We start from the raw sequence: 115343 nt of genomic DNA, 5'->3' as shown, positions 1-115343 counted from the left end.
CGAGTACGTCTAGTTGCCGCGCCCGCCACCCCACCCCTTACCCAATGTCCCGGCAGTCATGACAATTTGGGCGGCATTCGCACAATCGCCGCATTGGTAGTTGCCTTCCTGCCCGCGTCCAGCCACAATCCGCGCTTTTCCGAACGCCCCGCCAGCCGCCAGCGCAACCGGCCACTCATATTCAATTCCCAATGTCAGCCATGTTCCGGCCGTTATGAACGAATGCTGCCCCTCCCTTAGTCTTGCGCCATGTCGGACCGGCAGCGCCAGCACGGAGTGGCGAGCAAGCGGCCGACAGCGGCGTACCGGGCTGCATGCAGTGCCGAATGCGACACAGACCTTGTGCGCAGCGGCCCGCATGACGGCCTCGGCAACGACAACGAAAAAGCGAGACAGCCTGGGTATGAGCGACGTAGCCGCCGCCCCAGCGCACCACAAAGGAGACACTCCGCCATGCTTGAACAGCCGTTCCCCGGCCGTGCCACCGCCCCCGGCACCGACGCGATCGAGGCCAAGGCCATCGACGCCATCGCATCCATGGAAGCCAAGGGCTTCCTCGACCGCTACTTCCAGATCAGCGAGCGCGGCAGCACCGGGCGCCGCGAGGCATTGGCCGGCGCCACCACCTTCATGGCCATGGTCTACTCCGTGTTCGTCGTGCCGGGCATGCTCGGCAAGGCCGGCTTCGATGGCAGCGCCGTGTTCGTCGCAACCTGCCTGACCGCGGCGTTCGGCTCCTTGTTGATGGGCGTGTGGGCCAAGCTGCCCATCGCCATCGGCTGCGCGATCTCGCTGACCGCCTTCACCGCCTTCGGGCTGGTGCTTGGGCAGGGGCTCTCCCCAGCCGTTGCGCTTGGCGCGATCTTCCTGATGGGCGTGGTCTTCACCGCCATTTCCGTGACCGGCGTGCGCTCCTGGATCCTGCGCAACCTGCCGGCCGGCGTGGCGCACGGCACGGGCATCGGCATTGGCTTGTTCCTGCTGCTGATTGCATCCAACGACGTGGGGCTGGTAATCAAGAACCCCGGCGCCGGCCTGCCGGTCACACTGGGCAAGATCACCGCCTTCCCGGTCGTCATGTCGATCCTCGGCCTGGCCGCCATCTTCGGGCTGGAACGGCGCCGCGTGCCGGGCGGCATCTTGCTGGTGATCGTCGCCATCTCCGCGCTGGGCCTGGCCTTTGATCCCGCCGTCAAGTTCACTGGCGTGTTCGCGCTACCCGCGCTGAGCGCGCCGGGCCATGCCTCCTTGATCGGTGCGATGGACATCAAGGGCGCGCTGTCGCTGACGGTGCTGCCTAGCGTGCTGGCACTGGTGATGACGGCCGTGTTCGACGCCACCGGCACCATCCGCGCCGTCGCGGGCCAGGCCGGCCAGCTCGATGCGAAGGGCCAGATCCCCAACGGCGGCCGTGCCCTGACCACGGACTCGCTCAGCTCGATCTTCTCGGCCTTCTTCGGTGGCGCGCCCGCTGCGGCCTACATCGAATCGAGCGTTGGCGTGGCCGCCGGCGCAAAGACCGGCCTGGCCGCGGTGGTAGTCGGCCTGCTCTTCCTGGCAGTGATCTTCTTCTCGCCGCTGGCCGGGCTGGTGCCTTCGTACGCGACGGCACCTGCCCTGATGTATGTGGGCCTGCTGATGCTCAGCAGCGTCAGCAAGCTGCATATGGACGATATGGTCGACGCCATGGCCGGCCTGGTCTGCGCGGTCTTTATCGTGCTGACCTGCAATATCGTCACGGGCATCATGCTGGGCTTCTGCACCCTGGTGATCGGCCGCATCGTGGCCGGTGAATACCGCAAGCTGAATGTGGGCACCGTGGGCATCGCGCTGGCGCTGGCCGTTTTCTACGGCGGCGGCTGGGCAATCTGAGCCTTGACGGCCGTGGCACTACCAGCGGCCGGTATCGAGAGGCGACACCGCGCGGTCCGACGGGCCATGCGGTGTCGCCACGCAAGCGGGTACTGAAAGCCAGCGCAACGATGACACTGGCTTTTTTGCGAAGCGGGCGAATTCCCGTCCCGCTTCTTTTTTTAGCGGCCTCGCCCTCTCGCGAATGGCCGCAAATCGCGCAGACTCAGGCCGCCGCGCGCCGTTGCGGCACGGATGCCTGCACCGTCGCTGCCAGTCCCTGCGCCAGGTCGGCGATCAGATCCTCCGGTGCTTCCAGGCCGATATGCAGGCGGATCACCGGCTCGGCGCCACGCCAGTATGAATGTTCCGCCAGGCGCTCCGGCGCTGCCACCTGCACCAGGCTTTCATAGCCGCCCCACGAAGCCCCCAGCCCGAACAGGCTCAGCGAATCCACCAGCTTGCGCGCCGCCGCCACATCGGCGGTGGGCAGCGCGAACGAGACCAGCCCGTTGGCGCCCGAGAAATCCCGCAGCCACAGCGCGTGTCCGGGGTCCGAGGGCAAGGCCGGATAGAACACCCGCCCTACCGCCTCATGCGCTTGCAGGAACTGTGCCACCGCCAAGGCATTGCGCTGGTGCTGGGCCAGCCGCACGGCCAGCGTGCGGATGCCGCGCAGCGCCAGGTAGGCATCGTCCGCGCTGATGGCCAGGCCGAAGCCATCGTAGGCATCGGCAATGCGGCGCGCCAGCCCCTCGTCCTTGACCACCACCGCGCCCTGCATCAGGTCGGAATGGCCGCTGATGTACTTGGTCGATGCCAGGATCGATACATCCACGCCGAGCGCGAGCGGCTGCAGCACATGGCCGGAAGCCCACGTATTGTCGGTGGCCACCACCACGCCATGGCGGTGCGCGATCTGCGCAAGGCGCGGCAGGTCCAGCACCTCGTAGAGCAGAGAGCTGGGCGACTCCAGGTAGAGCAGCCGCGTGTTGGGGCGGATCAGCGCGTCCAGATCGTCCTGGCTGGGAGAGAAGTAGCTGACCTCGATGCCCAGGCGGCGCAGCAGCGTTTGCTCCAGCCTGCGTACCGGCGCGTAGACGCTGTCCACCACCAGCGCATGGTCACCCGGCGACAGCAGCGCGAGGAACGTCAGCGAGATCGCAGCCAGCCCCGAGGGCGCCAGGAAGGTGCGGTTGCCGCCTTCGAGCGCGGCAATCGCGTCTTCCAGCGCGCGGTGCGTATCCATGCCCTGCCGGCCATAGGAGCTGACACGCTCGCCGCGCGCATGGCGGGCCCGGATATCGTCATAGGCGTCCGAGTTCTCGAAGCGCACGGTGCTGGTGCGCACCACCGGCACATTGACCGGGCCGTGGCCCTGGACAAAGGGCGGCGTGCCGGCGTGGATCAGTTGGGTATCGCGATGATGGCTCATGGTTCCTGGATTGGGATGGTGGCTTGCGCCGCGCTCAGACAGCGAAGCGCAGCTTGTCGAAGGAGAAGACGAAGGGATCGGCCTGCGCACGCGGGGCCGCGCCGAGCGAGCGGTTGAGAAAGGCGCGCGTGCGCTCGCTGCGCGGCGCGCTGAAAATGCGGCTGGCCGGGCCATGCTCGACAATGCGCCCGCCTTCGGTGAAGTAGACCTCGTCGCTGATTTCTTCGGCAAAGCGCATCTCATGTGTCACCAGCAGGCAGGTCAGCCCCTCCTCGACCAGGTCGCCGATCACGGTCAGCACCTCGCCCACCGTCTCCGGGTCCAGCGCGGAGGTCACCTCGTCGAACAGGATCAGCTCGGGCTCCATGGCCAGCGCGCGGGCAATCGCGACGCGCTGCTGCTGGCCGCCGGAGAGTTCGCCCGGATACGCGCCGGCCTTGTCGGCCAGGCGCACCTTGCGCAGCAACGCGATGGCCGTGGCCTCCGCCTGGGCGCGGCCGCGCCCCAGCACGCGCAACGGCGCGATGGTGAGGTTCTGCAGCACGGTCAGGTGCGGAAACAGGTTGTACTGCTGGAAGACAAAGCCCACACGCTTGCGCAGCGCAATGCGCTCGGCCTCGCTGCGCAGCTCGCGCACTGCAACGCCGCCGACCGTCACCGTGCCCTGCTGCGGCTCCAGCAGGCCGGTAAGGCAACGCAGGATGGTGGACTTGCCCGAGCCGGACGGGCCGATGATGGACACCGCCTGCCCGCGCCGCACTTCCAGGTCGATGCCCTTGAGCACCGGGTTGCCGCCAAAGGCAAGGTGCACGTCCTTGAGCGCAACCAGCGGCGCGGCAGCCTCGGGGACCACGGACAACACGGGTCCGCCGTTATGTTCAGGCAACAGCATATTTTTGTTCCAGGAAACGGGTGAAGCGCGAAATCGGGTAGCACCAGGCAAAGAACATCGCCAGCACGGTGAAATAGATCAGCACGGTAAAGGCGGTCTGGTTGACGGTATTGCTGGCGATCTGCGCGGTATCGAGCAGATCGTGCACGCCCACCAGCGAGGCCAGCGCGGTGCCCATGGTGAGCGTGGCGTACAGGTTCATCCACGGCGGCAGCATGCGGCGCACGCATTGCGCAACGATGATCAGCCGCAGGATCTGCCAGCGCGAGAACGCCATTGAGCTGGCCGCCTCCCACTGCGTGAGCGGGATCGACTGCACCGCGCCGCGCAGCACCTCGGCCACATTGGCGCTGGCCGGCAGCGCCAGCCCCACCACCACCTTGAACCAGTCGGGGAACGGCACGATATGGCTGCCGATATTCACCTCGAACGGGAAGACGTAGGTGGAGAAGTAGATCAGCACCAGCCAGGGCGCATTGCGGAACACCTGCACGTATAGATGCGCCGGGCGCAACAGCAGCGCCACCGGCGACAAGCGCAAGGCGCCGACCAGCAGCCCGCCGGCTGTGCCCAGCAGGATCGCCAGCAGGCTCACGCCGATATTGACCAGGAAGCCGCGCACCAGCGCCGGCGACCATTGCCAGGCGCTGGCCAGCGCGCGGGCCAGGTCCGGATGGCGGGTCGCCGCGAGCGCCACCGCCACCAGCGGCAGGAGCCACAGCAGCCCCGCATAACGACCGGCGCGCGACGTTGCGGGCGCGGAGAGAAAAGTGGAATCAGCGCTCGCCATAGCCGGGCATCCTTAGTCGAAGTTCCAGCCAGTTGCCCGCCTGGCTGACCACCCAGGTCAGCAGGCCGAAGAACAACAGCAACAGCACCATCAGTTCCAGCACGTTGTCGCGCTGGGTCCAGATCATGATGGAGGCGTAGGTGATATCGCCCACCGCAATCGCGGACGCCACCGCCGTGGCCTTGACCAGCTCCACGGAATTGTTGACCAGGGCAGGCAGGGCAAAGCGCACCGCCAGCGGCAACTGCACGCGCCAGAGCAAAGTACGGCGATCAAAGCCGAGCGACGCCGCCGCCTCCAGCGTGACCTTGGGCACCGCCTCGATGCCAGCGCGCAAGGCTTCGGCATGAAACACGCCCTTGTGCAGCGACAGCACCACCACCACCCACAGGAACGGCGTAAGCGGATTGGTCCGCTGCGCGTCCTGCAAGGCATGGGTGATCAGCATGTTGAGAACCAGGAAGGCGCAGTAGAGCTGTACCAGGGTTGGCGTGTTGCGGGTGATTTCCACAAACGCGCGCGTGGCACCGGCCAGCAGCGCGTTGCGCGAGGTCAGCGCCGCCGCCATTCCCACTCCGGCGACCAGGCTGCCGGCAAGGGTGCAAAGTACCAGCTGGATGGTTACCCAGGCGCCATGCACGAAGGAGGCGCGGTCATAGGCATCGGCGAGGAACGCGTAGTTCAGGCCGATGCGGTGTGCCGCATCGATCCACCAGGCAATCGCTGCTTCCATCAGGAACGGCCGCCCTTGAACTTGTCATGCAGCTCGGTCAGCGCCGGCGACGGCGGCAGAATGCCGGCCTTCTTTTCGGTGGCAACCAGCCAGCCGCTGCGATGCCAGTTCTGCACGATGCGGTCCACCGCAGAAATGGTGTCCTGCTCGCCCTTGCGGGTCCAGATCACGGTCGGCGCGGGATTAAGTTCAGGCAGCACGATGCGGTAGTTCTGCCATTCCGGGTTGCCCCGCACCAGAGGCTGCAGCAGCGTGTTGTCGTGCACGGCGCCGGCGCAGTTGTCACCGCGCAGCGCCAGCAGCGATTCCGCCGAGCCCTTGAAGCCCTTCGGGATGGCGCCGTATTCCACCTGCACCGGGCGCGTATAGCTGCTGCCCTGCGAGATGCACACCGTCTTGCCCTTCAAGTCTTCCCAGCGGCGGATATCGCTTTGCTTGGGCACGATCACCGCACCGCCCACACGGTAGTAAGGCGTAGGCACGTGGCCCAGCTGCTCACCGCGCTCGGCGTTGTATTCCATCGCCGCGATCAGCACGTCGACTTTGCCCTGCTGCAGGAACTGCACGCGATTGGACGGCTGCACCTGCACCGTTTCCAGCTCCACATTGAGCTGCCTGGCCAGGTCCTGCGCGAGGTCCGCATTGAAGCCGACGGGCTTTTGCGTGGCGGGATCGATCGAGCCGAAAGCGCTGCCGGACAGCATGATGCCGACCACGATCTTGCCGCGCTGGCGGATCTTGTCGAGCGTGGCGTCGGCCTGCGCGGCGCCGGCAAAGAAAGTGCCGGCCAGCAAGGCGGCAGCGAAGGCGAGAGGACGCGGGGAGCGCAGCGAAAGAGTGCGGGTCATGGTGTGTTCGAGTTCTTGTTGGCTAAGTCGTGGTTAGTGCAATGCAGCCGACAAACTGTACGCAAGCGCCGCCGGGCACGGAACGAATAAAAGAGCCAATCGTTATGCGCATTCCGTTTCCCGTGGCAGCACAGCGCGGCCGCATATCCATGCGCGGAAAGATTCGTTGGCCGCAGGGGCCACGCTTTCTAAGCTTTGCGCTCGATTCGCCTCAGGCATTACCGTCATGCAACGTCGCACCCTGTTCCGCTCCCTTCTCTGCCTGCCCGTCGCCGCTGCGGCGGCGGCCATCGCTGGCGTACCCTTTCACAGCTATGCCACGCAGGCCCCGCAGGCCTTCCCCGCGCGTCCCGTGCGCATCGTGGTGCCGGTGGCGCCCGGCGGCAGCGCCGACAAGCTCGCGCGTACGCTGGCGCTCAAGCTCAGCGAGAAATGGGGCCAGCCCGTGGTGGTGGAAAACGTGGTGGGCGCCAGCGGCACCCTGGGTGCCGCGCAGGTGGCGCGGGCCAAGCCAGACGGCTACACCTTGCTGCTGGGTGGCGAAGGCGTGACGCTGAACGCCTCGCTGTTCAAGACGCTGCCGTACGATGCGAGCCGCGCGTTTCGCGGTGTCAGCAAGGCGGTGGTGAATCCGCAGATCCTGGTCGCCAGGCCGGATCTTGGCGTGCGCAACCTGCAGGACTACATCGCGCTGGCACGCAAGAAGCCCGGCGAGGTCACGCTTGGCCTGCCGGGCAATGGCGGCATTGCCCACGTGGCCCATGAAATGCTATCGCGCCAGACCGGCATCAAGGTCAACTACATTCCCTACGCCGGGGGCGCGCCCGCCACGGTGGACCTGCTTGGCGGGCATATCGACGCAACACTGATCACGCTCGCGGCGGTGACCGATTACGTGCGCTCCGGCCGGCTGACTGCGCTGGCGGTGACCACGCCCTATCGCTCGAAGGCGCTGCCACAGGTGCCGACCATGGCGGAGGCAGGTGCTGCGGGTTTCGCGGTGGAAAGCTGGCAGGGGCTGCTTGCGCCTGCGGCTACGCCTGCTGATGTGGTGGATCGCATTAGCCGGGATGTTGCGGCTGTGCTTGATGTGCCGGCTACGCGGGGACAGCTGGAGGATGCGGGGTATGTTGTGGTGGGGTCTTCGGCGCAGGAGCTGGATGCTACGTTGGCTCGGGATTTGCCTAGGTATGCTTCGGTGATTTTGGCTTCGGGGATGTCGTTGCGGTAAGTGTCGTTGTGTCGTTGTGTCGTTGAGGTAAGTCAACGGCAAAGGCAACTGCAGTTTCACCACCCCTGCGGGGCGGCAGACCTACTTTCTTGTCTTGCCAAGAAAGTAGGCAAAGAAGGCGCGCCGGATGGGGCGACTACCTCCTCGGGCTTCGACGAAAAGAGCGGCCGGGACCCAAACTCGCATCGCCTTAAGGCGATACTCAGACATGGGTCCCTCTTTTCCGCTCTTTTCGCCGAATCCCGAGGCGCCCCATACGGCCTTGGCACACCTTGACGGCTCGCTTCGCATCGCGCTGGGGTGTTTCCCGCCCCTTCGGGCGGGAAACACGGCTACACCGAATCGGTGCGCTGACGATGTCGTTTCTGTTGCCGTTGGTTGGCTCCCCTCTCCCACTTGTGGGAGAGGGGCCGGGGGAGAGGGCGGGCGCTGGCCGAAGCGATGCCTTTCGCGCCTACTGCTGGCTGTAATCCACCAGCCGCACCGGCAAATCACCGTCGCGTTCGAGTTGATCGACCAGGCCGATTTCCCAGTTCAGGTAGGCGTGCATCTCGGACTTCCGGCGGCTTTCATCCTCGTAGGCGTAGGCGCTGTACCACGCGTCTTCGTCGCCGGTCAGGATTCGCGCTGCGGCGGCCGTGCCGGCCTCGCCGGATTCCGTTGGCAGGCCAAGCGCTTGCCAGCGTGCGTTGCCGCCGAGCAGTGCGCGTACGTCGCGCTGGCTGGTGCGGCGCAACTCGGCCGCTACCGCTTGCGCCAGCACGCCGTCGGAGGAGGTCACCACGATGATGTGGTCGGCTCTGGCATGCTCCAGCGCCAGCGCGACCTTCTCCGGCGTGGCGAACCATGCGCCGGGCAGGTGGCCGCGTCGGAATGCCAGGCTGCTATCCACGTCCACCACCGTTGCCCCGCCCTGCGCTTGCAGCGTGGACAGCGATGCGGCTTCGATCCACGGCGCTTCGGCCTCGGAGGCGCGCAGCACGCGCACGGGCTCGGGACCGGATTCGCGCGGTGCCAGCGGTGCCGGGCGGAACAGGTAGACCTCGTGGCCGCTGAACTGGGCCAGCCAGGCTGCCGTGATCTGTGCGCGCACGCCATCCCAGTCGGCCAGCACGATGCGGGCGCGGCGGGTGCCGGCGTAGGCGTCGGTGGCCTGCACCAGCTGGCCGCCGGGGGCGCTGCGCCAGCCCGGCAGGTGGCCTGCGGTGTATTCCTCGGGCGAGCGGACGTCGAAGCGGTACAGCGTGCGGTCATCCGCCTGCTGCGCAAAAGCGGCTAGCTGCGCCGCATCGATATGTTGCACGCCAGCGCGCTGCGCCACGCGGGCGGCCCGTTCACGCGCCGCGGCCTGGGCGGCTTCGCCGGGCTGTGGCGCGAAACGGGTCTGGCCGTGGTCGAGCTGGTAGCCGGTCAGCAGCCATGCCATGGTGCCGTCCTTGAGCGACACCACGCGATTGGGAATGCCGGCGTTGATCAACGTCTGCGCGCCCACGATGCTGCGCGTGCGGCCGGCGCAATTGACCACCACCAGCGTCTCGGGATCGGGTGCGATCTCGCCGATGCGGTAGACCAGCTCAGCCCCCGGGCAGTCCACCGCGCCGGGGATGCTCATGTTCTGGAATTCCGTGAAGGGGCGGCTGTCCACCACCACCACGTTGTCGCCACGCGTCTGGTGCAGCTTGAGCGCCTCGGCGGTGATCCACGGCGTGTGCAGCTCGTGCTCGATCACTTCGCCGAAGGCTTTGCTGGGCACGTTGGTGCCGCTGAAGATTTCATAGCCAGCGGCCTGCCAGGCACGCGTGCCGCCCTCCAGCACGGATACGTTGGTATAGCCAAAGCGCAGCAGCTTGGCCGCGGCCGCGTGGGCGATATCCTCGACCAGATCCGTCACCACGATGCGCGTGGTGCGGCGCGGCACCAGCCGGTCGATCGTGGTCTCGAGCCGGCCCAGCGGCGCGGGCACGGCGAACAACAGGTGCTCACGCGAGAAAGCACCCTCTTCCCGCGCGTCCAGCACGGCGAGTTCCTCCCCCTGGGCGATGGCGCGCTTGAGCGCGGCCGGGCTCACCAGCGGATGGCGGATCAGCGCAGGCGCGGCAAAGGTGCGGTAGCTGTATTGCGTGCCCCCCTCGGGCGCGGGGTCGAACTTCACGCGCTCGCTCAGGCGGGGCAGCGTGAGGCCGTAGAAGTGCAGGTGCAGGCCAGGCGTGTCGCCGATCAGTTCGATGGTATGCACATCGGTGGGCGATAGCGTGATGGCATTGCCTGCCTGTACATCGAGCTGGCGCAGCGGTTCCAGCGTGTCGAGCCCGGGCTTGCTGCCCTGGCTGCGATGAAAGATCACGTTGCGCTCCACGCCGCGCACACCGGCAATCACCGCCCAGGTGGTGTGGTCGTGCGGCGGCTGTGCCTTGCCCGGCAGGCCAGCCGAGGCGAACAAGGCGAAGCGACCGTCCGGGTCTTCCGCCAGCCGGTAGATCGCGGCGGGCCTGGCCGCATCCACGGGGAAATGCGCCGGCGGGAACAGATGCGCCTGGCCAGCCAGCGCCACCAGTTCGTCGGCGATCGCGGCCAGCGGCGTCTTGTCGGCGGCGTGGCCGCCGACGATCTCTCGGGCACGGGCGATGAAGGCGGCGACCGCCGCGGCGCGAGCGCCGCTTACGTGGTCGGCAACGGCCGTGGCGTCGGCGTTTGCGTCAGTATCGGCCAAGGTCTGGGACAAGTCGGTAATGGTCATGGCGAGAAGCTCTTGAAAATGCTGGGCAGGTTGAAGCCTAAAAGAAGTTGCACCGGGCGCTAACGAATCAGATCGCAGATCGTTATGCCGTGCCTGGCGCGGACATCATGCCGCCGCGGGTTGCCGCGCGCGGGCAAAGGCCACCAGCCGCTCCACGCCCTGCGCGCATTCCTCGGCGGCGGCCACCAGGGCGATGCGGACATGGCCCGCGCCTGGGTTGCGGCCATTCACCGTGCGTGCCAGGAAGGTCCCCGGGACCACGGCAAGGTTCTGCTCGGCCAGCAGTTCGCGCGTGAAGGCCACATCGTCGAGCCCGCTGGCGCGGATGTCGAGCCAGGCGAAGAAACCCGCCTGCGGCTGCACCAGGCGGGCCACCTGCTGCAGCCGCGGAATGGCGAAGGCGAATTTCTCGCGGTATAGACGGCGGTTTTCCACCACGTGCGCCTCGTCCTGCCAGGCTGCGATGCTGGCACCTTGCACCGCCGGGCTCAGCACGCCGCCGCAATAGCTGCGGTACAAGCGCAGGCGCTCCAGCACATCGGCGTCGCCTGCCACAAAGCCGGAGCGCAGGCCGGGCGCGTTGGAGCGCTTGGACAAGCTGGCCACGGCCAGGATGCGCTGGCGGTCCCGGCCGAGCGCCTGGGCCGCGGCCAGCACCCCCAGCGGCGGCGCGCCCTCGTCGAAGTACAGCTCGGAGTAGCACTCGTCCGACACGATATGAAAGCCGTGCCGCTCGGCCAGCGCCAGCACGTGCTCCCAGTCGGGCAGCGCGTAGACGCGGCCAGAAGGGTTGTCCGGCGAGCAAAGGTAGGCCAGCCGCACGCGCGGCCAGATGTGCGCGGGCACCGCGTCGAACGCGGCGGCCAGCCCTTGCGCGGGGTCGATGTCGAGGTAATACGGCTCGGCGCCGGCCAGCAGCGCCGCGCCTTCGTAGACCTGGTAGCCCGGATTGCTGACCAGCACCACCGGCGCGCCATGCTGCGGCCGGTTGGCGCGCAGCACCACTTGCGCCAGGCTGAACAAACCATCCTTGGCGCCGTTGACGGGCGCGATCTCGCGCGCCGGGTCGAGGCCGGCCACGCCGTGGCGGCGCGCGACCCAGGCGGCGATGGCCTCACGCAGCGCGTCGCTGCCAGCCACCTTGGGATAGCGGCCGATGCTGCCGGCGTGTTCCGCCAGCGCCTGCACAACCAGGTGCGGCGTGGCATGTTGCGGCTCGCCCCAGCTGAAGCTGATCGGCGGCAGGCTGGTGCGCAGGGGCGTTTGCGCCGCCAGCGCCTGCAGCTTTTCCGTGGGATAGGGTTGCAGGCGTTCGTGCAGTGGTTGGCTCATGCTAGTTCTCTCATTGGAGGGCGGCGGCTTGGTGGTTGCCCGGCTTGGCCGTGAACACCCTCACCTCTAGCGGCCTACTCTAGGACCCGGCCCCGCGCCGCGGCAACGAATCTTTCCGCCGTTGGTCATGCAATGCGTGATGCGATAGTCGATGCAATGCGCAATGCGACGCCGCAGGCCTCATGTCGCCTTGCACCAGATCAAAACCGAATATGCATCGGCGATATTGTTAGTTCTTCCCGGGTCCCGCACTCCGTAGAGTGGAGCACGGCCGCCACCTGCCACTGCATCGTATTCATAACAGGATCTCCCCCCATGACGACCCAGACCAACCAGACCAATCAGACCAACCAGACCGATCAGCAAAACCAGCGCAATGCGGCCATTGCCGCCACCCTCGCCGAAGTCAGCGCACTGACGGCACAGCGCGAGGTGGATCGCGCCACGCTCGGGCAGGTCACCGCCGCCCTGCAGAAGCTGGCCGACCAGAAGGACCTGTTCGGCTTTGCCGATTTCCCGCCGCCCAGCGACGGCACCACCACCTCTACCCGCTATCGGCTGAGCGGAGAAGGCCAGTTGCCAGCGCTCTACCTCAATTCGATCGTGCCGGGCAAGAAGACCATTCCGCACAACCATGACACGTGGGCCGTCATCGTGGCCGTGCAAGGCGATGAGCTCAACCGCGTCTACCGCCGCACCGACGACGGCAGCAACCCCGAGCGGGCCAGCATCGAACTGGAGCGCGAGCTGGTGGTGCGCCCGGGCACGCCGATCAGCTTCCTGCCGCAGGACATCCATAGCATCCACGTGGTGGGCGAGGCCCCCACGCTGCACTTCCACCTCTACGGCCGTCCACTCGAAACGCTGACGGGGCGCATCGGCGTGGAGCTGGAGACCGGGCGCATCGTCAACTACAACGCCACCCAGATGAACCGCAGCGAGAAAGCAGCGGCCTGACATTGCGGCCAAGACAACAGCCCCATCCCTTGTTCACGCGGAGCACGCCATGACCCAATCCATCGACGCCGTCACCTTGCGCGGCTGGCTTAACGACGGCCAGCCCCTGGCGCTGTTCGACGTGCGCGAGCACGGCCAATATGGCGAGGGCCATCCCTTCTTCGCCGTGCCCCTGCCCTACAGCCGGCTGGAGCTGGATGTTGCCCGCCTGGCGCCGCGCCTGGCCGAGCGCATCGTGCTGTTCGACGACGGCGACGGCGTGGCCGAGCTGGCGGCACAGCGCCTGGCTGGCCTGGGCTACAGCAATCTCACGCTGCTGGCGGGGGGCGCAGCGGCGTGGGCCGCAGCCGGCTACACCTTGTTCAAGGGCGTCAACGTGCCATCGAAGACGTTTGGCGAACTGGTCGAGCACCAGCAGCACACGCCGCGCCTGAGCGCTGCTGAACTGGTGGCGCGCCGCGACAGCGGCGAGCCGCTGGTGCTGGTGGATGGCCGCACCTTTGCCGAGCACCAGAAGATGACCATCCCCGGCGCGCACAGCCTGCCCAACGGCGAGCTGGCCCTGCGCCTGGCGACACTGCTGCCGGATGCACAGACCACCGTGGTGGTGCACTGCGCCGGGCGCACGCGCAGCATCATCGGCGCGCAGACGCTGCGCAACCTTGGCCTGCCCAATCCCGTGCTGGCGCTGGAGAACGGCACGCAGGGATGGTACCTGGCCGACCACGCGCTCGAGCACGGCAGCCAGCGCCGCTACCCGGCGGCCCCGCCGGCCAGCGAGCTGGCCGAGGCGCGCGCTCGCTCGGCCCGGCTGCTGCAGCGCGCTGGCTTGCCCGCGCTGTCGGCCACGCAGGCGCAGCAGTGGCTGGACGACGACAGCCGCACCACCTACCTGCTGGATATCCGCACTGCCGAGGAATTCGCGCAAGGCTCGATCGACGGCGCGCGGCACGCGCCCGGCGGCCAGCTGGTGCAGGCCACCGACCAGTACATCGGCGTGCGCGGCAGCCGCGTGATCGTGTTCGACGACGATGGCGTGCGCGCACCGGTGGTGGCCAGCTGGCTTTACCAGCTGGGCTATGAGAGCGCCGTGCTCGCGCACGGCGTCAACGCCGCCATCAAGGCGAGCGCGCCGCCGCGCACCCTGCCCACCCACGCCCTGCCGGTGCTCGACGCCAACCTGCTGCGCGCGCTGCACGCGCAGGCGCCTGACGCGCTGCGCATCGACCTGCGCGAAAGCGCCGAGTACGCCCGCGGCCATGCCGAAGGCGCCACCTGGTCGATCCGCCCGCGCCTGCCCGCCACGCTCGAGCGCCTTGGCGCCACCCACGACCAGCCGGTCATCCTGATCGCGAGCGAGCCGCACATCGCCAACCTAGCCGGGCAGGATCTGCTGGCCGCCGGCTATCGCCACGTGTACCGGCTGGCCGAGGGCTACCGCACCTGGCAGGCCGCGGGGCTGCCCGAGGCGGCCGAGCCGGTGGGGCTGCCGCCGGAAGCGCGTATCGACTACCTGTTTTTCGTGCACGACCGGCACGAGGGCAACAAGGACGCCGCGCGTGCCTACCTGGCCTGGGAAACCGGGTTGATTGCACAGTGCGCGCCGGATGAACTGGGCCGCTTCCGCATTCTGGCGTCCGCAGGGCAAGCGGCAGACCAGAGCAAGGCGGCCTGATCGCGCAGACTCATGCTATGACATATCAATTTGACATAAATTATGCGATAACATAAGAAATGCCGTCGTGTGCTATGCTATTTCATATCCTTCGATGTGAAAACATGTCATGGCATCATTCTTTGATCAGCTCCAGGCACGCCGAGCCACGCGCAAATCCACGCTGGGGGAAGTGGCCCGGCTGATCGGCATGGCGCCGTCCAACCTGACCACGGCGTTGAGCGGCCGCAGCGATGTGCGCGCCTCCACACTCGAAGCCGTGGGTGCCGCGCTCGATGCGGAATGGGTCCTGGTGCCACGCGAGCACCTGCTCGCCGTGAAGCGCCTGGTCGAGGGCAAGGACAGCGGGCCGGACCGCGAGGCCAAGACCTCGGTGGAAATGTTCCTGGAGCAGGAATCATGAGCCCCGGGCTGCGCCCCCGCTATCTGGAAGTGCACCTGCACGGCGTGCTGTGCGGCCATCTGTGCGAGGTCGGGCGCACCTGCCGCTTCGTGCCGGCGGAAGCCTTCCGCGGCGACCCGCTGCGGCCCACGCTCAGCCTTTCGCTGACCTTCCCCGGCAACGACACGCTGACCGCCTCGGTGCTGTCCAACCCCTTCCATCCCGCGCTGTACAACACCAACGCGGCGCTGCCGCCCTACTTCGCCGGGCTGTTGCCCGAGAGCGAGCTGCGCAAGCGCCTGGAGGCCACGCGCCACCATCCCGAAGACCGCGACGATTTCGGCATCCTGGCCGCCGCCGGCGACGACCTGCCGGGCGCGGTGGTGGTGCGCCCCGCGCCCATCGACGCCCTGCCCGAGCACGTGCGCACCGTCGGCGTGACGGGCGGAGCGGACAACCTGGAAATTGCCGTGATCGAAGGCGCCACCGAAGGCGCGGCCTCGGTCTCGGGCGTGCAGAACAAGCTGGCGCTGTCCACCGCGCATGCCGGCAAGCGCTACACCATGCCCACCCACGGGCATCTCTCCGACCTGATCGCCAAGCTGCCCGCGCGCAATGACGATAGCCAGGTCTTCAACGAATACGTGTCGATGCAGCTGGCGCAGGCCGCTGGCGTGGCGGTGGCGCCGTGCCGGCCCGTGCCGCTTGCCGCCATCGAGGTCGAGGGGCTGGCCGAGGCCCTTGGCACCGGCCTGCACTTCCTCGCCGTGGACCGCTTCGACCGCGAGCCCGGCGGGCGCGTGCATGCCGAAGACGGCTGCCAGTTGCTGACCCGCATGCCCAACCGCAAGTATGGCGGCCATGACGCCTACGCCGCCCTGGTGCAACTGCTGGAGCGCCTGAGCGTGCGCGGCATCGAAGACGTGCGGCAGTTCTTTATCCGCCAAGCCATCAATACCCTGCTGGGCAACAGCGATGCCCACCTGAAGAACTTCTCCTTCCTGTACCGCAACGGCGTCGCGCCCGAGCTCTCGCCCGCTTACGACATCGTCAGCGTGGCCGCCCTGCCGGGCTTTGCCGGCTTCGGCCAGAATGTGGCCATCGACCGCCAGCAGCGCGAGCAAACCCTGCAGACCTACCGCGAGTTCGCGCGCAAGGCACGGATCGCCGAGCGCATCGCCACCGCCGCCGTGAAAGACGCTGTGGCGATGGCGCACGAGCGCTGGCCGGCATTGCTGGAGCAGTTGCCGGCGCCGGCGGGCATGCGTGCCATCGTGCTGGAGCGGCTGGCGACATTGCCGCTGGCACAGCGCAAGGCTTAGAGGCCGTTTCCAAAAGATGCTGGCGTCGTTGCGCCGCTCAGCTCAGCCCATCCAGCACCACATGCTGCCCATGGATCGCCTGCGCCGCGTCCGAGGCCAGGAAGGCAATGGCGCGCGCCGCCGACGCGGTCGAGACCCAGTCGGTGGGATCGGCGGCGGGCATGGCCTGGCGGTTGGCATGGGTGTCGAGCGTGCCCGGCGCGACACTGTTGACGTTAATGCCAGCCCGGCGCACCTCATGCGACAAGCTCTCCACCAGACGCTGCAACGCGCTCTTTGACGCGCAGTAGGCGCCCATCGCGGCGGCCCCGTTGGCGGCGCCGCGCGCGGTCACCGCCACGACCTTGCCGGCGCCCTGCGCAAGCATGGCGGGCAGCAGATGCTGCGTCACGGCCACCAGCGACCAGGCGTTCAGATCCATCATCCGCATCCAGGATTCGCGGCTGAGCGCATGCACGGGCTCGCCCATCTCGAAGCCGCCGGCCACGTGCACCAGCACATCCACGCCACCGAACGCGTCGAGGATGCTGCGCGCCGCCACGGCCATGCTGTCCGTCGAGGTCACGTCCGCCGCCAGCAACAGGTGCCAGTCCGCGGCCTCGGGCACCGGCGCGTGCGCGCGCAGCACTGCCGCGTCGCGGTCGATCAGGGCCAGCCGCGCCCCCTCGTCCGCGAACGCCTGGGTAACGGCGCGGCCAAGCGCGCCACCGGCGCCGGTAATCACGATGCGGCGGGGGGATGCTGACGATGCCATGGTGTTCTCCTGTTCGGGCTCTTGCCTCCTAGTCACCATAGTCTGCCGCGCTTGAGGTGGAAAGCGCGTTGGAAGGCGAGGCGCAAAACCGGCGCATGCGTTCGGCACCGCCGTCCCCGGCTAAGCACGGCCCGATTTCATTGCAAAACCCAACAAACGATAATCATTATCATTTACAATCCGGCGCTTTCCGCACTCTCGCAGCACCATGCTCACTCGCCAACTGATTGCCCCGGCCGCCCTGGGCTGCCTGTTCTCCCCTGCCATGGCCCAGGCCGCCCCGGACGCCGAGACCACCTTGCCGTCCGTCACGGTCAGCGCCGCCGAAGACCCCCGTGCCGACACCGGCTTTGCCACGCGCCGGGCGGCGGGCGTGACCAAGTCCGGCACGTCCGCGGCGGACAGCGCGCAGTCCATCACCGTGATCACGCGCGACCTGATGGACAGCCAGCAAGCGCAAACCCTGGGTGACGCACTGGCCAATTCCGCGGGCGTGGTCACCAATGTCTACGGCCGGCGCGGCTGGGACGACTTCATCATCCGCGGCCAGCGCGCATCGGAATCCGTCTTTGTCGATGGCCTGCTGGTCGAGTCCAACAACCGCGTGGCGCAGGAGCTGTTCGGCGCGCAGGGCGTGGAAGTGCTCAAAGGCCCGGCCTCGGTGTTGTTCGGCAAGGTGCAGCCGGGCGGCATGGTCAATATCGTCAGCAAGCGCCCCAGGCCCGAACTGTTTGGCGAACTGGGGCTGACGGTAGGCAACTACGGCTTGCGGCAGGCCACGGCGGATGTGGGCACGCCGTTGTCGGAAAACGGCAAGGCCGCGCTGCGCGTGAACGCCCTGGCGATGAACAGCGACGACGCGACCGACTACGTCTATTACCGCAACCGCTATATCGCGCCGTCGCTGTCGCTGGACCTGGGCGCGCGCACCGACCTGACCCTGCTGGCGAGCCACAACGAGCGGCAATATGTGCGCCAGCAAGGCCTGCCCGTGAATGGCACGATCACTGCCAACCGCAACGGCACCCTGCCCAACAGCCGCTTTACCGGCGAGCCGGGCCTGGCGCCATACGACGGCGAGCAGAACCGGCTGGGCTATGCGCTGACCCACCGCTTCGATTCCGGCTGGACGCTGAACCAGAATTTCCGCTGGCAAACGCTGTCGCTGGCCGGCACGCTGATCGCGGGCGGCACCATGGCAGTCAACAGCCAGTTGCTCAACCGCAGCGGCACGCAGCAGGACTTCTCCGGCACCACCATCGGCGTGGACACCAACCTGCAGCGGCGCTTCGAGCTTGCCGGGCAGCAGCATGAGATCACGCTCGGCGTGGACTACAACCGCAGCAACGAGAGCCGCCTGCAGCGCACCTGCCGCGTCGCGGCGCTGAACGTCTACAACCCGGTCTATGGCGCGGCCGTGAACTGCCCCAGCGCCTACAGCCTGAACCAGGAAGACAACGTCAGCACGCTCGGCTTCTACGCGCGCGACCAGGTGCGGTTTGCCCAGCGCTGGCTGCTCACCGCCGGCCTGCGCCACGACACCGCCCGCACCAGCACCACGGACCGCCTGGCCGCCACGCGCCTGGACGACACCGCGCGGGCCATCACCGGCAGCGCCGGGCTGATGTTCGACCTGACCAGCTGGGCACGTCCCTATGTCAGCTACGCGACCTCGTTCCTGCCCAATAGCGGCACTGACGTCAAAGGCGGCACCTTCAAGCCCGAGACGGGGCGCCAGGCCGAGGTGGGCATCAAGTTCGATTTGCCCAACAAGAGCGGCCTGCTGACCCTGTCTGCCTTCGACCTGACCCGGCGCAACGTGCTGAGCTCGGACCCGGTCAATACCGGCTTCAGCATTGCCACGGGCGAGCAGCGCACGCGCGGGCTGGAGGCAGAGCTGACGGCGGATCTTGGCGGCGGCTGGAGCCTGGCGGGCGCCTATGCCTACATCGCCAGCGAGGTCACGCAAGACACGGTTGCCGCCAATGTGGGCAAGCCGCTCAACAACGTGCCCCGGCACAGCGTCTCGCTTTGGGGCACCAAGCATTTCCGCGGGCCGCTGGCAGGCTGGTACGCCGGCGCCGGCATGCGCGCGGAGAGCGCCAAGCGCGGCTACACCTTCAACTACACCGTGCCCGGCTACGCGGTGGCGGACCTTGGCGTGGGCTATGTGGCATCGCACTGGAAGGCCGCGCTCAACGTCAAGAACGTGTTCGACAAGGCGTACTACGCCGGCGGCCTGAGCAACAACATCGTGCCGGTGGGCAATCCCCGTACGGTCATGCTCAACGTGGCGCTCAACTACTAAGCTACGCCGCCAGCAGGCCTTCGATCAGGCCCGCCACATGCCGCACGGCCACGTCATCGTCGCGGCGCGCATGCCAGGCCAGGTGGAGGGAAAAACCCTCCACCGCCACCGGCGGCGCGAACGTCGCCAGGGCCTGTGCCGGGTCCTCGGGCAGGCAGCGGCTGGGCAGCATGGCGATCAGGTCGGAATCGGCCAGCAGCGGCGGCACCATCATGAAGCTCGGCACCACCATGCCGACGCGCCGCGCCAGGCCCAGCCCGGCCAGTGCATCGTCCAGCGGCCCGTGGATATCGCCACGGCCGGATACCAACACATGCGGGTACTCCAGCCAGCGCTCCAGGCCAAAGCCGGTGGCCGCGGGATGGCCCCGCCGCATGGCAACCACGTAGTGCTCGCGCAATAACGGCCGGCGGCGAAAATCCGCGCCCACGGCGGGAAACACGGATACAGCGAGATCGCTGTCCCCTCGCGCCAGGGACCCGAGCGCAGCATCGGCACCCTGCCACGGCTGCAGCACGAGATTGACGCCCGGCGCGCTGCGCGCCAGTTGCCGATGCAGTTGCCGCGCCACCAGCACGGCGGGATGGTCCGCCATCCGCACGCGCACCGTTTGCGACAAGCTCGCCAGATCCACCTCAGGCTCACCAATCACCGTCGCCACCGAGGCCAGCGCCTGCTTCAGCGGCGCGCGCAGAGCCTGCGCCCTCGGCGTGAGCTGCATGCCGCCAGGCGCACGCTCCAGCAGGCGATCCTTGAACAGATGGCGGCAGCGCTCCAGCGCGCTGGAGGCGGCTGGCTGGGACAGCCCGACACGCTGCGCGGCACGCGACACATGGGCTTCGTCGAGCAAGGCGTCCAGCACGGTCAGCAGATTGAGGTCGATCGCACGTAAATTCATGAAACGGATAATAGAGCATACAAACTATCCATTGGAATGATTTGGTGTGAAGCGGCATCCTTGAGACATCACCACGGCACGCACCACGGCACTACCAACCGGAGCCCCCCATGTCCAAGACCCTGATCCTGCTGTTCCATCCCCAGTTCGGCCAATCCAAGGCCAATCGCGCCCTGTGCAATGCGGCCAGCACACTGCCCGGCGTAGAAATCGCCGACCTCTACGCCCTCTACCCGGACGGCGCCATTGATGTGGACGCCGAAGTCCGCCGGCTGCTTGGCGCGGACCGCATCGTGTTTCAGTTCCCGCTCCAGTGGTATGCCACGCCCGCGCTGCTCAAAACCTGGCAGGACGCCGTGCTGACCCGCATGTTCTACATCGCCTATGAGACCGAGGGCCGCGCGCTGGAAGGCAAGCCCATGCTGGTAGCCGCCACCGCTGGCAACGTGCCGCAAGCCTACGGGCCAGGCGGCGTCAATCTGTTTGCGCTTGCCGAGTTGCTGCGCCCCTTGCAGGCCACCGCCAACCGCTGCGGCCTGCCGTGGTCCGAGCCCTTCCTGCTCTATGAGGCGGGCAAGCTGGATGACCAAGCGCTGGCTGCCGCGGGCGAGCGTTACGCGGTGCGCTTGCAGCACATCGCAGCCTAGCCAGCCGGGCCAGGATCGTTCAAGATTCGGGCTCGCAGAATCGCCTGAGAGTCGCAATTGCCGCTGAATCGCCTGAAACAAAGTGCCACCCTGATCGCCGTGCTGGCATTGATCGGATCGATGGCTTCGCTCTGCGTCGGTACGTCGTTTGCCAAGAGCCTGTTTGCCGAGGTTGGCGCCCAGGGCACCACGGCGCTGCGGGTGAGCTTTTCGGCGTTGATCCTGCTATGCGTGTGGCGGCCCTGGCGGATGCCGCTAAGCTTGGCCAACGCCCGTGTGATCGCGCTATACGGCGCGGCGCTGGGCGCCACCAACCTGCTGTTCTATATGTCGCTGCGCACCGTCCCGCTCGGGCTGGCGATTGCCATCGAGTTCACCGGGCCACTGGCGGTCGCCGTGTCGTCGTCACGGCGGGCCATCGACTTTCTCTGGATTGCCTTTGCGGTGGCAGGCTTGCTGTTGCTGTTGCCGCTTGGGGAGAACGTTGCCACGCTCGATCCCGTGGGCATCGGCTACGCGCTGACGGCCGGCGTGGGCTGGGCGCTATACATCATCTTCGGGCAGATGGCAGGCAACGCGCACGGCGGGCAAGCCACCTCGCTCGGGCTGACCATGGCATCGCTGGTCGTGCTGCCCTTCGGGCTGGCGCATGCCGGCGCGGCCATGTTCAGCCCGTCGCTGCTGGCAGCAGGGCTGGCGGTTGGCCTGCTCTCCAGCGCCATTCCCTATTCGCTGGAAATGGTGGCGCTCAAGCGGCTGCCGCGCCGCACCTTCGGCATCCTGCTCAGCATGGAACCCGCCATGGGCGCGCTGGCAGGCCTCGCGTTTTTGCACGAAACGCTGAACACACAGCAATGGCTGGCGATTGGCAGCATCATCACGGCGTCGGTGGGGTGCACGATGACAGCCGGATCGCGCAAGCGCGCAAGCGCCGAGGCCTAGGCCGCCGATAGCCGCGCCACGGCTTGCTGCGCGCCGTAGCCGGCCAGCTCGCCCAGCACCAGGCTGACCTCATACAGCAGGCTGTCTTCCGGGTTGCGCCGGGTGGAGAAGCCGAACTCCCGCATCAATGCCAGCATGCGGCGGTTCTCGCTCAGCACATCCCCGCGCAGCAGGTGCAGGCCGGCGCCCAGCGCCGCGTCGCGCAGGCGCCGGATCAGCCGGCGGCCGATACCCTTGCCTTGCCAGTCGTCGGCCACCGCCACGGCGAACTCGCCAACGTCGCCATCCTCGCCACGCGTCACCACGTAGTTGCCGTTGGCGACGATCATCGGCAGCCCCTCCACTTCCGCCGTGACCACCAGCGCCAGGCCGGCGTTGCTCTCGATGAACAGGTCGATTACCTCGTCGGACACGCGTCCGCCGGTCAGGAAGCGGTAATAACGGCTCTCGCGCGACAGGGCCTGGACGAAGGCCCGCTCTCTCTCGGCATCAGCGGCACGAACAGCGCGCACGACCACGCGCTCGCCACCGCTCAACTTCCAGGTCTCGGCGCATTCCGGGCAGCCAGCATGCCGGCCGCCGCCGGTCAGGCGGGATTGGCCGGCAAGGCTGGGAGGATTCGAAGGCTGCATGTCCGGCTCCTGACTTCATATTTCATAGTCAGGAGTATAGGCAATACCCTGACTTTTGCAAATGAAGTTAGCCTGCTATGCTCAACGGATGGATCTCACCGCCCAAGAACTCCGCAACTGCTCGATTGCCGCGACCCTCTCGCTGATTGGAGAGAAGTGGACAATTCTTATCTTGCGCGACGTTTTCCACGGCATCAGGCGCTTCGACGATTTCCTGGAGCGCCTGCAGTGCTCCCCCGCCGTGCTGTCGGCCAGGCTCAAAACGCTGACCGAGGCAGGCATCCTGCGCAAGGTGAGCTATCGGGAGCCGGGCGAGCGGGAACGGTTCGAGTACCGGCCGACGCGCGCCGCGGTGGAGTTGCTGCCGGTGATCATCGGGCTGATGCAATGGGGGGATCGCCACCTGGCCGCCAGCGGCCAAGGGCCGGTGACGTTGCTTACCGCACCGGAGGGGCGCCGCGTGCGCGCGGCGCTGGTGGATGATGCGGATCAGTTGGTGCGGCCCAACGATATCGAGATTTACCACGCCAGCCGGCGGCCAGCGCCGGCGACTGAAGGCGAATCCCCGCAAGCGCCTGCCACGCAAGCGTGAGCCTGCGCGCGATCGGCCGTCAATCCTTCAGCCACCAGTCCAGCAGTGTTTCATCATCGGGATCGTCCAGATTCCGGTAGATGTTCGCGTAGTACCACTGAATCCCGGTCTGGTCGCGAAACCTGTCAAAGACGTCGCGGATTCGGTCCATCCCGTTTTTGGATGGGATGGTCAATGACAGATTCCCGCCGTTGATCCCATCCAGCGTTCCGCCCAGCTCAGCTGCCACCTCCTTCTCCAGGCGTGACAGGATTGCCTGCGGGATATCTTCATCCTCATAAATTTGAACGCAGAAATTCCCGCCCCTCGACAGGACCTCGGCATGCGCGTTTCTATTCTTGATGGAGACGATGTCGCCTCTTGCCAGATTCAAGGCGAGACCGGGCGAGGCGAGAAGCTCGTAGATGTCTTCATCGATTTGGCGGGCGGGCAGTTCTTCGAACATTGGCTCCGCGTCATCTTCTCCGGCGTAGACGTGGATCAGGACGCTTGGGGGGATGTTTTCCATGTGGTGGTTCGTCGCTCTTGCGTTTGATGCGTTTGATGCGGGACCGCCTAGTTTTACACAGCAACCGTGTGTAAGACATGAAGCCCCGAATTGAGAAGCCAGTTTGCCTTTGGCGCTCCTGGCACATTCTCCGCTATCCAGGCATCCGTTCGAGTGCGGGGCCACGTGCGGCTTCCCGGTCCCCCTCCCCGCATCCTGCCAAGAATCCCGGACGGAAGATCCCACCTGGCCGCTACCTCACGCAGAACGTCGATTATCACTGCCCAAAGCTCAGTGAACGGGCTGAACACGGATTCCCAGGCAGGTTGTAAAGTGGGAGCCCATTCTTCGACGTTCGACGCTTCAGCCCATGCCCCGGCGGCGCCGGGAAATGTCCCTCAGGCTCTCGCAAGGCAGATTTGCCGGCGACGATCCCTATGCCCCGCGCAAGAACAACAGCCCAGGAACCAGCCAGAGCCAAACCCAATGCAACTTCTCGATCATGTTTCAATCGGCGTGCCCAACCTCGACGCAGCGCGCCCCTTCTATGACGCGATCATGCAGACGTTGGGCGCAACGAAGGTCTATGACCGCCCCGATGCGCTTGGCTATGGCGAGCGCTGCACGTCCAGCGATGCGGCGTCGACGTGCCTGGCGGTCTATCTCGACCCGAGCAGGATCGAAGCAAACAAGCGGCATTGGTGCTTCAAGGCGTCGTCCCGCAAACAGGTCGACGCGTTCTTTGCCGCGGGCCTCGCCGCCGGGGGATCGTCGGATGGGGATCCGGGCCTGCGGCCTGGCTACCATGCCGGATACTACGCAGCGTTTCTCGTCGATCCGGCGGGCAATCGCGTGGAGGCGGTGTGTCATTCGGCCTCGATCTGACTCGAACATGCTCGAATTGACGATGGCGCCTGGGCACGGTGGCGTCCAGTGCGGGTTCTGGTGGCTCGGAGCCAAGGGCTTGGCATCGCAGGCGGAAGTGGCATAACTATCACCACGCGGCATCCACGGCCTGAGCCGGGACAGCCAAAATACCAGCTACTACCTGCACCACCGCGCGCACCGCCCCGGTCCATTGCACTGCACCATGACCGTGCCGCCCCGCCCCACCTCGGCGCATCGCCTCCCGGCCTGATGCTCCCGCGCAGCGCAAAAACCCCTTCATCCATCACAAACCGCCCTGGCACACCGCTTGCGTAACAAGACGCGAGCGGACCAACGGCGGCCCGCTCACCCCACACAGGGTGGCAGCGGTCTTCACCGCTGCCACCAGGACAACGGCGTCCCCTGATCTGGTCTTCACGACCGGATTGCGGGACGCCATTTGTTTTTATGGAGCCATGATGACCGGCAAAGCCACCCGCATCGAACTGCTAAGCCTGCGCACCCCGCAGATGCGCGCCTTCCACCTGACGTGGATGGCCTTCTTCGTGTGCTTCTTCGCGTGGTTCGCCTGCGCGCCGCTGATGCCGGTGCTCAAGGGCGAATTCGGCCTGACTCCCGACCAGATCGCCAATATCAATATCGCGGCCGTGGCCGTGACCATTCTCGTGCGGCTGGCCATTGGCCCGCTGTGCGACCGTTTTGGTCCCCGCCGCGCCTACACCGGCCTGCTCGCTCTCGGTGCGATCCCCGTGCTGGGCGTGGCGATGGCGCAGAGCTATGAAGCCTTCCTGTTCTTCCGCCTGCTGATTGGCGCGGTTGGCGCGAGCTTCGTGATCACGCAGTACCACACCTCGGTGATGTTCGCGCCCAACGTGGTGGGCACCGCCAACGCGGCAGCCGCCGGCTGGGGCAATGCCGGCGGTGGCGCGGCGCAAGCGCTGATGCCGCTGCTGCTGGGTGGCGTGCTGATGCTGGGCGTGAGCCACACCATGGGCTGGCGCCTGGCGCTGCTGGTGCCGGGCGTGCTGATGCTGATCATGGCGGTGCTGTACTGGCGCTATACGCAGGACTGCCCGCAAGGCGACTTCAAGGATCTGCGCGCGCGCGGCATCGCCATCGACAGCGGCAAGAAAGGCGGCTGGGCCAGCTTTGTCGCCGCTGCTGGCAACTACCGCGTGTGGATGCTGTTCATCACCTACGGCGCCTGCTTCGGCGTGGAGATCTTCATCCACAACGTGGCCGCTACCTATTACGTGGATCACTTCGGCCTGTCGCTCGGCAGCGCCGGCCTGGCCGCCGCCAGCTTTGGCCTGCTCGCCCTGTTCGCCCGTGCCCTGGGCGGCTGGCTGTCGGACAAGGCTGCGCTGCGCCGTGGCCTGGATGCGCGATCCATGCTGCTGTTCGTGCTGATCCTGGGTGAAGGCCTGGGCCTGCTGTGGTTTGCCCAGGCGCATCACGTCGTGGCTGCCGTGGCCGCCATGCTGGGCTTCGGCCTGTTCACCCATATGGCCTGCGGCGCCACCTATGCGCTAGTGCCCTTTATCGACCGCAAGGCGCTGGGCGGCGTGGCCGGGATCATTGGTGCCGGCGGCAATGTGGGCGCCGTGGCGGCGGGCTTCCTGATGAAGGGCCTGGGCGGCAACCTGCAGCAAACGCTGACCGTGCTGGGCGCGGCGGCCATCGTCTCCGCCCTGTGCGCCATCGCCGTGCGCTTTTCGGCGGAGCACAAGGCCAGCGAGCAGGCGCTGTTCGACAACGCGCTGGCCGGCTCCTGAGCCCGCCCGACGCAAAAACGCCACGCAAGCACACGCACCAGCGGCCCCACAGAACAAGGAAACCATCATGAAACTGATCATCATCGGCCACGGCATGGTCGGCCACAAATTCCTGGAATGCCTGGCCGAGGCAGGCTCGCAAGATATCGAAGTCACCGTGCTGTGCGAGGAAGCGCGTCCCGCCTACGACCGCGTGCACCTGTCCGAGTTCTTCGCGGGCAAGTCCGCCGAGGATCTCTCGCTGGTGGAAGCTGGCTTCTTCGAGCGCAACAACATGCTGCTGCGCCTGAACGCGCGCGCCACCGGCATCGACCGCGCGGCCAGGACGGTGACGGTTTCCACCGGCGAGACGCTGTCCTACGACAAGCTGATCATGGCCACCGGCTCCTACCCCTTCGTGCCGCCGCTGCCCGGCAAGGACCGCAAGGATTGCTTTGTCTACCGCACCATCGAAGACCTGGAAGCCATGCAGGAATGTGGCACCCGCTCCAAGACCGGCGTGGTGATCGGCGGCGGCCTGCTGGGCCTGGAATGCGCCAAGGCGCTGCGCGACATGGGCCTGCAAACCCATGTGGTGGAATTCGCCCCGCGCCTGATGGCGGTACAAGTGGACGACGGCGGCGGCGCCATGCTGCGCCGGAAGATCGAAGAACTCGGCGTCACCGCACACACCCGCAAGAACACCGTGGAGATCGTCGACGGCGAAGACGGCACCCATCGCATGAACTTTGCCGATGGCAGCCATCTGGACACCGACATGATCGTGTTCTCCGCCGGCATCCGCCCGCGCGACGAGCTGGCCCGCGCCAGCGGCCTGGCCATTGGCGAGCGTGGCGGCATCACGGTGGACAACCAGTGCCTGACCTCCGACCCCGACGTGTACGCCATCGGCGAATGCGCGCTGTGGGACGGCAAGATTTACGGCCTGGTCGCGCCCGGCTATGAAATGGCCCGCGTGGCCGCCAGGCATCTGCTCGGCCACCAGGCCGAGTTCGCCGGCGCCGACATGAGCACCAAGCTCAAGCTGATGGGCGTGGACGTGGCCAGCCTGGGCGACCCGCACGGCAACGCACCCGGCAGCCGTTCCTACCAGTTCACCGACGAGCGCAAGCAGGTCTACAAGAAGCTGGTGGTATCCGAATGCGGCAAGTACCTGCTGGGCGGCGTGCTGGTAGGCGATGCCGAGGAATACGGCACCCTGCTGCAGATGATGCTCAACAAGATCGAGCTGCCCGAGTCGCCGGAATTCCTGATCCTGCCGTCCTCCGACGGCCAGGCCAAGCCGGGATTGGGCGCCGATGCCTTGCCGGATTCCGCGCAGATCTGCTCCTGCAACAACGTGACCAAGGGCGATATCTGCGCCGCCGTCTGCAGCGGCACCACCACCATCGGTGAGATGAAGCGCTGCACCAAGGCTGGCAGCACCTGCGGCGGCTGCGTACCGCTGGTCACGCAGGTGATGAAGGCCGAGATGAAGAAGCAAGGCCTGGCGGTGAACAACCACCTGTGCGAGCACTTTGCTTACTCCCGCCAGGAGCTTTACCACCTGGTGCGCGTGGGCGGCTTCAAGACCTTCGACGCACTGCTGGCGGCACACGGCAAGGGCCTGGGCTGCGACGTCTGCAAGCCGACCGTGGCGAGCATCCTGGCCTCGTGCTGGAACGAATTCGTGCTCAAGCAAGAGCACGCCGGCCTGCAGGACTCGAATGACTACTTCCTGGGCAACATCCAGAAGGACGGCACCTACTCGGTCGTGCCCCGCATGCCGGGCGGCGAAGTCACCCCCGACGGCCTGATCGCGGTCGGCCAGGTGGCCAAGAAGTATGGCCTGTACACCAAGATCACCGGCGGGGCGCGGGTCGACATGTTCGGCGCGCGCGTGGAAGAGCTGCCGATGATCTGGGAAGAACTGATCGCCGCCGGCTTCGAATCCGGCCATGCCTATGGCAAGTCCCTGCGCACCGTGAAGTCCTGCGTGGGTTCCACGTGGTGCCGCTACGGCGTGGACGACTCGGTCGGCCTGGCCATCGAGATCGAAAACCGCTACAAGGGCCTGCGCGCGCCGCACAAGATCAAGTTTGGTGTTTCCGGCTGCACCCGCGAATGCGCCGAAGCCCAGGGCAAGGACGTGGGCATCATCGCCACCGAACGCGGCTGGAACCTGTACGTGTGCGGCAACGGCGGCATGAAGCCCCGCCACGCCGAACTGCTGGCAAGCGACCTGGACCGCGAAACGCTGCTGCGCTACGTGGATCGCTTCCTGATGTTCTACGTGCGTACCGCCGACCGCCTGCAACGCACCAGCGTGTGGCGCGACAACATGGAAGGCGGGCTGGACTACCTCAAGGCCGTGGTGCTGGAAGACAGCCTGGGCATTGGCGCCGAACTGGAGGCGCAGATGCAGCACGTGGTGGACACTTACGAAGACGAATGGAAGGCCGCCGTGACCAACCCGGAAACCCGCAAGCGCTTTCGCCACTTCGTCAACAGCGACCTGCGCGACGACAACCTGGTCTTCATGGAGGAGCGCGGCCAGATCCGCCCGGCCACGCCGGAGGAACGGAACTTGCGTAAATCCCGGCTTGAGCAGATCCCCGTGATCGTCAAGGCAGCCTGAACCGTCCCGCCCCATCATCTCGCGCCAACGCCCAAGGAGAACATCATGAGCCCCACCCACCATACCGAAGCCTGGACCGCCGTTTGCAGCCTGCGCGACATCGTGCCCAATACCGGTGTGTGCGCACTGGTGGACAAGGCACAGATCGCCGTGTTCCGGGTCGGCGCCGGCTACAGTGACGATCAGGGCGGCAATGGCGACCAGGTGTTCGCCATCTCCAACTACGATCCCAACTCCAACGCCGCCGTGCTGTCGCGCGGCCTGGTGGGGAGCCTGGGCGAACGCATCGTGGTGGCGTCGCCGATCTACAAGCATCATTTCGACCTGCAGACCGGCGAATGCCTGGAAGCGCCCGAGCACTCCATCGCGGCATATCCGGCCCGCGTCTATGACGGCAAAGTCTGGGTGGCCGCATGACCACGCCCCCCAAACCCCGCCTGGTGGTGGTCGGCAACGGCATGGCCGGCATGCGCACGGTCGAGGAACTGCTGAAGCTCGCGCCCGACCTCTATGACATCACCGTGTTCGGCGCCGAGCCGCACGGCAACTACAACCGCATCCTGCTCTCGCCCGTGCTGGCGGGCGAGAAAACGGTCGCGGACATCATGCTCAACACCCGCGACTGGTACGCGCAGAACGGCATCGAACTGCTGGCGGGCGATCCGGTGGTGGCAATCGACCGCCACCGCCGGCTGGTGCGCTCGCAATCCGGGCGCGAAGTAGGCTATGACCGCCTGCTGCTGGCGACCGGCTCCAAGCCGTTCATCATCCCCGTGCCGGGCCACCAGCTCGACGGGGTCATCGCCTTTCGCGACATCCAGGACGTGGAAACCATGCTGGCGGCGGCCCGCAACCATCGCCACGCCGTGGTGATCGGCGGCGGCCTGCTCGGCCTGGAGGCCGCCAACGGCCTGATGCGCCAGGGCATGGAGGTGAGCGTAGTGCACGTGGCCGACAGCCTGATGGAGCGCCAGCTCGACAAGCCCGCCGCCGCGCTGCTCAAGCAGGCGCTGGAGCGCAAGGGCCTGCGCTTCCTGCTCAATGCCCATACCAGCGGCATCCTTGGGGAAGACCGCGTGACCGGCGTATGCTTTAAAGACGGTACCCAGATCCCCGCCGACCTGGTGGTAATGACCGCCGGCGTGCGCCCCAATATCGAACTGGCCCAGCAGGCCGGGCTGCGCTGCGAGCGCGCCATCGTGGTGGACGACACCTTGCAGAGCTACGATCCGCGCGTGTATGCCGTGGGCGAATGCGTGCAGCACCGGCAGGCCACCTTCGGGCTGGTCGCGCCGATCTGGGAACAGGCGCGCGTGGCCGCCGCGCACCTGGCCGGCGCCGGGCATCGCCGCTATGTGCAGCAGGCCACGGCCACCAAGCTCAAGGTGACTGGCGTGGATCTTTACTCCGCCGGCGACTTCATCGGCGGCGAAGGCAGCGAGGATCTCGTCATGCGCGATCCGCGCCGCGGCATGTACAAGCGGCTGGTGCTGCAAGGCGGGCGGCTGGTCGGGGCGGTGCTGTACGGCGACGTGCAGGACGGCCCCTGGTACTTCGACCTGATCCAGAGCGGCGCCCCGGTAGGCGCCATGCGCCAGAGATTGCTGTTCGGCAAGGCACAGTGCGAGGCCATGGCAGCCTGACCACCCGATCGCCTGAACGCTTGAACGCTTGAACGACCTAGTCCCCGATTGACCGCCAGCAGCGAGCGCTAACGTGAACCTGTCCGATATCCCCGTCATCCTCTCCACCGGTTCGCCCACCCTGCTGTCCGCCGACGCCGCAGTCACCGTCACCGATACCACCTGCCCGTATTGCGGCGTGGGCTGCGGCGTGCGCGCCACCCGCCATGCCGACGGCAGCGTCGAGGTGGCCGGCGACGCCAGCCACGGCTCCAACCAGGGCCGCCTGTGCGTGAAGGGCTCGGCGCTGGCGGAAACCGTCGGCCTGGAAGACCGCCTGCTGCACCCGCAAGTACGCGGTGCCGACGGCGCCTTGCAGCCAGTGTCCTGGGATCACGCACTGGACAAGGTCGCCCAGGGCTTCAAGGACATCATCGCCGAGCACGGCCCCGATGCCGTGGCGCTCTACGTCTCCGGCCAGTTGCTGACCGAGGATTACTACGTTGCCAACAAGCTGATGAAGGGCTTTATCGGCAGCGCCAATATCGACACCAACTCGCGGCTGTGCATGTCGTCGGCGGTGGCCGGGCACAAGCGCGCCTTTGGCGAGGACCTGGTGCCGGGCAACTACGAAGACCTGGAACTGGCCGACCTGGTGGTGCTGGTCGGCTCCAACACCGCGTGGTGCCACCCGATCCTGTTCCAGCGGCTGTTGAAAGCCAAGGAAGCCCGGCCGGAAATGAAGCTGGTGGTGATCGACCCGCGCCGCACCGCCACCTGCGAGCTGGCCGACCTGCACCTGCCTGTCAAGCCCGGCACCGACGTCTGGCTGTTCAACGGCCTGCTGCACTACCTGGCGCAGCACGGCGCGGTGGACCAGTCATTCGTCGACGCCCACACCAGCGGCCTGGACGCCGCGCTGGCGGCTGCCGGCCCGGACTGCGCCGACATCGCCAAGGTAGCCAAGGCCTGCAAGCTGGACCCTGAAGCCCTGCGCGGCTTCTACGCATTGTTCGCCGCCACGCCCAAGGTGGTGACCGGCTTCTCGCAAGGCGTGAACCAGTCGTCGGCAGGCACCGACAAGGTCAACAGCATCATCAACTGCCACCTGGCCACCGGCCGCGTGGGCCAGCCCGGCATGGGCCCCTTCTCGCTGACCGGCCAGCCCAATGCCATGGGCGGGCGCGAGGTCGGCGGCCTGGCCAATATGCTGGCGGCCCATATGGAGCTGGCCGATCCGCTGCACCGGGAAATCGTGCAATCGTTCTGGGGCTCGCCCGCCATCGCGGACAAGCCAGGCCTGAAGGCGGTGGAGCTGTTCGAGGCCATCGAGCAAGGCCGGGTCAAGGCCGTGTGGGTGATCGCCACCAACCCGGTGGTCAGCCTGCCGGATGCCGACCAGGCCCGCCGCGCGCTGGCCAAGTGCCAACTGGTGGTCAGCTCCGACATCATGCTGCGCACCGACACCAACGACGCCGCGCACGTCCTGCTGCCGGCGCTGGGCTGGGGCGAGAAGGACGGCACCGTCACCAGTTCCGAGCGCCGCATCTCGCGCCAGCGCGCCTTCCTGCCCGCGCCCGGCGAGGCCCGCGCTGACTGGCGGATCCTGTGCGACGTGGCCACGCGCATGGGCTTTGATGGATTCCGCTTTGCCGGACCGCACGAGATCTTCGACGAGCACGCGCGGCTGAGCACGTACCGGAACGCGGGCAGCAGCGATCGGGCCCACGCGCCGCGCATGTTCGACCTCGCCGGGCTGGCTGGCATGAGCCAGAAGCAATTCGACGCGCTCTCACCGGTGCAATGGCCGGTGATGGCCACGCCCCCGGGGCGCCTCACCAACGCGTCCGGCGGCACTGCCCGGCTGTTCGCCGATGGCCGTTTCGCCCACCCCGATGGCCGCGCCCGCTTTATCGCCACCGCGCCGCGCGCGCCGTTCCACGCCACCGACGACGAATTCCCTCTTGTGCTCAACACCGGCCGCGTGCGCGACCAATGGCACACCATGACCCGCACCGGCAAATCGCCCAAGCTGGCCGACCACATCGCCGAGCCCTTCGTCGACATGCATCCGCAGGACGCCCTGCTATCCGGCGTCAGCGAAGGCAAGCTGGCCCGCGTGACCACGCGCTGGGGCGCCATGGTGGCGCGGGTGCAGCACAGCGGCGGCATCCCGCGCGGCAGCGTATTCGTGCCGATCCACTGGAACAGCCAGTTCAGCTCCGACGCGCGCGTGGGCGCGCTGGTCAACCCGGTGGTGGACCCGGTCTCCGGCGAGCCCGAGTTCAAGCACACGCCGGTGCGCGTGGAAGAGTTCCGCGTGTCGTGGCATGGCTTCGTGTTGAGCCGCGAGGACCTCAAGGCGGACGAGCTGACCTACTGGACGCGCGTCCAGGGCCGCCAGTTCCAGCGCTACGAGTTCGCCGGCCGCGAGAATATCGCTGACCGCGCCGCTTGGGCCCGCCAGTTGCTCGGCATCGATGACCCCAATGCGGACTGGATCGAGTATGAAGACCGCACCGCCGGCATCTACCACGCCGGCCACGTGGTCGACGACCGCCTGCAGGCCTGCATCTACGTGTGCACGCGCCCCGAGCTACCCTCGCGCGCGTGGCTGTCCACGCTGTTCGCCAAGGACCGCCTGGAAGACGCCGATCGCATCGGCCTGCTGCTGGGCCAGCCGATGGAAAAGGGAGCGGACGCCGGCCCCACCGTGTGCTCCTGCTTTGGCGTGGGGCGCAACACCATCTGCGATGCGGTTCGCAAGCATGATCTGAAGACACCGGCCGAAGTCACCGCCTGCGTGAAGGCGGGCGGCAACTGCGGGTCCTGCGTGCCGGAGTTGAAGAAGCTGCTGGCGGAGATACGGGTGGCGGAAGTGGCTTGATCCCTGGCAGGACCGGGTGGCTACTGCGGTGGGCGATTACTCAGCAGCATCACGGCCTCGGCGCCCCGGCGCTGCCAGCAGGCATCATCGCAGTCAGTCGGCGCGGCATCCACCGCTACCCGGATATCCGTCGTGGCGGCCGATGCGCGTTCGTTCGCGCTGTCCTCCCAGGCTGGTGGCGACGCCGTGATCAGGCCAGCGGCGAAACCTACCGCCAGCACTGCGCCGGCGCCCAACAAACATGCGATGCGATTTCCAGATTTCACGACGGTCTCCTCCCGGCTTGTATTTTTTCCCACTGCCATGCTCTTGCATCGCTGCGTCGGCACGGTCTCATGCTTCAAAGGTAGGCAATGGAGCGAAAAACGTCCTCGTCCAAGCAGACTAGGGGCGATCCCGTATGCCCGTGCACGCGCCGGCAAGCCGGCAAAGCGCCAAGGCAGGCGCCAGCTAGTCCCCATAGAGTCGCAGCAGCGGCCCAACGCACCCCGCCAGATCTACCGGCGCCAGTCGCAGCGAACGGGCGCAAAGCAGGCCCCAGAGATGCGCCGCCAGCAGCACGGCCTTGTCTTGCTCGCCCAGCAACCTGCCAAGCTCGTCGCACAGCACCTTGGCACGAGCACGGATGCGGACGCTCAGGTGGCATAGCTCGCACGCAGGCGTGCAAGCGTGGTGCAGCAAGCCGAGGACGATGCCTGCATAGCGCGGCACCGCCTCGTCCTGCAGCATCGTCGCAAGCACGCGCTCCAGATCCGGGCGGGCCAGCCCCCCGCCGTTGCCGGCGAAGGCGGCAAGCCATGCGGCCAGATGCGCCTCCGCCCTCGCCATGACGGCGGCCAGCAGCTCGGCGCGGCTACGGAAGTGTCCGTAGACCGCGCCGCGTGTCATGGCGATGGCACCGGCTACCTGCTCCAGCGTGACGCATTGCACGCCCTGGCGCTCGAACAGCAACTCAGCGCTGGCCAGGATGCGCTCTCGCGTGACCGCCGCATCACACGCGCGACGTCTCACCATGGCCGCGTGGCACGTGCCTTACTGCGGATGCACGTCATCCGGCCCCCAGAAGGCGCGCATGCCGGTAATGCGCCCGTCGGCACCGAAGGTCATCACATCGGTCACGTCGATGCGAACCGGCTGCCCCTGCATCCGCACATACACGGCGAAACACAAGGCTGCGGCATTGCCGTGCGAACCCCGGGGCGCCGCCACCACTTCCAGGCGCGCGCCGAGCGACGTCGCGTGACGATAGAAGGCGAGGATGCTCTCCCGCCCGGTTATCACCGGGCCGCCAACGGGGTCCTCGATGGTCGCGTCGTCGGCAAACAGCGCCGCCACGCGCTCGGCGTCCGCGGCATTGAAAGCGGCCACGTAATCGAGCAAAGTGGCCTTCATGTCGGCGCTCTTGTTCGCGGCCATGGTCATGTCGATGGTCATTCCATTCCTCGCTGGAACAGGCTGAACAGGTTGAACGGATCTTCCATGTTGTCTCCTGCGTCTTTTACATTGCGCTGCCGCTACGCCGGCCGGACAGCCAGGCTAAACGGCGGCCTCGGCCGTATCCGCGAGGAAGGCCAGGCATTCGCGGTTGAAGTAGTCGCTGTGCTCGACCATCACCCAGTGGCCACAGCGATTGATCAGCACGAAGCGTGCATCGCGGCAACCCTGCAGGAACTTGAGGGCACCGCCGGCCGGGTTGAAGCGGTCTTCCGTGCCCCAGAAACCGAGCACCGGGCACGCGATCTGGCCCAGGCGTTCGGTCAGGTTGGGCACCTTCATGGTGGCCAGCACCTCGCGCGGCTGCTCCTTGCACACGGCCATGCGCTCGTCCACCAGCGCATCGGTAACCAGCGTGGCGTCATGCACCAGCAACTTCAGCAGCTCGCGCATGGTGTCATGGTTCATTTGCCCGCCGGTAAACAGCGACACCATCTTTTCGATGCCTTCCATGCGGAAATAGGTCTCGCGGTCCTCGACGCCGCCGGGCGCCATCATCACCAGGCGGCTGACATGCTCCGGGTAGTCCAGCGCGTATTTCAGCGCAATGGCGCCGCCCAGCGAGTTGCCCACCAGCACGCAGCGCGGCAGCTCCAGTGCCAGCAACTGCGCGCGCAGCGCGGCGACGAAGAAGTCCAGCGTGTACTCCACATCCGCCGGCTTCGATGACTGGCCGTATCCCGGCAGGTCGACCACCACGGTACGAAAACCCGCCGCGGCAAAAGCCGGTGCGTTGTGCTTGAAGTTGCTGTGACCGCTGGCGCCTGGGCCACTGCCGTGGATGAACACCACGGGCTCGCCGGCGCCGGCATCGAGGTAGTGCAGGCGCAGGCCGTCTGGCGTAGTGATGGTTTGGCCGGCTGGAATTGCGGCAGGCGACGTACTGGACATATCGGTGTCTCCCCTGTTGTCATGACGAACCCGGCCCATCATGCGCATGCGCAACGGGGCAGGCATCGTCCTTTCAGACTACGAAGCGGACCGTGGATTTCCCTAAGATCGCACTGACCAGCAAGGCAACGAGATCAAGGGAAAACAGAGATGACGGGAATCGACTTCAGCGGGAAGACGGTGTTGGTGACAGGTGGCGCGCGCGGCATTGGCCGTGGCATCGCCGAGGGTTTCCTGGCAGCAGGTGCCCGCGTGTTCATCTGCGGGCGCACTCCACCCGAGACTGCCGAGGGGCAGTCCCGTCAGGCGGAGTTCATCACAGCCGACATCCGCGACGCCGAGCAGGTGGAGGCCCTGCTGAGCCGGATCGTGGACAGCACCGGCTCGCTCGATATCGTGATCCACAATGCCGGCGGCGCGCCCTTCGCGCTCGCTGCCGACGCCTCTGTGCGCCTGCTGGAATCGATCATCCGCCTGAACCTGGTGGCGCCGCTGCAGCTGGCGCAGCGCGCCAACGCACGCATGCAAACCCAGGCCAGTGGTGGCACGCAGATCTTCATCAGCAGCGTCAGCGCGCTGCGGCCCTCCCCCGGCACCGCCGCCTACGGCGCGGCCAAGGCGGGCATCCTGAGCGCGGTCCGCTCGTTAGCGGTGGAATGGGCCCCGCGCGTGCGGGTCACGGCCGTCAGTCCAGGCCTGGTGCTGACCGAAACCGCGCAGCAGCAACACTACGGCGATGCGGCCGCGCTCCAGCGGGTGGCCGATACCGTGCCGCTCGGCCGCCTTGCCGCCCCGCGCGACATCGCCGACGCCTGCCTGTTCCTGGCCTCGCCGCATGCCGCATACGTCTCGGGCGCCAACCTGGTCATCGACGGCGGCGGCGAGCGTCCGGCCTTCCTCGAGGCGGCAATCCATCAAGGCGGCTGACTCGCCCCGCGCGCACCTACTCGACCTTGGCCGGATGCGCCTGCACCGGCCCGCCCAGCACCGAGCGGTAGGAAACGGGCGCTTTGCCGTCGATATCGCGTATGCCGTACTCCTGCGCGACCTCGGCGCTGATCAGCACCTGGCCGGATTTCTCCATGACGGCGGCATCACCATGCAAGGCGAGTATGACCTTGCCGGTGAACTCGGGGCTCTCCGCGCTCGGCGCAAAGGCAGCGTATTTGCCGGGCTCGCGCTCCCAGACCCGCATGGTGCGCTCGGTGCGCAGCGGGCCCATCCAGACCGATACCGCAGCCACGCCGTACGGGCGCAGGTCGACCGCCATGTCCTTGGCGAACTTGTCCACGCCGGCCTTCTGCGCGCCGTAGGCCGGGCCGTGCATATAGCAGTTCGCGCCGAAGGACGACGTGAACGCCATCAATCCGCGCCCGCCAGCGACCATCAAGGGCGCTGCATGCCAGCTCGCCACATAGGCCGAGCGCAGGCCCACGTCGAGGATGTCCACCAGGGCCAGCGGCTTTTCCCAGAAGCCGCCCGGCTCGATCAGTTCGTCGTGCAGGAAGGTAGCGTTGTTCACCAGGATGTCCAGCCGCCCTGATTCGTCGCCCACCTGCTCGAACAGCCTGCGCACCTGCGCATCGTCGCGATGGTCACAGGCCACCGCGATGCCCTTGCCGCCGCGCGCATCGATCTCGCGCGCGGTCTCATGGATGGTGCCAGGCAACGGCGCTTCACCGTTGCGCTCGGTGCGCCCGGTGACGTACACCGTCGCGCCGGCTTGCGCCAGTGCCAGCGCGATGCCCTTGCCCGCGCCACGCGAGCCGCCCGTGACCACCGCAACGATGGATCCCTTTTCACTGTGCATCGCATTCCTCCTCCGTGATTCCCGCGCCGCGATCTCACCGCGCGGGGCGATGCCCGACGCTATCGCGCATGCCGCCGCGCCTCATCCTCCGTTCGGACTAGCCGCTCGTGCACGCGCAGGAACGCGCGGTCCTAGGGGAAACCGTCTAGTCCGTTCTGACGATTCCGCGCCCTCCCTCGCTCATTACGCTTCCCATCAAAGAAGAAGCCACGGGACATGCCAGTCAATGCATCACCGCGCATCACCAAAACCATAGGAGGAGACAAGTGCAGACTTCAAGAACCAGTTCACCGCATCGCACACGCAGGCTACGGCCAGCCGCCATCGTTTCGGCCATCGCCGCGGCGATCACGCCGTCGGCCTGGGCCGGCAACACCATCGATCTCGGCAACGATACGTCGCTGAATTACTCTTTTACCGCCACCTACGGCGCAGCGGTCCGCACTGGCGGGCAGAGCGGCGCGCTGCTGTCGCCGTCCAACATCAACGGCGACGATGGCGACCGCAACTTCAAGCGCGGCGACATGATCGCTAACCGCGCCACCGTGCTTGGCGAGGCCAATCTCCAGCGCGGCGATTTTGGTGCGTTCTTTCGCGGCAGTGTGTTCTACGACCAGGCATATCGCACCTCCAATTCCAACAATGCACCCGCCACCGTCAACCACTCCGGCCCTTTCAACGAGTTTACGGATTCCGCGCGCTACTACAACGGCCAGCGGGCTCAGTTGCTGGATGCCTACGCCTATGGCGCCTTCAACATCGACACCACTCGTTTGAACGTCAAGCTGGGCAACCAAGTCGTGGCATGGGGCGAGAGCCTGTTCTTCCCCAACATCGCTGGCGCGCAGGGGCCAGCAGACGCCACCAAGTCGTTTGTACCGGGGGCAGAGGTCAAGGATATCCTGCTGCCGGTGCCGCAAGCTTCATTACAGTGGGAGGTGAATCCGAACTTCAGCCTGCTTGGTTATTACCAGTTCACCTACAAGTCCAACCAACTCAACCCCGCTGGCGCGTACTTCAGCACCACTGACGTGGTTGGACCGGGTGCCCAATTCATCATCGGCCCGGGTGGCAGACAGATCCCGCGCGGTTCGGATATCAACCCTCCAGACTCCGGCCAATGGGGCATAGGTACTCGCTTTCGCGCGTTCGACGCCGAGTTTGGTTTGTACCAATTGCGCTACCACGACAAGAATCCGAATGTCGTGACAACCCTGTTCCCGACGCTGCAGTATCAGCAGAAGTTTTTCAGCGGCATCAATCTGACTGGCGCAAGCTTCTCGACGCAATTTCTCGGCGCCAACGTGGCGGGTGAAGTCAGCTACAAAGACGGCGTGCCAATCCTGGTGAATGTCAACGGCGCTGCCACCGCAACGCGCGGCCAGGCAGTCCAGGGCCAGATGTCGGCCATTTACTCCATCGGACCGACATTCCTCGCCAGCTCCCAGAGCCTGGTGGGCGAAATCGCCTACCTGCATGTGCTTAGCGTCACGCCGGTCAATGGCTTCAGCACGCTCACCAACACCAGGAACTCGGCGGCCCTGCAGCTTGGCTGGTCGCTCGCCTATCTCAATATCTTTAACGGCTGGGACATGACGGTGCCGCTTACGTATGCGCATGAATTCAGCGGAAAGGCGGCCGTGGCCGGCGCCTTCGGTTCGCTGACCGGGTATGGTGACCGCCGCGCGAGCGTCGGCGTGACCTTCAAGTATTTGAACAACCTCGAACTGAATCTGACATACGCGATGTTCCTGGGCACGGCGAACATTGTTAATCGACCGTTGGCCGACCGCAGCTATGCGGCATTCAATGCGAAATATTCGTTTTGACCTGGCAGCGATACCACGCGCAAGCGCCAGATTTCTCTAAAGGAGTGAGACCGTGATGCGACAGCATAGAAATCTTTTGATCCGTAGCACGCTGCTGGCCAGCAGCGTGCTGCTGGCGGCAGCCTCGTACGCCGCGGTAACGCCGGACGAACTCAAGCAACTCGATGGAAACCTGACCCCGATGGGCGCCGAGCGCGCCGCCAGCAAGGACGGGCAGATCCCCGCCTGGGGCGGGAAATGGCTGGGCGCACCGCCCGGAGTGCAGTGGAAGCGGGGAGAGCGCTACCCTGATCCTTACGCCAGCGAAAAGCCGGTCGTGGTGATCACCGCGCAGAACATGGCAAAGTACGCCGATCACTTGAGCGACGGCGAAAAGGCTCTGTTCAAGAAGTATCCGGATACCTTCAGGATGCCGGTATATCCGACCCATCGCGACTTCCGCTACGACGATACGATCTACAAGAACATCCGCACCTACGCGCCCGGCACCCGCATGACGGCCGACGGTAACGGACTGAAGGATGCACCCCCTATCGTCCCCTTCCCGATCCCGAAGAGCGGCCTCGAACTGATGTGGAACCTGCGCTACTCCCCGTCGATGAATACCGAATCCGCCACCTACGACCAGGCAGCCGTATACGGCGACGGCAACATCGCCTGGGGCCGTGTCCGTTATTCGATCCTTTCGCCGCGAAATGGCGCCAACTTCGACCTCAAGAGCGACACCAGGGGCTTTTTCCGTACGGCGACCGACCTGCCCCTGCGCGACCGAGGCATGCTGTCTGTCGGACACGAATTCTATGACAAGGAAGGCTCCGATACCCGCCGCGCGTGGCAATACAACCCCGGTACGCGGCGCGTACGGCAGGCCCCGGAATTTGGCTTCGATCAGCCCTCCGGCGCAGGCGGAATCCGCACGCTCGACGACGACCGCCTGTTTAACGGCTCGGGTGAACGCTACAACTGGAAGATTGTCGGCAAGAAGGAAATCTACGTGCCGTACAACAACTACAAGCTGATGAGCCCGGCCAAGTACCAGGACATCTTAGGCAAAGGCCACCTCAACCCGGACTATATGCGCTATGAAATGCATCGCGTATGGGTCCTGGAAGCCACCCTCAAGGAGGGCTTCCGGCATCAGTACGCCAAGCGGGTGCTTTACCTGGACGAGGACAGCTGGACCGCCCTCGCTGCAGACAATTATGATGCGCGCGGCCAGTTGTGGCGAACCAACCTGGCGGCAACCGTCTATGCCTATGACGCACGAAACCTCTACCCGACCACAACCACATATCATGACTTGATCTCGGGTGCGTATCTCGCCGACCGCCTGACCAACGAGGGGCCTATGCCGGTGCTCAACAACAGCCCCGAGTTCAACGAGACCTACTTTTCGCCCGACGCGGCGCGAGGTGCTGGACACTGACCGCACGCCTTCATTCGCCCCCTTCCCGCCATGGCCAGGGGGCGAATTTCATCGCATTGCCCCCTTAACATCGAGCCTGACCATGGATCCCGAACTGATCGCCGAATTCGGCGATGAACTTCATCGAGCCCTGACAGCCCGCGTGCCAGTCGTCCCCTTGAGCGGACGTGGCCACCCGCTCACGGTGCGCGATGCCTATCACATCCAGCAGCATTTCGTTGCGCAGCGGCTGGCACAAGGCGACCGCGTCAGCGGCAAGAAAATCGGCGTTACCAGTTTGCCCGTGCAGCAGATGCTGGACGTGCACCAGCCCGACTTCGGCATGCTGCTGGCCAGCATGGAATATCCAGACGGCAAGGCCATTCCCGCAAGCACGCTGATCCAGCCACGCGCCGAAGGCGAGATTGCCTTCTTCCTCAAACGAGACCTGCGCGGCCCCGGTGTGACCCGCGCAGATGTGCTGGCCGCCACCGAGGCGGTCTCAGCCTGCTTCGAGATCGTAGATTCACGCATCACCGACTGGCGCATCCGTATTCAGGACACCGTGGCGGACAACGCCTCTTGTGGCGTCTACGTGCTTGGCGAGGAGCGCGTGAGCCCGGCCGGCCTCGACCTTGCCGCCTGCACCATGGCGCTTGAAAAGAACGGCGTTGTTGTCGCTACAGGCCAGGGCAGCGCCGCCCTCGGCCATCCCGCCGAAGCGGTGGCCTGGCTGGCCAACACGCTCGGCGAACTCGGCATTCCACTGCTTGCCGGCGAGACCATTCTTTCCGGCTCCCTTGCGGCGCTGATTCCGGTCGCTGCCGGCGACCGTCTGCGACTGCGCATCGACGGGATCGGCACGTGCAGCACCGAATTCGCCTGAACTCCCTCACACCCTCAAACCAAGCAAAGAGCCCCATGGCAAAAATCAAGTGCGCCCTGATCGGCCCCGGCAATATTGGCACTGATCTGCTTTACAAGCTGCGCCGCAGCACCATCCTGGAACCCGTCTGGATGGTTGGCGTCGACCCGAATTCGGATGGCCTCGCCCGGGCCCGCGAACTGGGCCTGAAGACGACCGACCAGGGCCTCGATGGCCTGCTGCCGCACCTGGCCGCCGACGACATCCGCATCGCTTTCGATGCGACCTCGGCCTACGTGCACCGCGAGCACTCTGACCAGCTCACCGCGCGCGGCGTGCGCGTGATCGACCTGACCCCGGCGGCCATCGGCCCATTCTGCGTGCCGCCGGTCAACCTCGACGAACATCTTGGCAGCAATGCGATGAACGTCAATATGGTCACCTGCGGCGGCCAGGCGACCATTCCCATGGTGTATGCGGTGTCGCGCGTGCAGGCGGTGGCCTATGGCGAGATCGTCGCCACCGTTTCCTCGCGCTCGGTCGGGCCCGGCACGCGCCGGAACATCGACGAGTTCACCCGCACCACCGCCGGCGCCATCGAGCAGGTGGGCGGCGCGCGGCAGGGCAAGGCCATCATCGTCATCAACCCGGCCGAGCCTCCGCTCATCATGCGCGACACCATCCACTGCCTGACCGAGGACGAGCCGGACGTGGAGGCCATCACGGCGTCGGTCCACGACATGATTGCCGAGGTGCGGCAATACGTGCCCGGCTACACGCTCAAGAACGGCCCTGTCTTCGACGGCAAGCGCGTCTCCATCTTCATGGAAGTCGAGGGCCTGGGCGACTACCTGCCCAAGTACGCCGGCAATCTCGACATCATGACCGCCGCCGCCGCGCGCACCGCCGAGCGCATCGGCGCCGCCATGCTGCGCGGCGCGTTGCCCGCCATGGCCACTACCGCATAAGGAGCCCGATATGAACCAACGCATTACCGTGCATGACATGACCCTGCGCGACGGCATGCACCCGAAGCGCCACCAGATCTCGCTCGATCAGATGAAAACGATCGCCCGCGGGCTGGACGACGCGGGCGTGCCGCTGATCGAGGTGACCCATGGCGACGGCCTGGGCGGTGCCTCGGTCAACTACGGCTTTCCCGCGCATAGCGACGAGGAATACCTGCAAGCCGTGCTGGGCGAACTGAAGCAAGCCAAGGTCTCCGCCCTGCTGCTGCCCGGCATCGGCACCATCGACCACCTGCGCATGGCGCATGAACTGGGCGTGCACACCATCCGCGTAGCCACCCACTGCACCGAGGCCGATGTCTCCGAGCAGCATATCGGCATGGCGCGCAAGCTTGGCATGGACACCGTGGGCTTCCTGATGATGGCGCACATGGCGCCGGCAGCGACGCTGGTGGAACAGGCGCTGCTGATGGAGTCCTATGGCGCGAACTGCCTCTACATCACCGATTCGGCGGGGCATATGCTGCCGCACGACGTCACCGCCAAGCTGACTGCCGTGCGCCAGGCGCTCAAGCCGGAAACCGAGCTGGGCTTCCACGGCCACCACAACCTGGCCATGGGAATTGCCAACTCGCTGGCAGCCGTGGCCTGTGGCGCCACCCGCATCGACGCGGCAGCCGCCGGGCTGGGCGCGGGCGCCGGCAATACGCCGATGGAAGTCTTCGTGGCGGTCTGCGAGCGCATGGGCATCGAGACCGGCGTGGACGTGTTCCGCATCGCCGACGTGGCCGAAGACCTGGTGGTGCCCATCATGGACCAGCCGATCCGCATCGACCGCGATGCGCTCACGCTGGGCTACGCCGGCGTGTACTCGTCCTTCCTGCTGTTCGCCAAGCGCGCCCAGGCCAAGTACGGCATTCCCGCGCGCGAAATCCTGGTCGAACTGGGGCGCCAGCGCCTGGTGGGCGGGCAGGAAGACATGATCGAGGACACCGCCATGACGCTGGCGCGGGAGCGTGGGTTGCTGGCTTGACGGGACGCGGCGGCACCCGCACTTGCCCTCGCCACCTACCGTGGCCAGGGCAGATGCCTGTTTCATCACCCGCCGTCAAAAGAAGGCTCAAGTCTGCCGGTCATCTTGGCTTAGAATATATGACTATAGACATATGACCAGGAGCAGAGATGGAGAAGCAAGTCTCGAAATCGGACTTCAAGGCACATGCGCTGGAGTACTTCCGCCAGGTTGAGGACTCGGGCGAACCGCTGGTGGTGACCAATCACGGCAAGCCGGTTCTCGAGGTCCGGCCATATCGGAGTACTTCGCGTAGCCCGTTGGCAATCCTGCGCGATTCCGTGGTGCGCTACAACGCACCGACCGAGCCGGTGGACGCCGATGATTGGGAAGCGGCGCAGTGATCGTCCTGGACACGCACACGCTAGTCTGGTGGGTGAGTCGCGATCCGCTGCTGAGCAGGAAGGCGAAGGCGAGCATCGAGAAGGAACTGGACGGCGGCCAGATACTCGTCTCATCGATTTCCGCATGGGAAATCGCAGCACTGGTGGCACGCGAGCGCCTTGTTCTATCAATGGATGCGGCCAGCTGGTTCGCCACCGTGGGGCAAATTGAAGCCGTACGCGTAGTGCCTGTGGATACCGAGATCGCCATCAAATCGGTAGAACTTCCGGGCGTATTCCACAAGGATCCCGCCGACCGCATGATCGTGGCCACCGCGCGCAAGTTCTCCGTGCCGCTGGTGACGAAGGACGAGAAGATCCGCGCCTACCCGCACGTCAAGACAATCTGGTAACGGCTCCCGTAACCGGCCGGACGCTGTGCCGTAGAACAGCGCCGGCCAAATGCAGCAGGCTGCGACTGGCCAGCCCGCCGCAGCCGTCAATCCTGGCCCTCAAACACGCGGCCTGCGATTAGGCTGACTAGCCTGAAGCGCTCACCCCTGGTGGCGGCACACGCGCGTACGGTACTACCGTATTCGATCGCCGCCACCGTTGCCTGCCATGTCGGACAAAACCCGATGTGCCGCCTTAACTGTGCAAGCTGGTTGGCGCCGCAAGCCCGCCACAAAGAAACTCGATCAGAATCTCCACGTGGTTCCACAGAAGCTGATCCCGCGGCGGCTTGCCTGGAGATATCAGCGCTTGGGGACGAGCGGATATTTCGGCGAGACTATGGAGCATCGCATGGGAACAGACAATCAGGCGCGACCTGAGCACTTCCATAGGGATTTCGGGCAGGATGCGCTGGAGCATTGCAACCAAGGCGGCGGCGTTGCCCCCAAACGACTGCTCGAATATCTCGGCGATCTTCGGGTTGCGGTCCGTATGGAGGCGCGCCAAAAACTGAACATAGCGTGCACCCGCACTGCCCTCTTCAATGATTTTCCTGGCAAGCGGGATAACAAGTATTTCCACAACGCCGCGCAGCGTGACCTGCGGCTGCGCCTGAAGTGAAGCGTACATTTCACGGCGTTGTGCCATCAACGGCATCATATGGCGTTCCAGCAGCGCGTCCACCACCTTATCCAGTCCGCCGAAGTGATAGTGGAGAATACCGGCGCTAACGCCAGCCGCTGCGTTGATGCTGCGGGCCGACACGCCGTCCACGCCATACCTGGCCATCAGCTCTTCGGCCGCCAGCAGAATGCGTTCCCGGGCCTCGCCTTTTACAGTAGGAGATGTCATCGATTACAAGTAGTACGGGATGCCGCCTGCCCCGCTGGGGGCGATTGGCCAATGACGCCAATACCCCCAGCGAAACAGCGCGGCAGGGCACGACTCAATGAATGTGGCGCCCGATTATACGTTCAGCACTACTGCCGACTCACATACGCTGCGATGAGATGTTGCCGCCATCCACCACGATCTCCGCCGCAGTGATGTAGCTCGCCTCGTCCGACAATAGGAAGCGCGCAACGCGGCCGATCTCCTCCGGCTGTCCCAGTCGGCTGAGGAGAATGCGGCGCTCGAAGGTTCCTGCCGGCAAACTGTCCACGGCGGGTTGGAGCATTGGCGTCAAGATCTGGCCCGGGGAAATCGCGTTGATGCGGATGTTATCGCGCCCAAGGCCGTCCGCCAGCGACCGGATCAGTGACAACATGCCGCCTTTCGCCGCGCTGTAGATGGGGTTGATGTGATTGCCCAAGGTGGCGTTGATTGACGCGATGCCGACCACCGCAGACCCCGGATTGGCGCGCAGATCCGGCAACAACGCCTGCACCAGCAGTGCAAATGCGCGGAGGTGAACATGGATGCCAGCATCCCATTTTTCCGGAGTGATGCCTTCGAGCGACCCGGTATCGACCGTGCCCGCCGCGTGGAGCAAGCCACCGATCCGGGGCAATACCGCGCGGGTTGCGTTCAGCGCAACCCGCAGCGCGCCGGGATCGCACAGGTCGACGCCAACACCAACCGCCGCAACGCCAAATTCCTTGGCAATCTCCGATGCTCGGTTTTGTGCCTTTTCTGCCTGAATGTCCCACAGCGCGACGTCGCGGCCTACGGCGGCCAATGCTCGGGCCGAGGCAAGCCCAAGCCCAGACGCTCCACCGGTGACGATCACGGCTGTATTGGGTGACGCGAGTAACGATTCCATTGGGGGTCTCCTGTCAAGATGGTTTGAGTGATCGAATGAGTCTGGCAACAGAGACTTTTGAGTCAAAGGCGCCGAGCAGCGTGCAATCGGCGACCGTAGCCGGCGAAATTTTGTCTTGACGACGGTCCACGGCGCTTGCTAAATTCCATTCGAACATTTGATTCAATCGAATGCTCAGAAATTTTGGCACACGCCCACGCGAAAGCGCAATAGGCATCGACGAGAACGAAAAAAACAGGAGACGCGGGAAATCATCATGAACAGACTACGCAAGCGTTTGGCCACGGCGTTGTGCCTGGCCCTAAGTTGTGCCGCGACCGGTTTTGGCTGGGCTGCCAGCAACGAGGTGCAGCCTGGCGATACCCCGCCAGTCGTGCCGTTGCTGCACGCGCCGGCCGGTGCGCCAAATGTGGTAGTGGTCTTGCTTGACGACGTAGGCTTCGGTGCGGCCTCCACCTTTGGCGGACCGGCCAAGACGCCGGCGATGGATGGCCTGGCCCGTGAGGGCTTGAGCTATAACCGATTTCATACCACTGCGGTGTGCTCGCCGACACGCGCCTCGCTACTCACAGGCCGCAATCCCCACGCAGCCGGTGTCGGCGCAGTGCTGAACTCGCCAAGCAGTTATCCGGGTTATCGTGGGGTTCTGCAAAAGGACTCCGCAACCATCGCCGAACTGTTGCGTCAACAGGGCTACAGCACTGCGGCCTTTGGCAAATGGCATTTGACACCCGATTGGGAAGCATCACAGGTCGGTCCCTTTGACCGTTGGCCGACCGGCCAGGGATTCGAAAAATTCTATGGATTTATCGGCGCCGAAACCGATCAGTTCAATCCTTCGCTATACGATGGCACCACGCCAGTCCTAAGGACAGCCTCGAAGGACTACACCCTGAACGAAGACCTGTCGACACGCGCCATCAACTGGATGCATGCGCAACACTCGATCGCACCCGACAAGCCGTTCTTCGTCTACTTCGCCCCAGGTGGCACCCATGCTCCGCTCCAGGCACCCAGGGCATGGATCGAGAAATACCGTGGCAAGTTTGACAAGGGCTGGGACGATATGCGGCTGGAGATTCTGGCCCGGCAAAAGTCCCTTGGCGTCGTACCGCAGGATACAAAGCTGACTCCGCGGCCGGATGAACTCCCCGCCTGGGAAAGCCTCAGCACAGACCAGAAGCGGGTCGCCGCACGGTTAATGGAAGTCTACGCAGGGTACCTCGCACATACCGATGCACAGATTGGCCGCCTGGTGCAATCATTGAAGGAGAGCGGCCAGTTTGACAACACGCTGTTTATCTACGTGATGGGGGACAACGGGGGAAGCCTTGAAGGCGGCATCCACGGCGGGGATAGCTACATGGGTAGATTGCAAGGCATGCCTGAGACACCGGCTGCCGATCTGGTGAAGCGCCTCGACAGCCTGGGCGGCCCGGACAGCTATGTGCAGTATCCAGCCGGTTGGGCTTGGGCCATGAGTTCTCCCCTGCCATGGGCCAAGACGGTTGCTTCGCACCTGGGCGGAATTCGTAACGGTATGGTGGTTTCCTGGCCTGCACGAATCCGGGATCACGGTGGTCTGCGCAGCCAGTTCTCTCATGTGAACGATCTGGCGCCAACCATTCTTGAGGCGGCGGGACTGAAGGCCCCGGCAGATGTCAATGGCGTCAAGCAACGTCCAATGGACGGCACGAGCCTGCTCTATAGCTTCGCCGATAAAAATGCGCCGGAGAAGCACACTACGCAGTACTTCGAAGTATTCGGCAACCGCTCGATCTATCACGATGGCTGGTTGGCTTCGGCCCGGCACAAGGACCGAGACCCGTGGGCGAGCACATGCCAGGGCAAACGGCTCGCCGACGACACCTGGAGTCTCTTCAACCTGAACGAGGACTTCAGCCAGTCCACCGATCTGGCGGCCAGATTGCCGGAGAAACTCAAGGAGATGCAGGCGTTGTTTCTGGCAGAGGCAGCAAAGAATCAAGTACTACCGTTGCAGGATACGGCCTGCTCCCGCACGCCTCTGCCCAACTTGACTGGTAAGCGCACGGAGTTCAGCTACTTCGCGGGAGCGGTGGGCATCCCTGAAGCTGAAGCGCCAGCGATCAAGAACCGCTCGTACAGCATCGTGGCCACGGTGGATGTTCCCAAGGGCGGCGCCCATGGTGTCATTGCCACCATGGGTGGCACTACCGCGGGCTGGTCCCTTTACCTTAACGATGAGGGCAAGCCCGTCTACGTGCAGAAAGTGTTCGATGTGGCGCGCATGGAGATTACGGGTAGCAAGCCGCTGCAACCGGGGAGGAACGTTGTGCAGTTCGACTTCGCTTACGAGGGAACAGGTTATGCCAAGGGCGGCACCGGCACGCTTCTGGTGAACGGAACGGCGGTAGGCAGTGGCCATCTGCCGGTCACCACGCCAGGCTTCTTCTCTCCTGACGAGACCTTTGACGTTGGCATGGATACCGGCTCGCCAGCCGGACGTTACACCGTCGGTTATCCGTTTAACGGCGCCATCGAACGAGTGGATATCCGCCTGCGCTGAGCCCCCTCCACCCGGGTCTCGCCGACCCCGTCATGGGTAAGGCGAGGCCCGCCAGCAATAGATGGCAGACCTCTATGCCTTGACCTTCGACGATATCGTGGGCTTCCTGGCACTATTGGGAAAGTAATTGATCCTTTCGGAAAAACCTCACCTACAGGCCGATTATCATTTCTCCTGCCAAACATCGGGGATTTCCGAATCCATTCTGCGGTATTTCCGTGAGGCAATACCGCAGATGTTCTCACCCGGTCGAGCAGCCCTCGCTCGGCGCTGCGGCACTCTTCGAGGATACGGCAATGCCACAGGACGGCATCGAGCCGGTACGTCGGATGTGTAAGTGGATTGTGGCTGGCGGACGAGCAAGGCATAGAGAAGATCGAACGGTTGAATGATGTGGTACACCTGCTCTTTCCCCACACAACCTATTGGTACATCAACCTGTAATGGTGGTGCGGTAAAAAACTAGTCTCCCGCTCCCCAATTAGAGGTTCTCTTGTCTACACGCCGCAAATTTCTTCTTTCCACTTCGACCGCAGTAACGCTCCCGCTGCTGACAACAGCTCTGAGTGCTTGTGGTGGCAGTGACGCCGCTGTCACAGATGTTCCGACAATGTCCGACACTGAACTCAAGAGGCAGATGATTGGAAAGCTGACGACGGAACTGACCGATGCGTCGATCGCCAATGTCATTCAGCCTTACCTGATGGACATCGGCTTCACCTGGGATCTACCAACAATTCCGGCGGCACAGGTCGATCGAATTGTTGCCTACAGCTTTGGAAACAGGCCCAACGCTGCCAGTGGAAACACCTCCAGTAATGGCGCCAACCAAGCCGCACTGCCTGATCCTGGCCCTATCAATGAGTCACTCGCAGATGCGGTGTACAAGATCTACCAGATGAAGCCGGTTAAGGTATACGCGCAATGGGAAATTGCACGGTTTCTGACATCAAAATACCAACTGCCTGACCTCCATTCGGTCGAGCCCGTTATCGCGGCGGATGGCTCTATTACCTACCTGAGTACCGATGGCGTGGCAGCCGCGATTGTCGCGCTTGAGGGTACAGCGACAGCAATGGGTAAAGTGGCCGTCGTTGGTCACCGGGATCATGCGAAGCGATGCATACAGACGTCCAAAGCGCGCGGCATGGACGCTTACGCGGCGCAGGAAGTTGCCCTGCCGTTGAATTATGACCCACAGTCAGGGCAGGCCTGGACTCGGCGCCGCGATCTCTACCTGGTGCACGACATGTATGCGCAATTTACGATTCTTCGCACGAGTCTGATTGCCGCGAACTATCCCAACGGATAGTGTTCGTAGGCAGATTGGCATCGCCATAGTGACCAGGCGTTCGTCGCGTCGCGGACCTGAACGACGAGGCACGGCTAATGCTGTCGATGTGATCACGGACGGAGGCCGGTTTGCCTAAATACGCCCGGCACCAAAGGAAGGCGCTCCGCTTTTTGTCGAGATGGAGCGCTAGAGATAGCCACATTGATCTGTCGCCGGATTCTTACTGGGGTGACTTGATCACCGGCGACGAAGTTACCTTGAGCGGCTGGGATGCCCCTTGCGAATGCGGGCGCAGCGGGCCCTACTTGCACGCTACCATCCAGCGCTACAGCGAAAAGCAAGGCGGGGATAAGCTGTGCCACCCGCTAACTCGACCTCGACTGACTTTTCCGACAACCGGCCGGGCCGCCCCCCCCCAATTTGGATGCCGGCCCGGCGACCGTGCGGATCAGAACTCCAGCGGCCTTTGCACAGCGTCGACGCCACCGTCGATGAACACGACATTGCCGTGTAGATATGCCGCCTCGGGTCGGCACAGGAACGCGATCAGCGCGGCCACCTCATCGGGCTGCGCGCGCCGCCCAAGGGGAGGCAGAAAGTCGCGGATGGCATCGCCATAGCGCGGATCCCGCAGGCCAGCCTGCAGCATAGGTGTTTCCACCGCGCCAGGCGCAATCACATTCAGGCGCACCCCGGCCCGCCCCCAGCTGGCGGCGCGTTGCCGTGCCGCTGCCGCGACGGCGTTCTTCGCGCTCGCATACGCCAGATAGCCCGCCTGGGCGGCCTGCTCACCACCCGCCTCCTGCGCCGCGCGCACCAGGGCGTGCACGCCGTCCTCATCGCCCGCCAGGTAGGCGTCGCGCAGCGGGCTGCCTGCCCAGGACTGCAGCGTGGCCGAATTGGACGACACCACCACGGCGCACGGCGCCTTGCCCTGCCGCAATGCCGCGAACAAGCCGTCCAGCATGGCTACCACGCCGAAGTAGTTGACCGAGGCGACCAGCGTCGCAGGATCGACATGCGGGCCCAGACCAGCGCAACAGATCAGCCTGTCGATCCTGCCGCCGGACTGCGACAGCGCGCCATCGATAGCGGCCTCGCGTCCGTGCCGGGTGGAGAGGTCGGCTTGGATCTCGGCATCGCGCAGGTCGATGCCGATGACCCTGTCTCCGTCCGCCAGCAGGCGCCGGCGTACGGCCGCGCCCATGCCGGAGGCCGAGCCAGTGATGATGGTAGTTGTCATGGTGTTCGGTTTCGTGAGTGAAAAAGAGGAAAAAAGAAAAAGGCGAAATCAACGCTGTCTCCCGAGCGCTTTTTGGCCTCTTGCTTGATACTAGTCACCGGCCCGGCGAGCCGCTTCGTCTGGGCAGACTAAGGGGAATCCCGCAACACCCAGCCGGGGCACCGCTCTAAAGCCGGGAGTCATATTTGCGAGATTTCCTTTGCCGCTCTCGCCGCACCGCGCATAGCACCTTCGATATAGCCGATGCCGGTGCAATCGCCGACTTCATGGACCTTGAAGCCTTCGCTCTCCAACTGCCTGGCAAGCGTCAAGTCACCTGCCGCACCTTTAGCCACGATGACAGTATTCGCATCGACCGCCTGCGCATTGCCTGCCTGATCGGTGAAGCAAACCCTGTCAGGTTCGATCCGGATGTCCGAGGCACCCGGAAAGAGACCAAGGCCGTGCTCCTTAAGCTCCGCAAGCAGCCGCATCCGGCGGACTATCGTCAGTCCCGCGCCGAACCGCGGCGCCTCATCGACGACTGTCACCAATCGTCCGCGCTCGGACAGGAACTCGGCCAGTTCGAGACCGACCAGTTCGCCACCGATGATCACGACGTGCTTGCCCAACGGCATCCATTGCCGGGTCGCCTGGCGAACGAAATCGAGATTCGAGGTCAGGCCGCTCGCCGCACCGATCCTTGATGCCATGCGTGTCGCCCACCCGACCTTGCGCGCCAGTTCCTGTGAGCCTTCACCAAGCATCAGGCGGCGCATGTCGTCCCCGCTCATGACGTGCGGCAGGTCGTTTCCTGGTATCGGCGGCAATCCGCGCACCGCACCGGTTGCAACGACAACGACGTCCGGGGATAGCGTGCGCAGCAGCTCAGGCGTCGCTTGTGTGCGCAGGCGCACGTCGATTCGTGACGATTCAACCTGGTGCCGGAGCCAGTCGAGCAGTGGCTCGTTGGCCTCATAGGCGAGCGCGGCAATGCGCAACGTGCCGCCCAGCTGGTTGGCCTGCTCCAGCAGCGTCACTTGATGCCCGTCCAACCGTAGCCGCCGCGCCGATTCCATGCCACCAGGGCCTGCGCCGATAACCACGACCCGCTTGCCACCCTTCGGCGATTGACGATGCAAATACTCGAAACCGATTTCGGGGTTGACCGCGCAGCGCAGCGGCTTGCCAACGTAGATCGCGCTAATGCACGTGTAGCAGTAAATGCAGGGGAGTACGTCATCGGGCCGCCCTTCGGCAAGCTTTTGCGGCAGATGCGGGTCTGCTAGCAACTTTCTCCCCATGGAGACGAAATCGATCGAGCCATCGGCAATCCTTTCGTCGCCCAGCGCGGGCTCGATCCGGCCCGATGCGATGACCGGAATGCTGACCGCGGCCTTGATCCGCGCCGCAAACGGAAGATTGAGCCCGGGCTCATGCGGGGTATGCGATGCCGAATGCAACTTCGGCTTGCCCGCGTCGTGATAGGCGCTCACGGTGATCGCGTTGGCCCCCTCCTCCTCGACGATCCGCGCGGTGCGCACCGCCTCGTCAATCGTGATGCCGCCTGGAATGCCTTCCTCGCGCGAGTCGAGTTTGCACCACACAGGAAAATCGGGACCAACCGCCGTACGCACGGCCCGAATCACCTCGACCAGGAGACGGACGCGATTTTCCAGCGGGCCTCCATATTCATCGGTACGCCGGTTCGTCGTGGGCGAGATGAACGACGACAGGAGATAGCCATGCCCGCCATGGATCTCGACGCCGTCAAAGCCGGCCCGCCGCGCCCGGATCGCGGCCGCGGCAAATTGCGCGATCAGCGTGTCGATGTCGGCCTTCGTCATGACCTGAATCGTCACACTGGTGATGCGGCCGAACGGCGCCTCGGCCAACTCTTCGAGCAAGAACGCCTCGGTGAAATCGCCAGTGGGAGGTTCAGGCAGGGAGGGCGCCCACACCGGCCGCCCCGCAAGCATATCCTCCACGCCGATCAACCCGCCATGGTGCAACTGCGCGGCGATCTTTGCGCCGTGCGCGTGGACGGCTTCGGTCAGAGCGGTCAGGCCGGGAAGAAAGCGATCGTCCGAAATGGCGATCTGGTTCACCTGATTGGCACCGGTCGGCCAAGCCACGCCGGCGACGCCGGTGATGATCAGCCCCGCCCCCCCTTTGGCCTGCGATTCGTGATAGCGCACGATGCGCTCACCGCATTGGCCATCTGGCTCCGCAAGGCTCGCACCCATCGCGGTGACGACGATGCGGTTGCGTAGTGTCATCGTGCCGATTCGGCCAGGCGCCAACAGGTGGCGATACGATGTGCGACTCATTGACTGGCTCCTGTAATTGCGTCTTGATAGACATACCAGCACCAGCGCCACGGGAGCGCAAGGCGTGCCGTTTATCGCTCCGCATCGGTCATCCGATCGGCGCCAGTTGCGCACCGACAAGCGGGCAGAGGGGGGAAGCGTCTTTCGTTCACATGTGAATCTGTCATGCGGGCGGAATGCCGCACAAAGTCACGCAGTCCTACCAGGCCGGACGCCGCGGAGAATCCGCATCTGCCGGCGAATCGCACCCTCGTCCGCAGGAACCAGGCTATAGGCAAGCCCGATGCGGCTAGCCAGCGCAATGATGTCGTCCAGCGAGGCTGGCGTCGCGCCTGACTTCTCTACGTAATCGCGGTAGCGGTCAGCCAGCACCTTGTGCCACATGGGCTTGATGTTCTCGAGGATGTAGGGAAACACCTCCGCCGTAACGCTTCTGGCCAGGTAGTCCTGACGAAGCCCGGCGAGGCGTTGCCGGTACTTCACGGCAAAACACACGCACTCTTCGAGATACCCCTCGAAATCCCCCTCGTAGCCCGACAAGCTACGCTGCATCTCCTCGAAAAAGACGCCGTTTTCCGCGTCAATCGCGGCTTGGATCAGATCATTCCGGGTGCTGTAGTAGCGGTAAAGGGTTCTGCGTGAAATGTTGGCGCGCTTGGCCACATCATCCACGGTGAAACCCTCGATACCCATCTCGGCCATGCAGTCGAGCGTGGACCTCAGAATCAGGACGCGCCCTTGCTCGGGACTGTCTATTCGGCTGGCGTCTCCCCAGCGAAGTTGTCTATTCATTCGGAACCTTGCCTCTTGCGGAGTGATGCGCTCTTGATCGCAGTGTGATCCCGGCATTGCCGTAGCGCCTTCACCCAGTATTGCACAAAGAATATTTTTTGTGCCATTGTTTTGACTCATTTCTGTATTTATGTGCCATAGTGGCCGCACCCGATGCGCTTTGCCGCGCTCGGAAACGGGCAACTTGTTGACCTCTGAACCGGCGTACTTCGGCCCGCCTAACCACTGACTGGTACAGGTCACCTGGAAAACACTTAACGTTGAAGGCAAGCCAATGAACAACAGCAATCCGGCCGTGAATTGGGATACAACGTACGACGTGGTGGTCGCCGGTTCCGGGGCAGGCGCGATGACGGCCGCGCTGCGCGCACACGATCTCGGTCTGACCGTGCTCCTCATCGAGAAAAGCCCGCACTATGGGGGCACGACGGCTATTTCCGGCGGCGGAATCTGGATCCCTTGCAATGATCAGATCCAATCTCTCGGCGGCAACGACTCCTATGAGGAAGCGGTGGCGTATCTCCGGGATGTCATAGGGGAAGATTTCGATCTGAGCAGAATCAATGCCTATCTCAAAAACGGGCCGGAGATGGTCCACTATCTCGCCACGCAGGCGCAGACGCATTTCCACGCGGTGCCCCGTTATCCCGACTACTATCCGGACCGCACGGGAGGAAAGCCGGGCTACCGCACCATGGAGCCAGCGGCATTCGACGCGCGCCGGCTCGGCGATGCATTTGACGAACTCCGCGCCCCATCGCCCGCCACCCTGGTCGGCGGGCGCATAGCGCTGACGCAGATCGAAGCCCACACCATCGTAGCGAAGGAGTCCGGCTGGCTCGGCCTGTTGGCACGCCTCGCGTTCCGGTACGCAACGGATTTGCGCTGGCGCTGCCGAACGCCCAGGGACCGCCGGCTGACGCTTGGCAACGCCTTGGTCGCAAGCCTGCGTGCGGCACTCGCACATCGGTCCATACCACTGTGGCTCAACACCCCGATGCGCACGCTCCACGCGCACGATGCCCGCGTGATCGGCGTGGCGGTGGAGCGGCAGGGACGCGAGTACAACGTACGCGCGCGATGCGCGGTGGTGCTCGCCTGTGGAGGTTTCGAATCCAGCCAGGAAATGCGCGACCAATACCTGCCGAAGCCCACGCAAGCCGAATGGACAGCCGCCCCGCCCATCAATACCGGAGATGGAATTCGGGCCGGTCTCAAGCTCGGCGCGAACGTTTCGCTGATGGGATACACATGGGGTGTGCCGACGGTACGGGTTCCCGGGGAGGAAAAACAACGCGGGCTTTTCGTGGAGCGCTCATTGCCGCGATGCGTGCTGGTCAATCGGCTCGGTCGACGCTTCGTCAACGAAGCAGCGCCGTACCCGGACATCATCCACGCCATGTATGCCGACCATGCGCAAACAAATGCGAATGTGCCGGCATGGCTCGTGTTCGACGCGGAGTATAGAAAACGCTATCCCTGCGGCGTGCTGCTTCCCGGCAGCATACAGCCTGACTCCCGGATTCCGCATGGCTGGCTGGACCATGTCATCTATCGCGCCGGAACGCTGGCCGAACTGGCCACAAAAATCGGCGTCGATCCACGCGGCCTTGCCACGACTGTCGCGCAAATGAACGCCTATGCGTCGGATGGTACCGACCTCGAATTCGGCAAGGGAAGCAATATCTTCGACCGCTACTATGGCGACATCTCCTCCAAGCCGAACCCGTGCCTGGGCCCGATCGACCGCGCCCCTTTCTACGCGCTGCGGATCGATCCCGGCGAGATCGGCACCAAGGGCGGATTGAGCACAGACGCCTGCGCCCGCGTCCTCCGTCCCGATGGCAGCGTCATCGAGGGATGCTATGCGATCGGCAATACCTCGGCCGCGGTCATGGGAAAAACCTATCCCGGACCAGGTTCGACTATCGGGCCGGCGATGACCTTTGGCTACATCGCCGCGAATCAGATCGCGGCAGAGAAAATCGGCGGAGGCAATCGCCGCCCATACGCAGATTGAGACGGGCTGGAAACCGTGAAGTCCGACGTTGCCCAGAGCTTAACGACCAGAGGGAAGCTGGAACGTTTACCCCCGCGGGATCTATACGCAATCCGGGCTAACCCTCCTCTTGCTGCCACAAAAACACTTCCGAGCCGCGGTTGGCTGAACGGCTTTGCAGAGCCCCCCTTAAAGCTACCCATGACGCACATATGTGCATAGTCCGATTGGACGATGTTGACTCCAGATCCCGCAAATATGCTTCGATCAAGAGACCGGCCCTAACGGTACAACAGGAGTCGGCACCTGCCCATGGTGGGCGGTAGCAAGAGGAGACAGCGATGAGAGCATGGTTGCGGGCGGGTAGTCTGTTTGGGGCCGGTGCGGCCGTGGCCCTGGGTCTTGCGTTTGCTGAGGGCCTGCCGTCTGCCCGGTTCGGTTTTGATCCGGAGAGCGCGATCAGACGCGACGCACACCTGGCCGGCGAAGAAACCAATGGCGCGGCTATCATGCAGGCGTCTTGCGACGACACCTGCCGGCAGAGCATTGGGGTTGCCGCGGTTGCCCTCCTGAATCACCGCAGCGTCCCATAGTGTACGTTCCATGCCGACGGGCCTGGTCAGATCCGTGCCGCAATGCCGGCAAGATGCTGCGCCCAGATGTCCCCGCCACCTTCACATTGGCGTTGTTGGCCACAGCAAGCCGCCGGGCGGCACGCCCGCGTGAGCGCATCGTGCATTCCGCCGATTGAATGGCTCCGCCGAACAACCTCAATTCGTCAGCCTCACCTCACAATCACAGCCATACTTATCCACGGAGTTACCCAATGAGAGCATTGCTCTTCGCGTCGACCGCGGTTGCGCTTGCCACAGCAAGCCTGACGTGCGCGCAAGCCGCCCAGCAAGAGAACGCCACCTTCCCGGGCCGCAACCCGTGGCTGACCGACAGCGTCTATCCCATTTCGCACGACAATCCGGCCGCGACCGATTCCGTCCCGCATGCCGGCCCAACCAAGGGCCGCAGGCTGTCGACAGACGATGTGAAGTCCGTTCCAACCGTCTTTACCTCGAATCCCACAGTGAAGAAGATCGGCGACAAGACGATCATCTTCGCTGCCGGCGTCGAGGGCATCAGCAAGATCGACGCGACTGGTGAGGCCTATGACCTGATCTCACTCCTGCCCTACCCTGGAATGGAGAAACTGGCCACGAATGCCAATCGCGAGAAGATCCGGGCGGCACTGGAGGAAGTCGATGCCGCTCGGCGCGCGAATGATGACGCCAAGCTGCTGGCACTGTCGGGGAAGATGGAGGAACTGGGCTTCAAGCGCCAGTCGCTGGCCAACGGCGCCTACAACATGATTGACAAGGATGGCGTTCACTATGCGGCCTTTGGTGGCCTGAAGATCCTCAAGTCCACCGACGACAATGATCCGAAGAAGCCACTGCGCGTCGTCAAATTCCGGGACTTCTCGGAGGCATTGCCTGAGGACATGCGCAAATCTGCCATCATCGGCATGGGCATGACCTACGCCGGCGATGTCGTTGCCGCGGCGCATGGCGCAGTGCTCCTGCTGGACCGCGACCTCAATCTCAAGAGCACGCTGCTGCTGCCGGGCGAGGCGATCGAAAACAGCATCTGCATTGACGAGAATAGCGGCATCTATGTGGTCACCTCCAAGCGCATGCTCAAGATCGTCTGGACCGGCAACAAGTTGTCCTATGATGAAGCCGATGGTGGCTGGCAGTCCGACTACAACACCATGAGCAGGGCGCAGGCCATCGCTGCCGGCGCTCTGACGACTTCTGGCGGATCCGGCACCACGCCGACGCTGATGGGCTTCGGCAACGACCCAGACAAGCTGGTTGTGATTGCCGACGGTGATGAAAAGGGAGCCAACCTCGTGGCCTTCTGGCGCGACCGGATTCCGCCCGGATTCAAGCAGAAGCCGGGCACCAAGTCCGCACGCATCGCTGATCAGATTCCGCTGGAGATATCCAAGGCCACGGTCGAGCCGTCACCGGAGGTGCTGGGCTATGGCGTCGCCCTGCTGAATAACTCCTACCCGAAGCCCGCGCCCGATATATGGGGCAACGCGATAACGCCCGGCCTGACCCGGCCCGCCCCGCGTGGGGTGGTCAAGTTCAACTGGAACACTCGGACGAAGTCATTCGAGAAGGCCTGGGTGAACAAGGAGATCGACAACACGGATGTGATGGTCCCTGTCATTTCCGCCAAGAGCAACATGATCTACCTCGCCAACAAGGAAAACGGCAACTACGAGTACGTAGGCCTTGACTGGGATACCGGCGCCATCAAGGCCCGCTGGCCGTTCCCGGACGACAGCCGCAAATGGAACGCCTGGGGCGGCATTACCGCATTGCTCGAGGATGGGGATCTGCTGATCGGCGGCATCTTCTCCACGAAGCGGGTGAACGTTGGCGACGGGAAGTAGCGGCGCACGCCTGATGGCACGCAGGGCGCAGACATTGCGGGAGCGTCGCCTGGCGACACCTTCGGCCGGGAAAGGGCTATTATTCCAACGGCAATGCACGCACTGTTTTTGCCGAGGCAAGTACTGTAGAGAGGTTCCCCGATAAGCTGACAAGGAGAGCGGCGACATGGAAATGAGACACTTTGCAGCCACCGTCGCCGTCCTGGCCGCGGGTAGTGCCTATGCCCAGTCAAGCGTCACACTGTATGGCCTGATTGACGTGGGCATCGAATACCAAAACCACCAGCCCGGCGGCAACCATGACGTGACGCGCCTGACCTCCGGCAACCTGGCCGGCAGCCGTTGGGGCCTGCGCGGCGTGGAAGACCTGGGAGGTGGCCTGAAGGGAGTCTTCGTGCTGGAAAACGGCTTCACGGTGGACGACGGCAAGTCATCCTTCTCAGGCCGTCTGTTTGGTCGCCAGGCCTATGTCGGCCTGCAGAACAAATGGAACGCCCTGACCCTGGGCCGGCATCAGACCCCGTTCCATGATTTCAACGTTGACTTCGACCCGATGGCCGTCAGCACCAACTACTCGATCCTGGGGCAGGACGCCGCTTTCGGCAGCCGTGCCGATAACTCGGTCAAGTACGTCGGCACCTTCAGTGGCCTGTCCGCCAGGGCCCTGTACAGCTTTGGCGCGAACACCGGCGCCGGCGCCTCTGGTGAGGTCCCTGGCAGCCCGAAGATCGGGCGCGAGTACAGTGCCAGCCTGACCTACGCTGCGGGTCCGTTCGCTGTCGGCGCCATCTACGACTCGACCAATCCCGGCGCGGCTGCGACCGGTGCCCTGACGGATGCCGAAATCCGCCGCGCCGGCCTGGCCGGTTCGTACGCCATCGGCCCCGTCAAGGCCTACGCTGGCTATCGTTGGGCCAAGGCGCTCGGTGGCGCCACGCTGCCGGGCAACCTCGGCCCTAACAACGTCTCGAATTTGTACTGGCTGGGTCTGCGCTATCTGCTGACCCCGGCATTGTCCCTGACAGGCGTTGCCTACTTCCAGGACTTCCGGGGCACCAATGCGGATCCGTGGAGCTTCGTGGCATCGGCTGACTACGCTCTGTCCAAGCGTACAGATGCTTACTTGAACCTCGGTTACACCAAGAACAAGGATGGTTCGAATCTGGGTCTGACCGCAGGTGGCACCGGCTCCGTCCAGGGCAGCGGCTTCGGCACAGTTGCCGGCTCGGAAAACCAGTTCGGTGCGGTGCTTGGCATCCGTCACAAGTTCTAGCAGGCTGTCCCCTAGAAATCCGCTGCCACCTCCGGATCGGAGACGGCAGCGCCCTCTTCCTCCTACGCTTCAAATACATGATGCAGTTTTGGCGCATCAATTCCCGCTATATTCATCTCGATCACCTTGCGCCCGACACTGGCTGGCCGTACCTCCTCGGCGTCTATATAGAACTGGCTATACCAGTCCCGCATCTGGTAGATGGGCCCATCTCCCTCGCACAAAAGCGGATTGTCGGTGCGGATCTTGGAATCCCAGATGGCCACATCCTCGTAGAAGGCATTGCGCGCCTGTTCCACGTAGGCTTGCGCAATCGCCTCATTCTGCTCGTCGGAAAGGCCGGGGACCTTCTTTACCAGGACACCATAGCGCAGCTCGAAGCTGTTCATGTCGATGGGCACATGGCAGTTGAGCAGAATCGAATGGATCGGCTGACCGTCCATCTGGCCACGCATTTCCGTAATGTGGTACGCCGGGCCGAAATAGGTGGATAACGCGGTCAGGCAATCTCCGGCGGAGAGTCGGGCGCTGCGGCCGACCAGCACTTGCGTGGCCTTGTGGCCCTCGAACAGATTGGCGAAGTAGTCGATCGGCGCACCGTGCACGGTGTCGAAGTGAGCCATATCGGAGATATTGTCGACCAATTCCCGGCAGTTCGTTTGAATCACCATCTTGTCGATTGCCCACGCGGACCATTGCTCCGAGTAGCATGCCTCGATGCGCGGGATCGCCACCTCGGGTGGAGGTGCGTTGCCCTGGGGATCGTGCCAGATGAAGAGCAGATTGTTCTGCTCGCATGTATCCCAGCTGCCGATGCGCGCCTTCGGCGGCACTCGCTTGCAGTAAGGGATCGACTTGCAAGCGCCATCGCCGCCCCACTGCCAACCATGGAAGGGGCACACCAGCTGGTCACCTTGCACGGTACCGGTACTAAGGTCCGCGCCCATATGCGGGCAATAGCTATCAATGATGCGAATGGTGCCGGCGGAATCGGCAAAGGCGGCAAGGCGGCGGCCGAAGATGTTCAGTGTGTGCGGCTTCCCGTCGCGGTAATCCGCGACCGGCCCAAGGCAATGCCAGCCGCGCGCATACCGCGATTCCAGCGGCCGGGATTCAATTTTGTAGCCAGGTGCAGGCATGTCTCCTCCTTTTGATTTAGCACGTTCCACAGTACATAGCCCAGGGCCATGCCTCATCGTCTCTTCAGACTAGACAGCGAAAGATGCACGCGGTGGGCGTAGCCGATCAAAGCGAGCCCGGAGATGGCACACATAAATGCTTCGGTAGTCCGGGAAGACGATGCCAGGCAGTTGTATCATCGCGATCATCGGATAGTCGGCGGCTCCTCCTCTATCGCCCAACGTGGACGACATCGATGAGCCAGGCCAGGAATCAACCCACTAAATTCATCGCACGCCCAGACAGACCGCGGGACGCTGCGACAAAAAAGGATTAGGAAATACCATGAAACGCCGAGCGCTTATCTCGGGATTACTGGCAACCGGAGTTGCCGGCGCGGCTGGACTGCTGAGCGCGAAATACTTCAGGGGTTCTTCCAAGACAGGCCAGTTCAAGGGGCCCGTGATCGGCGATGGGGTGACAGGCCCCAAAGGCATGGTCTGGGTCCCTGGGGGGACATTCTTGATGGGCAGTTCATCCAAGCGGGCCCTTCCCAGCGAAGGACCGGCCCACCGCGTGCAAGTCAGCGGGTTCTGGATGGACAGTTTCGATGTGACAAACGCCGATTTCAGACGCTTCACCGAAGCCACTCGGTACGTCACGACAGCTGAGCAGAAACCAAAGTGGGAAGACATACGCCCGCAACTGCCGCCCGGCACGCCAGAGCCCGATCCCGGGACGCTTGTCCCCGGCAGCATGGTATTTGTCGGCACGAGCGAACCCGTCGACCTGGGCGATTGGTCGCGCTGGTGGAGGTATGTGCCTGGGGCAAATTGGCAGCATCCGCTCGGCCCCCATAGCAATCTGGCCGATAGGGAGAATCATCCTGTGGTGCAGGTGTCGTACGTTGACGCGCTGAACTACGCCCGTTGGGCTGGAAGGCGCCTGCCGACCGAAGTGCAGTGGGAATTCGCCGCGCGTGGCGGCCTCGAACAAGCGGACTACGCCTGGGGAGACGAGCTCACTCCCGATGGCAAGAAGATGGCCAATACGTGGGACGACCGGGGGCGTCAGTTTCCGGTTGTCAGCCGCAATGAAAAGGTCCAGGTCGGCACATTGCCCGTTGGCAATTTCGCGCCGAACGGCTATGGCATCTACGATATGGCCGGCAATGTCTGGCAATGGACGGCTGACTGGTATCGCTCCGACGCGTTCGCCATCGCGGCCCGCAAAGGACAAGCCTTGGACCCCCAAGGCCCCGTCGACTCCTATGACCCCGACGATGCAGGGGTACCCGTCGACGCCCCCAAGCGAGTCATACGGGGTGGCTCTTTTTTGTGCAGCGAGACTTATTGCACCAGCTACCGGGTCAGCGCAAGGAGAGGGTCGGACCCGTTCAGCGCCATGTCACACCTGGGCTTTCGCACGATCATGACGCAACAGGACTGGCTTGCCAGGAAATCAAGTACCGGCTGACAGCGCGTCGGTCCGGGCGTGGCGTCGGGAAGCCGGGCGAAATCGGCCCGGCATCGGTGGTCGGAAGTCACGCATCAATCAGCCTGCGCGGCAGCCAGTATCGTGGTCAGCCTGGGATCCGCCGGTGGCCCGTAAATGCAGGAAACGCCGGCGGGATCATAGATTTTTGCCACGCAAGCATTACAGCTGTCGCATGCCGAACGTGTCACCGCGCCGGTTCGCCAGTGATCGGCCAGGGCGGGATCATGGATCAGCGCCCGCGCCAGGGCAACGCAGTCGAAGCCCTCGCCCAACAGCTGCCGCACATTGTCCAGCGACTTCACGCCGCCAATATAGGCCAGCGGCATCCGCACCGCCTGGCGGATCACCCGGGAAGCCTCAAGGAAATACAGTTCACGGAACTTCAGCTCGCGCGGGGTACGCTTCTCCAGAATCGAGATGCCGAGCCTGGCCAGCGCGTGCGGCGCCGTGGCTTTCATCTGGGCCGTCGGCATCGCACTGCCAAACAACACCCACGGGCTTTCGACATTACGTCCGCCACTCAGCGTCAGCAGGTCAGCCCCCTCCCTTTCCAGGATGCGCGCCGTGATGGCGGAATCCGCTGCCTCGTTGCCGCCGGGCACACCGTCAACCACACTCAGTTTGCAGCACACCGCCTGTTCTGCCCCGACGGCGTCCTTGACGTGGCGCAGCACCATCGCCGGGAAGCGCGTGCGGTTTTCCACTTCACCGCCAAAACGGTCGCGCCGCCGGTTGCTGAGCGGAGACAGGAACTGATTGAGCAGGTAGCCGTGCCCCATATGGATCTCGACCGCGTCAAAGCCCGCCTCCCGCGCGAGGCGCGCAGCATCGGCGAACTGCATGGCGACCCGGGACATATCGCTCTCGCCCATGGCGCGCTGGAAATACACGCCATACATCATGCCGAAGGCATTCAAGCCAGCCGATGCGGTCAGCGGGGCACGGCTCCCGCCGTGCCGCATCATCGTAAACGAGCCGGCATGCGTAATCTGCAGGCAAGCCGCAGCGCCCTCTCGATGCACGGCATCGGTCAGCACCCGCAGATGCGGTACGGCCTCGCGGGTCAGGACGAGCTGATGCGAGAAGGTCAGCCCCTCCTGCGCGACGGCAGCATACGCGACTACCGTCATGCCGATGCCGCCGGCAGCGATATCCCGGTGATGCTTGACCAGCGCCCGTGTCGGCAATCCTTGCGGTGTCATGCCCTCATTCGCACCTGCCTTGATCAGGCGGTTGCGCAACGCAAGGGGGCCGATCCGGATCGTTGAGAACGGCGATCCATCAGTGGGGGCCTGCTGCGACATCCTATTCTCCTTCCTGCGCGATGCTATGTCGCGCCTGGCACGCCACGCCCTGCCTCATGCAGCAGGGCCGCCGGCTACTATCGTTTGATGACTGCCCCACGGCCCGGCCCGGCCATCCGCGGGACGCTATGTCGAATCGCGAGGAGTGCACTCGCGATGTCCAGATCGAGATGTGAATTGTAAGCGTCCGCCCCCGCCGAATTGCAGCAGATTCTTCAAATGATGACGGGCCGGCCGCGCGAAGGCCCGGCGGTTCAGGCCGCGTCGGACTTGAACGGGCGCCCTTCGCTACCGGCCATCTTGCCCACGCGTGCCTGCGCGCCGCGGGCTTTGTTGCCGGCCGGCCGGCGTTCCTCCTCTTCCACGCCCAGCCAGCTCGCCAGCGCCGGCAACAGGAAGACGGCGCCGAACAGGTTGACCATGAACATGAAGGCCAGCAGGATGCCCATGTCTGCCTGGAACTTGAGCGCCGCGAAGGCCCACGTACCCACCCCGATGCACATTGTCATGGCGGTGAACAAGGCGGCATTGCCACGCTGGCGCATGGCCTCGGCAAACGCCTGCGGCAGGCTCTGCCCTTCATGGCGCAACTGGTGCTGCATGCGCTCATAAAGATAGATGCCATAGTCCACGCCAACCCCTACGCCCAGCGTGATCACCGGCAGCGTCGAGACCTTCAGGCCGATCCCCAGCCACGCCATCAGCGCACTGCAAAGGACGGACACCAGCGTCAGCGGCACGATGATGCACAGCACGGCCCGCCAGGAACGGAAGGTCAGCAGGCACAGCAGCGTGATGGCGCCGAAGATCGCCAGCAGCATGGTTACCTCGGCTTCGTCCACCGCTTCGTTGGTGGCTGCCATCACGCCGATATTGCCGCCGGCGAGGCGGAACGCCACGTTCGGCGTCTTGTCCGCGGCAATCAGGTGCTGGATCTCCTTGACGATATGGGCAATGGTGGCGCCTTCGTGATTGGCTGTGTAGATCAACACCTGGATGGCCTGGCAGTTCGCGGTGTTCATGCCGTTCTCCGGATCGAAGGCCTTGGCGCCCTGGGTCAGGCCATCGCTATTGCGCGGCAGCGCCTCCCAGCGTGGATTGCCTTCGTTGAAGGCGCCGATCATCACCTTGGCGAGCGACGGCACGCTCACCACCGATTGCACACCCGCCACACCGCGCAGATTCATCTCGAAGCGCTCCACCGCGCTCATCACCGGATAGTGCAGGCAGGCGTCGTCAAAGCCTTTGGGTTCCACCACCACCGTGAGTACGTCCACGCCGATGTTGTACTGGCCGACGATCTGCACGTTATCGCGGTTATAGCGCGAATCGGCGCGCAGTTCCGGGGCACCGTTGCCGATATCGCCGACCCTTAGTCCCCGTGACTGCACCGCACCGAACGCCAACAGCGCCAGCGACACGCCGAACACCACCAGTGCCGGCCCCGGGCGGGCAAAGTGGCCGAACCGGTTCCAGAAGGTGCCATGCCGCCCGGCACGCGCCCTGGCGGCCGCCACCACGCGGGGCTCCAGTCGCGTGTACGACAGCAGCAGCGGCAGGAACACCTTGTTGGTGACAATCATCAGCAATACGCCGAGGCATGCGGTAATGCCCAGCTCACGCACGATCTCGATCTCGATACGCATGATGACCATGAAACCCAGTGCGTTGGTCAGCAAGGCCACCGTGCCGGGGAGAAACAGCTTGCAGAAGGCCGCGCGCGCGCTCTCGACCGGGTCATTGCCCTGCACCACTTCCTGTTTCCAGGCATTGGTCATCTGCACCGCGTGCGAGACGCCGATGGAAAAGATCAGGAACGGCACCAGGATGGACATTGGGTCGATGCCGTAGCCCAGCAGCGGCAGCAAGCCTAGCAGCCACCCCACCGGCAGCAGCGCCACCACCAGCGCCAGCAGGGTAATGCGCAGCGAACGCGTGTAGAAGAACAGCATCAGCGCCGTCACCGCAAAGGCCAGCGCGAAGAACACCATCACCCCGGCAATGCCGTCTTCCACATCGCCGACAAGCTTGGCAAAGCCGATAATGCTCACCTCCACATCCGTGCCGCCCAGGCCGGTGCGGATTTGCTCCAACTGGCGTGCCACCTTGCCGTAGTCGAGCGCCTTGCCCGTAGCGGGATCCACATCGCTCAGATCGGCGCGGATCAGCGCGGACTTCAGGTCATTGCTTACCAGCCGGCCGATCTGGCCTGAGCGCGCCGCGTTGCGGCGTACCTGGTCGAGCTGCTCCGGGGTACCCGAGTATCGGCCCGGTACCACCACATCCCCCCGGAATCCCACCTCGGTCACCTCGGTGTAGCGCACATTCGGCGTAAATAGCGAGAACACATGTGAGCGGCGCACGCCTGGAATAAAGAACACATCGTCGGTAGCACGACGCAGCTTGTCCATGAAGGCCGGGTTGTAGATATCGCCTTCGCCCTTCCAGCGCAGGCTGATCAGCACGGTATTGGCCCCGGAGAACGTGCCGGCGTACTTGGTGAACACCTGCATATAGGGATGCTGCAGCGGGATCATCTTGTTGAAGCCCGGATCGAGCCGCAGGCGCGTGGCGGACAAGCCCATCGCCATGGTCATCGCCAGGCACAGCACCAGCAACAGGCGGCGGCGCCGGATCAACAGGTCCGCGCAATGCGCGACGAAGCGGCTCAGGCGGGTGGTGGGGGCCCGGGGGCCGGGGATTTCGGGGCGGGTCATGGCGTTCTCGCTTCTATGCAATGCGGTGAGGTGCTAAGCGCTGCTGCTGTGGCGGGGAGAGGATCAGGGCGCGGCATCCGGGGCCAGGGTGAAGCGGGCAATCCCCGCGTTGCCGGCCAGCGTCAGGGCATTCCCCCTTGCGGCCGGAATGAGCGCAGCCAGCGTCTGCGCGCTGCCGCCCGCCACCGGCTTGAAATGGCGCCCGCCGTCCGCCGAGACGGCCAGCATGCCGCCCTGGCCGGCCACCGCGATGCGGCCGTCGGCCAGTTGCACGCCACCGAAGAACGAGGTCTTGAGCCCCACCTCGGCGGCCTCCCAGCTCGCGCCGAAGTCGGCGCTGCGCAGCACGTTGCCGCGCATGCCATAGACCAGCCAGGCGCCGTCGCGCAGCGGCAGCACGCCGTAGAGCGAGCCCGCGTAGGGCATCTTGACCGCTTCCCAGGTGCCGCCGCCATCGGCGGAGCGCAGCACCAGGCCGCTCTCGCCTACCAGCATCAGGCGGCCCTGATGATCCCCGGCAATGCCGTTCAGGTGCTTGTCCTGCATCAGCGGCGTGGCTGCGGACTGCCAGTGCCCGCCCTGGTCGTGCGACACCAGGAAGCGCCCGAAGCTGCCGATGGCGAACCACGGGCTAGTCGCCTGGCCCCAGACCCCCAACAGGGGGTCCGACTGTGCCGCATCGAAGGCCACCTGCTGCCAATGCTCGCCGCCGTCGGTGGTGCGCAGGATCCAGCCGCTGTGGCCGACCGCCACACCGACCTTATCGTCCTTGCCGCCGGCAAAGACAAGCTGCGTGAGCGCGGCGCCGTGCTCCGGCGTCACGCTGGCGAGCCGCCAGTGCGCGCCTTCGTCATCGCTGAGCAAGATCGTGCCGCGCTCGCCGACCGCCACCAGGCGGTCGCCGGACCGGCCGATGCCATTGAGCTGCAGCCGATCCGCCCGCAGCGCGGTGGCGGCGAAGGCAGGCAGGGGCCGCGGCGAGAAGGACCATGCCGCGGCAGCCAATACCGTCAGCGACATGGCGATGCCAATCACTTGTTTCATTGTCGTCTCCTCCGTGCCGGGGGCATGGCCGGCCTTGTGCTGGCCGCTCGCACTGCCACCGGCAATGGCCGCTACAGCACGTCGAACAGCGCGGCAGCGCCCATGCCGCCGCCGACGCACATTGTCACCACCGCGTGCGCAGCCCCGCGCCGGCGCGCTTCGAGCAAGGCGTGCGCGGTCATGCGCGCGCCCGACATGCCGAAGGGATGGCCGATCGCGATGGCGCCGCCATTGACGTTCAGCCGCGCGTCGGGAATGCCGAGCGTGTCCCGGCAGTACAGCACCTGGCACGCAAAGGCTTCATTCAGCTCCCAAAGCCCAACATCCTTGACCGTCAGGCCGTGGCGCGCCAGCAGCCTGGGCACGGCGAACACCGGGCCGATGCCCATCTCGTCCGCCGCGCAACCGGCCACGGCCATGCCGCGATAGCGGCCCAGCGGGCGCAAGCCGCGGCGCTCGGCCTGCTCGCGGCTCATCAGCAGCACAGCGGCGGCACCGTCCGACAGTTGCGAGGCATTGCCCGCGGTGATGTGGAGCCCTTGCGGCACCGCGCGCCCGCCACTCCATACCGGCTTGAGCGCGGCCAGGCTGTCGGCGCTGGTATCGGGCCGGTTGCATTCGTCCTGCGCGAGGCGCACGGTCTCATGTCCGGTAAGTGCGCCCGCCTTGTCGAACAGCGCGCGGCGCGTCTCCAGCGGCACGATCTCGTCGTCGAACAGGCCCTGGCGCTGCGCCTCGGCGGTGCGCTGCTGGCTGCGCAGCGCGTACTCGTCCTGCGCCTCCCGGGCTATGCCATAGCGTTGCGCCACCACTTCGGCGGTCTCGATCATTGCCATATAGGCGTCCGGTTGCCGGGCCAGCACCGCCTCGGATTGCGCGCGGTAGGCGTTCTTGTGCTTGTTCTGCGTCAGCGAGATCGACTCGGCGCCGCCGGCCACCACGATGTCGGCCTCGCCGCAGATGATGCTTTTCGCGGCCGTGGCGATGGTCATCAGCCCCGACGAACACATCCGGTCCATGGTCATGCCCGGCACGCTATCGGGCAGGCCCGCCGCCACCGCGCACAACCGGCCCAGGTTGTAGCCCTGCGTGCCCTGCTGCGCGGCGGCGCCGATCAGTACATCGTCGACCTCGGCCGGGTCGATCCCCGCCCGCTCGACCACGGCGCGCACCACGTGCCCGCCCAGCGCCGGCGCCTCGGTATCGTTGAAGGCGCCGCGGAATGCCTTGCCGATGGGCGTACGCGCCACGGCGACAATGACTGCTTCTCTCATGCTGCTTTCCTTGGAAGGATCAAAAGTAATAGCGGCTAATGGTGTCGGCCACGCAGGCCGGCTTATCCTCGCCCTCGATTTCCACGCTGACGCGCACCACCGACTGCACGCCGCCGGGCAGCGCCTCGGCGCGCACCAGTTCGCCCACGCCACGCAGGCGCTTCCCGACCCGCACCGGCGCCGGGAAGCGCACCTTGTCGCAGCCGTAGTTGACGCCCCAGCGCAGGTTTTCGACCGTCAGGATCTCCGGCAGGAACTGGTTGACCAGCGACAGGGTGAGATAGCCGTGCGCAATGCAGGCGCCAAAGGGGCCTTGCGCCGCGCGCTCGGGATCCACGTGCAGCCATTGGTGGTCGCCCGTGGCCTCGGCAAAGCCGTCGATACGCGCCTGCGTGATGACGGTCCAGGCGCTGTGGCCCAGTGGCTCGCCCACGGCGCTCATCAGCGCCTCGGCGGAATTGAATACTCGTGTCATGGCTCTCCTTCCTTCGCTTCTTGCCCTACAACCGCTAAGCCCGCTGACTGCTGACTGGCAACACTTCGCCCGTCATATACGACGCATAATCGCTAGCCAGAAACACCATCACATTCGCCACCTCCCACACCTCGGCCGCCCGCCCAAACGCCTCGCGCGAGGCCAGTTCCCGCAGCAGTTCCGCTGGCGCCGACTTCCGCAGGAAATCGTGCAAGGCGATACTCGGCGCCACCGCATTGATGCGCACGCCGAACTCCGCAGCCTCCACCGCGCTGCAGCGTGTCAGCGCCATCACGCCGGCCTTGGCGGCGGCGTAGTGGGCCTGCTCCTTCTGCGCCCGCCAGCCCAGCACCGAGGCGTTGTTGACGATGGCCCCGCGGCGGCGCGCCTGCATATGCGGCAGCATGGCCCGCGTCATCCGGAAGGTGCCGGTAAGCGTAATGTCGAGCACCCGCGACCATTCGGCATCGTCCATCTCGACTATGCGGCGCGAGCCGCCCAGCCCGGCGTTGTTGATCAGCACATCGGTGCCGCCCAGGGCCTCCTCGGCTGCCGCCACCAGGGACCGCACCTGGGCCTGGTCGGAGACGTCACAAAGCTGGCCATGGATCGCCTGCAGGCCGGTCTCGGCGCGCAGGGTCGCCACAGCCTCGTCGAGCCGCCTTTCGTGGATATCGGAGATCATCAGCGCGCGGCAGCCCTCCTCCGCGCAGCGGCGGGCGGCGGCAAAACCGATGCCCGCGCCGGCGGCGGCGGTGATCAGCACGCTCTTGCCGGCCAGCAACTGGTGGCCGGCCACATAGGCCGGCGGAGGGATCGGGGTGCCGGCCATGGCCGGTTGCTTGTCTGCCATTTCAGTCATGACTGTCCTCTGGCCTCGCGGGGCATGCCCAGCCCGCGCTCGGCGATGATGTTGAGCTGGATTTCGTTGGTACCGGCGTAAATGGTGTCGGCGCGCGAGAACAGCGCCATCTGCTGCAGGCGCGTGCGGCGCACGTCCGCTTCGTCGATCCGGTTGGCGTTGGGGCCAAGCACGTCGAGCGCGAGCTGGCCCAGGTCGCGGTGCCAGTTCGACCAGTAGTACTTGTAGATCAGGGTTTCGCGCTGCAGCGCCGCGCTGGCATCGCCGGCACTGCCCTCGGCGCCTTCCAGCATGCGCAGCGCGTTGTAGCGCATCACCCGCAAGCCGGCCCAGGCGCGCGCCATGCGCTGGCGCAGCGCAGCGTCCTGCCAGGCGCCGTTGGCGCGCGCGGCCTCGGCGATCCAGCCAAGCTCGTGGGTGAACTGCATCTGCTGGCCCAGGGTGGAGATGCCGCGCTCGAAGCCCAGCAGCGCCATGGCGATGCGCCAGCCGTCGCCCGGCGCGCCCAGCACATCGCCGGCGGCGGCGCGCGCGCCATCGAAGAACACCTCGTTGAACTCCACGCCGCCACCCATCTGGCGGATCGGGCGGATCTCCACGCCCGGCTGCGCCAGCGGCATCAGCAGGAAAACCAGGCCCTTGTTGCCGCGCGACGCCGCATCGCAGCGCGCCAGCACGAAGATCCAGTCCGACTCGTGGGCCAGCGAGGTCCACACCTTCTGCCCGCTCACGTGCCAGTCCCCGGTGACGGGATCGCGCTCGGCGCGGGTGCGCACATTGGCGAGATCCGAGCCGGCGCCCGGCTCCGAGTAGCCCTGGCACCAGAACTCCGTGCCGTTGCGGATGCCCGGCAGGAAGCGGGCCTGCTGCGCCTCGCTGCCAAAGGCGATCAGGGTCGGGCCGATCAGCCCTTCGCCGATATGGCCCATGCGGCCGGGGCCGCCGGCACGCGCGTACTCCTCCTGGAAGATCACCTGCGACATCACCGGCAGGCCGCGCCCGCCGTGCGCCTGCGGCCAGCCCACGCAGGTCCAGCCACCTTCGGCCAGGCGGCGCTCCCAGGCCTTGCGCAGCCCCGGATGCGCCTCTTCGTCGCCGGGGCCGCCGCGATGCTTCAGGCAGTCGAATTCGCCGCTCAGGTTGGCGGACATCCAGTCCGCCACCTCCGCGCGCAGTTGCGCTTGGCCAGCGGAGGCATTTTGGTTTTCCATCGAATCCATGCTTGTCCTTGCGCTGCTGATATGGCTCATGCGGCCAACAGGCCGTCGGCGATCCGGGCGAGCGCGGCGGCGGCACCTCCCAGCCAGCCGCCGGCGGCCTGCGCGCGCTTGAAATAGAGCTGCGGGTCGTACTCCCAGGTAAAGCCCACGCCGCCGTGCAACTGGATGGCTTCCTGGGCGCAGAAGCCGAAGGCGTCGCCGGCGGCAAGGCGCGCGGCGGCAACATCGAGCCTGGCTGCGTCGATCCTGTCACTTGCCGCGCCGCCTGCCGCGCCCGCCTGCCAGGCCCGCGCGGCGCCGTGCACCGCGGAGCGCGCGGCTTCCACCGCCACCATCATCTGCGCGCAGCGGTGCTTGACCGCCTGGAAGGCGGCGATCGGCCGGCCAAACTGGATGCGCTCGGCGGCATAAGCCACGGTGAGATCGAGGCATTGCTGGGCGCCGCCAAGCTGCTCGGCGGCGAGCATCAGGCTGCCGTGCCACACGGCGGCGCCTACGCCCGCCGCCACTCCGGCGCCTTGCGCCAGGCAAGCGTTAGCCTCCACGCGCAGCCCGTCGAAGACGAGGTCCGCCAGCGCTCGGGTACGGTCCAGCACCGCCAGCCGGCGCAGCCCGAAGCCTGGCTGGCCTGCCAGCGCCGCCGCTTGCAACAGGAACAGCGCCGGCTGCCCTGCCGCGTCGCCGGACAGGCGCGCGGGCACCAGCAGCCAGTCCGCGCCGGCGGCGTCGAACACCTGCGCCACCTGCCCGTCCAGCACGAAGCCATGCCCGGCCGCGGCGGCAGTGACGGTCAGCGCATCGGCATCGAGCGAGCCATCCGCGCCGGGCGCCATCCAGCCGGGCAAGACCAGCGCGGCACGCGCCTCGCCCTGCGCCAGCCGCGCCAGCCACGGCGCGGCGGCCTCGGGCGCGAGGCTGCCCGCCAGCGCCGGCGCCGCCAGGCAGATGGCCGACCAGTACGGCACGCAGGCCAGCCGCTGGCCCATCTGCTCCATTAGCAGCGCCAGCTCGACGGCGCCCAGCCCGGCGCCGCCGGCCGCCTCCGGCAAGGCAATGCCGCACCAGCCCAGCTCGCCGGCCATTTCCCGCCACAGGGCGGTGTCATGGCCGTCCTGCGCCGTGCCCGCAACCGCATCCACCACCCGCCGGACCGCCGCCGAATCGCTGCGCACGGCCAGGAAATCGCGCGCGGTGTCGCGGATCATTTGTTGTTCCAGGGAGAGCGTGAAGCGCATCGTCCGTCCCCGCCTCAGGTGCCGTAGACGCGTTGCGCCGGCTCGGCGCGGGCGAGCAGCGCGTCGATCGCGCCGCCCAGCTCGGCCGCTTGCCAGCGCGTGCCCTTGTCGGTGCTCGCGCCGGTGCGCCAGCCGTGCGCCACCGCCACCATGCCGCCCGCCGCCTCGAACACGCGGCCGGTGACATGGCGCGAAGCCGCGCTGCCAAGCCAGACCACCAGCGGCGCGATATTGGCCGGGTCGTAGTAGTCGAAGCCTTCGGCCGGCGCCTTCATCATCTCCGCAAACACGCCTTCGGTCATGCCGGTGCGGGCCGCCGGCGCGAGCGCATTGGCGGTGATGCCGTAGCGCGCCAGTTCCGCCGCCTGCACGAGCGTCAGCGCGGCAATACCGGCCTTGGCGGCGGCATAGTTGGACTGGCCCACCGAGCCTTGCAGCCCCGCGCCGGAGCTGGTGTTGACGATGCGCGCATCGACCGGCCGCCCGGCCTTGGCTGCGTCGCGCCAGCGCCGGGCCAGCAGGTTGGCCAGGCAGAAGTGGCCGCGCAGGTGCACGCGCATCACATCGTCCCAGTCGGCTTCGCTCAGGCTGACGAACATGCGGTCGCGGCAGATGCCGGCGTTGTTGACCAGCACGTGCACCTCGCCGAACGCCGCCAGCGCGGCATCGACGATGCGCTGGGCCGTGGCCAGTTGCGTGATGTCGTCATCGCTGGCGAGCGCCCGCCCGCCTTGCGCGCGGATCTGCGCGCATACCGCCTCGGCCGCCTCGCGGCGAATATCGTTGACCACCACGCTGGCGCCTTCCGCTGCGAAGGCCAGCGCATAGGCGCGCCCCAGGCCGCCGCCGGCGCCGGTGATGATGACGGTCCGTCCGTCGCAGATTCCCATGTCGCTACTCCCCTTGTCCGTTGCTTGCGCCAGTGCCCCGGGAACCCGGCTCACAGGCGCTCGATGATGGTGACGTTGGCCAGGCCGCCGCCCTCGCACATGGTCTGCAGGCCGTAGCGGCCGCCCGTGCGCTCCAGCTCGTGCAACAGCGTGGTCATCAGCCGCGCGCCGGTGGCGCCGAGCGGATGCCCCAGCGCGATGGCGCCGCCGTTCGGGTTGGTGCGCTCGGCCGGGTAGCCGGTCTCGGCCAGCCAGGCCATCGCCACCGAAGCGAACGCCTCGTTGATCTCCACCACGTCGATGTCCTCCCAGCGCAGGCCGCTGCGCACCAGCGCGCGTTTCGTGGCGGGAATGGGCGCGGTCAGCATCCACAGCGGGTCGTCACCCATCACGCTCATATGGGCGATACGCGCGCGCGGCGTCAGCCCGTAGCGCTTGAGCGCGTCTTCGGAGACCACCAGCAATGCCGCCGCCGCGTCCGCGGTCTGGCTGGAAACGGCGGCGGTCAGTGCACTGCCGGGCATCAGTGGTTCGAGCGATGCCATCTTGGCGAGCGTGGTATCGGGCCGCGGCGTTTCGTCATGGACTACGCCTGCGCAAGGCACGATCTCGCGCTGGAAGCGGCCGCCCTCGATGGCCATGGCCGCGCGCTGGTGGCTTTGCAGCGCGTAGGCTTCCATTGCCCCGCGCGACAGATTCCAGTGCCCGGCGATGCGCTGCGCGGCGTCGAACTGCGACACCGGCTGGTCACCGAAGCGCGCCTGCCAGCCCTTGCTGCCGGAGAACGGATCGGAGAAGCCAAGCGCCTGCCCGGCCAGCATGGCCGACGAGATCGGGATCTGCGTCATGGTCTGCACGCCGCCGGCGACGACCACGTCCTGGTTGCCGCTCATCACCGCCTGCGCGGCGAAGTGCACAGCCTGCTGCGACGAACCGCACTGGCGGTCCACTGTCACGCCGGGCACGGCAAGCGGCAGCCCGGCAGCCAGCCAGGCGCTGCGGGCGATATTGCCGGCCAGCGGCCCGATGGTGTCGACGCAGCCGAACACCACGTCGTCGTACTCCGCGGCCGGGATGGCGTTGCGGCCCACCAGCTCGGCCAGCACGAAGCCGCCCAGGTCGGCCCCGTGCATGTGTGCCAGGCCGCCCTTGCGGCGTCCGGTCGGGGTGCGCAGCGCGTCGACGATATATGCATCTCTCATGGTCATTCCGCCTGTCAAAGTGTTGATGCCGAGTTGGCTGTGGTGGCAAAGGTGGCGCCGGCGCCGATCGGCACGGCCGCCCCGAGGATGTGCGCGTCCACGCGCGCCTTGTGCAAGGCCCGGTCGCCCCAGCTGTCGGCCAGGGCCCACGCGCGCTTCATGAAGATCTGCAAGTCCAGCTCCCACGTGTAGCCCATGGCGCCGTGCACCTGCATGGTGTTGCGTGCCGCGAGCAGCGCGGCGCGCGTGGCGGCCAGCAGCGCGTGCGACACATGCAGCCCGGCGGTGCCATGGCCTTGCGCCAGCGTGCAGGCCGCGCGGTACACCACCGGCTTGGCGAATTCGTGCTGGATGGCGACATCCGCCAGCAGGTGCTTGAGCGCCTGGTTGGCGCCGATGGCCTTGCCGAACTGCTTGCGCTGGATGCTGTAGTCGATGGCGATATCCAGCATGCGTTGCGTCAGGCCGAGCATCTGCGCGGCGACGCCGAGCGCCCCGCGGTTGAGCGCGGCTTCCCACATGGGCTTCGCGGCCGTCGCGGGCAGCAGCAGGCTGCCGTCGTCCGGCGCCCAGCTAAGCGCGAAGAGCCGGCGTGATGGATCAAGGCTCGCGTGCGCGGCAAGCGTGGCCTGCGCCGACAGCACCAGGTGCAGCGCGCCGCCGTGCTCGCAGAGGATGGCGTCGGCGACATGGGCGTCGGCCACCATGGCTTGCCCCGGATGCGCCACCGCCAGGCGCGCGCTGCCGTCCGCGATGCGGCGCAGCCAGCTTTCGCAGCGTTCGCGGATGCCTGTGTCCCGCGTGGCGGCGTGGCAGTCCGACAGCATGCCGGCCGCCACCAGCGCGGTGTCCAACAGCGGCTCGGCCAGGGCGAAGTAGCCGCACTCCTGCGCCAGCGGCGCCCATTCTATTTCCGACAGGCCCAGGCCGCCGCAAGCCTCCGGCACCAGCACGGCCGTCAGGCCCTGCCCGGCCAGCCGCTGCCAAAGCGCGTCGGAGCGGCCGCTTGCGCTGCTCCATTGTTCCCGCGCCAGTTCCGGCGTCATTTCGATCATCAGGAAGCGCCTGATCGAATCGACGAACTGTTGCTGCTCTTCGTTAAATGCGAATTCCATGGTGGTTCACGGTTGAGTCGAGGACGAAGCCGGACTGTCTGCCGCCGCGCGCTCAGGCGCGCGGCATCCCCAGCATGCGTTCGGCGACGATGTTGCGCTGGATCTCATTGGTGCCTGCGTAGATCGGCCCGGCCTGCGCGAACAGGAAGCCGTCGAGCCAGGCACCGAGCGTGCCTTGCGTCGCGTCTTGCGCGGGCACCAGCTCGCCCCGCTGGCCAAGGATCGCCAGCGCGGTTTCGTGCATGCGGATATCCAGCTCGGACCAGAACACCTTGTTGGTGCTGGACTCCGCGCCGATCTGTCCGCCCTTGACCAGCCTGCTGGCGGTGGCGTAGGTGGACAGCGCATAGGCCTCGGCATCCATCCAGGCGCGCGTGACCGCTTCACGCAGCGAGGGATCGCGGTCGGCCTGCTCCCGATGCTCGAGATAGAGTTGCACCAGCGCCCGCGCGGTCTCCTGGAAGCGCGCCGGCGAGCGCAGCATCAGCCCGCGCTCGAAACCGGCGGTGGCCATCGCCACGTGCCAGCCCGCGCCCTCCGCCGCCAGGCGGTTCTCCGCCGGCACCCGCACATCGTCGAAAAAAATCTCGGCAAAGCCGGTCAGGCCGTTGAGCTGGCGGATGGGCCGCACCGTGATGCCCGGCGTATCCAGCGGCATCAGCAGGAAGGTCAGGCCGTGGTGGCGCGACGAGCCGGGATCGGTGCGGAACAGGCCGAACAGCCAGTCGGCCCAGACCGCGCGGGTCGACCAGATCTTCTGCCCGTTGAGCACGTACTCGTCGCCCTGCCGGATGGCGGTGCAGCGGATCGCGGCCATGTCGGAGCCCGCGTTCGGCTCCGACCAGCCCTGCGCCCATACGTGCTCGCCGGCGGCCATGCGCGGCAGGAAACGCGCCTTCTGCTCCGGCGTGCCGAACTCCATCAAGGTCGGCCCGAGCAGGAAGATGCCGTTCTGGTTGACGCGCATCGGCGCGCCGGCCCGCCAGTACTCTTCCTCGAAAATCAGCCATTCGATCAGGTCGCAGCCGCGTCCGCCCAGCTCTTTGGGCCAGGTGACCATGCTCCAGCGTCCCTCGTACAGGGTGCGCTCCCAGGCGCGATGCTGCGTGAAGCCTTCGGCGGTGTCGAAGCTGGCCAGCGGCGCGCGCGGCACGCGTTCGGCCAGCCAGGCGCGGATCTCGGCCCGGAAGGCCTGCTGGCGTTCGGTGTATTCAAGATGCATCTGGCCGCCTCACGCGTTGACGGTGGGAGCCTGCGCCGCGAAGCGCGCCTCGCGCCCTTCCACGAAGGCGGCGCGCGCCTCGTCGGAATCCGCGCTCATATAGGCTTGCAGCGTGAAGCCCTGCTCCCAGCGGTACTTGTCCTCGAGATTGCCGTCCTCCACGCCGTTGAGCGCCTCCTTGGCCAGGCGCACCATGGCCGGGCTCTTCCGCGCGATCCGCCGCGCCATCTCCAGCGCGGTATCGCGTAGTGCCGTGCGCGGCACCACCCGTTCCACCGCCCCCAGGCGGTAGGCCTCGGCGGCGTCGATCATGTCGCCGGTGAAATACATCGCCCGCACCTTCTGCACGCCAAACATGCGCTGCAGGTGGGCACCGCCGCCCATGGCGCCACGGTCGATCTCCGGCACGCCGAAGCGCGCGCACTCGGCGGCGATCAGGATGTCAGCCGCGCCGCAGATGCCGATCCCGCCGCCGAGCACGAAGCCGTGCACCGCCGCGATAACAGGCTTTGGATTGCGGTGGACCGCGCGGAAAGTGGCGTAGTTGCCGGCGTTGACCGCCACGATGCGCTGCGGGTGCGCCGCCAGCTCCTTGATGTCGACCCCGGCGCAGAAGCCGCGCCCCTCGCCGCGCAGCACGATCACGCGCACGGCGTCATCCCCGCCGAGCCGCTCGATGGCCGCCGCCAGCGCATGCCAGCCCGCGCTGTCCAGCGCGTTGACCGGGGGATGGGCGATCGCCAGTTCCGCCACGCCGTCCCGCACCTCGATGTGGAAGGGCTGGGTACCGTCCTGTGCTACAGGCTCGCTTGATCTCGTCGTCGTCATGAACGTCTGCCTTCAATATTCAATAGATGGCTTGGATGGGGTTGCTGCGTTCCGGCCTGGCGCTGGCTGGTCCCGCCAGGGCAGCCAGGCGTGCCTGGGCCTGCGCAGCGATGCGGGCAACGATCTGCTCGCAGGATTCAATGGCGCCGATGACCGCCGCGGCCTGTCCGCTTGGCAGCACGCCTTCGTCGGGATGGCCTTCGACCATGGCGCGCTGGATCAGCACAGGCGCGTTAGCCGCCATCAGCGTTTGCGCCGCGGTGTAGTCGTGCTGGCGCAGCGCGCGCCAGCCAACCGCCAGCATCTGCACAAGCCCCATGCCGCTGTGCCGGCGCCACTGGCGGGCGGTGGCCAGCGCCATCAGCGTGCGGCGCAGCGGTCCGGCCTGCTCCAGCGCCAGCAGCAGGCGGTTGTCGATCATCCGCTGCGGCAAGCCGTCGATGGCAAGCGAGACGCGGATCTGCGCCGCGTCCCGGACCGCCACGTAGCGCGCCAGGGTTTGCGCCGGCACCGGCGACTCACTCGACATCAGGAAGCGCGTGCCCATGGCGATCCCCGCCGCGCCGTAGGCCAGCGCCGCCGCCAGCCCGCGGCCGTCGAAGAAGCCGCCCGCGGCCACCACCGGCACCGCCACCTTGTCCAGCACTTGCGGCAGCAGCAGCGTGGTGGGCGTGCCACCCGTATGCCCGCCGCCCTCGCCGCCCTGCACGGTCACCACGTCAGCGCCCAGTTCCACGGCCTTGGCGGCGTGCTTGGCTGCGCCCACGGTGGGCATGCACACCACGCCCGCGGCCTTGAGCCGGCCGATCATGGCGGCGTCCGGCCCGCGCCCGTAGCTGACCGCGCGCAGCCGGTGGCGGATGGCCATCTCGACTACCTCATCCGCGTTGGGCTGGAACATATGGAAGTTGATGCCGAAGGGCTGGCCCGTGAGCGCCTTCACCCGCAGGATCTCTTGCTCGACTTCGCCCGGCTCGATGGTGGCGCCGGCCAGGAAGCCGAAGGCCCCGGCATTGCTGGTGGCGGCCACCAGGCGGGCATCGGCCACCCAGCCCATCGCGGTCTGCACGATCGGGTAGCGGCAACCCAGCAAGTCGCACAGCACGGTATGCAGGGGCGCGCCGCTCATGCCGCCTTCTCCTCGCCGGTGCGTTGCGATGCCGCCATGGCGCGTGCATCAAAGCCGCCCAGCTTGTCGCCGCTGACCAGCTCGTTGTGGGCGTGGGCGAAGTGGTGCCAGGCAAAGGCGGCATCCATGGCGGCGCGCTTGCCCTGCAGTTCTTCCACGTGATTGATGGCCTGCTTGGTGAGGCTCAAGCCCAGCCGTGGCATCTGCGCGATCTTGGCCGCCATGCCCTGCGCAGCGGCATCCAGCGCCTCGCGCGGCACCACGCGGTTGACCATGCCCATCTGGTAGGCGCGCTGGGCATCCATGCGCTCGCCCATGAAGAGGAATTCCTTGGCGATGCGCGGGTTGAGCTCGTAGGCGTGCGCGAAATACTCGACGCCCGGAATGCCCATGCGCACCACCGGATCGGCGAAGAAGGCATCGTCCGACGCGACGATCAGGTCGCACACCCAGGCCAGCATCAGGCCCCCGGCAATGCAGGCACCGTGCACCATCGCGATGGTCGGCTTGGGCAGGTCGCGCCAGCGCCGGCACATGCCGAGGTAGACCTCCTGCTCGCGGGTGTAAAGCGTCTCGCCGCCGGGCTTGCCAACATGGTCGGGCCAGAGCGAGACGCGCTCGAACGACTCGCCAATGTCGCGCCCCGGCGTGCCGATATCGTGACCGGCCGAGAAGTGCTTGCCGGCGCCGCGCAGGATCACGACCTTGACCGCGTCGTCCGCAGCCGCGCGCCGGAAGGCCTCGTCCAGCGCGTAGGTCATCTTGGAGTTCTGCGCGTTGTGGTACTGCGGCCGGTTCATGGTGACGGTGGCCACGCCGTCGGCCGCTGCATAGAGCACCTCGGCGTTGAGGCCCAGCCCGAGGGATTCGGTGGCTTGCGATGACATGGTGTTCCTCACGCGCCGCGAACGGCCGGGTTGTCGCGCACGATGGTGGCACGCAGGTTGTGCGGATCGAGCCGGACGATGACGGCCAGCTCCTCCGCAGTGGGCGCGGCCGTTTCCGGCAGTATTTCTCCGGATGCGTTGACCAGTGCGAAGCCTGTGGCTGCCCGCACCTGCTCCAGGCTGACGCCGGGATGCAGCGAACACACGCGGATGGCGTGATCGGGACCGGTGAAATCCATCACGCACAGGTCGGTCACGATGACCCGCAGGTCGACAAAGCTGCGCATGCCTTCGATCCGGCGCGCCGGGTTATAGCCCACGCTGCACACCATATCGACCTCGCCGGCGACAAAGGCGCGCGGGCTATGCGCCGGCACAAAGAAGGAGTTGGCGTGGTGGATGCTGTTGCCGGGAAAGCCGCGTGCGCCGAGCAGCTGCTTCTTTGGCCGCGCATGCGTGCCGCCGAGCATGGAGATATTGGCCTGGCCGAAGCGGTCGATCTGGGTGGGCATCACCAGCGCATGCCGGCGCCCGCCCCACAGGCAGTCGAACACGCGCGCATAGCCCATCCAGCCGCTGGCGCGCACCTTGAAGCCCGCCTCGCGGCGCCCCAGCGGCACCGGCTCTTCCACCAGGTAGGCTTCGCCGTCGGTCAGCATCAGGCCGGGGTTGTGCAGCCACCGCGCCAGCCCGGCCGCGATGCGCGGGCCGGTGCCGATGCCGGTGGCCATGACCTCGCCGTCGTCGCGCCAGGCGCGGGCCGCGGCGGCGATCATCAGTTCGGCGAGAGTGAATTGTTGAGTGGCGCTCACGATGGCTCCTTCTCCTTGTGACGGGTTCAAAGGACCGGCAACGGCAGGTCCAGCACGTGGCCCATGCCACCGATCTTGTCCAGGTAGCCGGCTTCGGTGTCGCCGATCACGTCCTTGCGGTAGGTGGCGAAGCCCGCCGCTTGCTCGGCGCTGGCGCAGTAAGCCTTCAACTGCGGCAGGTCAAAACCATAGGCAGGCCCGCAGGAAGTGGGATGCGCACCGCCCGGTGCGTGCACCACGCCGCTGACGAGCGCGCGCTCGAACGGGTTGTTGCGCGCCCGCGCCAGGTCTTCGTCCTCCAGGCGGCCGTGCAGGACCTCGCAGCTCACATAGCACTGGCCGGCCGCCCGCGCGAACCATTCGTCGAAGAAGGGATCCGGGCCGTCGATGCGGGTATTGCCCAGCACATCGCTTTCGTTGACGTGCAGCAGCGCGGCGTCCAGCGCGATGGCCGGCATCGCCAGCAGGACTTCGTCATCGGTGTAGGGCGAGCGGACGGTCTTGAGCTGGGGGTTGTGGGCCAGCACGTCGGTCCCGAGCCCGGCGCGCGTCGGCAGGAACGGCAGGCGCGCGGCGGCGGCGCGCAGGCCGAGCTGCAACATGCCCTCGTCGAGTTCCCAGACGTCGATTTCCCCCCGCTCGCGCGCCCCGCGAAAATGCGGCTCCAGCGGGATCACGTCAAGCGAGACGAAGCCGAACACCACCTTGCGCACCTTGCCCGCTGCGCACAGCATGCCGACTTCCGGGCCGCCGTAGGCCACCACGGTGAGATCCTTCAGCGGCGAGCGCAGGATTTCCCGCACCAGCGCCATCGGCTTGCGGCGGGGCCCCCATCCACCGATGCCGATGGTCATGCCATCGGCGAGGCGGGCGGCCACTTCGGCCGCGGTCATGGTCTTGTCCAGTGTCTTGAGCATAGTTCTAGCGATATCCGATGCTGAAATCGTGGCCCCACAGGCTGACCCGGGTGGCCTCGTAGGCGGCGTGCTGGCTCCAGTCGACCACCAGCCCGCCGTAGCCGTACTCGAGGTCGAAGCCGCCGGGCGTCTTCATGTAGAAGGAAACAACGCGATCGTTGCAGTGCTGGCCCAGCGTGGCCGAGAGCGCCACGCCATGCTGCTGCGCGCGGTCGAGCGCGCGGCCCACCTCCGTCATGTCCTGCACCTCGGCCATCACATGGATGCAGCCGCTGGGCGCGCTCGCCTCGAAGATGGCCAGGCTGTGGTGCCGCCCGTTGCCGCAATGCAGGAAGTGGATGCGCTTCTCCGGCTCGGCCGGATCCGTGGTGAAGCGCGCGCGGAAGATATCCGACAGGCCGAAACCCATCACATCGCGCAGGAAGGCATAGGTTTCGTCGAAGGCCGGAGCCGGCAGCACGGAGTGCCCCGCGCCCAGCGGATCGGTGACGAAGCACGACACGCCGATGGGCGAGACAAAGCGCAGGAAGTCCGAACGCATGCCCCAGAAAATCTCGTGCCGGTTGCCGGAAGGATCGGTGAACCACGCCATGGCCTGGGTGCGCCGCTGGATGCGCTCGGTCTCGCTGGCATGGGTGACTTCCACGTTGGCCGCGCGCAACGTTGCGAGCGCGTGGTCGAAAGCCGCCTCGCCGGCCAGCTCCCAGCCCGATGCCAGGTAGCGGTCCTGCTTGCCGGGTACGATCAGGTAGCGGTAGTCGCGCTCGTCCATCTTGAGGTAGAGCGCGCCGTGGGGGGCGTTGGTGCACGCCATGCCGAGCACTTGCTCGCCGTAGTGGCGCCAGCGTTCGGTGTCGGTGGACTCGACGACGATATAGCCGAGTGCTCGGATGTCCATCATGCTGCCTCCTCGCTGTTCTTGGAATTCATTTGCTGCCGGGTTGGGTGCGGCAGGTTGGTGAAGCCATTGTTCAGCGGAAGTGGGATGTGTACATCGTCTGTTGGGACTAGCCTTGTGGGATTGGTTTGCTGTTTCTAGCTCCACTGGCGCGGGTTTTGGCGTTTTTGGGGTGGGGTTTTCCTGCTTCTAGCTGCTGATGCAGATTAGCGTGAGTGGGCGGTGTTTTGGGGCTTCTAGCTGCTGTCGCGGCTGTACGGGGTTGACCGTTTTAGAACGTGTGAGATGTCACTTTTCTTTACTCGTAAAGAAAAGTAACCAAAAGAAAGCGATCCTTGCAGGAGGCTGGCTTATTGGGGTTACGTAGCCCGGTGGTTTCGTCGTCAGGCCCTGGGTTCTAATGAACTCGTGTCGTTACCGGTTTAGAGCACCACGCTCCAGCAAATGACGCTGGTTTCGTGGTGAGGCTGCTCGGTAGCGGCATCTCTGCTCATTCATGCATCTGCCGATACCGGCGCAACGCCCCACGATATATCATGCCATGATGGTTTCGTGGTGAGGTGGGCGCGGTGGTGAATCCCTCAGAACTGTTCCGGCGGTGCCACCGCGCCCACGACGGAAATGGAACGCTTGCAACTTCGTGGCCCGTCACCCCGCGAGCGACAGACGGCTTGAAATTCGTAGTGGCCGCTACCGGGGGGACCACCACGAAACCCTGGGCATTGGCTGGGTCGTGGTGCTCTAAAGCGGTAACGACACGAGTTCATTAGAACCCAGGGCCTGACGACGAAACCATTGGGCTGCGCAACCCCAATAAGCCAGCCTCCTGCAAGGATCGCTTTCTCTTGGTTACTTCTCTTTACGAGTAAAGAGAAGTGACATCTCACACGTTCTAAAACAGCCAACCCCGTACAGCCGCGACAGCAGCTAGAAGCAATAAAACCCCGCCCACCCACGCTCGTCTGCGCCAGCAGCTAGAAGCCTCAACCCAGCCCCATGTCCCATCACCCCTCCCGCAACCTGTACTTGAGAATCTTGCCCGCCGCGCTAGTCGGCAACGTCTGCACAAACACCACCTCCCGCGGCACCTTGTAATTAGCCATATGCCGCCGTGCCCAGTCAATCAGCTCATCGGCACCAACCTTGCTGCCATGCCGCAGCACCACAAAAGCCTTGCCTGCCTCGCCGAGGCGCTCGTGCGCAACGCCCACCACCGCCACCTGCGCGATCGCCGGATGCGACACCAGCAGCTTCTCGATCTCAGCCGGATAGCAATTGAAGCCCCCGACGATAAACATGTCCTTGATACGGTCGGTGATCCGCAGGTTGCCACGCACGTCCAGCGTACCGACATCGCCCGTGCGCAGCCAGCCACCCGCATCGATCGCTTCCCCAGTGGCTTCCGGCAGCTGGAAGTAGCCCCGCATCACGTTGTAGCCGCGCACCGCCACCTCCCCGGGCTCGCCTGCCGGCACCGGCAGGCCCTCGCTATCCAGGCAGCGCAGCTCGATACCGGGCATGGCGCGGCCCGAGGTCAGCGCCACGAGATCGGCATCGTCTCCGGCGCGGGTCAGCGTGGCGAACCCACACGATTCCGTCAGGCCATAGCCGGTGAAGATTTCGCGAAAGCCCAGTTCGCGCTGCATGCGCTGGATCAGCACGGGCGGGATCGCCGACGCGCCAGTCACCGCGACGCGCAGCGAGGACAGGTCGAATTCCCGCAAGCGCGGATTGTTCAGCAGAGTCTGGTAGAGCGTCGGCGGGCCGGGCAGCACCGTGATGCGCTCGTTCTCGACGCGGGTCATCACCGCCTCGGCATCGAACACCAGGTGCGGCAGGATGGTGGCGCCGCTGACCAGCGCCGCCAGCCACCCGGCCTTGTAGCCAAAGGTGTGGAAAAAGGGATTGACGATCAGGTAGCGGTCGCCAGCCTCCACGCCGGTGATCGAGGCCCAGCCGTGGATGGCCTGCAGGTTCTGCGCATGCGCGGTCATCACGCCTTTCGGGCGGCCGGTGGTGCCCGAGGTGAACATGATGTCCATCAGGGTGTCGCCGGTTACGGCACGCTCGCGCGCACGGAACTCCGCCTCGCTGGTCCGCGGTGCCAGGGCCAGGAAATCTGCCCATGCAAGCTCATCCGGCGCCATCTGCCGCCCCGCGCGCGCGCGCAGCACCACCACGCGCTCCAGTGTGGTGGGCCGGTGCGGCGCCAGCATTTCCGGATAGCTCTCGCCGAGGAAGTCGTCGATGCAGAACAGCACCCGCGCGCCGCTATCGGCCAGGATCGCGCCGGCCTCCATGCCCTTCATGCGGGTATTGATGGGCACCAGCGCCGCCCCGACGCTGTGCGTGGCCAGGGCGGCGACGATCCATTCCGACAGGTTGGGCGCCCACACGGCGACCCGGTCGCCAGGCACCACGCCGAGCGCGAGCAGGGCACGCCCCGCCTGCGCGCGCAGCGCGTCCAGCGCCGTGAAGCTGAGCCGCAGCCCGTCCTCCTGGATGGCGATGCGCGCGCCGTGGCGCGCGGCAGCTGTGCGTACCAGCTGCGGGATGGTGGCGGGAACGGTCTGCCCCGCGCTGGCGGCGTCGGCCATCCCCTGGGCGGTTTCGATGGTGTCGGTTGTCATCATGTCAGTCGGGAAATTTCAGGTGCAGTTCGCTGCCGGCCGCGCGGGCCTGGCAGGCCAGGGTCCAGCCGGCCTCGCGGTCGGCGGTGTCGAGCACATGGTTTTCGCCCAGCGTCGCCTCGCCGTGCGTCACCTGGCACATGCAGGCGCCGCACAAGCCGGAGCGGCAGGAGTTCGGGGCCGCAATGCCAGCGCGCAGCATGGCGTCGAGCACGGTCTCGCCCGCCTGCGCGTCGAGCCGGTGGCGCAGTCCATCCAGCTCCACCTCCAGCGCAGCCGGTGCGGAAGCCGGCGGGGCCGCTTCTTCGGCCTGCCCTGCGGCGGGCGGCGGCGCGCCGAAGCGCTCCACGTGAATCCGCTCGCGTGCCACGCCAAGGGCCTGCAAGGCGGCCTGGGCACCGTCCATGAACGGCCCCGGCCCGCAGATAAAGCAGTCGGCATGGCCCCACGGCGAGGCCAGCGCTTCGAGCTGGGCCTGCGAGGGCGGCCCTTGCACGCTGTCCAGCCAGTGGATCACGCGCAGCCTGTGCGCGTGGCGCGCGGCCAGGTCGCGCAGCGCGTCGCGGAAGATCACGCTGCGTTCATCGCGGTTGGCGTAGATCAGCGTGACGTTGCCGCCGCCATGGCGCAGCGCAGCCTTGGCGATCGACAGCACCGGCGTGATGCCGCTGCCACCGGCGAACAGCAGCAGGTCGCCATCCAGGCTGCGTGGCGTGAAGACGCCCGCGGGCGGCATCACGTCAACCGTGTCGCCGGCGCCGAGCTGGTCGCAGATCCAGTTGGATACGCGCCCGCCGCGCACGCGCTTGATGGTCACCCGCAGCGCGTTGTCGACCTGGGGGCTGCTGGACAGCGAGTAGCAGCGCTGCTGCGCGGCGCCCTCCAGCGGCACCTTGAGCGTCAGGAACTGGCCTGGCCGATAGGCGAAGGTATCGCGCAGTCCTTCGGGCAGTTCGAACACCAGCGAGCTTGCCTCGTCGGTCTCGGCCACCACCTGGGCGATGCGCAGCGGATGGAATTGCGCTTGCACCATGATGTCCGCGATCAGGCGATGCCCATGATGGTCTGCGCATTGTCGATGCGCAGCTCGGCGCCGTTGACGTAGCGCGACTCATCGGAGGCCAGGAACAGCACCAGGTTTGCCACGTCGCCGGGCAGGCACATGCGTTGCATCGGATCGCCGCCCGCTTGCTCATGGGTGGCCGGGCCGTCGGCCGCGCCCTGCATCAGGGCAGCCGTCATCGGCGTCAGGATGCCGTCCGGATGCACGGAGTTGCAGCGGATCTTGTAGCCGCGCTGCTTGCAGTAAGCCGCCACGCTGCGGGTGAGCGCGGTGACCGCACCCTTGCTGGCGCTGTAGGCGCAGAACATGCTCATGCCGCCCAGCGCCGCCACCGAAGACATGTTCACGATGACCCCGCCGTTTTGCTTCATCGCGCCCACGCCATACTTGCAGCCCAGGAAATAGCCGTCGGCATTGATGCGCATGATGCCCTGCCATTGCGCCAGCGTGGTGTCCTCCACCGAGCCCAGCGCCAGCACCGCGGCGTTATTGATCAGCACGTCCGGCGTGCCGAAACGCTCCTGGGTGCGCTGCATGACCTGCTGCCAGCCGGCTTCGCTGGCGATATCGTGGGGCACGAAGATGGCGGCGTCGCCGATTTCGCGCGCCACGGCGTGGCCGGCCGCCTCGTTCAGGTCGGTCAGCACCACGCGCGCGCCCTCCCGCGCCAGCAGCAAGGCGTCTTCCTTGCCGACGCCGCTGGCGGCGCCGGTGACGATGGCGATCTTTCCTTCAACTCGGTTGCTCATGGCTTGTCTCCTTGGTGTGTTCGTCGATGTGTTCATTGCGGCCCGGCTGGTCCGCCAGGGCTGCCAGGGCAACGAGATGGCGCCCGGCATTGCGCCCCGACCAGATACAGTCGGCGAGCGAAAGGCCGCTCACGTAGTGATTCGAAGCGATGCCGACCGCGGTGCGGCCGACCGCGTACAGGCCCGGGATCGGTGCCGCCCGGCCGCCGGCGCCTTGCGCCAGCACCTGGCCGCACGCCTCGTCCACGCGCAGGCCGCCAAGGGTGATGGCGGGACAGGGAAAAGCGCGGCTATGCGCGGAGATATCGATGGCCAGGTAGGGCCCGCGTTCCAGCGATGCGCACATCGCCGCGGATTTCCCAGTGGGGTCGGGCTGCTCGCCGCGCGCCGCCGCGTTATACGCAGCCAGCGTCGCCAGCAATGCCGCGCGCGGCATGCCCAGCTTGTCGGCCAGCAACGCGATACCCGGCGCACGCGTGGCGCCGAACAGCATCAGCATGATGGCGGGCACGCGCTGGAAGGCCCAAAGGCGTCCGGTGACGCAATCGCGCAGGGCCGCGCGCGCCAGCCCGGCGTTCAGGATCAGCCATGCGCGGCCGCCGTGCTCCTCGCAGATGGCGTGGCCCAGCCGCGCGCCGTAGACTTCCTCGTTGCCGATGCGCGCGCCTTGCGCGTCGACCACGCAGCCGCGCGCCCAGTCGAACGGCGGATTGATGAAGCGCCACGCGGAAACACGCTCCAGGTGGCGCGCCGCCGCCCCGACCGACAGGCCGAGGCGGATCCCGCTGCCATCGCAGCCGGTCGTGCCCAGGCGCCAGTTGCGGCGGTACTTGGGCGCATGCGCGGCCACCATGGCCGGGTTGAAGATGAAGCCGCCGGTGGCCAGCACCACGGCGCCGGCACGCACTGCACAGGGCAGCGCGAAATCGTCCTCCAGCTGCGTCACGCGCCGGCGCAAGGCATCGGCCAGCGCCGGGGAAAGGTTGTGCAGGCGCTCGGCCGAGCGCGCCAGGCGGGCATGCCGGCGTTGCAGGCGGCCCGGCGGCAAGCGCCGGAGTTCCACGCCAATGACGATGCCCCGTCCATCGACAATCAGGCGGCGCGCCGCCGCGTGGCGCATCACGTCCACCCCGGCCTGCGCCTGCACCGCGCGCCGCAGCACGCCGTACAGCACGTGACCGGACATGCCGCTGCCCTGGCAGCGATGGCCGCGCGGCGCAGGCTCCGCGTGGCGCGCGTACTCCGCCACGGCCTCGTTGCCCGAGTAGTAGAGGTAGTAGTCCTGCGCGGGATACGAGGTCTTGCGTGGCGGCACGGTGGCGGCAAAGCGCGCACCCAGCTGCTCCAGCCAGCCGATCATGCCCGCGCTGTGCGCGCAGAAAGCCTGCAGCGTGGCATTGCCCACGGCATCGCCAACCTCCTGGCGCAGGTAAGCCGCCATGGCCTCGGGCGTGTCACGGTAGCCGGCGGCGTGCTGGTAAGGCGTGCCACCGCCGGCATACACGACGCCGCCGCTCCTGGCGCTGGCGCCGCCGCCTTCAAAGCGCTCGGCCACGATCACGCCGAGCCCGCCCCGAGCAGCTTCCAGCGCCGCGCAGGCGCCGGCGGCGCCGAAGCCGATCACGGCCACGTCGCAGCGCGCATCCCAACGGTAGGCGTCCGGGTCGGCGACGACCAGCGGCGGCAATACCGCGTTGACGCCGCCGCAGGCGGGATCAGATGCGAGATCAGAAGCGGGATCGGGAACGAAGGCGTTGGCGGTCATCGCGCAGGCTCCGGCACTGGGTTCACCTTACGCCGCCCGCAGGCTGGCCAGCGGCGCCGAGGTGGAGTAGGCGCCATCCACATAGACCAGCGGCGCCACCTCCCCGGCCAGCCGGACTTCGCGCAGGCGGCCGATAAAGACGGCGTGGGTGCCATAGTCGAAACGGCCGTCCTGCTCGCAGATCAGGTTTGCCTGAGCATCCCGCAGGAAAGGCACGCCCAGCGGGTCGGCCTCCCACTGGCCCGTGGTAAAGCGGTCCTCGCCCTTGAGCCGGCCACTGCAATCGACAGCAATGTCGCGATGATCGGCCGCCAGCAGGTTGACGCAGAAATCCACCCCGGCATTGAGGGCCGGGTAGATCGAGGCATTGCGATGGATGCAGATCAGCAGCGAAGGCGGGTCCGCGGACAGCGAATCGACCGCGGTGACCGACATCGAATAGCGGCGCTCGCCCTCGCGGCAACTGACCACCGCAACCGAGCGCGCCATGCGGCGCATTGCCATCAGCATATCGTCGCGCAGCGACGGGGAAATAGTCTGGTTCATCATGCCTCCTGCCTGTGTGATGGTATTAGTCCGCTTGGCCCTGCCCGGCCGCCCCGCCCGCCAGCACATCGGCGGCGATCAGGCCGAAGGTCATGGCCGGCCCGATGGTGGAGCCCGCGCCCGGATAGCTGGCGCCCATCATCGAGGCGCTGGTATTGCCGATGGCGAACAGCCCGTCGATGGGCGAGCCGTCCTCGCGCAGCACGCGGGCGCTGGCGTCGGTCGCCAGCCCGCCCTTGGTGCCGATATCGCCAGCGTCGATGCGCACCGCGTAGAACGGCGCGCGGCCGATCGGCGCCAGGCACGGGTTGGGACGGACCTGGGTGTCGCCGTAATAGGTATCGAAGACGTTGTCGCCCTTGCCGAAATCCTCATCCACGCCTCTCGCCGCAAAGCCGTTCATGCGCTCGACGGTGTGCGCCAGGCCGCCCGGGTCGATGCCGGCGAGCCGCGCCAGCGCGTCGAGCGAATCGGCGCGCAGCAGGACGTCCGCGAAGGGGGCCGGGATGCGGCGGTCCGGCATGACCGAGCCGGGCAGGATCGGCCCGCAGGGATACTTGCGGCGGAAGGTGGCATCGAACACCAGCCACGCCGGCACGCTGCAGCCCGTCCGCTCGTGGTCGCGGTACATCGCGGGCACGAACTCGGAGTACGGCGCGGCCTCGTTGACGAAGCGCCTGCCCTGCCCGTTGACCACGATGCAGCCGGGCAAGGCGCGCTCGACAAAGATCGCGCGCTGCTTTTCCTCGCCGCCGACCTTCACCGTTGGCGCGCCCCATACATGCGACATCAGCTCCAGCGCCGCGCCCGCGCGCTGCGCGGCCTGGATGCCGTCGCCGGTGTTGTGCGGCGGCGTGGCGCTCCACTCGGCCCGGCTGGGATGCGGCAGGTATTGCTCGCGCATGGCCTGGTTCCGCTCGAAGCCGCCCGCGGCCAGGATCACGCCGCGCCGGGCTTCGATGCGTACCTGCGCGCCATTGCGCCGCGCCAGCACGCCGGTGACGCGCGCCGCGCCGCCGTGCTCCTCCACCAGCAGGTCTTCCAGCGCGGTATCGAGCCACAGCGGGATGCCGCGCTTCATCATGGCGTGGCGCAAGCCGCCCACCAGGCTGTTGCCGAGCGTGAGCCGGCGGTCGCGCGCGGTGCGGCGGCGCCAGCCGAGATCCAGCCAATAGCGCCCGAACTGCCGGGCCGCCACGCCCAGCCAGCCCCGGCTCTTGCTCAGCATGGCGTGGGCCTCGGCGGAGGTCACCGCCACCCGGCCCGCCACCAGCGTCCCCGGCGAAGGCGGCCGCAGCCGCGCGAACTCCTCGCCCAGCTGCGCGCCGTCGAACGGCATCGGATCCAGCGCGCGATATCCGGGCAGCGCGCCCGGCAAGCGCTGGAAGTAGTCGGCGTAGCGCGGCAACGAGTAGTAACGCACCGCGGTGCGCTGCTCCAGGTAGCTAAGCATGCGTGGACCGTGCTCGAGGTAAGCACGCAGCTTGGCGGGCGTGGAGCGGCCTTCGGTGCACGCTTCGAGATAGGTGAGCGCGGCGTCGTAGCTGTCGCTGCCGCCAGCTTCTTCAATATGGTGGTTGAGCGGGATCCAGATTCCGCCGCCGGACACCGCCGAGGTACCGCCATACAGGCCGCTCTTCTCCAGCACTACCACGGACAGACCGCGATCCGCCGCGCGGCAGGCGGCCAGCATGCCGCCCGCTCCTGAGCCGACCACCACTACATCAAACACCGCGGTGCCGCCTGCCTGCCCTGTGCCCTGGTTCATGTTCCGCTCCACGCCGGCCTCAGATAAAGAAATCGGTGTTGGCGCGGCCCATCATCACGCCGCCCAGGTTCTGGCCGAAGCGATCCAGGTTGTTGGCGTAGTGGGCACGCGCCGCATGCAGGTCAAGGAAGCGGCGTACCAGCGGATTGGTGACGTAGATACCGTTGCCGCCGGCGTAGCGCAACAGGCTGTCGGCGAGTTGCGCGCACCGCTGGGCCACCTGTGACGACTGGTAGCGGAAATGCAAGCGGCGCGCGGTATCGAGCTGCTCGCCCCGCTGCGCCGTTGCCATCAGTTCGTCGAAATTGCGGTGCAGGATGGTGCGCATCTCATCGATGCCGGCCGCCGCGTTGGCGCAGGCGAGTTGCGCGCCGCCGTCCTCGGCCGTCCTGCCGCCGCTGTTGGCGCTGACCCGGCCATCGGCATAGGCGATGAAATCGTCGAGCCCGCCTTCCAGCGCGCCGATGCAGGCCGTGCAGACGGCACGCACGAAGATCTGGGCGAACGGCAGCTGGTACAGCGGTGCCTGGTTGAGGGACAAGCCCGGGCTGGTGCCCTTGGCGCCGTCGATGGCGCTATGGGTGCGGTAGGCCGGCACGAACACGTCGTCCACCACGATATCGTGGCTGCCGGTGGCGCGCAGGCCCAGCACATCCCAGTTGCGCACGATGGTGTAGTCGCTGCGCGGCAGCAGGAAGGTGCGGTACTCGGGCGCGGCGCCGGCCTGCTGCGGCGGCACCAGGCCGCCGAGGAAGATCCAGTCGCACAGTTCGCTGCCGCTGGAGAACTTCCAGTGCCCGGAGAAGCGGAAGCCGCCGTCCACCGGCACCACCTTGCCCACCGGCATATAGGTCGAGGCGATCAGGGTGGCGTTGTCCGCGCCCCAGACGTCCTGCTGGGCCTTGCCGTCGAACAAGGCGAGCTGCCAGTTGTGCACGCCCACCACGCCATAGACCCAGGCGGTGGACATGCAGCCCTTGGCCAGGGCCATCTGGATGTCGAAGAAGGTCTGCGGGTCCAGTTCATAGCCGCCGTAGCGGCGCGGCTGCAAGACCTTGAAGAAGCCCGCGGCCTGCATGTCGGCCACGGTTTCGGCCGGGATGCGCGATTGCGCCTCGGCCTGGCCAGCGCGCTGCGCCAGCACCGGGATCATTTCGTGCGCGCGGCCGATCAGTTCGGCCGCCAGTCCTTCGGGGTAGTTGTCTCGATGCACCGCCATCTCCTCTTGCCGGCCACCGGGCCGGTCTTGTCGTGCCTTCATGCTGGCATCGCCGCTGCCCCGCGCCATCGTCCGGGGAGACTAGTCGCGCAGCAGCGATGGTCCGATGGCTCGCTCAGGCGAGCGCGCGCAGCTTGCGGCCCTGGGCGCGGAAGTGCGGGATCACGTGCTCGCCGATATTGCGGATGGTTTCGAGCTGGGCCCATTGCGGCACCGTGCCCATCTGGCAGATGAACAGGATCTCGTCGGCCCCGGCGTCGATCAGGCGCTGCACATAGCCGATGCAGTCCTCCACCGTGCCGTAGGCATGGTTGGGGTTGAGCATCATCATCGACGGATCGCTGAAATCCACCGTGACCTTCTCCGAGGCGAAGCTGGTCTTGATCACGGCCTTGCCCTGCGCGTCCTGGTCGGTGATGTTGTCCACATCCCAGCCGTCGGGATTGGGGCGCTCGCCGCCGGCATACCAGTACGCCAGCGACTCCATGAAGTAGCGCTGCCCCTTGATGCCGATCTTGCGCGCCGCCACACCGTCTTCCAGCACGATGGTCGGGCACAGGGCGGCAAGATGCTGGTGAGGACGGAAACCAACCTGGTCCTTCGCCTGGCGCGTCTCGTAGGCTTCGCGATAGATTGCATTCTTCTTCGCCACGTCTTCCGGGCCGCCAAAGCCGAGCACCAGCGCGCCCATGCCGCGCGCGCCGGCGCGCTTGAGCGTATCGGCGTTGGTACAGGCCAGATACATCAGTGGGTGCGGGTCCTGGCGTGGCTTGGGATGGATGGGGCGGCGCGGGATCTTGATGAACTCACCGTCGTGCTCGATCTCGTCCTGGGTCAGGATCTTCGGGATCAGGTACATCGCCTCGTCGATCATCGGGTGCAGGGTTTCGAGGTCGTAGCCAAAGGTGCCCGCCTCCTGCTGCGTACCGCCCTTACCCACGCCGAAATGCACGCGCCCGCCGGAGAGAATGTCGAGCGTGGCCACGCGCTCGGCTACCTTGACCGGATGGTTCATCGCCGGCGGCAGGCAGACCACGCCGTGACCGATGCCGATGCGGCGCGTGCGCCCGGCCACAAAGGCCAGGAAGGTCTCCGGCGCGCTCATGTGCGCGTAGTTGGTCAGCGCCGTGTGCTCCACCGCCCAGACGACATCGAAGCCCATGTCCTCGGCGAGCTCCACCTGCTCCATGATTTCGTCGAACACCTTGTGGTCGCCGGCGCGCGACGCGTCGACAGTCTGCGCTTCGTAGATCAGCGAAAATCGCATTGCAGTCCCCTTCCTTTGCATTTGGTTTTCAGGCCATCGGCCGGAAGCGCCGCCGCGTTGTCATGGCGGGCGGCGCCATCGCCGGCACCGTCATTGCTGGCCTGCGTAACCGCAGTGTGTGCGGCCGGGGAAAGTGCGGCATCGTCTGATTGGATTATGCGCAGCGGCGCCGTGTCCCTATCATGTCCAGGACCACTCACCACATGCACACGGATACGCCCTCATGAAGATTCCTCCGCTTCGCCAGACGTTGCTGGCCGCCCTGCCGACAGGCACCGCGGCGCACGCTCACGCGCCCGACATCCTGCTGTCCGGCGACGACGGTGATCAATCGCTCAATATCCGTGCCGTGTGCCGCCAGGCGGCGTCCGCCGGCTGACAAGGAGCGCAAGCATGCAATCGAACCTCTTGCTTTACCCGGTGGACGATATCGATGCCGCCCTGCCGTTCTTCGAGCAGGGCCTGGGCCTGACGGTGAAGTTCCGCGATGGCGGGCGCTATTGCGCGCTGGACGCCGGCCCCATCACGGTAGCGCTGGTGGCTGGCGAAGAGCGGCTGGTCTCCCAGCCCGCACTGGCATTCCGGCTGGAAGCGGGCGAGGATATCGCCGCGGCGATCGAGCGCCTGCTGGCGGGCGGCGCGCGCGTCGCGCAGCCGCTCGCCAGCGGCCCGCACGAGCTGCGCGCGGTGCTGACCACGCCACAGGGATTCCCGCTGGTGGTCAGCGCCAAGCCCGCCAGGCCGGCGGGCTAGCGCGCTTTAGCCGAGCGCCACCACGCTGCTGAGCAGCATGCGCACCAGCGTGGCCTGCCGGGTCACGCCGGTCTTGGAGAAGATGGCGCGCAGGTGCGCGCGCGCCGTATTCTTGCTGATGCCTAGCTCCTCGGCTGCTTCTTCCAGTGCGAGGCCGTTGGCCAGTTGCAGCGCAAGCTGGGTTTCCGCCGGCGTGAAATCGAACAGCTTGCGCACCACCTCGTGCGAAGCCTGCGACTTGCGCTCCGGGTCGCGAATGAAAATCACGCACGAAGGCCGGCGCTTGTTGTCTTCCGACCACTCGCTCAGCGGAATCGTGCGGATCAGCACGCCCAGCTTCGCGTTGCCCGAAGGCCGCGTGATCGACATCGCCTCCATCACCGCTGGCGCGGTGCCGATATGGCCCATGATGGCTTGGCGCAGCAGGCGCTGGAACTGGCGGTTCTCCTGCGCGTACTCGACATCCAGCGAGCCCCTGGCAATACGGATGCCGTCCTTGTCGGCAAGGATTTCGTCCGCGGCCGAATTGGTCCGCATGATGGCGCCGGTCTCGTCGAGTATCGCCATGCCGACCAGCATGCGGTCGATGGCGCTGGCGTACAGGGTGCGCTCCGACTCCACCACATCCATGCGCGAGTGCAGATCGACCGCGCGCCGCAGGTGCGGCAGCAGCACCGCGCAAATGGCTTTGTCCGCTTCCGAGAAGTCCGGCGCATCGACGTTGCGGCAGACACGGAGTCGGCATTCCACGCCATCATCGGTGCGGATGTCCGCGCCCATCATATAGCGCACGCCTAGCGGCTTGAGGAACTGCTGGTACAGGTCGCTGTTGCACCACGCGCTGGTGCCAATCTGCTCGTCGATCGTCACCACCCGGTCCGCGGGCAGATCGACGAAGGGATCCATCGCGTAGTAGTAGTTGTTGTACATGGTCTCGCCGGGCAAGGTGTTGCCGCCCTCCTCGCTGGCATGCACCATCAGGCCCGCGCGATCGCTTGCCGGCGAGCGCAGGATCAGCGTGACGTAGTTCGCACGCAGGTGGGTGCGGATGAGTTCCAGCGCCTTGCTCCATGGCACCTGCTCCATGGCCCCCTGGTAGATCTTGCCAAGCAGCGTGCTGAGATCCGCCAGCGAGAGCGCCACCGGCGCGTAGCAAAGCGCCGCTTCCTGGCTGTGGCTTGCCTCCATCAACATACCTCTTGTCTCCCGTTATCCACGCCAGGCTCTGCGGCCGGCGTTCGCCATGACAGGGGCGCTGCGCGCCCCGGCGGTTCCCGATTATATGGATCGCCACTGCGCCGGTGGCGGCATTGTGCGTCATGGTTTGCACCTATTCGCGCGCCATGTGATGCCGCCGCTTGCGGATAGGCCAGACCTTACCCTCCTGCCGCGCGCTCACATACCGCAAACGGACTAGGTGACTCCCCCCTCAGGGCAATCCCTGAGCCTGCCTTGCGCCTGGCACCTCACTCAAACAGACGATGCGAAGGCCCGGCCGCGCCGGTAGAAATGGGCAAACGCAATCCAGCGCGCCATCCATTCCAACCACTTCGCGAGGATACCTGCCATGGCGGCAAACGAGACCGGAAAGACCGCAGTGATCACAGGCGCCGGCGGCGGCATAGGCCGGGCCCTGGCCCACGCGCTCGCCGCGCAGGGTGTGGCACTGGTGCTGGCGGACAAGGATGCCGACGCGCTGCGGCGCGTGCACGGCGAACTGACGCACCACCGGCAAACGATAGGGACGCTGCAAACCGATGTGGCGCAGGCTGCCCAGGTCGAGCAGCTTTGCGCGCGCAGCTTCGCACTGCTGGGCCGGGTGGACCTGCTCTTCAACAATGCCGGCGTGCTGGCGACCGGTGCCTGCTGGGAGCTGGATGCCGCCGTGTTCGAGCGCGTGCTGAACGTCAACCTGTGGAGCGTCATCCACAGCTTGCGCGTCTTCGTGCCTCGCATGGCGGCGCAAGGCAGCGGGCATATCGTCAACATCGCCTCAATGGCGGGTCTTGCCGTGGGCCCCTGGCTTGCGCCCTATACCGTGTCCAAGCAGGGCGTGGTGGCGTTGAGCGAAGGGCTGGCGATGGAGTTGCAGGCGGCGGGCCTGCCGCTCAAGGTATCGGTGGCATGCCCAGGCCCGGTGGCCACCGGCATTGCGCTCGACCTGCCGGCCGGCGCGCAATGCGGCGTCGGCGGCATGAACCAGGCGCTGCAGGCGAGCATCGCGCAGGGCATGCCAGCGGCAACCATGGCCCGGCACATCCTCGACGGCGTGGCCGCTGGCGATTTCTGGATCCTGCCGCACGCCGAAGCCGCCGCCGCCGCGCAAGCGCGCGCCAACGGCATCGCCAGCGGCAGGGCGCCGGCCTTCGCCTTCTGAAGCGCCTGCCTGGCCCGCACCCCTGCACTTCCTCCCGTCCGCATCAGGAAAAACCAATGCAATTCGACCCGCAAGTACGCGCCCTGCTCAACGCCATGGCGCAGTTCCCGCCACTCGACTTCACCACCATCACGCCAGACGCCTACCGCGCCGTGCTGGCCGCGCACCCCGCGTTCGCGCCGGGGGATGCGGTCGCGGAAGAACGCGAACTGCGCGTGGCCGGCGCCGCCGGCCCCTTGCCCGCCCGCCTCTACCGCCCACATGGCAATGGCCCCTGGCCGCTCACGGTGTTCTTCCACGGCGGCGGCTTCGTCACCTGCGGAATCGATACACACCACAATATCTGCCGCTCGCTGGCGAACCGCGCGGGCACCCTGGTGCTGTCGGTCGGCTACCGGCTGGCGCCGGAGGCACGCTTTCCCGCGGCTGCCGACGATGCCTGCGCGGCGCTGCGCTGGAGCGCGGCGCACGCCGCTGAGCTGGGCGCGCTGCCGGACAGGCTGGCTGTCGCCGGCGACAGCGCGGGCGGCAATCTGGCCGCGGTTGCGTGCCAGCAATTGCGTGGCAGCGTGGCGCTGCGCCACCAGTTGCTGCTTTATCCCTACCTGGATTGCGCGGATGAATCCGGCAGCTGGCGCACCTTCGCGCAAGGCTGCTTCCTGACCGAGGACATGTTGCGCTGGTATGCCCGCCACTATCTCCCCGAGCCACCCGACCCGCGCCATGCCGCCGATGTACGCGCCAGCCCGCTGCGCGAGCGCGAACTGGCGGGCGTGGCACCGGCCACCATCATCACCGCCGAATTCGACCCCCTGCGCGACCAGGGCGAGGCCTACGGCGCCGCCATGCAGCATGCCGGCGTGGCTGCCGCCATCCATCGCTGGCCTGGGCAGATTCACGGCTTCATGAGCATGCAGGGCTTGCTGGAGGCAGCCGACGCGGCACTCGACCTGGCGGCGGCAGCCTTGCGCGCCGCCTTTGCCGACGAGCGGGAGGCGGCATGAGCGCCACACCGATCGGCGACGTGCTGCGCGCCATCGCCACCGGCCAGCGGGTCGTGGTCTTCGAGGACGACACCGAGCAAGCCAGCGGCTGCGTGCTGGTTGCGGCGGACCAGGTCAGCGAGGCCGACGTCAACTTCATGGCGGCGCACGCGCGCGGCCTGGTCTGCCTAGCCATCACCGAATCCAGGCGGCGGCGGTTGAGCTTGCCGATGATGGCGGGCGCAGGCAAACAGCGTGAGCCGTTCACCGTGTCGATCGAAGCGGTGGAAGGCGTCTCCACCGGCATCTGCGCCGCCGACCGTGCGCTGACGATGCGCGTGGCCAGCGCCGCGCATGCGAGCGCCGGCCACCTGGTCCAGCCAGGGCACGTCTTTCCCATCGTGGCGCAACCAGACGGCGTGCTGCGCCGCGCCGGCTTTGCCGAAGCCTGTTCGGATCTGCCAAGGCTGGCCGGGCGCGAGGCCGCGGGCGCCTACACAGTGTTGCTGGACGATGCCGGCGAGTTGTTGCGCGGCGCCGCGCTGCTGGCCTTCGCCCGCGAGCACGGCCTGATGGTCTGCGCGATCAGCGACCTGATCCATCATCGCCTGCTGGTGGAAGGCGCGCTGCGCCGCAGCCAGAGCGGCCGGCTGGCCACGCCCTACGGCGAGTTCGCGGTGCATGCGTACTACGACGCGCCCCTCGACGCGGTGCACCTGGCGCTGGTGCTGGGCCGGCCGGAGCTGGGCAAGCCGGTGCTGACGCGCGTGCAGACGGTGGAGACCTTACGCGATGTGCTCGCGTTCGAGCCAGCGCAAAACCAGGCAGGGTTCGCGCCGGGCTGGAACCTGGCACGATCGCTGGCGCGTATCGGCACGGAGGGCTGCGGCATCCTGGTCTTGCTGGCCGAACGCGAGCCGCCTCACCAGCTACTCGAACAGGTCTCCCGCCTGGGTCAAGACAAGGGACAGCCCGCGCCGCCATCGTTCGCGCAGCGCGCGCTGGGCGTGGGGGCGCAGATCCTGCGAGACCAGGGTGCGCGCAAGCTGCGGCTGCTGAGCCAGCCGGTGCCCTATCGCAATATCGCGGGATTCGAGCTGGAGGTCACCGAGTTCGTGCCGCCGACCTGAGCCAGTGCGGCTATCTCCCGCGCCAGCCGTCTCGCCGCGTCGCGCAGCACATCGTCCTGCGCGGCGGCGTAACCGATCACCAGCGCTGGCGGCATTGCCCGCTCCCGGCAGAACTCGCCCAATCCCTGCAGCGTCAGCTTCGCGCCGGCGCAGGCTTGCACCACATCGTGCTCGCCGATGCCTTCCGGCAACCACAACACGAAGTGAAACCCGGCGTGCTCGCCGCTGACACGCAGGTGCTCGCCCAGCACCGCGCGCAGTTCCGCCAGCACGATATCGCGGCGGCGCAGGTACACGCTCCGGGAGACGCGCAGGTGGCGAGACAGCGCACCGGAGCGGATAAAGGACGCCAGCGCCAGCTGCTCAACCAGGCTGTTGGAGCGCCCGGTGGTAGCACGCAACTGGCGCAGCGCGGGCCGCAAGGCGTCCGGCATCACCACGTAGCCAATGCGCAGCGACGCATAGAGGCTCTTGTTGAAACTACCGCAGTGGATCACGCGATCAGCATGATCCAGCGCCTTGAGCGCGGGCAGCGGCGCGCGGCTGTAGTTGAACTCGCTGTCGTAGTCGTCCTCCAGGACCCAGGCGTCATGCGCCTTTGCCCAGTCGAGCAACGCCAGCCGCCGGCTCACGGACATCGTCAGGCCCAGCGGCGCCTGGTGAGCGGGCGTGACGTACACCAGCGCAGCATCCGCATGCTGGCGGATGCCATCCATCGAGATGCCCTCCTCATCGACCCGCACCGGCGAAATGCGCGGCGAGGACAAGCTGAAGAGCGGTACCGCCGACAGATAGGCCGGATCCTCCAGCAGCACGCGGCCCTGCTCGCGCAACACCACGCGGGCAGCCAGGTCGATGGCTTGCCGGATACCGGTCACGATCATCAGTTGCCCGGCGTCGCACCGAATGCCGCGGGTCGCCCGCAGGTAGGCGGCGATTTCCCCGCGCAGTGCGAGGTCGCCGCAGGGATCGTCGTCGCCTAGTTGTTGGGCGGACAACGACCGCAGTACGCGGCTCACATGGCTTCGCCATTCGTCGAGTGGAAACAAGGCGGGATCGGCCAGGCGGGCCACGAACGGCAGGCCCGCCACGACGCGCGTCGGCAGCGCCACGGCTGTCGGGGGAGCAATGGACTGCGCCCCGGGGTGGCTGATTTCCTGCAGCGAGAACTCTTCAGGCAGCCTGGCGCTCACGCGCGAGCCCGAGCCGACCCGGCTCGATATATAGCCCTCCAGGCGCAACTGCTCGAACGCCAGTTCGACAATCCCCCGCGACACCGCCCAGCGCGCCGCCAGCGTACGGGTCGACGCAAGCCGCGCGCCGCGCGGCAGGCTGCCGCCAAGGATGGCCTGGCGGATGCTGCGATACACCCACGCTTGCTTGGCTTCGCCCGCACTCCTTGGCAGCACAGCCAGGTCCAGCACTTCGGCGTCCCGCATCTTCGGCATAAATGGCCCAATTAAAATTGCTTGATTCGGCACTTTTAATTGTACCAATCTGACGCGATAGTCCTTGCGAACCCACTCACTGAATCGTCATGGAACCCTTCGCCACATTGCATCAACCCATTGGTGTCTTCGATGCCGGCATCGGCAGCTATGCCGCCGTCCGCCTCCTGCAGGAACGCTTCCCGAACCAGGACCTGATCTATCTCGCCGACCGCGCCAGCTTTCCCTATGGCGGCAAGGACAGGCAGGCCTTGCTGGACGCCACCGCGCAAGCCGTGCAACGCCTGCAGGGGCTAGGGGCGAGCGCCATCCTGATGGCGTCCAACGCACCCTCGGTCACCGTGCTGGAGGATTTGCGCCGCACCGCCAGCGTGCCGCTATTTGGCGTGGTGCCGCCGGTTGCCGAGGCCCTGGCGCTGTCGAAGTCCGGGCAAATCGGGGTGCTGGGGGTGCGATCGTTGGTGGAAAGCGCCGAGCTTGGCGCGTATATCGCGGCGGCCAGCCGGGGGCGCGGGCAAGCGTTCTCGTTCAATGCCTCCGCGCTGGTCGAGCTGGTGGAGTCGGGGGCGTTCCTGACCGATGCCGCGCGCACCGGCGCCGAAGTCGATGCATTTGTGCGCGCTATCCTCGCCACGCACCCGGAGATCGACGTCTTTACCTTGTCGTCCACGCACCTGCCCTGGCTCAGCGATTATTTCCAGCGGCTGTTTCCCGGCAAGGCCTTCGTCGATCCGGTACGCGCCTCGGTGGAAGCGCTTGCGCCGCTATCGACAACCGGCACTGGCCGGGTTGTTTGTGCGGTTACCGAGAACCGGGTGCATACGGTGTTGGATTTTCGTTTGATGTTGGCGGGTATGGGGATTGAGTTGGATGTGGTGGTGGTTGGGGAGGGGATTTAGGGGTGGTCGCTTCTTTGAACGGCGTTGGTTTTTGGACCCAAGGGCCGTACGACATCTGCCTGCGGGGTTGGTCGCTGTTTGTTTGAGCGGCGTTGGCTCTTGCACCCAAAAGCCATACGACATCCCCCTGCGGGGGCTGCCGGTCACTCTTCTTTGCGTCGGCAAAGAAGACTAACGAGAAGAAAGACGACCCTGCCGGGAGCAGAGCAATGAGGCTTATGTGGGGCTGTGGTTGCGTCGTACGGCCCGGAGTGTTGGCTAGCCGATCCTACCGGCCCCAAGGACATCATTTCTGCATGACCCATGGGTTACGTGGTGCGACCCCTGACCTCGGGCGCGGTGCCCATTCCCACATCTGCCGTTCGCGGGGCGAAGTGCTGCGCCGTTTCGGGTGTGGCTGGTTTCGTGGTTTTGTCTCGGAGGACGAGCGCCGTGGGTGCGAGCGCGGCCCTCGCGCACGGGCCACGGTGCCCACTACGAAACCAGAGGGGGATGAAGCAAGGTGCCGCTCGCGCCGGTACGGCAGGGCATCAAATGGCCGGGCGCCCGCCGTCAGAGACAAAACCACGAAACCACCAGGGCCGGCAGGATCGTGGCACCGCGCACCGCGAACGGCAGATGCCCGAACGCTCACCGCGCAAAGCGATCAGGGGCACCACCACGTGACCATTGGGTCATGCATAAGCGATGTCCTTTGAGCCGGTAGGATTCGCTAGCCAGCACTCCGGGCCGTACGACGAAACCACAGCCCCACATAAGCCTGATTGCTCTGCTCCCGGCAGGGTCGGCTTTCTTCTCGTTAGTCTTCTTTGCCGACGCAAAGAAGAGTGACCGGCAGCCCCCGCAGGGGGATGTCGTATGGCTCTTGGGTGCAAGAGCCAACGCCGCTCAAACAAACAGCGACCAACCCCGCAGAGCGATATCGTATGGCACCTTGGGTGCAAGATGCCACCGCCGCTTACAAACCCTTCAACCCCTTCAAATCCTCCTCAGCAAACACCTCCTCCGCCATATGAAAAGCCGAATTAGCCGCCGGCACGCCACAATAAATAGCGGTCTGCAAGAGCACTTCCTTGACCTCGTCGCGGCTAACCTTGTTGTTAGCCGCGGCGCGCAAATGCAGCTTGAGCTCTTCGCCGCGGTTAAGCGCCACCATCATGGCGATGGTGATCAAGCTACGCGAATGGCGCGGCAAGCCTTCGCGCGTCCAGATCTCGCCCCATGCATAGCGCGTGATCAGGTTCTGGAACTCTTCGGTCAGCGGGTTGAGCTTGGCCAGCGAGCGATCCACGTGGGCGCTGCCCAGCACCGCGCGGCGCACGGCCAGGCCGGCCTGGTAGCGCTCGCCATCGTTGGCGGGACGGCTGGCGGGCTGTTGCGCCTCGCCGCCCAGGAAGTCCAGCAATGCCTCGGTGAAGCGCGCGGGCTGTTCGCGGTTGGACAAGTGGGCCGCTTCCAGTTCGAGATAACGCGCGCCCGGAATGGCGTCGGCCAGGGCGCGCCCTTCCGCCGCGGTTGTGGACGGGTCCGCGCTGCCGGCAATCACCAGCACCGGCACGGGAATCGTCTTGACCGCTTCGCGCAGGTCGGCGTCGCGCACCGCGGCGCAGTTGGCGGCATAGCCCCGGGCATCGAGGCCGGTCAGCACCTGGCGCAGGTCGTCCAGTTGATTGCCGGCGGCGCTGACGAAGGCAGGCGTGAACCAGCGCTGCAACGAGCCTTCAACCAGCGGCGTCATGCCGTCGCGCAGCACGCCTTCGATGCGCGTGTTCCACGCCTCGGGCGTGCCGATCTTGGGCGCGGTGTTGGCCAGCACGATGCGGGTAAAGCGCTGCGGTGCGTTCACGCCCAGCCACATGCCGGTGAGGCCGCCCATCGACAAGCCGCAGAAGGCGGCCTTCTGGATCTGCAGGGCATCCATCAGGGCGATGACGTCGCTGCCCAGTTCCGCCACGCTGCTCGGGCCCGGGGGCAATGCGGACTGGCCGTGGCCGCGGGTGTCGTAGCGCAGGATGCGGAATTGCTGGCCCAGCGCTTCGGCCTGCGGCGCCCACATGGTGTGGTCAGTGCCCAGCGAGTTGGAGAAGATGAGGACGGGCGCGGATGCCGGGCCTTCCAGAGTGTAGAAGAGGCGGTTGCCGGCGTGGGTGATGAAGGGCAAGGTGGTCTCCAGAGAATTCGGTTTGCGATTCAGTTACGTGTTCTTCGTGTGTACTTGGTGTGTCCCTCAAGCGCCTGTGGCTGGGTTCCCGGGACGCTCAATGCTGGCCAGCTTCCTGCCGCCAGGCCGCCAGGACCGCATCGACGAATCCCGCTGCCTGCCCGGCATAATTGGCCGGATCGCAAACCCGGTCCAGCGCCGCCGCATCCATCAACCCCGCATGCGCTGCGTCCTCGGCCAGGGTCGCGCCCAGGGCTTCGCGCAATGTCGTGCCTTCGGCAACGGCCCGCCGGCAGGCGCCTTCCACCAGGTGATGCGCGGGCAGCCGGCCAATCTTGCCGCCGAGTTCCAGCATGGCGGCTTCCGCCAGGATCAGCCCGTGCGTCACACCCAGGTTGGCGCGCATGCGCGCGGCATCCACCTGCAATCCTCCCACCACTTCCAGCATCTGCCGCAATGCCCCTGCTGCCAGCGTGACGATTTGCGGCAAGGTGTCCCATTCCGCCTGCCAGCCGCCCAGCGCGCGCTCGTGCTCCTGCACCATGCCGGCCAGCATGGTCGCCACCAGCGGCGGCACGCGCACGGCGGCGGTGAGCACGGCGGCGCAGCCAACCGGGTTGCGCTTGTGCGGCATGGTGCTGGAGCCGCCGCGCCCGGGGCCGGTGGGCTCCGCGACCTCGGCGACTTCCGTTTGCATCATCAGCGACACGTCGCGGGCGACTTTGCCCAGCGTGCCGGTGAGCATGCCGAGCGTGGTGGCTACCTCGACCATGCGGTCCCGGTAGGCATGCCAGGGCGTGGGCGCCACCGCCAGCGAGAGCGCGCGGCCAAGCGCCGTTGCCACTGCCGGCGCCTCGGTGCCCAGGCTAGCCAGCGTGCCGGCGGCGCCGCCGAATTGCAGCGTGGCGGCCTGCGTGCGCGTGGTGTCGAGGCGGCGCAGGTCGCGGCGCAGGGCATCGAGCCAGCCGGCGGCCTTGAGGCCAAAGGTGGTGGGCAGCGCGTGCTGCAGCCAGGTGCGCGCCACCATCGGCGTGTCGCGGTGCTGCGTGGCGAGCGCCGCGCAGGCATGGCCAAGGGCCTTGAGATCGGCGTCGACCGCCTGCAAGGCTTCACGCAATTGCAGCACCATGCCGGTGTCGATCGCGTCCTGGCTGGTGGCGCCCCAGTGCACGTAGCGCGCGGCTTGCGCGTCGCGCGCGGCCACGCGGGCGGTGAGCTGCTTGACCAGAGGAATGGCAAGGTTGCCGCCTGCCACGGCGGCGGCGGCCAGCGCGTCGAAGTCGATCTCGCCGGCGCGGCAGGTGGCGGCGATCGCCTCGGCGGCGTCCACGGGGATGACCCCGCAGCTGGCTTCGGCGCGCGCCAGCGCGGCTTCAAAATCGAGCATGCGCTGCACGGTTGCCGTATCGGAGAAAGCGGCCAGCGTGGCGGCGCTGCCGAACATCGGGTCGGTCAGTCGGGATGAAGTCGGCATCGAAAGAGGTTCGCATCGGCATGGAAAAACCCCAGCGCCGGGCCACGATGGGCCCGGCGCCGGGGCTTGGTTCAGCGCGGGCGCGCTGGCAATGGCTGCGCGCGGGATCAGATGTCGAAGAAGACCGTCTCGTCCTGGCCTTGCAGCACTACCTGCCATTGCAGCCTGCCTGCGCCTGTCTGCTGCGCCACCAGCGTGTGGCGGCGCGCGGCGGGCACCTGCGACAACGCCCAGTCGCGGGCGTTGGCCTGCGCTTCGTCCGGGAAGTATAGGCGCGTGGACAAGTGCTTGAGCAGGCCGCGCATGAACAGCGAGACGACGATATGCGGCGCCTGCGGCCGGCCGTCGGGGCCGGGCACGGGGCCTGGCTTGACGGTGACGAAGCGGAAGCTGCCGTCGGGCCCGGTCGGCAGCCGGCCAAAACCGGTGAAGCCAGGCACCAGCGCCGTCTCGGCGCCGTCGCGCGCATCGTCGGGGTGGCGGTAGCGGCCGGCCGGGTTGGCTTGCCAGATTTCGACCATGCCGTCGGGCACGGGATCGCCCTTGCCGTCGATCACGCGGCCTTCGATCACGATGCGCTCGCCCGTCAGTGCCGGCGCCTCGGCGGTCAGGTCGGCGCGGTCAAGGCCGGACAGGCCGATATGCAGGTAGGGTCCAACGGTCTGGGATGCGGTGGCGTACAACATGGCTTACTCCATCGGCGTGGCATCGCGGCCACGCAGCACGATATCGAAACGGTAGCCGAGCGCGTACTCGGGGACCGTGGTTTCCCAGTCGAAGGTGGACACCAGGCGATCGCGCGCCTTGGCGTCGGGCACGCAATTGAAGATGGGATCGAAGGCGAGCAGCGGGTCGCCCGGGAAATACATCTGCGTCACCAGCCGCGTGGCATAGGCGTTGCCGAACAGCGAGAAATGGATATGCTGCGGCCGCCAGGCGTTGTGGTGGTTACGCCAGGGATAGGCGCCCGGCTTGATGGTCTTGAACTGGTAACGGCCCTGTGCGTCGGTCACCGCGCGGCCTTCGCCGGTGAAATTGGGATCGAGCGGCGCGTCGTGCTGGTCCCGCTTGTGCACGTAGCGGCCAGCGGCATTGGCCTGCCAGACCTCGATCAGCGCGTTCGGCACGGGACGGCCGTTTTCATCGAGCACGCGGCCGCTGACCAGGATGCGCTCACCGATGGGTTCCCCGGCGTGGCCGGCGGTAAGGTCGCTGTCGCCGTTGCGCACGAACTCGGCGCCGAACAGCGGGCCGGTGACCTCGGACAGGGTCTGGTTCAGCGCCACCAGCGGCTCGTTGGGCGAGCGCAGCGCTGTGGAACCGTAGGGGTCAAAGCGGTATTCCGGCTGGGTGTCCCAGTAGTGGCGGCGATATTGCGCCAGCCCTGGCGGCAGCTTGATGGGCGAGTCGGCCATGATACGTGTCTCCGTGGGGTGGAATTTTCATTACTTTATTTGCAGTCACGGCGCATGTATATTGAGTTTTTTGACTATTTGCATAACTTTTAGATATGCTGCCGCCCTTCCGCAACCGTGTCCGCCTGCGCCACCTGCATTGCTTCGTGGCCGTGGCGCAAACCCAGCACCTGGGCCAGGCCGGGGAGCAGCTGGGCCTCAGCCAACCCGCCGTATCCAAGACCCTGACCGAGCTGGAAGCGCTGCTTGGCGCACGTTTGCTGGCCCGCGGCCGGGCGGGCACCGAGCTGACCGAGCTGGGCCAGCGCTTCCTGCGCCACGCCCTGCGCGTGCTGGAAGACCTGGACGAAGCCGCGGTCAGCGTGACCGGTGCGCACGCCGCGGGCCTGGAGCACATCCGCGTCGGCGCCCTGCCCAGCGTCGTGCCCGACCTGCTGCAGGAAGCCGTGCTGGCCTTTCGCCGCACGCATCCGGACGTGGGCCTGGCGGTGCAGACGGGCATGAACCGCACGCTGATCGACTGGCTGAAGGCCGACGTGCTCGATATCGCCATCGGCCGCATGGACAATCCGACGGTGATGGAGGGACTCTGGTTTGAAATGCTGGACGCCGAGCCACTGCTGCTCGCCGTGCGCAAGGGCCACGCGCTGGCGAAAGCGCCCCCTTCCCTGACGGAGATCATGGCTTGCCAGCTGGTGGTCCCCGCGCAAGGCTCGGCACCACGGCACAGCGCCGAGAGCCTGCTGGCCCGGCACGGCTTCATGCTGCCACCGGGTGTGCTAGAGACCTCGGACGCTTACCTGGGCCAGTTGGTCGCCCTGAAATCCGACGCCATCTGGCTGGCGCCGCGCTGCGCCATGCGCCAGGCGCTGGAAAGCGGCGAACTGGTGCTGCTGCCCATCTCCGGCCAAGGCAGCGAGGAACCGGTCGGGCTGTTGCGCCAGGGCGGCCGCGAGCTCGGCGCCGCCGCCGAGGCCTTTGTGCAGGACCTGCGCGAGCGCGCCGCGGCACGCTCGCACGGGCTGGCTGGCAAAACGAGGGCATAGCCGGCGGCTACATCTCCGTCGCGTCCTCGACGCCCTTGCCGGCCGGACGGGCCACGTCCGGCGACAGTTGCAGGAAGATCCACGCAGAGGCCGAGGTAATCAGCCCCACGCAGATAAACGTGGCATGGAACGCCGGCAGCGCGCTGGTGGCGCCGTGGCGGCCAAAGGTGCCCTGGAAGGTCGCCAGCAACGCGCCGGCCGACGTCACCGCCAGGCTCATCGACAGCATCTGCACCATCGACAGCAGGCTGTTGCCGCCGCTAGCGCCGGCCGTGCCGAGGTCCTTCAGCGTGACCGTGTTCATGGCGGTGAACTGGATCGAATTGACCATCCCGAACAGCGCCAGCTGCACCAGTACCAGCGCCAGCGGCTGGGTGGGCGAGATCAGCGCGAACGACGCCATCGCCAGCCCCACGAGAAAGGTATTGGTGACCAGCACCTTGCGATAGCCATGACGCTCGATCAGGCTCGTGGCAAGCCGCTTGGACGCCATGCCCGCCGCCGTGATCGGCAGCATCATCATGCCCGCCTGGAACGGCGAGTAACCCAGGCTGACCTGCAGCGTCAGCGGGATCAGGAACGGCATGGCGCCGTTGCCGATGCGCGCAAACAAGTTGCCCAGCAGCCCCACGCTGAAGGTATGGATGCGAAACAGCCGCAGCGCAAACAGCGGCCGCCGCCGCCGCGACGCGTGCAGGACGTAAGCCGTGAGTGAAGCCATGCTGGCAATCAGCAGCATCAGCACGGTGGCATGCTCGAAGCCAAGCTCCGCCAGGCCATCCAGCGAAAACGAAATCGTCAGCATCGAGATCGCGAGCAACAGGTAACCGCTCAGGTCGAACGGCGCCACCCCGTGCAGGCGCGCGTTGGGCATGTAGCGCATGGTGGCCAGCCCCCCTAGCAGCCCCACCGGCACATTGATCAGGAAGATCCAGTGCCAGGAAAAGGTCTGGGTCAGCCAGCCCCCCAGCGTCGGCCCGATCAGCGGCCCCACCATGCCCGGAATCGCCACAAAGCTGAGCGCCTGCAGGTACTGGTCCCGCGGGAACGTGCGCAGCACCGCCAGCCGCCCCACCGGCAGCAACATCGCGCCACCCACGCCCTGCACCACCCGCGAGACCACCAGCCACGTCAGGCTATTGGAATAGGCGCAAGCCAGCGAGCCAACGACAAACAGCACGATGGCCGTCTGGAAGATGGTGCGGGTACCAAAGCGGTCCGCCAGCCAGCCCGACGCCGGAATGATCACCGCCATGGTCAGCGAGTAGGCAATGATCACCGACTGCATCCGCAGCGGGCTCTCCCCCAGGCTCCTGGCCATCGAAGGCAATGCCGTGTTGACGATCGTGGAATCCAGCGTCTGCATGAAGAAACCGATGGCGACCACCCACAGCATGATCCTGCGGGTGCGGTCGTCGGTGGCGAGCGGAGTGGTGTCTTGCATGGAATGTGGGCGTAGAACGGCGCTGGGGCGGCTGTCGGGATAGTGTAGACCAGCGACCACGGGCCCGGTGCCGATGCCGACGACATCCGCACGGCAAGGCATGCATGCCGCCCGCCTTCAGATCTCCGCCCGCAGCCCCACAAAAAACCGCCGCCCCGGCGCCGGCTCGAAATACCGGCCATTGCTCTCGTTTACGATCACCGACCCGATGTAATGCCGGTCGGCAATATTGTCGATGCGGCCATAGGCATACCAGCGCATGCGCCCCACGCGGAAGTTATAGCCGGCGCGCAGGTTGAAGGTGGCATAGCCCGGCGCATATTGCGTGTTGAGGTCGTCGGCGAACACGCGCCCTTCCACGCGCATCTCCACGCCCAGCGTGAGGTCGGCTACCGGCTTGTACGTGGCCTCGGCGAACAGGCTGTGGCGAGCGGTGCCGGGCAGGCGGTTGCCAGAGGCTACCGTTGCGCCCTGCGCATTGCGAAAGGCGTCGCCAAAATAGGCGTCGAGCCAGGTGTAGGCCAGGCCGGTGCCGTAGCGCTCGCCGGGGCCGTAGGTGCCGCGCCATCCCAGCTCCAGACCGCGCCGGTGCACACCGTTGACGTTCTGGTAGACGGAGCGGCCGTTGTCGTTGGACAGCGGCACGATCTCGTTGTGGCTGCCGGCGTCGAACACCGCGGCTTCCAGCCGTTGCCCTTTGCCTTGCCATTTGACGCCGATCTCGCCCTGGCGGCTGGTGGAGGGCTGCAGCCCGAGGTTGGTGCCGATGCCGCCGCGGCCGTAGGCGACTTCGGTCAGCGTCGGGGTTTCGAAGCCGCGGCCAAGGTTGGCGTAGACATTGAGCGAGTCCACCGCCTGCCAGACCACGCCGAGCACCGGGCTGACGTTGTTGTAGGTGGCGGTGCCGCTGTCGTCGGGGCTGGCGGCGGTGATGTAATGATCGTCGATGCGCAGCTTGACCTGGCTGGCGCGCACGCCGCCGACCAGCCGCCAGGAGGGACTCCAGGTCCAGTCGAACTGGGCGAAGGCGCCCAGGCTGCCAGCCTTGTCGGTTTCGTCGCGGCGCAGCGCGCCCTGCGTGCCGTTCTGGTTCACGAAGCCGGTGCGCGCGTCGCGCATGCCGTCGGCGTCCACGCCGGCGCTCCATAGCAACGGCAGTCCGGCTACCGTGGTGTTGTGGTGCCAGGACATCGCACCGCCGCCGTAGGATCTGTCGATATCCACGATGCCGCCCGCCGAGGAGGGCGCGATGCCGCTGAAGCCCAGGTACTGGGTGAGCTCGCGGGTGCCGCCATAGAGGCGGAATTCAAGGTTGTCCTGCTCGCTCAGGCGCTGCTCGACCAGCACGCCGCCCTGGTTCTGCCGGACGGTCTTGCGGGTATTGAACTGGGTGGCCAGCGGCACTACCTGGCGCGGGTTGGCGTCGGCCTGGGCACGCGTGAGGCCGAGCGGGTCCTGCGCCTGGGGCTGGTCGAAGGCGTTGAACAACAGCGTGACACGGGTGCCGGTGACCGGCTCTGCCACCACCTTGGCGTTGAGCTGACGGCGCCGGGCCGCGCTGTGGTCGCGGTAGCCGTCGGTCTCGAACGTCCATGCATCCAGCACGCCGCCGATCTTGTCGTTGCCGCCGCCCACCGTCACGCCGGCCATCCATTGCCCGTCGGAGCCGAACCCGGTGGTGGCGCGCGCCATCGGCGCCTTGGGTGGATCGGGCGTGAAAATCTGCACGACACCGCCCGACGCATTGCCGTAGAGCTGGGCAAAGGGGCCGCGCAACACCTCGATGCGGCTGGCATTGGTGAGATCGGCGGTGGAGGCCTGGCCCTGCCCGTCCGGCATGGTGGCTGGTATGCCGTCCACGAACAGCCGCACGCCGCGCACACCGAATGTGGAGCGGCTGCCGAAGCCGCGCACCGCAAGCTGCAGGTCTTGCGCGTAATTCTGCCGCTCGCGCGCGGCCACGCCGGGCACGAGCGGCAACAGCTCAGACAGATTGATCAATGGGCTGGGCGTGCTCAGCGAATCGACGGGAACGCTGTCGATTGCGGCCGGCGCGTCAAAGCGCTTTTGCTCGGCGCGGCTGACGCTCACCACCACGTCCGGCAGCATTTCCTCGGCAAAAGCCGCGCCGGGCGCGGCGGTAAGCATCGCCGCCGCCAGGCAGCACAGGCGGTGCGAAGCCTCTGCGGAAACCGGTTTCCTGCTTCGCCCACCGCCCTTGTTGCCTGCCATATCCCTGCCCTGAGTTTGTTGATTGCTTCCTTTGCTGCTGCGCGGGCGACCTGCCCGGTTGCTACTTGGCCATTGCCTGGGCCTTGGGCCGGATGGCGTCTGCGGTGCCCTGGATAAATGCCTTGATCTTCTCGACATCGTCCGCGCTCAGCTTGCCGGTGAAGTCTGGCATGCCGCGCGCCATGGCGGGTCCCTTGAAGATGAACTTGTCGAGATTTTGAATATAGGCGGTATTCATATAGCCGAGGTTGGGAATATTGCCGCCGCGGTCCACACCGGGCACGCCATGGCAGAGCACGCAGTTGCTGACGTAGAGCGCCGTGCCGGCCGCGACGTTGGCCGGGTCGTACTTCACGCCCGACAGCAGTTCACCCGCGCGGTACTGCACGAAGGCCGGCATCGGCGCCTTGCCGCCAACCGCGAAGGTGTAGACGGTGCCCGGCCCCTGCCGCTCGGTGGCGCGCTGGGCCTGCCCGTAGACGCCCCCCCAGCCGACGGCGACGGACACGTACTGCTTGCCGTCCACCAGATAGCTCACGGGCGCCGCGATCACGCCGGTGCCCGTGGGCGACTCCCACAGCTTCGCACCGGTGGCGGCGTTGTAGGCGATGAAGCGGCCATCGGCCGTGCCCTGGAACACGAGGTTGCCGGCGGTGGTGAGCGTGCCGCCGTTCCACGGCGAGACCTGCTCCTGCGTCCAGACGGCCTTTTGCTGCACCGGGTCCCAGGCGATCAGGCGCCCGAAGGGCTGGCTGGTGGGCGGCTCTGCATTGAGGAACTTCGCCGTGTTCCACCCCACGTTGCCGTGCGGCTGGCCGGGCTGCTTGCCGTTGAACGTCCAATTCTTGTCGTCCATCAGGTTGAGCGGCACATGCTGCGCGGGCAGGTAGACCAGGCCGGTCTGCGGGTTGAACGACATCGGATGCCAGTTGTGCGCGCCGTAGGGCCCGGGGATGGCGTCATAGGGCTTGTCGGTGGCGCGTGCCTCCGGCAGCTCGATCGGGCGTCCGTTCTGGTCGTAGCCGCTGGCCCAGTTCACATCGACGAAGTTCTTGGCCGAGATGAACTGGCCGTTGGTGCGGTCGATGACGAAGAAAAAGCCGTTCTTGGGCGCGTGCAGGATGACCTTGCGCGCCTTGCCGCCAATATTCAGGTCGGCCAGGATCATGGGCTGGGTGGAGGTGTAGTCCCAGTTGTCGCCGGGCGTCTCCTGGTAGTGCCAGACGTATTTGCCGGTATCCGGATCCAGCGCGACGATGGAGGCCAGGTAAAGGTTGTCGCCGCCGGCCGGGCTGCGCTTGCTGCGCGACCAGGGCGAGCCGTTGCCGGTGCCCACGTACATCAGGTTGAGCTCGGGGTCGAAGGCCAGCGTGTCCCATGCGGTGCCGCCGCCTCCGGCTTCCCAGTACTTGCCGGCCGGGTCCCAGGTCTTGGCCGCCTTGGCCATCGACTCGTCCTCGAACGGCTTGCTGGGGTCGCCGGGCACGGTGAACCAGCGCCATTTCTGCTCGCCGGTGCCGGCATCGTAGGCGGTGATATAGCCGCGCACGCCGTACTCCGCACCGCCGTTGCCGATGATGACCTTGCCCTTGAACACCCGCGGCGCGCCGGTGATGGTGTACGAGTGGGTGCGGTCGATGATGGTGTCCTTCTCCCACAGCTTGCGGCCGCTGCCGGCATCGAGCGCGATCAGGCGGCCATCGTAGGAGGCGACAAAGACCTTGCCCTGGTACAGCGCCACGCCACGATTGACCACGTCGCAACAGCCCTTGTAGCCAATCGACTTGTCGACCTTCGGGTCGAAGGTCCAGATGCGCTTGCCGCTGCGGGTGTCGATGGCATGCACCACGCTCCACGACGCGCTGACGTACATGATGCCGTTGACTACCAGCGGCGTGGCTTCCACCCCGCGCGTGGATTCGAGATCGTAGGACCAGGCCAGCCCGAGGTCCTTCACGTTGTCGGCATTGATCTGCGAGAGCCGGCTGAAGCGGGTTTCCGCGTAGTCCAGGCCGTAGCTGGGCCAGTCGGGTGTCTTGGCGGCGTTGCCTTCGATGAAGGCGCCGTCGACGCTTCGGGTGACGCTACGGATGTGATCGGCGCTGGCCACCTTGGCCGGCGGCTTGGCCTGCGCCGCCGCCAGCGAGAACGCCGCCAGCCCCGCTACCAGCACTGCCACCTTGCGTGACAGGCCTGCTTGATTGCCAGCGCGCTGCGCAACGCGCGGCCAGCAGGAGATAACCCGCTCGGGTTCTTGGCTCATTGTGTCTCCTCTTTTTTACTTCTTCTTCGGGGGAAGCCAGGCTGGTTCTATGCCAGCGGCTGGCCAATGGCGCGACGGACATCGCCCGTCGCGCCACCGGATTGCAGCAGACCTAAGAATGGCCGCAGGGGTAGGTTTTACCCACTCGGGATTACCCGCAGAGCGAACGCCCCCACCACGCGCGGCGATGCCGCTCAGTAAGCCATGCAGACCGACTTGATCTCGGTATAGGCCTCGATGGCGGAGCGGCCATGCTCGCGCCCGACCCCGGAGGCCTTGTATCCACCAAAAGGCATGTTGGGGTCCACGATGTTGTGTGTATTGACCCAGACCGTGCCAGCATCCAGGCCATCGACCAGCCGCTGCACCGCGCGCAGGTCGTTGCTCCAGATGCTGGCGCCCAGGCCATACTCGGACCGGTTGGCCTCGGCCAGCACGGCCTCGGGGTCGTCAAACGGCATAGCCACCACCACCGGGCCGAAGACTTCCTCGCGTACCAGCGTCAGGTCCTTGCACGCGGCGTTGGCCACCACGGTGGGCCGCACGAAATAGCCGGGGCGGTCCAGCGCAGTGCCGCCCGCGACGATGTCCGCGCCTTCGCTGCGCCCAGTGCCGATCAGCCCCATGACCTTGTCGCGGTGACGCGACGACACCAGCGGCCCCATCTGGCTGGCCGGATCGAGCCCGGAGCCCAGCACCGTGGCATTGGCCACCTTGCCCAGCCCCTCGACCACCTGGTCATAGTGGCGGCGCGCCACGTACAGGCGCGAGCCGGCCGTGCAGACCTGGCCCTGGTTGAGGAAGATGGCGCCGGCCGCGCCCTGGATGGCATGCGCGGGATCGCAGTCATCCAGCACGATGACCGGGCTCTTGCCGCCGAGCTCCAGCGACACGCGGCGGATATCCTGGCCGCAGCGCGCACCGATCAGGCGCCCCACTTCGGTCGAACCGGTGAAGGTAATCTTGTTGACGCCGGGATGCGCCACCAGCGCCGCGCCGGGCACGCCGTCGCCGGTCACCACGTTCAGCACGCCCGGCGGGAAGCCCGCTTCCAGCGCCAGCTCGGCCAGCCGCAACGCGGTGAGCGGCGTTTCCTCGGCCGGCTTGAGCACCACGGTGCAGCCGCAGGCCAAGGCCGGAGCGATCTTCCAGACCGCCATCAGCAAGGGGAAATTCCACGGCACGATGGCGCCCACCACGCCGACCGGCGAGCGCCGGGTCATGGCGCTATAGCGCGTGCCAGGGGGAAACGGTACCGATACGTCCAGCGTGCTGCCTTCGATCTTGGTGGCCCAGCCGGCCATGTAGCGCAGCCATTGCGCGCTGCCGCCCACCTCCAGGCCTTGCGAGAACGCCAGCAGCTTACCGTTGTTAAGGGTTTCAAGCCGGGCTAGTTCGTCGCCGTGCTGCTCGACCAGGTCGGCCAGCTTGAGCAGCAGGCGCTCGCGCTGGGCCGGCATCATGGCGCGCCACGTGCCGCCGGCAAAGGCACGCCCGGCCGCGGCCACCGCCACATCGATATCCGCCGCGCCGCCCGCGGGCACGCGCGCGATCTCCTCGCCGGTGGCGGGATCGAACACGGCGAAGGTCTCGCCGGACTCGGCCTGGCGCCACTCGCCGTCGATCAGCATGGCATTGCGGATGGCCTGGTTCAGGCCGCTGCGGGCTTCCTTGGGTGCATTCATCTTCGTCTCCGGTTGGTCTTGGCTGGTGCCTTGTTATGGAGATCGAAGTTAACACCACGGCCCGATCATGGCTTGTCTGGCCGTGCACAAAGCTTGTCGATGCGTGCAAAGCCTGGGAAAGGCTAAAGCTGAAGCCAATGGCCCTTGGCACAACAACGCCGCAACGCGCGCCCGCCCTCTCCCCCGGCTGCTCTCCCACAAGTGGGAGAGGGGAGCCAACCAGCCGCAAGATCAACCAACTGTGGTAGCCGTGTTTCCCGCCCGAAGGGGCGGGAAACACCCAAGCGCGATGCGAAGCGAGCCGTCAAGGTGTGCCAAGGCCGTATGGGGCGCCTCGGGATTCGGCGAAAAGAGCGGAAA

General features: G+C 66.3%; 95 protein-coding genes. 37 read left to right on the top strand and 58 right to left on the bottom strand.

All coding sequences use genetic code 11. The features are described 5' to 3' along the window. Positions 1-453: 453 nt before the first annotated feature. On the top strand, positions 454-1872 hold the full coding sequence (locus tag AC1RQC_RS13010) for an NCS2 family permease (protein ID WP_492810742.1): 1419 nt from the start codon (positions 454-456) through the stop codon (positions 1870-1872). A 205-nt stretch (positions 1873-2077) separates the two neighbouring features. On the opposite strand, the gene metC is transcribed toward AC1RQC_RS13010, so the two are convergent. The 5 genes from metC to AC1RQC_RS12985 are packed head-to-tail and all read right to left on the bottom strand — an operon-like array spanning position 2078 to position 6549. Beyond that, positions 2078-3286: a cystathionine beta-lyase gene (metC, locus tag AC1RQC_RS13005; protein ID WP_492373173.1), complete on the bottom strand. Its 1209-nt coding sequence runs from the start codon at positions 3284-3286 to the stop codon at positions 2078-2080. 34 nt (positions 3287-3320) lie between these two features. Continuing rightward, positions 3321-4178: an amino acid ABC transporter ATP-binding protein gene (locus AC1RQC_RS13000; protein ID WP_416052955.1), complete on the bottom strand. Its 858-nt coding sequence runs from the start codon at positions 4176-4178 to the stop codon at positions 3321-3323. After that, positions 4165-4968, bottom strand: a complete 804-nt coding sequence (locus tag AC1RQC_RS12995; RefSeq protein ID WP_492883596.1) for an amino acid ABC transporter permease — start codon at positions 4966-4968, stop codon at positions 4165-4167. The genes AC1RQC_RS13000 and AC1RQC_RS12995 overlap by 14 nt, the downstream gene beginning before the upstream one ends. After that, positions 4955-5701 carry an amino acid ABC transporter permease gene (locus AC1RQC_RS12990; RefSeq protein WP_492373175.1) on the bottom strand — a complete coding sequence of 249 codons (747 nt, stop codon included), beginning with the start codon at positions 5699-5701 and terminating at the stop codon, positions 4955-4957. The genes AC1RQC_RS12995 and AC1RQC_RS12990 overlap by 14 nt, the downstream gene beginning before the upstream one ends. Then, entirely contained in the window at positions 5701-6549 is an 849-nt protein-coding gene (locus AC1RQC_RS12985) for a transporter substrate-binding domain-containing protein (protein WP_492373176.1), read from the bottom strand. Before AC1RQC_RS12985 ends, AC1RQC_RS12990 begins: the two co-directional genes overlap by 1 nt. Before the next feature lie 226 nt (positions 6550-6775). Here AC1RQC_RS12985 and AC1RQC_RS12980 point away from each other — a divergent pair, with 226 nt between their 5' ends. Then, a complete protein-coding gene (locus AC1RQC_RS12980; protein ID WP_174425039.1) occupies positions 6776-7780 on the top strand; it encodes a tripartite tricarboxylate transporter substrate binding protein in 1005 nt (334 codons plus the stop codon). 454 nt (positions 7781-8234) lie between these two features. Here AC1RQC_RS12980 and AC1RQC_RS12975 read toward each other — a convergent pair whose 3' ends face one another. Together AC1RQC_RS12975 and dapC are read right to left on the bottom strand one after the other, a co-directional pair. Further along, positions 8235-10517, bottom strand: a complete 2283-nt coding sequence (locus AC1RQC_RS12975; protein ID WP_492883594.1) for a rhodanese-like domain-containing protein — start codon at positions 10515-10517, stop codon at positions 8235-8237. Positions 10518-10622: 105 nt separating this feature from the next. Beyond that, on the bottom strand, positions 10623-11849 hold the full coding sequence (dapC, locus tag AC1RQC_RS12970) for a succinyldiaminopimelate transaminase (RefSeq protein ID WP_492883592.1): 1227 nt from the start codon (positions 11847-11849) through the stop codon (positions 10623-10625). A 315-nt stretch (positions 11850-12164) separates the two neighbouring features. Here dapC and AC1RQC_RS12965 point away from each other — a divergent pair, with 315 nt between their 5' ends. The 4 genes from AC1RQC_RS12965 to AC1RQC_RS12950 all read left to right on the top strand — a co-directional run bounded on the left by AC1RQC_RS12965 (position 12165) and on the right by AC1RQC_RS12950 (position 16185). After that, the gene (locus AC1RQC_RS12965; RefSeq protein WP_492374346.1) at positions 12165-12806 is read left to right on the top strand and encodes a cysteine dioxygenase family protein; all 642 of its coding nucleotides are present in this window, start codon (positions 12165-12167) and stop codon (positions 12804-12806) included. Positions 12807-12855: 49 nt separating this feature from the next. Continuing rightward, on the top strand, positions 12856-14481 hold the full coding sequence (locus AC1RQC_RS12960) for a rhodanese-like domain-containing protein (RefSeq protein ID WP_492883590.1): 1626 nt from the start codon (positions 12856-12858) through the stop codon (positions 14479-14481). Positions 14482-14590: 109 nt separating this feature from the next. Beyond that, positions 14591-14884, top strand: coding sequence for a helix-turn-helix domain-containing protein (locus tag AC1RQC_RS12955; RefSeq protein ID WP_492883588.1), 294 nt, complete (start codon positions 14591-14593; stop codon positions 14882-14884). Then, positions 14881-16185, top strand: coding sequence for a type II toxin-antitoxin system HipA family toxin (locus AC1RQC_RS12950; protein WP_492813860.1), 1305 nt, complete (start codon positions 14881-14883; stop codon positions 16183-16185). The genes AC1RQC_RS12955 and AC1RQC_RS12950 overlap by 4 nt, the downstream gene beginning before the upstream one ends. A gap of 37 nt (positions 16186-16222) precedes the next feature. Here AC1RQC_RS12950 and AC1RQC_RS12945 read toward each other — a convergent pair whose 3' ends face one another. Continuing rightward, complete coding sequence (locus AC1RQC_RS12945; RefSeq protein ID WP_492374343.1) at positions 16223-16939, bottom strand: SDR family NAD(P)-dependent oxidoreductase; 717 nt, start codon at positions 16937-16939, stop codon at positions 16223-16225. Between the two features lie 208 nt (positions 16940-17147). Between AC1RQC_RS12945 and AC1RQC_RS12940 the strand changes: the two genes are divergently transcribed. Then, positions 17148-19247, top strand: coding sequence for a TonB-dependent siderophore receptor (locus AC1RQC_RS12940; RefSeq protein WP_492883586.1), 2100 nt, complete (start codon positions 17148-17150; stop codon positions 19245-19247). A 1-nt stretch (position 19248) separates the two neighbouring features. Here the strand turns inward: AC1RQC_RS12940 and AC1RQC_RS12935 are convergent, their stop codons facing one another. Then, complete coding sequence (locus AC1RQC_RS12935; RefSeq protein WP_492374341.1) at positions 19249-20145, bottom strand: LysR substrate-binding domain-containing protein; 897 nt, start codon at positions 20143-20145, stop codon at positions 19249-19251. Positions 20146-20255: 110 nt separating this feature from the next. On the opposite strand from AC1RQC_RS12935, the gene AC1RQC_RS12930 reads away from it, so the two are divergent. Then, entirely contained in the window at positions 20256-20792 is a 537-nt protein-coding gene (locus AC1RQC_RS12930) for an NAD(P)H-dependent oxidoreductase (RefSeq protein ID WP_492374340.1), read from the top strand. Positions 20793-20849: 57 nt separating this feature from the next. Next, the gene (locus AC1RQC_RS12925) at positions 20850-21734 is read left to right on the top strand and encodes an EamA family transporter (RefSeq protein ID WP_492374339.1); all 885 of its coding nucleotides are present in this window, start codon (positions 20850-20852) and stop codon (positions 21732-21734) included. Here the strand turns inward: AC1RQC_RS12925 and AC1RQC_RS12920 are convergent. After that, a complete protein-coding gene (locus tag AC1RQC_RS12920) occupies positions 21731-22366 on the bottom strand; it encodes a GNAT family N-acetyltransferase (protein ID WP_492831119.1) in 636 nt (211 codons plus the stop codon). The two genes, AC1RQC_RS12925 and AC1RQC_RS12920, sit on opposite strands and share 4 nt — an antisense overlap. A gap of 88 nt (positions 22367-22454) precedes the next feature. Here AC1RQC_RS12920 and AC1RQC_RS12915 point away from each other — a divergent pair, with 88 nt between their 5' ends. Then, on the top strand, positions 22455-22958 hold the full coding sequence (locus tag AC1RQC_RS12915; RefSeq protein ID WP_492883584.1) for a winged helix-turn-helix transcriptional regulator: 504 nt from the start codon (positions 22455-22457) through the stop codon (positions 22956-22958). Positions 22959-22977: 19 nt separating this feature from the next. Here the strand turns inward: AC1RQC_RS12915 and AC1RQC_RS12910 are convergent, their stop codons facing one another. Then, a complete protein-coding gene (locus AC1RQC_RS12910) occupies positions 22978-23466 on the bottom strand; it encodes a DUF4265 domain-containing protein (protein WP_492883582.1) in 489 nt (162 codons plus the stop codon). Between the two features lie 465 nt (positions 23467-23931). Between AC1RQC_RS12910 and AC1RQC_RS12905 the strand changes: the two genes are divergently transcribed. The 6 genes from AC1RQC_RS12905 to AC1RQC_RS12880 all read left to right on the top strand — a co-directional run bounded on the left by AC1RQC_RS12905 (position 23932) and on the right by AC1RQC_RS12880 (position 33234). Beyond that, entirely contained in the window at positions 23932-24330 is a 399-nt protein-coding gene (locus AC1RQC_RS12905) for a VOC family protein (RefSeq protein ID WP_492831117.1), read from the top strand. 461 nt (positions 24331-24791) lie between these two features. Continuing rightward, a complete protein-coding gene (locus tag AC1RQC_RS12900; RefSeq protein WP_492374351.1) occupies positions 24792-26108 on the top strand; it encodes an MFS transporter in 1317 nt (438 codons plus the stop codon). 67 nt (positions 26109-26175) lie between these two features. After that, complete coding sequence (gene nirB / locus AC1RQC_RS12895; RefSeq protein WP_492883580.1) at positions 26176-28725, top strand: nitrite reductase large subunit NirB; 2550 nt, start codon at positions 26176-26178, stop codon at positions 28723-28725. A gap of 45 nt (positions 28726-28770) precedes the next feature. Further along, on the top strand, positions 28771-29142 hold the full coding sequence (gene nirD, locus AC1RQC_RS12890) for a nitrite reductase small subunit NirD (RefSeq protein WP_492374333.1): 372 nt from the start codon (positions 28771-28773) through the stop codon (positions 29140-29142). Further along, positions 29139-30368 carry an NAD(P)/FAD-dependent oxidoreductase gene (locus tag AC1RQC_RS12885; protein WP_492883578.1) on the top strand — a complete coding sequence of 410 codons (1230 nt, stop codon included), beginning with the start codon at positions 29139-29141 and terminating at the stop codon, positions 30366-30368. The genes nirD and AC1RQC_RS12885 overlap by 4 nt, the downstream gene beginning before the upstream one ends. A gap of 73 nt (positions 30369-30441) precedes the next feature. Next, the gene (locus AC1RQC_RS12880) at positions 30442-33234 is read left to right on the top strand and encodes a molybdopterin-dependent oxidoreductase (protein WP_492883576.1); all 2793 of its coding nucleotides are present in this window, start codon (positions 30442-30444) and stop codon (positions 33232-33234) included. Between the two features lie 20 nt (positions 33235-33254). On the opposite strand, the gene AC1RQC_RS12875 is transcribed toward AC1RQC_RS12880, so the two are convergent. The 4 genes from AC1RQC_RS12875 to AC1RQC_RS12860 form a co-directional block, all read right to left on the bottom strand. After that, entirely contained in the window at positions 33255-33500 is a 246-nt protein-coding gene (locus AC1RQC_RS12875) for a hypothetical protein (RefSeq protein ID WP_492374330.1), read from the bottom strand. Between the two features lie 184 nt (positions 33501-33684). Beyond that, a complete protein-coding gene (locus AC1RQC_RS12870; protein ID WP_492374329.1) occupies positions 33685-34248 on the bottom strand; it encodes a TetR/AcrR family transcriptional regulator in 564 nt (187 codons plus the stop codon). Positions 34249-34266: 18 nt separating this feature from the next. Continuing rightward, positions 34267-34668: a nuclear transport factor 2 family protein gene (locus AC1RQC_RS12865; protein ID WP_492374328.1), complete on the bottom strand. Its 402-nt coding sequence runs from the start codon at positions 34666-34668 to the stop codon at positions 34267-34269. Between the two features lie 102 nt (positions 34669-34770). After that, the gene (locus AC1RQC_RS12860; RefSeq protein ID WP_492883574.1) at positions 34771-35619 is read right to left on the bottom strand and encodes an alpha/beta fold hydrolase; all 849 of its coding nucleotides are present in this window, start codon (positions 35617-35619) and stop codon (positions 34771-34773) included. A gap of 150 nt (positions 35620-35769) precedes the next feature. On the opposite strand from AC1RQC_RS12860, the gene AC1RQC_RS12855 reads away from it, so the two are divergent. Beyond that, positions 35770-36546 (top strand): SDR family oxidoreductase, encoded by a 777-nt coding sequence (locus AC1RQC_RS12855; RefSeq protein WP_492883572.1) that lies wholly within the window; start codon positions 35770-35772, stop codon positions 36544-36546. Positions 36547-36562: 16 nt separating this feature from the next. Here the strand turns inward: AC1RQC_RS12855 and AC1RQC_RS12850 are convergent, their stop codons facing one another. Next, positions 36563-37429, bottom strand: a complete 867-nt coding sequence (locus AC1RQC_RS12850; protein ID WP_492883570.1) for an SDR family NAD(P)-dependent oxidoreductase — start codon at positions 37427-37429, stop codon at positions 36563-36565. 266 nt (positions 37430-37695) lie between these two features. Between AC1RQC_RS12850 and AC1RQC_RS12845 the strand changes: the two genes are divergently transcribed. The 7 genes from AC1RQC_RS12845 (at position 37696) to AC1RQC_RS12815 (ending at position 44304) form a co-directional block, all read left to right on the top strand. After that, positions 37696-39258 (top strand): DUF1302 domain-containing protein, encoded by a 1563-nt coding sequence (locus tag AC1RQC_RS12845; RefSeq protein ID WP_492374324.1) that lies wholly within the window; start codon positions 37696-37698, stop codon positions 39256-39258. 55 nt (positions 39259-39313) lie between these two features. Then, a complete protein-coding gene (locus AC1RQC_RS12840) occupies positions 39314-40684 on the top strand; it encodes a DUF1329 domain-containing protein (RefSeq protein ID WP_492374350.1) in 1371 nt (456 codons plus the stop codon). An 82-nt stretch (positions 40685-40766) separates the two neighbouring features. Next, positions 40767-41549 carry a 2-oxopent-4-enoate hydratase gene (gene dmpE / locus AC1RQC_RS12835; protein ID WP_492374323.1) on the top strand — a complete coding sequence of 261 codons (783 nt, stop codon included), beginning with the start codon at positions 40767-40769 and terminating at the stop codon, positions 41547-41549. Between the two features lie 35 nt (positions 41550-41584). Next, entirely contained in the window at positions 41585-42496 is a 912-nt protein-coding gene (locus AC1RQC_RS12830; RefSeq protein ID WP_492374322.1) for an acetaldehyde dehydrogenase (acetylating), read from the top strand. 10 nt (positions 42497-42506) lie between these two features. Further along, the gene (dmpG, locus tag AC1RQC_RS12825) at positions 42507-43529 is read left to right on the top strand and encodes a 4-hydroxy-2-oxovalerate aldolase (protein WP_416052985.1); all 1023 of its coding nucleotides are present in this window, start codon (positions 42507-42509) and stop codon (positions 43527-43529) included. Positions 43530-43678: 149 nt separating this feature from the next. Continuing rightward, positions 43679-43912, top strand: a complete 234-nt coding sequence (locus AC1RQC_RS12820) for a type II toxin-antitoxin system Phd/YefM family antitoxin (RefSeq protein ID WP_150992282.1) — start codon at positions 43679-43681, stop codon at positions 43910-43912. Continuing rightward, positions 43909-44304: a type II toxin-antitoxin system VapC family toxin gene (locus tag AC1RQC_RS12815; RefSeq protein WP_492813893.1), complete on the top strand. Its 396-nt coding sequence runs from the start codon at positions 43909-43911 to the stop codon at positions 44302-44304. The genes AC1RQC_RS12820 and AC1RQC_RS12815 overlap by 4 nt, the downstream gene beginning before the upstream one ends. Positions 44305-44539: 235 nt before the next feature. Here the strand turns inward: AC1RQC_RS12815 and AC1RQC_RS12810 are convergent, their stop codons facing one another. After that, positions 44540-45196 carry a TetR/AcrR family transcriptional regulator gene (locus tag AC1RQC_RS12810; protein ID WP_492883567.1) on the bottom strand — a complete coding sequence of 219 codons (657 nt, stop codon included), beginning with the start codon at positions 45194-45196 and terminating at the stop codon, positions 44540-44542. Positions 45197-45335: 139 nt separating this feature from the next. After that, positions 45336-46106, bottom strand: a complete 771-nt coding sequence (locus AC1RQC_RS12805) for an SDR family NAD(P)-dependent oxidoreductase (protein ID WP_492883565.1) — start codon at positions 46104-46106, stop codon at positions 45336-45338. A 256-nt stretch (positions 46107-46362) separates the two neighbouring features. Here AC1RQC_RS12805 and AC1RQC_RS12800 point away from each other — a divergent pair, with 256 nt between their 5' ends. Then, entirely contained in the window at positions 46363-48654 is a 2292-nt protein-coding gene (locus AC1RQC_RS12800; RefSeq protein WP_492883563.1) for an arylsulfatase, read from the top strand. Positions 48655-49147: 493 nt separating this feature from the next. Next, positions 49148-49966 (top strand): hypothetical protein, encoded by an 819-nt coding sequence (locus AC1RQC_RS12795; protein ID WP_492831110.1) that lies wholly within the window; start codon positions 49148-49150, stop codon positions 49964-49966. A 430-nt stretch (positions 49967-50396) separates the two neighbouring features. Here AC1RQC_RS12795 and AC1RQC_RS12790 read toward each other — a convergent pair whose 3' ends face one another. The 3 genes from AC1RQC_RS12790 to AC1RQC_RS12780 all read right to left on the bottom strand — a co-directional run bounded on the left by AC1RQC_RS12790 (position 50397) and on the right by AC1RQC_RS12780 (position 54292). Beyond that, complete coding sequence (locus AC1RQC_RS12790) at positions 50397-51191, bottom strand: SDR family oxidoreductase (protein WP_492374317.1); 795 nt, start codon at positions 51189-51191, stop codon at positions 50397-50399. A gap of 179 nt (positions 51192-51370) precedes the next feature. Further along, positions 51371-53500 carry an oxidoreductase gene (locus AC1RQC_RS12785; protein ID WP_492813900.1) on the bottom strand — a complete coding sequence of 710 codons (2130 nt, stop codon included), beginning with the start codon at positions 53498-53500 and terminating at the stop codon, positions 51371-51373. Between the two features lie 189 nt (positions 53501-53689). Beyond that, positions 53690-54292: a TetR/AcrR family transcriptional regulator gene (locus AC1RQC_RS12780; protein ID WP_492374315.1), complete on the bottom strand. Its 603-nt coding sequence runs from the start codon at positions 54290-54292 to the stop codon at positions 53690-53692. 274 nt (positions 54293-54566) lie between these two features. Between AC1RQC_RS12780 and AC1RQC_RS12775 the strand changes: the two genes are divergently transcribed. The 3 genes from AC1RQC_RS12775 (at position 54567) to AC1RQC_RS12765 (ending at position 60019) form a co-directional block, all read left to right on the top strand. Further along, positions 54567-56312 (top strand): FAD-binding protein, encoded by a 1746-nt coding sequence (locus AC1RQC_RS12775; RefSeq protein ID WP_492883561.1) that lies wholly within the window; start codon positions 54567-54569, stop codon positions 56310-56312. Positions 56313-57126: 814 nt separating this feature from the next. Next, a complete protein-coding gene (locus AC1RQC_RS12770; protein ID WP_492883559.1) occupies positions 57127-58746 on the top strand; it encodes a hypothetical protein in 1620 nt (539 codons plus the stop codon). A 166-nt stretch (positions 58747-58912) separates the two neighbouring features. Continuing rightward, on the top strand, positions 58913-60019 hold the full coding sequence (locus AC1RQC_RS12765; RefSeq protein WP_492374312.1) for a porin: 1107 nt from the start codon (positions 58913-58915) through the stop codon (positions 60017-60019). Positions 60020-60081: 62 nt separating this feature from the next. On the opposite strand, the gene AC1RQC_RS12760 is transcribed toward AC1RQC_RS12765, so the two are convergent. Beyond that, the gene (locus tag AC1RQC_RS12760; protein ID WP_492374311.1) at positions 60082-61158 is read right to left on the bottom strand and encodes a 3-ketosteroid-9-alpha-monooxygenase, oxygenase component; all 1077 of its coding nucleotides are present in this window, start codon (positions 61156-61158) and stop codon (positions 60082-60084) included. A 325-nt stretch (positions 61159-61483) separates the two neighbouring features. Here AC1RQC_RS12760 and AC1RQC_RS12755 point away from each other — a divergent pair, with 325 nt between their 5' ends. Beyond that, complete coding sequence (locus AC1RQC_RS12755; protein ID WP_492883557.1) at positions 61484-62614, top strand: formylglycine-generating enzyme family protein; 1131 nt, start codon at positions 61484-61486, stop codon at positions 62612-62614. Positions 62615-62688: 74 nt separating this feature from the next. Here AC1RQC_RS12755 and AC1RQC_RS12750 read toward each other — a convergent pair whose 3' ends face one another. The 26 genes from AC1RQC_RS12750 to AC1RQC_RS12625 form a co-directional block, all read right to left on the bottom strand. After that, positions 62689-63939: an NADH:flavin oxidoreductase gene (locus AC1RQC_RS12750; protein ID WP_492883555.1), complete on the bottom strand. Its 1251-nt coding sequence runs from the start codon at positions 63937-63939 to the stop codon at positions 62689-62691. Between the two features lie 254 nt (positions 63940-64193). Further along, the gene (locus AC1RQC_RS12745; RefSeq protein ID WP_492883553.1) at positions 64194-66656 is read right to left on the bottom strand and encodes an efflux RND transporter permease subunit; all 2463 of its coding nucleotides are present in this window, start codon (positions 66654-66656) and stop codon (positions 64194-64196) included. Positions 66657-66719: 63 nt separating this feature from the next. After that, a complete protein-coding gene (locus AC1RQC_RS12740) occupies positions 66720-67700 on the bottom strand; it encodes a WD40/YVTN/BNR-like repeat-containing protein (RefSeq protein WP_492376434.1) in 981 nt (326 codons plus the stop codon). Between the two features lie 71 nt (positions 67701-67771). Beyond that, complete coding sequence (locus AC1RQC_RS12735) at positions 67772-68974, bottom strand: acetyl-CoA C-acyltransferase (RefSeq protein WP_492376433.1); 1203 nt, start codon at positions 68972-68974, stop codon at positions 67772-67774. 19 nt (positions 68975-68993) lie between these two features. Beyond that, entirely contained in the window at positions 68994-69449 is a 456-nt protein-coding gene (locus tag AC1RQC_RS12730; protein ID WP_492883551.1) for a MaoC family dehydratase, read from the bottom strand. Between the two features lie 34 nt (positions 69450-69483). Then, positions 69484-70302: an SDR family oxidoreductase gene (locus AC1RQC_RS12725; RefSeq protein ID WP_492376435.1), complete on the bottom strand. Its 819-nt coding sequence runs from the start codon at positions 70300-70302 to the stop codon at positions 69484-69486. A gap of 5 nt (positions 70303-70307) precedes the next feature. Further along, positions 70308-71522, bottom strand: a complete 1215-nt coding sequence (locus AC1RQC_RS12720; RefSeq protein ID WP_492376431.1) for an acyl-CoA dehydrogenase family protein — start codon at positions 71520-71522, stop codon at positions 70308-70310. 35 nt (positions 71523-71557) lie between these two features. Beyond that, positions 71558-72736, bottom strand: coding sequence for an acyl-CoA dehydrogenase family protein (locus AC1RQC_RS12715; RefSeq protein WP_492376430.1), 1179 nt, complete (start codon positions 72734-72736; stop codon positions 71558-71560). Between the two features lie 44 nt (positions 72737-72780). Further along, positions 72781-73656 (bottom strand): SDR family oxidoreductase, encoded by an 876-nt coding sequence (locus AC1RQC_RS12710; protein ID WP_492831101.1) that lies wholly within the window; start codon positions 73654-73656, stop codon positions 72781-72783. A gap of 50 nt (positions 73657-73706) precedes the next feature. Beyond that, the gene (locus AC1RQC_RS12705) at positions 73707-74858 is read right to left on the bottom strand and encodes an acetyl-CoA C-acetyltransferase (RefSeq protein WP_492376428.1); all 1152 of its coding nucleotides are present in this window, start codon (positions 74856-74858) and stop codon (positions 73707-73709) included. A 14-nt stretch (positions 74859-74872) separates the two neighbouring features. Continuing rightward, a complete protein-coding gene (locus AC1RQC_RS12700) occupies positions 74873-75973 on the bottom strand; it encodes an acyl-CoA dehydrogenase family protein (RefSeq protein WP_492883549.1) in 1101 nt (366 codons plus the stop codon). A gap of 52 nt (positions 75974-76025) precedes the next feature. After that, positions 76026-77195, bottom strand: a complete 1170-nt coding sequence (locus tag AC1RQC_RS12695; RefSeq protein WP_492831098.1) for an acyl-CoA dehydrogenase family protein — start codon at positions 77193-77195, stop codon at positions 76026-76028. A 9-nt stretch (positions 77196-77204) separates the two neighbouring features. Further along, on the bottom strand, positions 77205-78023 hold the full coding sequence (locus AC1RQC_RS12690) for an enoyl-CoA hydratase family protein (protein WP_492831097.1): 819 nt from the start codon (positions 78021-78023) through the stop codon (positions 77205-77207). A 19-nt stretch (positions 78024-78042) separates the two neighbouring features. Beyond that, positions 78043-79152, bottom strand: a complete 1110-nt coding sequence (locus AC1RQC_RS12685; protein ID WP_492376424.1) for an NAD(P)H-dependent flavin oxidoreductase — start codon at positions 79150-79152, stop codon at positions 78043-78045. Next, positions 79149-80039 carry an enoyl-CoA hydratase gene (locus AC1RQC_RS12680; protein WP_492883547.1) on the bottom strand — a complete coding sequence of 297 codons (891 nt, stop codon included), beginning with the start codon at positions 80037-80039 and terminating at the stop codon, positions 79149-79151. The genes AC1RQC_RS12685 and AC1RQC_RS12680 overlap by 4 nt, the downstream gene beginning before the upstream one ends. Positions 80040-80047: 8 nt before the next feature. Then, positions 80048-80851, bottom strand: a complete 804-nt coding sequence (locus tag AC1RQC_RS12675) for a CoA-transferase subunit beta (RefSeq protein ID WP_492883546.1) — start codon at positions 80849-80851, stop codon at positions 80048-80050. 26 nt (positions 80852-80877) lie between these two features. Further along, on the bottom strand, positions 80878-81768 hold the full coding sequence (locus tag AC1RQC_RS12670) for a CoA transferase subunit A (RefSeq protein WP_492883544.1): 891 nt from the start codon (positions 81766-81768) through the stop codon (positions 80878-80880). A 4-nt stretch (positions 81769-81772) separates the two neighbouring features. Beyond that, on the bottom strand, positions 81773-82669 hold the full coding sequence (locus AC1RQC_RS12665; protein WP_492883543.1) for a VOC family protein: 897 nt from the start codon (positions 82667-82669) through the stop codon (positions 81773-81775). Positions 82670-83670: 1001 nt separating this feature from the next. Continuing rightward, a complete protein-coding gene (locus tag AC1RQC_RS12660; protein WP_492883705.1) occupies positions 83671-85263 on the bottom strand; it encodes a FadD3 family acyl-CoA ligase in 1593 nt (530 codons plus the stop codon). A gap of 37 nt (positions 85264-85300) precedes the next feature. Beyond that, positions 85301-86329 carry a 2Fe-2S iron-sulfur cluster-binding protein gene (locus AC1RQC_RS12655; RefSeq protein WP_492813920.1) on the bottom strand — a complete coding sequence of 343 codons (1029 nt, stop codon included), beginning with the start codon at positions 86327-86329 and terminating at the stop codon, positions 85301-85303. 11 nt (positions 86330-86340) lie between these two features. Next, on the bottom strand, positions 86341-87108 hold the full coding sequence (locus AC1RQC_RS12650; protein ID WP_492883541.1) for an SDR family oxidoreductase: 768 nt from the start codon (positions 87106-87108) through the stop codon (positions 86341-86343). Continuing rightward, on the bottom strand, positions 87092-88873 hold the full coding sequence (locus AC1RQC_RS12645; protein WP_492883539.1) for an FAD-binding protein: 1782 nt from the start codon (positions 88871-88873) through the stop codon (positions 87092-87094). The genes AC1RQC_RS12650 and AC1RQC_RS12645 overlap by 17 nt, the downstream gene beginning before the upstream one ends. 27 nt (positions 88874-88900) lie before the next feature. Further along, entirely contained in the window at positions 88901-89419 is a 519-nt protein-coding gene (locus AC1RQC_RS12640) for a flavin reductase family protein (protein ID WP_045240863.1), read from the bottom strand. A 25-nt stretch (positions 89420-89444) separates the two neighbouring features. Then, positions 89445-91187, bottom strand: a complete 1743-nt coding sequence (locus AC1RQC_RS12635; RefSeq protein WP_492832938.1) for an FAD-dependent oxidoreductase — start codon at positions 91185-91187, stop codon at positions 89445-89447. 19 nt (positions 91188-91206) lie between these two features. Then, positions 91207-92400: an acyl-CoA dehydrogenase family protein gene (locus AC1RQC_RS12630; RefSeq protein ID WP_492374037.1), complete on the bottom strand. Its 1194-nt coding sequence runs from the start codon at positions 92398-92400 to the stop codon at positions 91207-91209. 121 nt (positions 92401-92521) lie between these two features. Beyond that, the gene (locus AC1RQC_RS12625; RefSeq protein ID WP_492374027.1) at positions 92522-93673 is read right to left on the bottom strand and encodes an LLM class flavin-dependent oxidoreductase; all 1152 of its coding nucleotides are present in this window, start codon (positions 93671-93673) and stop codon (positions 92522-92524) included. A 223-nt stretch (positions 93674-93896) separates the two neighbouring features. Here AC1RQC_RS12625 and AC1RQC_RS12620 point away from each other — a divergent pair, with 223 nt between their 5' ends. Next, a complete protein-coding gene (locus AC1RQC_RS12620; RefSeq protein ID WP_492374028.1) occupies positions 93897-94052 on the top strand; it encodes a hypothetical protein in 156 nt (51 codons plus the stop codon). Between the two features lie 14 nt (positions 94053-94066). Continuing rightward, positions 94067-94426: a VOC family protein gene (locus AC1RQC_RS12615; RefSeq protein ID WP_492387194.1), complete on the top strand. Its 360-nt coding sequence runs from the start codon at positions 94067-94069 to the stop codon at positions 94424-94426. A 6-nt stretch (positions 94427-94432) separates the two neighbouring features. Here the strand turns inward: AC1RQC_RS12615 and AC1RQC_RS12610 are convergent, their stop codons facing one another. Further along, positions 94433-95620 carry a helix-turn-helix transcriptional regulator gene (locus tag AC1RQC_RS12610; protein WP_492374030.1) on the bottom strand — a complete coding sequence of 396 codons (1188 nt, stop codon included), beginning with the start codon at positions 95618-95620 and terminating at the stop codon, positions 94433-94435. Positions 95621-95993: 373 nt separating this feature from the next. Here AC1RQC_RS12610 and AC1RQC_RS12605 point away from each other — a divergent pair, with 373 nt between their 5' ends. The 3 genes from AC1RQC_RS12605 to AC1RQC_RS12595 are packed head-to-tail and all read left to right on the top strand — an operon-like array spanning position 95994 to position 98916. After that, complete coding sequence (locus AC1RQC_RS12605; RefSeq protein ID WP_492832936.1) at positions 95994-96803, top strand: SDR family NAD(P)-dependent oxidoreductase; 810 nt, start codon at positions 95994-95996, stop codon at positions 96801-96803. Between the two features lie 56 nt (positions 96804-96859). Continuing rightward, the gene (locus AC1RQC_RS12600; RefSeq protein WP_492813931.1) at positions 96860-97807 is read left to right on the top strand and encodes an alpha/beta hydrolase; all 948 of its coding nucleotides are present in this window, start codon (positions 96860-96862) and stop codon (positions 97805-97807) included. After that, positions 97804-98916 carry a 3,4-dihydroxy-2-butanone-4-phosphate synthase gene (locus AC1RQC_RS12595; RefSeq protein WP_492883537.1) on the top strand — a complete coding sequence of 371 codons (1113 nt, stop codon included), beginning with the start codon at positions 97804-97806 and terminating at the stop codon, positions 98914-98916. The genes AC1RQC_RS12600 and AC1RQC_RS12595 overlap by 4 nt, the downstream gene beginning before the upstream one ends. On the opposite strand, the gene pdxR is transcribed toward AC1RQC_RS12595, so the two are convergent. Then, entirely contained in the window at positions 98859-100364 is a 1506-nt protein-coding gene (gene pdxR, locus AC1RQC_RS12590) for a MocR-like pyridoxine biosynthesis transcription factor PdxR (RefSeq protein WP_492883535.1), read from the bottom strand. The genes AC1RQC_RS12595 and pdxR overlap by 58 nt on opposite strands. 89 nt (positions 100365-100453) lie before the next feature. Between pdxR and AC1RQC_RS12585 the strand changes: the two genes are divergently transcribed. After that, positions 100454-101263, top strand: coding sequence for a glutamate racemase (locus AC1RQC_RS12585; RefSeq protein WP_492374035.1), 810 nt, complete (start codon positions 100454-100456; stop codon positions 101261-101263). Positions 101264-102221: 958 nt separating this feature from the next. On the opposite strand, the gene pcaDC is transcribed toward AC1RQC_RS12585, so the two are convergent. The 4 genes from pcaDC to pcaH all read right to left on the bottom strand — a co-directional run bounded on the left by pcaDC (position 102222) and on the right by pcaH (position 106313). Next, positions 102222-103424, bottom strand: a complete 1203-nt coding sequence (gene pcaDC, locus AC1RQC_RS12580) for a bifunctional 3-oxoadipate enol-lactonase/4-carboxymuconolactone decarboxylase PcaDC (RefSeq protein WP_492829635.1) — start codon at positions 103422-103424, stop codon at positions 102222-102224. Positions 103425-103521: 97 nt separating this feature from the next. Next, positions 103522-104898 (bottom strand): 3-carboxy-cis,cis-muconate cycloisomerase, encoded by a 1377-nt coding sequence (locus tag AC1RQC_RS12575; RefSeq protein WP_492883533.1) that lies wholly within the window; start codon positions 104896-104898, stop codon positions 103522-103524. A gap of 107 nt (positions 104899-105005) precedes the next feature. After that, positions 105006-105584, bottom strand: coding sequence for a protocatechuate 3,4-dioxygenase subunit alpha (gene pcaG, locus AC1RQC_RS12570; protein WP_492372984.1), 579 nt, complete (start codon positions 105582-105584; stop codon positions 105006-105008). A 3-nt stretch (positions 105585-105587) separates the two neighbouring features. Then, complete coding sequence (gene pcaH, locus AC1RQC_RS12565; protein WP_043355917.1) at positions 105588-106313, bottom strand: protocatechuate 3,4-dioxygenase subunit beta; 726 nt, start codon at positions 106311-106313, stop codon at positions 105588-105590. Between the two features lie 95 nt (positions 106314-106408). On the opposite strand from pcaH, the gene AC1RQC_RS12560 reads away from it, so the two are divergent. Further along, positions 106409-107359, top strand: a complete 951-nt coding sequence (locus AC1RQC_RS12560) for a LysR substrate-binding domain-containing protein (RefSeq protein WP_492372985.1) — start codon at positions 106409-106411, stop codon at positions 107357-107359. Between the two features lie 7 nt (positions 107360-107366). On the opposite strand, the gene mdtD is transcribed toward AC1RQC_RS12560, so the two are convergent. The 4 genes from mdtD to styD all read right to left on the bottom strand — a co-directional run bounded on the left by mdtD (position 107367) and on the right by styD (position 114983). Further along, on the bottom strand, positions 107367-108803 hold the full coding sequence (gene mdtD / locus AC1RQC_RS12555; RefSeq protein WP_492812945.1) for a multidrug transporter subunit MdtD: 1437 nt from the start codon (positions 108801-108803) through the stop codon (positions 107367-107369). A gap of 117 nt (positions 108804-108920) precedes the next feature. Then, positions 108921-110951 (bottom strand): TonB-dependent receptor family protein, encoded by a 2031-nt coding sequence (locus AC1RQC_RS12550; RefSeq protein ID WP_492883703.1) that lies wholly within the window; start codon positions 110949-110951, stop codon positions 108921-108923. 145 nt (positions 110952-111096) lie between these two features. Then, positions 111097-113298 carry a PQQ-dependent dehydrogenase, methanol/ethanol family gene (locus AC1RQC_RS12545; RefSeq protein WP_492372989.1) on the bottom strand — a complete coding sequence of 734 codons (2202 nt, stop codon included), beginning with the start codon at positions 113296-113298 and terminating at the stop codon, positions 111097-111099. A gap of 194 nt (positions 113299-113492) precedes the next feature. Further along, positions 113493-114983: a phenylacetaldehyde dehydrogenase StyD gene (gene styD / locus AC1RQC_RS12540; RefSeq protein ID WP_492372990.1), complete on the bottom strand. Its 1491-nt coding sequence runs from the start codon at positions 114981-114983 to the stop codon at positions 113493-113495. Positions 114984-115343 lie beyond the last annotated feature (360 nt).

It is taken from the genome of Cupriavidus sp. GW822-FHT03E04, assembly GCF_058801495.1.
The sequence above is the reverse complement of the archived record's forward strand: the minus strand, read 5'-3'. Positions and strand labels throughout refer to the sequence as shown.

Coding starts and splice junctions, on each gene's coding strand:
- AC1RQC_RS13010 (WP_492810742.1), top strand. CDS start 454: ATGCTTGAACAGCCGTTCCCCGGCCGTGCCACCGCCCCCGGCACCGAC.
- metC (WP_492373173.1), bottom strand. CDS start 3,286: ATGAGCCATCATCGCGATACCCAACTGATCCACGCCGGCACGCCGCCC.
- AC1RQC_RS13000 (WP_416052955.1), bottom strand. CDS start 4,178: ATGCTGTTGCCTGAACATAACGGCGGACCCGTGTTGTCCGTGGTCCCC.
- AC1RQC_RS12995 (WP_492883596.1), bottom strand. CDS start 4,968: ATGGCGAGCGCTGATTCCACTTTTCTCTCCGCGCCCGCAACGTCGCGC.
- AC1RQC_RS12990 (WP_492373175.1), bottom strand. CDS start 5,701: ATGGAAGCAGCGATTGCCTGGTGGATCGATGCGGCACACCGCATCGGC.
- AC1RQC_RS12985 (WP_492373176.1), bottom strand. CDS start 6,549: ATGACCCGCACTCTTTCGCTGCGCTCCCCGCGTCCTCTCGCCTTCGCT.
- AC1RQC_RS12980 (WP_174425039.1), top strand. CDS start 6,776: ATGCAACGTCGCACCCTGTTCCGCTCCCTTCTCTGCCTGCCCGTCGCC.
- AC1RQC_RS12975 (WP_492883594.1), bottom strand. CDS start 10,517: ATGACCATTACCGACTTGTCCCAGACCTTGGCCGATACTGACGCAAAC.
- dapC (WP_492883592.1), bottom strand. CDS start 11,849: ATGAGCCAACCACTGCACGAACGCCTGCAACCCTATCCCACGGAAAAG.
- AC1RQC_RS12965 (WP_492374346.1), top strand. CDS start 12,165: ATGACGACCCAGACCAACCAGACCAATCAGACCAACCAGACCGATCAG.
- AC1RQC_RS12960 (WP_492883590.1), top strand. CDS start 12,856: ATGACCCAATCCATCGACGCCGTCACCTTGCGCGGCTGGCTTAACGAC.
- AC1RQC_RS12955 (WP_492883588.1), top strand. CDS start 14,591: ATGGCATCATTCTTTGATCAGCTCCAGGCACGCCGAGCCACGCGCAAA.
- AC1RQC_RS12950 (WP_492813860.1), top strand. CDS start 14,881: ATGAGCCCCGGGCTGCGCCCCCGCTATCTGGAAGTGCACCTGCACGGC.
- AC1RQC_RS12945 (WP_492374343.1), bottom strand. CDS start 16,939: ATGGCATCGTCAGCATCCCCCCGCCGCATCGTGATTACCGGCGCCGGT.
- AC1RQC_RS12940 (WP_492883586.1), top strand. CDS start 17,148: ATGCTCACTCGCCAACTGATTGCCCCGGCCGCCCTGGGCTGCCTGTTC.
- AC1RQC_RS12935 (WP_492374341.1), bottom strand. CDS start 20,145: ATGAATTTACGTGCGATCGACCTCAATCTGCTGACCGTGCTGGACGCC.
- AC1RQC_RS12930 (WP_492374340.1), top strand. CDS start 20,256: ATGTCCAAGACCCTGATCCTGCTGTTCCATCCCCAGTTCGGCCAATCC.
- AC1RQC_RS12920 (WP_492831119.1), bottom strand. CDS start 22,366: ATGCAGCCTTCGAATCCTCCCAGCCTTGCCGGCCAATCCCGCCTGACC.
- AC1RQC_RS12915 (WP_492883584.1), top strand. CDS start 22,455: ATGGATCTCACCGCCCAAGAACTCCGCAACTGCTCGATTGCCGCGACC.
- AC1RQC_RS12910 (WP_492883582.1), bottom strand. CDS start 23,466: ATGGAAAACATCCCCCCAAGCGTCCTGATCCACGTCTACGCCGGAGAA.
- AC1RQC_RS12905 (WP_492831117.1), top strand. CDS start 23,932: ATGCAACTTCTCGATCATGTTTCAATCGGCGTGCCCAACCTCGACGCA.
- AC1RQC_RS12900 (WP_492374351.1), top strand. CDS start 24,792: ATGACCGGCAAAGCCACCCGCATCGAACTGCTAAGCCTGCGCACCCCG.
- nirB (WP_492883580.1), top strand. CDS start 26,176: ATGAAACTGATCATCATCGGCCACGGCATGGTCGGCCACAAATTCCTG.
- nirD (WP_492374333.1), top strand. CDS start 28,771: ATGAGCCCCACCCACCATACCGAAGCCTGGACCGCCGTTTGCAGCCTG.
- AC1RQC_RS12885 (WP_492883578.1), top strand. CDS start 29,139: ATGACCACGCCCCCCAAACCCCGCCTGGTGGTGGTCGGCAACGGCATG.
- AC1RQC_RS12870 (WP_492374329.1), bottom strand. CDS start 34,248: ATGGTGAGACGTCGCGCGTGTGATGCGGCGGTCACGCGAGAGCGCATC.
- AC1RQC_RS12865 (WP_492374328.1), bottom strand. CDS start 34,668: ATGACCATCGACATGACCATGGCCGCGAACAAGAGCGCCGACATGAAG.
- AC1RQC_RS12860 (WP_492883574.1), bottom strand. CDS start 35,619: ATGTCCAGTACGTCGCCTGCCGCAATTCCAGCCGGCCAAACCATCACT.
- AC1RQC_RS12855 (WP_492883572.1), top strand. CDS start 35,770: ATGACGGGAATCGACTTCAGCGGGAAGACGGTGTTGGTGACAGGTGGC.
- AC1RQC_RS12850 (WP_492883570.1), bottom strand. CDS start 37,429: ATGCACAGTGAAAAGGGATCCATCGTTGCGGTGGTCACGGGCGGCTCG.
- AC1RQC_RS12840 (WP_492374350.1), top strand. CDS start 39,314: ATGCGACAGCATAGAAATCTTTTGATCCGTAGCACGCTGCTGGCCAGC.
- dmpE (WP_492374323.1), top strand. CDS start 40,767: ATGGATCCCGAACTGATCGCCGAATTCGGCGATGAACTTCATCGAGCC.
- AC1RQC_RS12830 (WP_492374322.1), top strand. CDS start 41,585: ATGGCAAAAATCAAGTGCGCCCTGATCGGCCCCGGCAATATTGGCACT.
- dmpG (WP_416052985.1), top strand. CDS start 42,507: ATGAACCAACGCATTACCGTGCATGACATGACCCTGCGCGACGGCATG.
- AC1RQC_RS12820 (WP_150992282.1), top strand. CDS start 43,679: ATGGAGAAGCAAGTCTCGAAATCGGACTTCAAGGCACATGCGCTGGAG.
- AC1RQC_RS12810 (WP_492883567.1), bottom strand. CDS start 45,196: ATGACATCTCCTACTGTAAAAGGCGAGGCCCGGGAACGCATTCTGCTG.
- AC1RQC_RS12805 (WP_492883565.1), bottom strand. CDS start 46,106: ATGGAATCGTTACTCGCGTCACCCAATACAGCCGTGATCGTCACCGGT.
- AC1RQC_RS12800 (WP_492883563.1), top strand. CDS start 46,363: ATGAACAGACTACGCAAGCGTTTGGCCACGGCGTTGTGCCTGGCCCTA.
- AC1RQC_RS12790 (WP_492374317.1), bottom strand. CDS start 51,191: ATGACAACTACCATCATCACTGGCTCGGCCTCCGGCATGGGCGCGGCC.
- AC1RQC_RS12785 (WP_492813900.1), bottom strand. CDS start 53,500: ATGAGTCGCACATCGTATCGCCACCTGTTGGCGCCTGGCCGAATCGGC.
- AC1RQC_RS12780 (WP_492374315.1), bottom strand. CDS start 54,292: ATGAATAGACAACTTCGCTGGGGAGACGCCAGCCGAATAGACAGTCCC.
- AC1RQC_RS12775 (WP_492883561.1), top strand. CDS start 54,567: ATGAACAACAGCAATCCGGCCGTGAATTGGGATACAACGTACGACGTG.
- AC1RQC_RS12765 (WP_492374312.1), top strand. CDS start 58,913: ATGGAAATGAGACACTTTGCAGCCACCGTCGCCGTCCTGGCCGCGGGT.
- AC1RQC_RS12760 (WP_492374311.1), bottom strand. CDS start 61,158: ATGCCTGCACCTGGCTACAAAATTGAATCCCGGCCGCTGGAATCGCGG.
- AC1RQC_RS12755 (WP_492883557.1), top strand. CDS start 61,484: ATGAAACGCCGAGCGCTTATCTCGGGATTACTGGCAACCGGAGTTGCC.
- AC1RQC_RS12750 (WP_492883555.1), bottom strand. CDS start 63,939: ATGTCGCAGCAGGCCCCCACTGATGGATCGCCGTTCTCAACGATCCGG.
- AC1RQC_RS12745 (WP_492883553.1), bottom strand. CDS start 66,656: ATGACCCGCCCCGAAATCCCCGGCCCCCGGGCCCCCACCACCCGCCTG.
- AC1RQC_RS12740 (WP_492376434.1), bottom strand. CDS start 67,700: ATGAAACAAGTGATTGGCATCGCCATGTCGCTGACGGTATTGGCTGCC.
- AC1RQC_RS12735 (WP_492376433.1), bottom strand. CDS start 68,974: ATGAGAGAAGCAGTCATTGTCGCCGTGGCGCGTACGCCCATCGGCAAG.
- AC1RQC_RS12730 (WP_492883551.1), bottom strand. CDS start 69,449: ATGACACGAGTATTCAATTCCGCCGAGGCGCTGATGAGCGCCGTGGGC.
- AC1RQC_RS12725 (WP_492376435.1), bottom strand. CDS start 70,302: ATGGCAGACAAGCAACCGGCCATGGCCGGCACCCCGATCCCTCCGCCG.
- AC1RQC_RS12720 (WP_492376431.1), bottom strand. CDS start 71,522: ATGGAAAACCAAAATGCCTCCGCTGGCCAAGCGCAACTGCGCGCGGAG.
- AC1RQC_RS12715 (WP_492376430.1), bottom strand. CDS start 72,736: ATGATCCGCGACACCGCGCGCGATTTCCTGGCCGTGCGCAGCGATTCG.
- AC1RQC_RS12710 (WP_492831101.1), bottom strand. CDS start 73,656: ATGGGAATCTGCGACGGACGGACCGTCATCATCACCGGCGCCGGCGGC.
- AC1RQC_RS12705 (WP_492376428.1), bottom strand. CDS start 74,858: ATGAGAGATGCATATATCGTCGACGCGCTGCGCACCCCGACCGGACGC.
- AC1RQC_RS12700 (WP_492883549.1), bottom strand. CDS start 75,973: ATGGAATTCGCATTTAACGAAGAGCAGCAACAGTTCGTCGATTCGATC.
- AC1RQC_RS12695 (WP_492831098.1), bottom strand. CDS start 77,195: ATGCATCTTGAATACACCGAACGCCAGCAGGCCTTCCGGGCCGAGATC.
- AC1RQC_RS12690 (WP_492831097.1), bottom strand. CDS start 78,023: ATGACGACGACGAGATCAAGCGAGCCTGTAGCACAGGACGGTACCCAG.
- AC1RQC_RS12685 (WP_492376424.1), bottom strand. CDS start 79,152: ATGAGCGGCGCGCCCCTGCATACCGTGCTGTGCGACTTGCTGGGTTGC.
- AC1RQC_RS12680 (WP_492883547.1), bottom strand. CDS start 80,039: ATGTCATCGCAAGCCACCGAATCCCTCGGGCTGGGCCTCAACGCCGAG.
- AC1RQC_RS12670 (WP_492883544.1), bottom strand. CDS start 81,768: ATGCTCAAGACACTGGACAAGACCATGACCGCGGCCGAAGTGGCCGCC.
- AC1RQC_RS12665 (WP_492883543.1), bottom strand. CDS start 82,669: ATGATGGACATCCGAGCACTCGGCTATATCGTCGTCGAGTCCACCGAC.
- AC1RQC_RS12660 (WP_492883705.1), bottom strand. CDS start 85,263: ATGGCCGACGCCGCCAGCGCGGGGCAGACCGTTCCCGCCACCATCCCG.
- AC1RQC_RS12655 (WP_492813920.1), bottom strand. CDS start 86,329: ATGGTGCAAGCGCAATTCCATCCGCTGCGCATCGCCCAGGTGGTGGCC.
- AC1RQC_RS12650 (WP_492883541.1), bottom strand. CDS start 87,108: ATGAGCAACCGAGTTGAAGGAAAGATCGCCATCGTCACCGGCGCCGCC.
- AC1RQC_RS12645 (WP_492883539.1), bottom strand. CDS start 88,873: ATGACCGCCAACGCCTTCGTTCCCGATCCCGCTTCTGATCTCGCATCT.
- AC1RQC_RS12640 (WP_045240863.1), bottom strand. CDS start 89,419: ATGAACCAGACTATTTCCCCGTCGCTGCGCGACGATATGCTGATGGCA.
- AC1RQC_RS12635 (WP_492832938.1), bottom strand. CDS start 91,187: ATGAACCAGGGCACAGGGCAGGCAGGCGGCACCGCGGTGTTTGATGTA.
- AC1RQC_RS12625 (WP_492374027.1), bottom strand. CDS start 93,673: ATGCGATTTTCGCTGATCTACGAAGCGCAGACTGTCGACGCGTCGCGC.
- AC1RQC_RS12620 (WP_492374028.1), top strand. CDS start 93,897: ATGAAGATTCCTCCGCTTCGCCAGACGTTGCTGGCCGCCCTGCCGACA.
- AC1RQC_RS12615 (WP_492387194.1), top strand. CDS start 94,067: ATGCAATCGAACCTCTTGCTTTACCCGGTGGACGATATCGATGCCGCC.
- AC1RQC_RS12610 (WP_492374030.1), bottom strand. CDS start 95,620: ATGTTGATGGAGGCAAGCCACAGCCAGGAAGCGGCGCTTTGCTACGCG.
- AC1RQC_RS12605 (WP_492832936.1), top strand. CDS start 95,994: ATGGCGGCAAACGAGACCGGAAAGACCGCAGTGATCACAGGCGCCGGC.
- AC1RQC_RS12600 (WP_492813931.1), top strand. CDS start 96,860: ATGCAATTCGACCCGCAAGTACGCGCCCTGCTCAACGCCATGGCGCAG.
- AC1RQC_RS12595 (WP_492883537.1), top strand. CDS start 97,804: ATGAGCGCCACACCGATCGGCGACGTGCTGCGCGCCATCGCCACCGGC.
- pdxR (WP_492883535.1), bottom strand. CDS start 100,364: ATGCCGAAGATGCGGGACGCCGAAGTGCTGGACCTGGCTGTGCTGCCA.
- AC1RQC_RS12585 (WP_492374035.1), top strand. CDS start 100,454: ATGGAACCCTTCGCCACATTGCATCAACCCATTGGTGTCTTCGATGCC.
- AC1RQC_RS12575 (WP_492883533.1), bottom strand. CDS start 104,898: ATGCCGACTTCATCCCGACTGACCGACCCGATGTTCGGCAGCGCCGCC.
- pcaG (WP_492372984.1), bottom strand. CDS start 105,584: ATGTTGTACGCCACCGCATCCCAGACCGTTGGACCCTACCTGCATATC.
- pcaH (WP_043355917.1), bottom strand. CDS start 106,313: ATGGCCGACTCGCCCATCAAGCTGCCGCCAGGGCTGGCGCAATATCGC.
- AC1RQC_RS12560 (WP_492372985.1), top strand. CDS start 106,409: ATGCTGCCGCCCTTCCGCAACCGTGTCCGCCTGCGCCACCTGCATTGC.
- mdtD (WP_492812945.1), bottom strand. CDS start 108,803: ATGCAAGACACCACTCCGCTCGCCACCGACGACCGCACCCGCAGGATC.
- AC1RQC_RS12550 (WP_492883703.1), bottom strand. CDS start 110,951: ATGCTTACCGCCGCGCCCGGCGCGGCTTTTGCCGAGGAAATGCTGCCG.
- AC1RQC_RS12545 (WP_492372989.1), bottom strand. CDS start 113,298: ATGAGCCAAGAACCCGAGCGGGTTATCTCCTGCTGGCCGCGCGTTGCG.
- styD (WP_492372990.1), bottom strand. CDS start 114,983: ATGAATGCACCCAAGGAAGCCCGCAGCGGCCTGAACCAGGCCATCCGC.